This window comes from Pseudomonas sp. PS1(2021) (assembly GCF_020405165.1).
Taxonomy (GTDB): domain Bacteria; phylum Pseudomonadota; class Gammaproteobacteria; order Pseudomonadales; family Pseudomonadaceae; genus Pseudomonas; species Pseudomonas aeruginosa.
Genome location: NZ_CP084484.1, coordinates 5,088,675 through 5,204,017, shown reverse-complemented (window position 1 = coordinate 5,204,017; position 115,343 = coordinate 5,088,675). Strand labels below are relative to the sequence as shown.

At 67.0% G+C, this 115,343-nt stretch carries 94 protein-coding genes, 2 tRNA genes and 1 riboswitch (1 of these 97 only partly in view); of the genes, 72 read left to right on the top strand and 24 right to left on the bottom strand.

Going from position 1 to position 115,343, the window contains the following annotated elements; translation table 11 throughout:
* Nucleotides 1–55 precede the first annotated feature (55 nt).
* The 15 genes from glnE to wapR all read left to right on the top strand — a co-directional run bounded on the left by glnE (nt 56) and on the right by wapR (nt 18,396).
* Entirely contained in the window at nt 56–3,004 is a 2,949-nt protein-coding gene (gene glnE, locus LE197_RS24915; protein ID WP_003121185.1) for a bifunctional [glutamate--ammonia ligase]-adenylyl-L-tyrosine phosphorylase/[glutamate--ammonia-ligase] adenylyltransferase, read from the top strand.
* 55 nt (nt 3,005–3,059) lie between these two features.
* On the top strand, nt 3,060–3,983 hold the full coding sequence (gene ilvE, locus LE197_RS24910) for a branched-chain-amino-acid transaminase (protein WP_003095783.1): 924 nt from the start codon (nt 3,060–3,062) through the stop codon (nt 3,981–3,983).
* Nucleotides 3,984–4,042: 59 nt separating this feature from the next.
* On the top strand, nt 4,043–5,080 hold the full coding sequence (gene waaF / locus LE197_RS24905; RefSeq protein WP_019372241.1) for a lipopolysaccharide heptosyltransferase II: 1,038 nt from the start codon (nt 4,043–4,045) through the stop codon (nt 5,078–5,080).
* On the top strand, nt 5,077–6,144 hold the full coding sequence (gene waaC, locus LE197_RS24900) for a lipopolysaccharide heptosyltransferase I (protein WP_003116147.1): 1,068 nt from the start codon (nt 5,077–5,079) through the stop codon (nt 6,142–6,144). The genes waaF and waaC overlap by 4 nt, the downstream gene beginning before the upstream one ends.
* Nucleotides 6,141–7,262, top strand: coding sequence for a glycosyltransferase family 4 protein (locus LE197_RS24895; protein WP_003135667.1), 1,122 nt, complete (start codon nt 6,141–6,143; stop codon nt 7,260–7,262). The genes waaC and LE197_RS24895 overlap by 4 nt, the downstream gene beginning before the upstream one ends.
* Complete coding sequence (rfaP, locus tag LE197_RS24890) at nt 7,259–8,065, top strand: lipopolysaccharide core heptose(I) kinase RfaP (protein WP_003095775.1); 807 nt, start codon at nt 7,259–7,261, stop codon at nt 8,063–8,065. The genes LE197_RS24895 and rfaP overlap by 4 nt, the downstream gene beginning before the upstream one ends.
* Nucleotides 8,065–8,799 (top strand): lipopolysaccharide kinase InaA family protein, encoded by a 735-nt coding sequence (locus tag LE197_RS24885; protein ID WP_019372240.1) that lies wholly within the window; start codon nt 8,065–8,067, stop codon nt 8,797–8,799. The genes rfaP and LE197_RS24885 overlap by 1 nt, the downstream gene beginning before the upstream one ends.
* Nucleotides 8,796–9,554 (top strand): lipopolysaccharide kinase InaA family protein, encoded by a 759-nt coding sequence (locus LE197_RS24880; protein ID WP_003457504.1) that lies wholly within the window; start codon nt 8,796–8,798, stop codon nt 9,552–9,554. Before LE197_RS24885 ends, LE197_RS24880 begins: the two co-directional genes overlap by 4 nt.
* Nucleotides 9,551–11,029, top strand: a complete 1,479-nt coding sequence (locus tag LE197_RS24875; RefSeq protein ID WP_012614625.1) for a lipopolysaccharide kinase InaA family protein — start codon at nt 9,551–9,553, stop codon at nt 11,027–11,029. The genes LE197_RS24880 and LE197_RS24875 overlap by 4 nt, the downstream gene beginning before the upstream one ends.
* A gap of 103 nt (nt 11,030–11,132) precedes the next feature.
* A complete protein-coding gene (locus LE197_RS24870) occupies nt 11,133–12,890 on the top strand; it encodes a carbamoyltransferase (protein ID WP_003095766.1) in 1,758 nt (585 codons plus the stop codon).
* Nucleotides 12,874–14,010, top strand: coding sequence for a glycosyltransferase (locus LE197_RS24865; protein WP_003109898.1), 1,137 nt, complete (start codon nt 12,874–12,876; stop codon nt 14,008–14,010). Before LE197_RS24870 ends, LE197_RS24865 begins: the two co-directional genes overlap by 17 nt.
* Nucleotides 14,004–14,900: an antimicrobial resistance protein Mig-14 gene (locus LE197_RS24860; protein ID WP_003114550.1), complete on the top strand. Its 897-nt coding sequence runs from the start codon at nt 14,004–14,006 to the stop codon at nt 14,898–14,900. The genes LE197_RS24865 and LE197_RS24860 overlap by 7 nt, the downstream gene beginning before the upstream one ends.
* Before the next feature lie 3 nt (nt 14,901–14,903).
* Complete coding sequence (locus LE197_RS24855) at nt 14,904–16,322, top strand: PIG-L deacetylase family protein (RefSeq protein WP_023108829.1); 1,419 nt, start codon at nt 14,904–14,906, stop codon at nt 16,320–16,322.
* A gap of 72 nt (nt 16,323–16,394) precedes the next feature.
* The gene (locus tag LE197_RS24850) at nt 16,395–17,351 is read left to right on the top strand and encodes a glycosyltransferase (RefSeq protein ID WP_019681332.1); all 957 of its coding nucleotides are present in this window, start codon (nt 16,395–16,397) and stop codon (nt 17,349–17,351) included.
* Between the two features lie 160 nt (nt 17,352–17,511).
* On the top strand, nt 17,512–18,396 hold the full coding sequence (gene wapR, locus LE197_RS24845; RefSeq protein ID WP_003116152.1) for an alpha-1,3-rhamnosyltransferase: 885 nt from the start codon (nt 17,512–17,514) through the stop codon (nt 18,394–18,396).
* A gap of 18 nt (nt 18,397–18,414) precedes the next feature.
* Here the strand turns inward: wapR and waaL are convergent, their stop codons facing one another.
* Complete coding sequence (gene waaL, locus LE197_RS24840; protein WP_003457495.1) at nt 18,415–19,620, bottom strand: O-antigen ligase WaaL; 1,206 nt, start codon at nt 19,618–19,620, stop codon at nt 18,415–18,417.
* Between the two features lie 7 nt (nt 19,621–19,627).
* Complete coding sequence (locus LE197_RS24835) at nt 19,628–20,278, bottom strand: hypothetical protein (RefSeq protein WP_003123591.1); 651 nt, start codon at nt 20,276–20,278, stop codon at nt 19,628–19,630.
* Nucleotides 20,279–20,385: 107 nt separating this feature from the next.
* On the opposite strand from LE197_RS24835, the gene msbA reads away from it, so the two are divergent.
* Both msbA and hldE read left to right on the top strand, forming a co-directional pair.
* Nucleotides 20,386–22,197, top strand: a complete 1,812-nt coding sequence (gene msbA / locus LE197_RS24830) for a lipid A export permease/ATP-binding protein MsbA (RefSeq protein ID WP_003158382.1) — start codon at nt 20,386–20,388, stop codon at nt 22,195–22,197.
* 40 nt (nt 22,198–22,237) lie between these two features.
* On the top strand, nt 22,238–23,659 hold the full coding sequence (gene hldE, locus LE197_RS24825) for a bifunctional D-glycero-beta-D-manno-heptose-7-phosphate kinase/D-glycero-beta-D-manno-heptose 1-phosphate adenylyltransferase HldE (protein ID WP_003123589.1): 1,422 nt from the start codon (nt 22,238–22,240) through the stop codon (nt 23,657–23,659).
* A 54-nt stretch (nt 23,660–23,713) separates the two neighbouring features.
* On the opposite strand, the gene asnB is transcribed toward hldE, so the two are convergent.
* Nucleotides 23,714–25,612: an asparagine synthase (glutamine-hydrolyzing) gene (asnB, locus tag LE197_RS24820; RefSeq protein ID WP_003121175.1), complete on the bottom strand. Its 1,899-nt coding sequence runs from the start codon at nt 25,610–25,612 to the stop codon at nt 23,714–23,716.
* A gap of 517 nt (nt 25,613–26,129) precedes the next feature.
* Between asnB and LE197_RS24815 the strand changes: the two genes are divergently transcribed.
* Together LE197_RS24815 and LE197_RS24810 are read left to right on the top strand one after the other, a co-directional pair.
* Nucleotides 26,130–27,419, top strand: a complete 1,290-nt coding sequence (locus tag LE197_RS24815; RefSeq protein WP_079278476.1) for an acyl-CoA dehydrogenase family protein — start codon at nt 26,130–26,132, stop codon at nt 27,417–27,419.
* Between the two features lie 48 nt (nt 27,420–27,467).
* Nucleotides 27,468–28,676 carry an acyl-CoA dehydrogenase family protein gene (locus LE197_RS24810; RefSeq protein WP_003095742.1) on the top strand — a complete coding sequence of 403 codons (1,209 nt, stop codon included), beginning with the start codon at nt 27,468–27,470 and terminating at the stop codon, nt 28,674–28,676.
* Between the two features lie 24 nt (nt 28,677–28,700).
* Here the strand turns inward: LE197_RS24810 and LE197_RS24805 are convergent, their stop codons facing one another.
* The 4 genes from LE197_RS24805 to LE197_RS24790 all read right to left on the bottom strand — a co-directional run bounded on the left by LE197_RS24805 (nt 28,701) and on the right by LE197_RS24790 (nt 32,167).
* A complete protein-coding gene (locus LE197_RS24805) occupies nt 28,701–29,621 on the bottom strand; it encodes a hypothetical protein (RefSeq protein ID WP_003114542.1) in 921 nt (306 codons plus the stop codon).
* 168 nt (nt 29,622–29,789) lie between these two features.
* A complete protein-coding gene (locus LE197_RS24800) occupies nt 29,790–30,602 on the bottom strand; it encodes an aldo/keto reductase (RefSeq protein WP_003114541.1) in 813 nt (270 codons plus the stop codon).
* The gene (locus tag LE197_RS24795; RefSeq protein WP_003109889.1) at nt 30,599–31,774 is read right to left on the bottom strand and encodes an NAD(P)/FAD-dependent oxidoreductase; all 1,176 of its coding nucleotides are present in this window, start codon (nt 31,772–31,774) and stop codon (nt 30,599–30,601) included. The genes LE197_RS24800 and LE197_RS24795 overlap by 4 nt, the downstream gene beginning before the upstream one ends.
* Before the next feature lie 60 nt (nt 31,775–31,834).
* Nucleotides 31,835–32,167 carry a DMT family transporter gene (locus LE197_RS24790; protein ID WP_003095735.1) on the bottom strand — a complete coding sequence of 111 codons (333 nt, stop codon included), beginning with the start codon at nt 32,165–32,167 and terminating at the stop codon, nt 31,835–31,837.
* An 84-nt stretch (nt 32,168–32,251) separates the two neighbouring features.
* On the opposite strand from LE197_RS24790, the gene LE197_RS24785 reads away from it, so the two are divergent.
* Both LE197_RS24785 and waaA read left to right on the top strand, forming a co-directional pair.
* Nucleotides 32,252–33,136 carry a LysR family transcriptional regulator gene (locus LE197_RS24785; protein ID WP_003109888.1) on the top strand — a complete coding sequence of 295 codons (885 nt, stop codon included), beginning with the start codon at nt 32,252–32,254 and terminating at the stop codon, nt 33,134–33,136.
* A 35-nt stretch (nt 33,137–33,171) separates the two neighbouring features.
* Nucleotides 33,172–34,449 carry a lipid IV(A) 3-deoxy-D-manno-octulosonic acid transferase gene (gene waaA / locus LE197_RS24780; RefSeq protein ID WP_023108826.1) on the top strand — a complete coding sequence of 426 codons (1,278 nt, stop codon included), beginning with the start codon at nt 33,172–33,174 and terminating at the stop codon, nt 34,447–34,449.
* Between the two features lie 48 nt (nt 34,450–34,497).
* Here the strand turns inward: waaA and LE197_RS24775 are convergent, their stop codons facing one another.
* Nucleotides 34,498–35,097 carry a helix-turn-helix domain-containing protein gene (locus tag LE197_RS24775; protein ID WP_003095727.1) on the bottom strand — a complete coding sequence of 200 codons (600 nt, stop codon included), beginning with the start codon at nt 35,095–35,097 and terminating at the stop codon, nt 34,498–34,500.
* Between the two features lie 77 nt (nt 35,098–35,174).
* Nucleotides 35,175–37,121, bottom strand: coding sequence for an FAD-dependent oxidoreductase (locus LE197_RS24770; RefSeq protein WP_023108825.1), 1,947 nt, complete (start codon nt 37,119–37,121; stop codon nt 35,175–35,177).
* Between the two features lie 173 nt (nt 37,122–37,294).
* Between LE197_RS24770 and LE197_RS24765 the strand changes: the two genes are divergently transcribed.
* From LE197_RS24765 to LE197_RS24710, 12 genes are all read left to right on the top strand, one after another.
* Nucleotides 37,295–38,386, top strand: a complete 1,092-nt coding sequence (locus LE197_RS24765) for an ABC transporter substrate-binding protein (RefSeq protein WP_003095722.1) — start codon at nt 37,295–37,297, stop codon at nt 38,384–38,386.
* Nucleotides 38,387–38,462: 76 nt separating this feature from the next.
* Entirely contained in the window at nt 38,463–39,110 is a 648-nt protein-coding gene (locus tag LE197_RS24760) for a TetR family transcriptional regulator C-terminal domain-containing protein (RefSeq protein WP_003114535.1), read from the top strand.
* A 117-nt stretch (nt 39,111–39,227) separates the two neighbouring features.
* Nucleotides 39,228–39,962 (top strand): two-component system response regulator AruR, encoded by a 735-nt coding sequence (gene aruR / locus LE197_RS24755; protein WP_003095718.1) that lies wholly within the window; start codon nt 39,228–39,230, stop codon nt 39,960–39,962.
* A 3-nt stretch (nt 39,963–39,965) separates the two neighbouring features.
* Entirely contained in the window at nt 39,966–40,742 is a 777-nt protein-coding gene (locus tag LE197_RS24750; protein ID WP_019726968.1) for a substrate-binding periplasmic protein, read from the top strand.
* The gene (locus LE197_RS24745; protein WP_019726967.1) at nt 40,739–42,991 is read left to right on the top strand and encodes an ATP-binding protein; all 2,253 of its coding nucleotides are present in this window, start codon (nt 40,739–40,741) and stop codon (nt 42,989–42,991) included. The genes LE197_RS24750 and LE197_RS24745 overlap by 4 nt, the downstream gene beginning before the upstream one ends.
* A 183-nt stretch (nt 42,992–43,174) precedes the next feature.
* Nucleotides 43,175–44,587 (top strand): amino acid permease, encoded by a 1,413-nt coding sequence (locus tag LE197_RS24740; protein ID WP_023108824.1) that lies wholly within the window; start codon nt 43,175–43,177, stop codon nt 44,585–44,587.
* A gap of 258 nt (nt 44,588–44,845) precedes the next feature.
* A complete protein-coding gene (locus LE197_RS24735; protein ID WP_003116159.1) occupies nt 44,846–45,637 on the top strand; it encodes an enoyl-CoA hydratase/isomerase family protein in 792 nt (263 codons plus the stop codon).
* A gap of 20 nt (nt 45,638–45,657) precedes the next feature.
* Entirely contained in the window at nt 45,658–46,818 is a 1,161-nt protein-coding gene (locus LE197_RS24730; protein ID WP_003095708.1) for an acyl-CoA dehydrogenase family protein, read from the top strand.
* Nucleotides 46,819–46,884: 66 nt separating this feature from the next.
* On the top strand, nt 46,885–48,975 hold the full coding sequence (locus LE197_RS24725; RefSeq protein ID WP_023108823.1) for an acetate--CoA ligase family protein: 2,091 nt from the start codon (nt 46,885–46,887) through the stop codon (nt 48,973–48,975).
* A gap of 42 nt (nt 48,976–49,017) precedes the next feature.
* The gene (locus LE197_RS24720) at nt 49,018–50,697 is read left to right on the top strand and encodes a 5-guanidino-2-oxopentanoate decarboxylase (RefSeq protein ID WP_004347641.1); all 1,680 of its coding nucleotides are present in this window, start codon (nt 49,018–49,020) and stop codon (nt 50,695–50,697) included.
* A gap of 22 nt (nt 50,698–50,719) precedes the next feature.
* Nucleotides 50,720–51,901 carry an arginine--pyruvate transaminase AruH gene (gene aruH / locus LE197_RS24715; RefSeq protein ID WP_016562426.1) on the top strand — a complete coding sequence of 394 codons (1,182 nt, stop codon included), beginning with the start codon at nt 50,720–50,722 and terminating at the stop codon, nt 51,899–51,901.
* 50 nt (nt 51,902–51,951) lie between these two features.
* Nucleotides 51,952–52,656 carry an NAD(P)H-dependent oxidoreductase gene (locus tag LE197_RS24710; RefSeq protein WP_003102071.1) on the top strand — a complete coding sequence of 235 codons (705 nt, stop codon included), beginning with the start codon at nt 51,952–51,954 and terminating at the stop codon, nt 52,654–52,656.
* A gap of 65 nt (nt 52,657–52,721) precedes the next feature.
* On the opposite strand, the gene opmH is transcribed toward LE197_RS24710, so the two are convergent.
* Nucleotides 52,722–54,170, bottom strand: a complete 1,449-nt coding sequence (opmH, locus tag LE197_RS24705; RefSeq protein WP_003095699.1) for an efflux transporter outer membrane subunit OpmH — start codon at nt 54,168–54,170, stop codon at nt 52,722–52,724.
* Nucleotides 54,171–54,399: 229 nt separating this feature from the next.
* A riboswitch (TPP riboswitch) is annotated at nt 54,400–54,536 on the top strand.
* A gap of 89 nt (nt 54,537–54,625) precedes the next feature.
* Here opmH and thiC point away from each other — a divergent pair.
* Nucleotides 54,626–56,509, top strand: a complete 1,884-nt coding sequence (thiC, locus tag LE197_RS24700) for a phosphomethylpyrimidine synthase ThiC (RefSeq protein WP_003095696.1) — start codon at nt 54,626–54,628, stop codon at nt 56,507–56,509.
* A gap of 53 nt (nt 56,510–56,562) precedes the next feature.
* On the opposite strand, the gene LE197_RS24695 is transcribed toward thiC, so the two are convergent.
* Complete coding sequence (locus tag LE197_RS24695) at nt 56,563–57,309, bottom strand: RsiV family protein (protein ID WP_003102069.1); 747 nt, start codon at nt 57,307–57,309, stop codon at nt 56,563–56,565.
* A 242-nt stretch (nt 57,310–57,551) separates the two neighbouring features.
* Between LE197_RS24695 and LE197_RS24690 the strand changes: the two genes are divergently transcribed.
* From LE197_RS24690 to LE197_RS24650, 9 genes are all read left to right on the top strand, one after another.
* Nucleotides 57,552–58,169 carry an NUDIX domain-containing protein gene (locus tag LE197_RS24690; protein ID WP_003095694.1) on the top strand — a complete coding sequence of 206 codons (618 nt, stop codon included), beginning with the start codon at nt 57,552–57,554 and terminating at the stop codon, nt 58,167–58,169.
* Nucleotides 58,160–58,618 (top strand): DUF1249 domain-containing protein, encoded by a 459-nt coding sequence (locus LE197_RS24685; RefSeq protein WP_003102067.1) that lies wholly within the window; start codon nt 58,160–58,162, stop codon nt 58,616–58,618. The genes LE197_RS24690 and LE197_RS24685 overlap by 10 nt, the downstream gene beginning before the upstream one ends.
* Nucleotides 58,619–58,771: 153 nt before the next feature.
* Complete coding sequence (gene cpdA / locus LE197_RS24680; protein WP_003102066.1) at nt 58,772–59,590, top strand: 3',5'-cyclic-AMP phosphodiesterase; 819 nt, start codon at nt 58,772–58,774, stop codon at nt 59,588–59,590.
* Between the two features lie 131 nt (nt 59,591–59,721).
* The gene (locus LE197_RS24675; RefSeq protein WP_016562425.1) at nt 59,722–60,342 is read left to right on the top strand and encodes a YqiA/YcfP family alpha/beta fold hydrolase; all 621 of its coding nucleotides are present in this window, start codon (nt 59,722–59,724) and stop codon (nt 60,340–60,342) included.
* A gap of 11 nt (nt 60,343–60,353) precedes the next feature.
* Nucleotides 60,354–62,243: a DNA topoisomerase IV subunit B gene (gene parE, locus LE197_RS24670; protein ID WP_003102062.1), complete on the top strand. Its 1,890-nt coding sequence runs from the start codon at nt 60,354–60,356 to the stop codon at nt 62,241–62,243.
* Nucleotides 62,243–63,256, top strand: coding sequence for an esterase-like activity of phytase family protein (locus LE197_RS24665; protein WP_003102060.1), 1,014 nt, complete (start codon nt 62,243–62,245; stop codon nt 63,254–63,256). The genes parE and LE197_RS24665 overlap by 1 nt, the downstream gene beginning before the upstream one ends.
* Nucleotides 63,253–63,777: a TIGR02281 family clan AA aspartic protease gene (locus LE197_RS24660; RefSeq protein WP_003116165.1), complete on the top strand. Its 525-nt coding sequence runs from the start codon at nt 63,253–63,255 to the stop codon at nt 63,775–63,777. Before LE197_RS24665 ends, LE197_RS24660 begins: the two co-directional genes overlap by 4 nt.
* Before the next feature lie 7 nt (nt 63,778–63,784).
* Complete coding sequence (gene parC, locus LE197_RS24655; protein ID WP_003095687.1) at nt 63,785–66,049, top strand: DNA topoisomerase IV subunit A; 2,265 nt, start codon at nt 63,785–63,787, stop codon at nt 66,047–66,049.
* 292 nt (nt 66,050–66,341) lie between these two features.
* On the top strand, nt 66,342–67,052 hold the full coding sequence (locus LE197_RS24650) for a membrane integrity-associated transporter subunit PqiC (RefSeq protein WP_003102054.1): 711 nt from the start codon (nt 66,342–66,344) through the stop codon (nt 67,050–67,052).
* 57 nt (nt 67,053–67,109) lie between these two features.
* Here the strand turns inward: LE197_RS24650 and LE197_RS24645 are convergent, their stop codons facing one another.
* A complete protein-coding gene (locus tag LE197_RS24645) occupies nt 67,110–67,646 on the bottom strand; it encodes a metal-dependent hydrolase (protein WP_226033715.1) in 537 nt (178 codons plus the stop codon).
* A complete protein-coding gene (locus LE197_RS24640; protein WP_023108821.1) occupies nt 67,643–69,181 on the bottom strand; it encodes a YtjB family periplasmic protein in 1,539 nt (512 codons plus the stop codon). The genes LE197_RS24645 and LE197_RS24640 overlap by 4 nt, the downstream gene beginning before the upstream one ends.
* A 220-nt stretch (nt 69,182–69,401) precedes the next feature.
* Between LE197_RS24640 and serB the strand changes: the two genes are divergently transcribed.
* On the top strand, nt 69,402–70,616 hold the full coding sequence (gene serB / locus LE197_RS24635) for a phosphoserine phosphatase SerB (protein ID WP_003095681.1): 1,215 nt from the start codon (nt 69,402–69,404) through the stop codon (nt 70,614–70,616).
* Nucleotides 70,617–70,702: 86 nt separating this feature from the next.
* Here the strand turns inward: serB and fimX are convergent, their stop codons facing one another.
* The 5 genes from fimX to LE197_RS24610 form a co-directional block, all read right to left on the bottom strand.
* Nucleotides 70,703–72,778 (bottom strand): cyclic di-GMP-binding protein FimX, encoded by a 2,076-nt coding sequence (gene fimX / locus LE197_RS24630; protein WP_003123576.1) that lies wholly within the window; start codon nt 72,776–72,778, stop codon nt 70,703–70,705.
* 64 nt (nt 72,779–72,842) lie between these two features.
* The gene (gene fimW / locus LE197_RS24625) at nt 72,843–74,666 is read right to left on the bottom strand and encodes a cyclic-di-GMP receptor FimW (RefSeq protein WP_003113922.1); all 1,824 of its coding nucleotides are present in this window, start codon (nt 74,664–74,666) and stop codon (nt 72,843–72,845) included.
* A 316-nt stretch (nt 74,667–74,982) separates the two neighbouring features.
* Nucleotides 74,983–75,852, bottom strand: a complete 870-nt coding sequence (gene asd / locus LE197_RS24620; RefSeq protein ID WP_003095677.1) for an archaetidylserine decarboxylase — start codon at nt 75,850–75,852, stop codon at nt 74,983–74,985.
* A 3-nt stretch (nt 75,853–75,855) separates the two neighbouring features.
* Nucleotides 75,856–76,671, bottom strand: a complete 816-nt coding sequence (rhdA, locus tag LE197_RS24615) for a thiosulfate sulfurtransferase (RefSeq protein WP_003113925.1) — start codon at nt 76,669–76,671, stop codon at nt 75,856–75,858.
* 74 nt (nt 76,672–76,745) lie between these two features.
* Entirely contained in the window at nt 76,746–78,257 is a 1,512-nt protein-coding gene (locus LE197_RS24610) for an HDOD domain-containing protein (protein WP_003113926.1), read from the bottom strand.
* Nucleotides 78,258–78,397: 140 nt separating this feature from the next.
* Between LE197_RS24610 and motA the strand changes: the two genes are divergently transcribed.
* Both motA and motB read left to right on the top strand, forming a co-directional pair.
* Nucleotides 78,398–79,249, top strand: a complete 852-nt coding sequence (motA, locus tag LE197_RS24605; RefSeq protein ID WP_003102044.1) for a flagellar motor stator protein MotA — start codon at nt 78,398–78,400, stop codon at nt 79,247–79,249.
* A gap of 19 nt (nt 79,250–79,268) precedes the next feature.
* Nucleotides 79,269–80,312, top strand: coding sequence for a flagellar motor protein MotB (motB, locus tag LE197_RS24600; RefSeq protein WP_003095673.1), 1,044 nt, complete (start codon nt 79,269–79,271; stop codon nt 80,310–80,312).
* Between the two features lie 3 nt (nt 80,313–80,315).
* On the opposite strand, the gene rsgA is transcribed toward motB, so the two are convergent.
* Entirely contained in the window at nt 80,316–81,335 is a 1,020-nt protein-coding gene (gene rsgA / locus LE197_RS24595; protein ID WP_016264102.1) for a small ribosomal subunit biogenesis GTPase RsgA, read from the bottom strand.
* A gap of 111 nt (nt 81,336–81,446) precedes the next feature.
* On the opposite strand from rsgA, the gene orn reads away from it, so the two are divergent.
* On the top strand, nt 81,447–81,989 hold the full coding sequence (orn, locus tag LE197_RS24590; RefSeq protein ID WP_003095671.1) for an oligoribonuclease: 543 nt from the start codon (nt 81,447–81,449) through the stop codon (nt 81,987–81,989).
* A 33-nt stretch (nt 81,990–82,022) separates the two neighbouring features.
* Here orn and queG read toward each other — a convergent pair whose 3' ends face one another.
* Nucleotides 82,023–83,108 (bottom strand): tRNA epoxyqueuosine(34) reductase QueG, encoded by a 1,086-nt coding sequence (gene queG, locus LE197_RS24585; RefSeq protein ID WP_003110324.1) that lies wholly within the window; start codon nt 83,106–83,108, stop codon nt 82,023–82,025.
* Between the two features lie 81 nt (nt 83,109–83,189).
* On the opposite strand from queG, the gene LE197_RS24580 reads away from it, so the two are divergent.
* From LE197_RS24580 to LE197_RS24525, 12 genes are all read left to right on the top strand, one after another.
* A complete protein-coding gene (locus LE197_RS24580) occupies nt 83,190–84,698 on the top strand; it encodes a bifunctional ADP-dependent NAD(P)H-hydrate dehydratase/NAD(P)H-hydrate epimerase (protein WP_003123572.1) in 1,509 nt (502 codons plus the stop codon).
* Nucleotides 84,686–85,153 (top strand): tRNA (adenosine(37)-N6)-threonylcarbamoyltransferase complex ATPase subunit type 1 TsaE, encoded by a 468-nt coding sequence (gene tsaE / locus LE197_RS24575; RefSeq protein ID WP_003106408.1) that lies wholly within the window; start codon nt 84,686–84,688, stop codon nt 85,151–85,153. Before LE197_RS24580 ends, tsaE begins: the two co-directional genes overlap by 13 nt.
* A gap of 8 nt (nt 85,154–85,161) precedes the next feature.
* Nucleotides 85,162–86,589, top strand: a complete 1,428-nt coding sequence (gene amiB, locus LE197_RS24570; RefSeq protein ID WP_003123571.1) for an N-acetylmuramoyl-L-alanine amidase AmiB — start codon at nt 85,162–85,164, stop codon at nt 86,587–86,589.
* Nucleotides 86,589–88,490 carry a DNA mismatch repair endonuclease MutL gene (gene mutL, locus LE197_RS24565; protein WP_016264103.1) on the top strand — a complete coding sequence of 634 codons (1,902 nt, stop codon included), beginning with the start codon at nt 86,589–86,591 and terminating at the stop codon, nt 88,488–88,490. The genes amiB and mutL overlap by 1 nt, the downstream gene beginning before the upstream one ends.
* A 57-nt stretch (nt 88,491–88,547) precedes the next feature.
* Nucleotides 88,548–89,519 carry a tRNA (adenosine(37)-N6)-dimethylallyltransferase MiaA gene (gene miaA, locus LE197_RS24560; RefSeq protein ID WP_003106415.1) on the top strand — a complete coding sequence of 324 codons (972 nt, stop codon included), beginning with the start codon at nt 88,548–88,550 and terminating at the stop codon, nt 89,517–89,519.
* A gap of 105 nt (nt 89,520–89,624) precedes the next feature.
* Nucleotides 89,625–89,873: an RNA chaperone Hfq gene (hfq, locus tag LE197_RS24555; protein WP_003095657.1), complete on the top strand. Its 249-nt coding sequence runs from the start codon at nt 89,625–89,627 to the stop codon at nt 89,871–89,873.
* A gap of 12 nt (nt 89,874–89,885) precedes the next feature.
* Complete coding sequence (hflX, locus tag LE197_RS24550; protein WP_003095652.1) at nt 89,886–91,187, top strand: ribosome rescue GTPase HflX; 1,302 nt, start codon at nt 89,886–89,888, stop codon at nt 91,185–91,187.
* Nucleotides 91,188–91,281: 94 nt separating this feature from the next.
* Complete coding sequence (gene hflK, locus LE197_RS24545; protein ID WP_023108820.1) at nt 91,282–92,484, top strand: FtsH protease activity modulator HflK; 1,203 nt, start codon at nt 91,282–91,284, stop codon at nt 92,482–92,484.
* Nucleotides 92,484–93,353, top strand: coding sequence for a protease modulator HflC (gene hflC / locus LE197_RS24540; RefSeq protein WP_003106429.1), 870 nt, complete (start codon nt 92,484–92,486; stop codon nt 93,351–93,353). The genes hflK and hflC overlap by 1 nt, the downstream gene beginning before the upstream one ends.
* A 95-nt stretch (nt 93,354–93,448) precedes the next feature.
* Nucleotides 93,449–93,634, top strand: a complete 186-nt coding sequence (locus tag LE197_RS24535) for a DUF2065 domain-containing protein (RefSeq protein ID WP_003095647.1) — start codon at nt 93,449–93,451, stop codon at nt 93,632–93,634.
* A 34-nt stretch (nt 93,635–93,668) separates the two neighbouring features.
* Complete coding sequence (locus LE197_RS24530) at nt 93,669–94,853, top strand: ATP phosphoribosyltransferase regulatory subunit (RefSeq protein ID WP_003095644.1); 1,185 nt, start codon at nt 93,669–93,671, stop codon at nt 94,851–94,853.
* A 51-nt stretch (nt 94,854–94,904) separates the two neighbouring features.
* Nucleotides 94,905–96,197 carry an adenylosuccinate synthase gene (locus LE197_RS24525; protein WP_003095642.1) on the top strand — a complete coding sequence of 431 codons (1,293 nt, stop codon included), beginning with the start codon at nt 94,905–94,907 and terminating at the stop codon, nt 96,195–96,197.
* Nucleotides 96,198–96,353: 156 nt separating this feature from the next.
* Here LE197_RS24525 and LE197_RS24520 read toward each other — a convergent pair.
* Nucleotides 96,354–96,440 (bottom strand) — tRNA-Leu (locus LE197_RS24520).
* Between the two features lie 129 nt (nt 96,441–96,569).
* A tRNA-Leu gene (locus LE197_RS24515) sits at nt 96,570–96,656 on the bottom strand.
* Between the two features lie 204 nt (nt 96,657–96,860).
* Here LE197_RS24515 and rnr point away from each other — a divergent pair.
* From rnr to alr, 8 genes are all read left to right on the top strand, one after another.
* The gene (gene rnr / locus LE197_RS24510; protein ID WP_016264104.1) at nt 96,861–99,575 is read left to right on the top strand and encodes a ribonuclease R; all 2,715 of its coding nucleotides are present in this window, start codon (nt 96,861–96,863) and stop codon (nt 99,573–99,575) included.
* Nucleotides 99,572–100,318, top strand: coding sequence for a 23S rRNA (guanosine(2251)-2'-O)-methyltransferase RlmB (rlmB, locus tag LE197_RS24505; protein WP_003095638.1), 747 nt, complete (start codon nt 99,572–99,574; stop codon nt 100,316–100,318). The genes rnr and rlmB overlap by 4 nt, the downstream gene beginning before the upstream one ends.
* 214 nt (nt 100,319–100,532) lie before the next feature.
* Nucleotides 100,533–100,952 (top strand): 30S ribosomal protein S6, encoded by a 420-nt coding sequence (gene rpsF / locus LE197_RS24500; RefSeq protein WP_003095636.1) that lies wholly within the window; start codon nt 100,533–100,535, stop codon nt 100,950–100,952.
* A 29-nt stretch (nt 100,953–100,981) separates the two neighbouring features.
* Nucleotides 100,982–101,212 carry a 30S ribosomal protein S18 gene (rpsR, locus tag LE197_RS24495; RefSeq protein ID WP_003095634.1) on the top strand — a complete coding sequence of 77 codons (231 nt, stop codon included), beginning with the start codon at nt 100,982–100,984 and terminating at the stop codon, nt 101,210–101,212.
* A gap of 36 nt (nt 101,213–101,248) precedes the next feature.
* A complete protein-coding gene (locus LE197_RS24490; RefSeq protein ID WP_003095630.1) occupies nt 101,249–102,118 on the top strand; it encodes a hypothetical protein in 870 nt (289 codons plus the stop codon).
* 21 nt (nt 102,119–102,139) lie between these two features.
* The gene (gene rplI, locus LE197_RS24485; RefSeq protein ID WP_003095627.1) at nt 102,140–102,586 is read left to right on the top strand and encodes a 50S ribosomal protein L9; all 447 of its coding nucleotides are present in this window, start codon (nt 102,140–102,142) and stop codon (nt 102,584–102,586) included.
* 128 nt (nt 102,587–102,714) lie between these two features.
* Entirely contained in the window at nt 102,715–104,109 is a 1,395-nt protein-coding gene (gene dnaB, locus LE197_RS24480; protein WP_003100012.1) for a replicative DNA helicase, read from the top strand.
* Between the two features lie 68 nt (nt 104,110–104,177).
* Nucleotides 104,178–105,254 (top strand): alanine racemase, encoded by a 1,077-nt coding sequence (gene alr, locus LE197_RS24475; RefSeq protein WP_016264105.1) that lies wholly within the window; start codon nt 104,178–104,180, stop codon nt 105,252–105,254.
* A 1-nt stretch (nt 105,255) separates the two neighbouring features.
* On the opposite strand, the gene LE197_RS24470 is transcribed toward alr, so the two are convergent.
* Nucleotides 105,256–107,157, bottom strand: coding sequence for a diguanylate cyclase (locus tag LE197_RS24470; protein ID WP_003100009.1), 1,902 nt, complete (start codon nt 107,155–107,157; stop codon nt 105,256–105,258).
* A 211-nt stretch (nt 107,158–107,368) separates the two neighbouring features.
* On the opposite strand from LE197_RS24470, the gene LE197_RS24465 reads away from it, so the two are divergent.
* From LE197_RS24465 to LE197_RS24445, 5 genes are all read left to right on the top strand, one after another.
* Nucleotides 107,369–109,612, top strand: a complete 2,244-nt coding sequence (locus LE197_RS24465; protein WP_003135540.1) for a YgiQ family radical SAM protein — start codon at nt 107,369–107,371, stop codon at nt 109,610–109,612.
* Between the two features lie 261 nt (nt 109,613–109,873).
* Complete coding sequence (locus LE197_RS24460; RefSeq protein WP_016264106.1) at nt 109,874–112,372, top strand: circularly permuted type 2 ATP-grasp protein; 2,499 nt, start codon at nt 109,874–109,876, stop codon at nt 112,370–112,372.
* On the top strand, nt 112,372–113,307 hold the full coding sequence (locus tag LE197_RS24455; protein ID WP_003100003.1) for a transglutaminase family protein: 936 nt from the start codon (nt 112,372–112,374) through the stop codon (nt 113,305–113,307). Before LE197_RS24460 ends, LE197_RS24455 begins: the two co-directional genes overlap by 1 nt.
* Nucleotides 113,308–113,557: 250 nt before the next feature.
* A complete protein-coding gene (locus LE197_RS24450) occupies nt 113,558–114,409 on the top strand; it encodes a mechanosensitive ion channel family protein (protein WP_003095599.1) in 852 nt (283 codons plus the stop codon).
* A 186-nt stretch (nt 114,410–114,595) separates the two neighbouring features.
* Nucleotides 114,596–115,291, top strand: a complete 696-nt coding sequence (locus LE197_RS24445; RefSeq protein ID WP_003112288.1) for a peptidoglycan DD-metalloendopeptidase family protein — start codon at nt 114,596–114,598, stop codon at nt 115,289–115,291.
* A 12-nt stretch (nt 115,292–115,303) separates the two neighbouring features.
* On the opposite strand, the gene LE197_RS24440 is transcribed toward LE197_RS24445, so the two are convergent.
* Nucleotides 115,304–115,343: the final stretch of a TIGR00730 family Rossman fold protein gene (locus LE197_RS24440; RefSeq protein WP_003109460.1), read on the bottom strand. 548 nt of this gene lie beyond the right edge of the window; the window shows 40 of its 588 coding nt (coding positions 549–588); its start codon lies off the right edge, out of view; it ends in the stop codon at nt 115,304–115,306.

Sequence of the window (115,343 nt, the reverse complement as noted above, 5' to 3'; positions counted from 1 at the left end):
CGACGTTGTGCGTCGAGCCTGTGGTCTTCGGTCGGAAGCCCAAACAGGATAGACCATGAGCCTGCCTTCGCTGGCGAATCTGCCGGCCACCCTGCTGCCCGCCGCCGAACGCGCCGGGACTGCCCTCCGCTCCGCTGTCGCCGCCCTCGATGCCGCCGCCCTGGCCCGCCTGGAGGCCTGGCCCGAGGAGCGCCTGGAGGATTTCCGACGGGTCGCTGCGGCCAGCGATTTCGTCGCCGAGCAGGCAGTGCGCGACCCGGCGATGCTGCTGGATCTGGCCGAACGCGGCGAGCTGGAGAACCCCCACGCGCCCGGCGAATTGCGCAGCCAGTTGCAGGCGCGGCTGGAGGATTGCGCCGACGAGGACGAACTCGGTCGGCGCCTGCGACGTTTCCGCACACGCCAGCAACTGCGCATCATCTGGCGCGACCTGACCCGCCGCGCCGCGCTGGCGGAAACCTGTCGCGACCTGTCGGCCCTGGCCGACGCCTGCATCGACCTGGCTTGCGAGTGGCTCCATCGGCGCCAGTGCGAGCAGTTCGGCACGCCGATCGGCCGGCGCTCCGGCGAACCGCAGCGGATGGTGGTCCTCGGCATGGGCAAGCTGGGCGCGGTGGAGCTCAACCTGTCGTCGGACATCGACCTGATCTTCGGTTACCCGGAGGGCGGCGAGACCGAGGGGGCGAAGCGTTCGCTGGACAACCAGGAGTTCTTCACCCGCCTGGGGCAGAAGCTGATCAAGGCGCTGGATGCGATCACCGTCGACGGCTTCGTCTTCCGCGTCGACATGCGCCTGCGTCCCTACGGCTCCAGCGGACCGCTGGTCTACAGCTTCGCCGCGCTGGAGCAGTACTACCAGGACCAGGGGCGCGACTGGGAGCGCTACGCGATGATCAAGGCGCGGGTGGTCGGCGGCGACCAGCAGGCAGGCGAGCAACTGCTCGGCATGCTGCGGCCGTTCGTCTATCGGCGCTACCTGGACTTCTCCGCCATCGAGGCGCTGCGCACCATGAAGCAGCTGATCCAGCAGGAGGTCCGGCGCAAGGGGATGTCGGAAAACATCAAGCTGGGCGAAGGCGGTATCCGCGAGGTGGAGTTCATCGCCCAGGCCTTCCAGTTGATCCATGGCGGGCGCGACCTGAGCTTGCAGCAACGACCGCTGCTGAAGGTGCTGGCGACCCTGGAGGGGCAGGGCTACCTGCCGCCGGCGGTGGTCGAGGAGCTGCGCGGCGGCTACGAGTTCCTGCGCTACGCCGAGCATGCCATCCAGGCGCTGGCCGACCGGCAGACGCAAATGCTGCCCAGCGACGAATACGACCGCATCCGCGTGGCCTTCATCATGGGCTTCGCCAGTTGGGCCGCATTCCACGAGCGCCTGAGCCACTGGCGGGCGCGCATCGACTGGCACTTCCGCCAGGTGATCGCCGACCCGGACGAGGACGAAAGCGGCGAGGCGGCCTGCGGCAGCGTCGGCGCCGAGTGGATCCCGCTGTGGGAGGAGGCGCTGGACGAGGAGTCGGCCAGTCGGCAACTGGCCGACGCCGGCTTCGTCGATGCCGAGGCGGCCTGGAAGCGTCTCAGCGATCTGCGCCACGGCCCCCAGGTGCGAGCGATGCAGCGTCTCGGCCGGGAACGCCTGGATGCCTTCGTTCCGCGCCTGCTGGCGATGACCGTGGAAAACCCTCAGCCGGACCTGGTGCTGGAGCGGGTCCTGCCGCTGGTGGAAGCGGTGGCGCGGCGTTCCGCCTACCTGGTGTTGCTGACCGAGAACCCTGGCGCGCTGGAGCGCCTGCTGACCCTCTGCGCGGCCAGCCCGATGGTTGCCGAGCAGATCGCGCGGTTCCCGATCCTGCTCGACGAACTGCTCAACGAGGGGCGCCTGTTCCGTCCTCCACAGGCCGCCGAGCTGGCCGCCGAGCTGCGCGAACGGCTGATGCGGATTCCCGAGGACGACCTCGAGCAGCAGATGGAGACCCTTCGTCACTTCAAGCTGGCCCACGGGCTGCGGGTGGCGGCCTCGGAGATCGCCGGCACGCTGCCGTTGATGAAGGTCAGCGACTACCTGACCTGGCTGGCCGAGGCGATCCTCGTCGAGGTCCTCGAACTGGCCTGGCGGCAGTTGGTGCAGCGTCATGGCCGGCCGTTGCGCGCCGACGGCACGCCGTGCGATCCGGACTTCGTCATCGTCGGCTACGGCAAGGTCGGCGGGCTGGAGTTCGGTCATGGCTCGGACCTCGACCTGGTGTTCATCCATGACGGCGACCCCCAGTGCGAGACCGATGGCGGCAAATCCATCGATGGCGCGCAGTTCTTTACCCGCCTGGGGCAGAAGATCATCCATTTCCTCACCGCGCAGACGCCATCCGGCACCCTCTACGAGGTCGACATGCGCCTGCGTCCGAGCGGCGCGGCCGGCCTGCTGGTGAGTTCGCTGGGCGCCTTCCAGCGCTACCAGGAGCAGGAGGCCTGGACCTGGGAGCACCAGGCGTTGGTCCGCGCCCGGGTGCTGGCCGGTTGCCGGCGGGTGCAGGCGAGCTTCGAGGCGGTACGTGCCGAGGTGCTGGCGAGGCCGCGCGATCTCGACGCGTTGCGCACCGAAGTCAGCGAAATGCGCGCCAAGATGCGCGACAACCTGGGAACCCGCGCGACCGCCGCCGGTACCGCTTCGAATGCCTTCGAGGCCACGGCAGCCTTCGATCTCAAGCACGATGCCGGTGGTATCGTCGATATCGAATTTATGGTGCAATATGCGGTTCTAGCTTGGTCCGGAGAACACCCGGCGCTGCTCGAATTCACCGATAACATCCGCATTCTGGAAGGACTGGAACGGGCTGGCCTGATCGCCAGCGAGGACGTCCGTCTCCTGCAGGAGGCCTACAAGGCCTATCGCGCAGCCGCACACCGCCTGGCACTACAGAAGGAGGCCGGGGTCGTGAGCGGCGAGCACTTCCAGACGGAGCGGCGAGAAGTGATCAGGATCTGGCGCGAGCTACGGCTCGGCTGATCCACTCAGGCACGTAACGCAAGTACGTAACGAATATCTGAAGGAGCTGGCAACTATGTCGATGGCCGATCGTGATGGCGTGATCTGGTATGACGGTGAACTGGTGCAGTGGCGCGATGCGACCACGCACGTGCTGACCCATACCCTGCACTATGGAATGGGCGTGTTCGAGGGCGTGCGCGCCTACGACACCCCGCAGGGCACGGCGATCTTCCGCCTGCAGGCGCACACCGACCGGCTGTTCGACTCCGCGCACATCATGAACATGCAGATCCCGTACAGCCGCGACGAGATCAACGAGGCGACCCGCGCCGCCGTGCGCGAGAACAACCTGGAAAGCGCCTATATCCGCCCGATGGTGTTCTACGGAAGCGAAGGCATGGGCCTGCGCGCCAGCGGCCTGAAGGTCCATGTGATCATCGCCGCCTGGAGCTGGGGCGCCTACATGGGCGAGGAAGCCCTGCAGCAAGGCATCAAGGTGCGCACCAGTTCCTTCACCCGCCACCACGTCAACATCTCGATGACCCGCGCCAAGTCCAACGGTGCCTACATCAACTCGATGCTGGCCCTCCAGGAGGCGATCTCCGGCGGCGCCGACGAGGCCATGATGCTCGATCCGGAAGGCTATGTGGCCGAAGGCTCCGGCGAGAACATCTTCATCATCAAGGATGGCGTGATCTACACCCCGGAAGTCACCGCCTGCCTGAACGGCATCACTCGTAACACTATCCTGACCCTGGCCGCCGAACACGGTTTTAAACTGGTCGAGAAGCGCATCACCCGCGACGAGGTGTACATCGCCGACGAGGCCTTCTTCACCGGCACCGCCGCGGAAGTCACGCCGATCCGCGAAGTGGACGGGCGCAAGATCGGCGCCGGCCGCCGTGGCCCGGTCACCGAAAAGCTGCAGAAAGCCTATTTCGACCTGGTCAGCGGCAAGACCGAGGCCCACGCCGAGTGGCGTACCCTGGTCAAGTAAGCACCGAAGAAGGGTGTGACAGGGAGGCGAAAGCCTCCCTGATCATTTCCGGAGCCTGAATGAGAATTCTGATCGTAGGTCCCTCCTGGGTGGGGGACATGGTGATGGCGCAGACCCTGTTCCAGTGTCTGCGCCAGCGGCATCCCGAGTGCGTGATCGACGTGCTGGCGCCCGAGTGGAGCCGACCGATCCTCGAGCGCATGCCCGAGGTGCGCCAGGCCCTGAGCTTTCCGCTCGGCCACGGGGTGATGGACGTCGCCACCCGGCGCCGGATCGGACGCGGCCTGCGCGGTCAGTACGAGCAGGCGATCCTGCTGCCCAACTCGCTGAAGTCGGCGCTGGTGCCCTGGTTCGCCGGAATACCGAAGCGCACCGGCTGGCGCGGCGAGATGCGCTATGGGCTGCTCAATGACATCCGCAAGCTCGACAAGCAGCGCTATCCGCTGATGATCGAACGCTTCATGGCCCTGGCCTTCGAGCCGGGCGTGGAGTTGCCGAAGCCCTATCCGCAGCCGCGCCTGTGGATCGACGACGGCAGCCGCCAGGCGGCGCTCGACAAGTTCGCCCTGAGCCTGGACCGCCCGGTGCTGGCGCTCTGCCCCGGCGCCGAGTTCGGCGAGGCCAAGCGCTGGCCGGCGGAACACTACGCCGCGGTCGCCGAGGCGAAGATCCGTGCCGGCTGGCAGGTCTGGCTGTTCGGCTCGAAGAACGACCATCCCGGTGGAGAGGAGATTCGCCAGCGCCTGATTCCGGGGTTGCGCGAGGAGTCCTTCAATCTTGCCGGGGAGACTTCGCTGGCCGAGGCCATCGACCTGATGTCCTGCGCTGGCGCGGTGGTGTCCAACGATTCCGGCCTGATGCACGTGGCGGCCGCGCTGGATCGCCCGCTGGTGGGCGTCTATGGCTCCACCTCGCCGCAGTTCACCCCGCCGCTGGCGGACCGGGTGGAGATCGTCCGCCTCGGTCTCGAGTGCAGCCCGTGCTTCGAGCGCACCTGTCGCTTCGGCCACTACAATTGCCTCCGCGAGCTGCCGCCTGGCCTGGTATTGCAAGCCCTGGAGCGGCTGGTCGGCGACCCTGCCGAGGTCGCCGGATGAGGGTACTGCTGGTCAAGACCTCGTCCCTCGGCGACGTGATCCACACCCTGCCGGCGCTTACCGACGCCGCCCGGGCGATTCCCGGCATCCAGTTCGACTGGGTGGTGGAGGAAGGTTTCGCCGAGATTCCCGCCTGGCATCCGGCGGTGGCGCGGGTGATCCCGGTGGCGATCCGGCGCTGGCGCAAGAACCTCTGGCAGACCCTGCGCAACGGCGAATGGCGGCGCTTCAAGCAGCGCCTGAAGGAAGTCGACTATGACCTGGTGATCGACGCCCAGGGGCTGCTGAAGAGTGCCTGGCTGACCCGCTACGTGGGCAAGACGCCGGTCGCCGGTCTCGATCGCGACTCGGCGCGCGAGCCGCTCGCCAGCCGCTTCTATCGCCGTGCCTATCCGGTCGCCTGGGGACAGCATGCGGTGGAGCGCACGCGCCAGTTGTTCGCCCAGGCGCTGGACTACCCGTTGCCCGAGTCGGTCGGTGACTATGGCCTGGACCGCGAGCAGTTGGCCGACGCCGACCCTGGCGCGCCGTACCTTGTGTTCCTGCACGGTACTACCTGGGACACCAAGCATTGGCCGGAAGCCTACTGGCGCGAACTGGCCGAGCGCATGTGCGAGCGCGGCTGGTCGGTGCGCCTGCCCTGGGGCAGCGCCGCCGAGCGGGAGCGGGCCGGGCGCCTGGCGGCGGGGTTGGAAAATGCCGCGGTACTCCCCAGATTATCCCTGGCCGGCATGGCCAAGGTGCTTGCCGGCGCGCGCGCCTGCGTGGCGGTGGATACCGGCCTCGGTCACCTGGCGGCGGCGCTGGACGTGCCGACGCTGTCGCTGTTCGGCCCGACCAATCCTGGCTTCACCGGCGCATACGGGCGTTCCCAGGTTCACCTGGGCAGCGACTTCCCCTGTGCGCCGTGCCTGAAGAAGACCTGTACCTACCAGCCGACCGAAGAGGATCGCAAACTGTTCGATCTCAAGCGTGAACAGCCGCTGTGCTTCACCCGGCTGAATCCCCAGCGCGTGGCCACCCAGCTGGAGGCCATGCTGCTGGCCCCGGAGACCCTCCGATGACCCTGGCGTTCATCCTCTACAAATACTTCCCCTTCGGCGGCCTGCAGCGTGACTTCATGCGCATCGCCCTGGAATGCCAGCGGCGCGGGCACGACATCCGCGTCTATACGCTGATCTGGGAGGGCGACGTGCCGGACGGCTTCGAAGTGCTGGTGGCCCCGGTGCGCTCGATCTTCAACCACCGGCGCAACGAGAAGTTCACCGCGTGGGTCCGCGCCGACCTGGCCAGGCGCCCGGTGCAGCGGGTGATCGGCTTCAACAAGATGCCCGGACTGGATGTCTACTACGCCGCCGACGCCTGTTTCGAGGAAAAGGCCCAGACCTTGCGCAACCCGCTGTACCGCCAGTGGGGCCGCTACCGCCACTTCGCCGGCTACGAACGGGCAGTGTTCGACCCGGCCTCGAAGACCGAGATCCTGATGATCTCCGAGGTGCAGCAGCCGCTCTTCGTCAAGCACTACGGCACCCAGGCCGAGCGTTTCCATCTGCTGCCGCCGGGGATCAGCCAGGATCGCCGGGCGCCGGCCAACGCCGCGGACGTGCGTGCGGAATTCCGCCGCGAGTTCGGTCTGGAGGAGGACGACCTGCTGCTGGTGCAGATTGGCTCCGGCTTCAAGACCAAGGGCCTGGATCGCAGCCTGAAGGCGCTGGCCGCGCTGCCCAAGGCGTTGCGCAGGCGTACCCGGCTGATCGCCATCGGCCAGGACGATCCCAAGCCGTTCCTGCTACAGATCGCCGCCCTCGGTCTCAACGACCAGGTACAGATCCTCAAGGGTCGCAGCGATATCCCGCGCTTCCTGCTCGGCGCCGACCTGCTGATCCACCCGGCCTACAACGAGAACACCGGTACGGTGCTGCTGGAGGCGCTGGTCTCCGGCCTGCCGGTGTTGGTGACCGATGTCTGCGGCTATGCCCACTACATCGCCGAGGCCGACGCCGGGCGGGTGCTGCCGAGTCCGTTCGAGCAGGACAGTCTCAACCGCCTGCTCGCGGAAATGCTGGAGGACGCTCCGGCGCGCGCCGCCTGGTCGCGCAATGGCCTGGCCTACGCCGATCACGCCGACCTCTACAGCATGCCGCAGCGCGCCGCCGACCTGATCCTCGGGGAGGCCTCATGAGGCTGGTGCTGGAAGAGCCGTTCAAGCGCCTGTGGAGCGGGCGCGACCCGTTCGAGGCGGTGGAGGCGCTGCAAGGCAAGGTCTACCGCGAACTGGAGGGGCGCCGCACCCTGCGCACCGAGGTCGACGGGCGCGGCTACTTCGTCAAGATCCACCGTGGCATCGGCTGGGGCGAGATCGCCAAGAACCTGCTCACCGCCAAGCTCCCGGTGCTCGGCGCGCGCCAGGAGTGGCAGGCCATCCGGCGCCTGCACGAGGCCGGCGTAGCGACCATGACCGCGGTCGCCTACGGCGAGCGCGGCAGCGATCCGGCGCGGCAGCATTCCTTCATCGTCACCGAGGAACTGGCGCCGACCGTGGACCTCGAGGTGTTCTCCCAGGACTGGCGCGAACGTCCTCCACCGCCGCGGCTCAAGCGCGCGCTGGTCGAGGCGGTGGCGCGGATGGTCGGCGACATGCACCGTGCCGGAGTCAACCATCGCGACTGCTACATCTGTCATTTCCTGTTGCACACCGACAAGCCGGTGAGCGCGGACGATTTCCGCCTCTCGGTGATCGATCTACACCGTGCCCAGACCCGCGACGCCACGCCGAAACGCTGGCGTAACAAGGATCTGGCGGCATTGTATTTCTCTGCGCTGGACATCGGACTGACGCGTCGCGACAAGCTACGCTTCCTGCGCACCTATTTCCGCCGGCCGTTGCGCGAGATACTGCGCGACGAGGCCGGCCTGCTGGCCTGGATGGAACGCAAGGCGGAAAAACTCTACGAACGCAAGCAGCGTTACGGAGACCTGCTCTGATGGCGGGGTGGACCCTCGAACCCGATTACCGTCACCTGGCCGCCGACTTCGGTAGCCTCGATAGCGTGTTCGCCCTGGAGGGCGAGCGCCTGACCCGCGACCCGTTGTCCGAAGTCATCCGCATCGAGCGCGACGGCGTGCGTTACTACGTCAAGCGCTACCGCAGCGCCGGCAAGGGCCTGCGCCGCTACCTGGCGCGACCGCGGATCAAGGCCGAGTGGCAGAACCTCAAGCGCTTCGAGAAGTGGGGCATTCCCACCGCCGAAGTGGTCGCCTGGGGGCTGGAGCGCAAGGCCGGCGCCTTCCAGCGCGGCGCCATGATCACCCGCGAGCTGCCGGGCACCGAGGACTTGTCGGTGCTCGCCAGCAACCGGGATCCGCGCCTGAAGGACCCGCGCTGGGTGGACGGCGTCAGCCGGCAGATCGCCAAGGCTACGCGCCTGATGCATGACCAGCATTTCACCCATAACGACCTGAAGTGGCGCAACCTGCTGGTGGACGACCAGCCGCTGGTGTATTTCATCGACTGCCCGAACGGCGCGTTCTGGTGGAGCTTCATGCTGCGCTATCGGATCACCAAGGACCTGGCCTGCCTGGACAAGGTGGCCAAGTACCACCTGTCGCGCACCCAGCGCCTGCGCTTCTACCTGCAATATCGCCGTCGCCGGCACCTGAACGAATCCGACAAGAAGCGTATTCGCCAGGTGGTGGCTTTCTTCGAGGGGCGCGAATGAGCGTTTTCATCGCCGCGCAGGACCACGACCTGCTCCAGCGCAACCGTCTGGACAGCTTCGACGCCCTGTGGGCCTTGCAGCTGGACGCCGTGGACGAACCGAATACCGAGCGGGGTGGCTGGAGCAGCGTCTACCGCCTCGACCTGGGCGACTCCGCCTACTACCTGAAGCGCCAGAGCAACCACCTGACCCGCAGCTTGCGCCATCCGCTGGGCGAGCCGACCTTCGCCCGCGAGTTCCGCAACATCGAGCGCTACCGGGCGCTGGGCATTCCCGCCCTGCAGGCGGCGTTCTTCGCCCAGCAGGCGGTCGGCGGAGAGCGCCAGGCGATCCTCCTGACCCGTGCCCTGGACGGTTGGCAGGACCTGGACACCTGGCTGGCGTCCTGGCACGACCTGGCCGAAGAGCGGCGCCGGGCGATTCTCCGGGCGGTTGGCAGGCTGGCGCGCCAGCTGCACGCCGCCGGACAGATGCATGGTTGCTTCTATCCCAAGCATCTATTCCTCCGCGAGGGGGCCGATGGTGTCTTCGAGGCCTGCCTGATCGACCTGGAGAAGACCCGGCCGATCTGGTTCGGCCGCCGCGACCAGGTCAAGGACCTGGAGCCGATGCTGCGCCGTGCCCCGGACTGGAGCGAAGCGGACGTGCACGAATTCATCTCCGCCTATGTCGACGAACCCCTCGACTCGGCCGAGGTCGAGCAGTGGTATCGCCTTCTCGACCAGCGCCGTCGGCGCAAGGAGTCGCGCCGATGAGACTGGCCGAACTGCAAGCCGCCGGGCGCCACCCGCAACTGCCATTGCGGGTGACCCTGGCGGATGGCGCTGGCGCTGCCGAACTGCGCCTGGACAGTCTGCTGCGGGTGCTGCCCGGGCAGCGCTACGTCGGTGCCGGCGAATGGCGTGGGCGCAAGGTGCTGGCCAAGCTGCTGGTGGGCGGCAAGGCCGCACGGCATTTCCAGCGCGAACTGGAAGGGGCGCGTCTGCTCGCGGCCCAGGGGCTGACCACCCCGGCGCTGCTGGCCGACGGGCTGCAGGAGGGCGAGGGCGGCTGGTTGCTGTTCGACTACCTCGACGCGGCGCAGAGCCTCGGTGACGCCTGGCGTGCGGTGGAGGCCCAGGCGCCGCTGGGCGATGCCCAGCAAGCGGTGCTCGGCGAAGCCCTGGCAGCCATTGGCGAGCTGCATGCAAAGGGCCTCTGGCAGGACGACCTGCACCTGGACAACCTGTTGCGCCACGCCGGCCACCTGTATCTCATCGACGGTGGCGGCGTGCGTGCGGAAACTCCCGGCCAGCCGCTGTCGCGACAGAAAGTGCTGGAAAACCTCGGGGTGTTCTTCGCCCAGTTGCCGGCGCTCCTCGATCCTTTCCTGGAGGAGTTGCTGGTGCATTACCTGCTGGCCAACGGCGAGCATGCGCTGCCGCTCGAAGCCTTGCAGAAGGAAATCGCCAAGGTTCGCCGCTGGCGGGTGCGCGACCTGCTGAGGAAGGTCGGTCGCGACTGTAGCCTGTTCAGCGTCGTGCGCGGTCCGTTCCGCCTGTTCGCCGCCCGCCGCAGCGAGGCCGAGACGATGGCGCCCCTGCTGGCGGACGCGGACCGCCTGATCGCCGCCGGCCACGTCTACAAGGACGGCGGCGCGGCCACCGTCGCCCGGGTCGAAGCGAACGGCCGCACGCTGATCATCAAACGCTACAACATCAAGGGCTGGGTCCATTGGCTGAAGCGCTTCTGGCGGCCGAGCCGGGCCTGGGCCTCCTGGCGCGAAGGCAACCGCCTGGAATTCCTCGGCATCGCCACCGCCCGTCCGCTGGCGATGCTGGAACGACGCTGGTGCTGGCTGCGCGGGCGCGCCTACCTGATTACCGATTATCTCGGCGGTCAGGATATAATCGCTCGTTTTAAGCCTTGCCTGGACATGCCCGATGGCGCCGTTTCGCCACCGGAAGCCGAGTTGGCGGCACTGGATCGGCTGTTTTCGACGTTGATCCGCGAACGCATCAGCCACGGCGACCTGAAGGGACACAACCTGTTCTGGCAGGCCCATGAACAAGGCGGCGAATGGGCGCTGATCGACCTGGACGCGATGCGCAAGCATCACAGCCAGGCGTCCTTTTCTCGCGCCTACGCCCGCGACCGCGCGCGCTTCCTGCGCAACTGGCCGCAGGACAGCGGCCTCTACCGGCTGCTGGAGCAACGGATTCCCCGCCTCGGCGACGCCGCCGGGGCTTGAACGACAAGCGACGACCACCGCCTGCGGCGGTCGACGAGTTAAACGAAAGCCGCGGTTGTCGGTCCCACTCCGCAACCGCGAGCTGCTTTGAAGAGGTTCTACCGTGGCATTGACCGTCCTAGGCCTGTCTGGCGCCGTAAGCCATGACCCGTCCGCCGCCCTGTACATCGACGGCAAGCTGGTCGCGGCCGTCGAGGAAGAGCGCTTCGTGCGCGACAAGCACGCGAAGAACCGCATGCCCTACGAATCGGCGAAGTTCTGCCTGGAGCAGGCAGGGATCGAGCCGGCCGATGTCGACGTGGTGGCGATTCCCTTCGCTCCCATCAGCATCATGGAAAAGGCCCGCTGGCACTACGCCAAGCGCTACGCCTACGCGCCGGATCGCGCGCTGGATGCGATCCTGCTCGGCAACCGCCGCTACAAGCGTTACTACAAGCGCATCGAGTGGTGCCTGCAGCAACTCGGCTTCGACCTGAAGAAAATCAAGATCCAGCCGGTCGAGCACCACCTTGCCCACGCCTCCAGTGCCTACCATTGCTCGGGGTTCAAGGAAAAGACCGCGATCCTCGGCATCGACGGCAAGGGCGAGTACGCCACCACTTTCTTCGGCTGGGGCGAGAACGGTCGGATCCACAAGATCAAGGAGTTCTACGATCCGGATTCGCTGGGCGGCCTGTACGGCGCGATCACCGAGTACCTCGGCTTCGACATGCTCGACGGCGAGTTCAAGGTCATGGGCATGGCGCCCTACGGTGACGCCAGCAAGTACGATTTCTCCCGTCTCGCCAAGTTCGAGAACGGCGAACTGGTGATCAACACCGACTATGCCAACGTCATCGGCTTCCGCCGCTACAAGGAGAAAGGCAAGGGCTACTACTTCTCGCCCAAGCTGATCGAGTGGCTGGGGCCCAAGCGCGAAGGCGACATCGCCGACGATCCCTACATCCATTACGCCGCGAGCATCCAGGCGCTGTTCGAGAAGCTCGCGCTGGAGATGATGGACTACTACCTCGGCGATATCATCCGCGAGACCGGCAAGGTCGCTTTCGCCGGCGGCTGCGCGCTGAACGTCAAGCTCAACCAGAAGATCATCTCGCGCCCCGAAGTGAAGGAGCTGTTCGTCCAGCCGGCGGCCAGCGACGCCGGCACCGCGGTCGGCGCGGCGGCCTACGTGTCGCACCAGCGCGGCGTGCCGGTGGAGAAGATGGAGCACGTCTACCTCGGCCCGGAGTATTCCAACGAGGACGTCATCGCCGCCTGCGCCCGTCACGAGGCCAGGCCGCAGTGGCAGAAGATCGACAACCGCAGCCGGCGTATCGGCAGGATCCTTGCCGACGGCAACCCGGTGGCCTGGTTCCAGGGACGCATGGAGTTCGGTCCGCGTGCCCTCGGTGGCCGCTCCATTCTCGGCTGCCCGAGCGTGCCGGGCGTGGCCGACCGGATCAATGCGCAGATCAAGTTCCGCGAGCGCTGGCGGCCCTTCTGCCCGTCGATGCTGGATACCGTCGGCCCGCAGATGTTCAAGATCGACCACCCGGCCCCGTTCATGACCTTCACCTTCGAAGTCAACGAAGAGTGGAAGGAGCGAGTGCCGGAAGTGGTGCACGAAGACGGTACCTCCCGCGCCCAGGTGCTGAAGCGCGAGTACAACCCGCGCTACTACGACCTGATGAAGGAACTGGAGAACCTCACCGGCAACGGCGTGGCCCTGAACACTTCGCTCAATCGCCGTGGCGAACCGATGATCTGCTCGCCGACCGACGCCCTGAACATGTTCTTCGGCTCCGATCTGCAGTACCTGATCATGGAGGACATCCTGGTCGTGAAGGAGGGCGTGGACTGGTATGACTCGGTCGGCTGAACCTCGCGTCCTGCAGTTCTGTCACGGCTACGACGGGCCTTTCCTCGACTGTGCCCGTCAGTACGCCAGCCTGTTCGCCGGAACCCCGTACAAGGTCACCACGGTGTTCCTCACCGGGCGTTCCGATCCTGAGGTGGCGGCGCGTTGCGCCTCCGACGAGGTACTGTTCCTCGAGTACGGCTCCAGGGACATCCGTGGCCTCAAGCTGAAGGCGATCCGCGACTTGCGCGAGATCGCCCGTTCGCGCGACTTCCGCTTCTGCATCGCGCACCGCTTCAAGCCGATCTGGATCGCCAGCCTGGCCACTCGTCTGCCGATCGTTGGCGTGCACCACGCCTTCGGCGATTACCAGCGGTTGTCGCGCAAGGTCTTCGCCGGCCTGATGAGCAAGCGCCTGAGCCTGCTGGCGGTGTCCGACGCGGTGCGCGACGATATCCGCCGTTGCCTGCCGAAGTGGCCGGCGGAGCGGATCGAGACGCTCTACAACCGCATCGACGTCGCTGCGCTGCAGGCCGAGCAGGTCGAGCGCCTGAGTGCGCGCCGGCAACTGCGCCTGCCCGACGAGGCCTGGGTGGTCGGCAACGTCGGCCGCCTGCATCCGGACAAGGACCAGGCTACCCTGCTGCGCGGCTTTGCCGCCGCGCTGCCGCGCCTGCCGCAGAACAGCCTGCTGGCGATCCTCGGCAGCGGCCGCCTGGAAGAGCAGCTCAAGGACCTGGCCTGCGAACTGGGTATCGGCGAGCGCGTGCTGTTCCTCGGCCAGGTCGAAGAGGCACGGCGCTACTTCAAGGCGTTCGACGCCTTCGCCCTGAGTTCCGACCACGAGCCGTTCGGCATGGTCCTGCTGGAGGCCATGGTCGCCGGTGTACCGCTGATCGCCACCGCCTGTGGCGGCGCCCGCGAAGTGGTGGAAGGGGTCGGCATCCTCTTCCCGCTGGGCGACGAGACGGCCCTGGCCGAGGGCCTGACCCACCTGGCGGCGCTTGACCGCCGCCAGCGCGAGGCCTGTGCGCGGCTCATGCTCGAGCGCCTGGAGACACGCTTCTCCGACGCTGCGGTGCGCCGCGAATTCTGGCGCCTGCCGACGATTGCCGGCTTCGCTTCGGAGTCTGCATGCTGAACAGGTTGCGCGCCTTCCGCGAACGCGGTTGGCGCGAAGTGGACGCGCCGACCTACGCCCAGGCCTGGCAGCGTTTCGGCGGCAGCGTCGCGACCCACCCGCTGGTGGTCGAGCAGCTCGCCGAAATGGCTGGAATCCCGGTGCGTTACCTGGGTTGGGAGAGCGCTGGCGAACTGGTTGCGGCGATCCCGACCTGGGGCCGCCACCTGGCGTTGTCCAAGGACGTGCTCAAGCGGCGCGGCAAGAAGGGCCTGTACGACCTGGGCAACGCCGAACTGATCCTGCCGGTGGCCGGCGATGCCCGCATCGCCCTCCGCCATGCGGGACGCTACCTGTCGGCGCTGCATGAGCGGAACATCGTCACGCTGCGCCCTCAGACCGAGCAACTGGCTTTCGCTCGTGCTCCCGAGGATTTCTCCAAGAAGTTCCGCTATAACCAGCGGCGCGAAGTGCGCCTGGTGGAGGAGGCCGGTGGCCAGGTGCGCCAGGCAGACAGCTTCGCCCCGGCCGAGTTCGCTGCCATCTATCTTGAACTGTTCCAGCGTCGCTGGGGTTTCCCTGCCACCGGCGCGGAGCGCATGGCCGAGGTCTTCGAGCGGTTGCGCGAATTGCTGCGCGGCTCGGTCCTGCTGCTCAACGACCAGCCCATCGCGGTCCAGGTACTGTATCGCGCCGAAGCGCCGGGCTGGCTCAGCGTCGAGTACATCAACGGCGGCGTCGATCCGCAGACCCGCGAGTTCAGCCCTGGCAGCGTGCTCAGTTACCTGAACACCCAGGCCGCCTGGGAGGATGCGCGAGCGCTGGGCAAACCCCTGCGCTATTCGTTCGGTCGCGCCGACCGCGAATACAAGGATCGCTGGTGCCATCCTTCTCCGGTCTTCCAGGTCTGAAGCATGAGCGCACGCAAGCAGCAGTTGCTCAAGCGTCATCGACGCAACAAGCGGATCGGCCTACTGGTTGCGCTGCTGGCATTGCTGGCCGTCGGTCTGCTGGTCAGCCCCTGGTTGTTGCCGATCCTCCTCGTGGCCCTGTGGGTCGCCCACGAAGCCTGGTTCGCCGATCACCTGTTCTATTCGCCGGGCGAGGACTACCGCTACCGTTTCGCGGAAGGGGTCGAGTCGCTGCCGGTACGCCTGGCGGATGGCCGTCTGCGAGTCGACGGTGAGCTGCGCGAAGGCGATACGCTGGTGCTTGGCATCGGCGTGCGCGCTGGCTGGCTGGGGCGCTTACTCGAACCCTCGGTGCTGCTGGAAGGTGGCGCGGAGGCCGATGCCCAGGCTTTCGAACGTGGGGTGAACGGCTTGCGCTACCTGAACCTGACGGGACTGGCCGGGCCGCTGGGCGAGGGCCGGATTCGCCTGCGCGGCCGGCATTGCCGGCTGGTCGGCGAACCGACCCTGTGGCGTGCGCGCCATCCCGACTACCGTGATCGGCGGGTGATGGTCATCGCTCCGCATGCCGACGACGCCGAGCTGGCCGCCTTCGGCCTCTACAGCCAGGCTCGCGAGGCCTGGATCGTGACCCTGACCGCCGGCGAGATCGAAACCGAGCATTACCGCCGCATGGGCCTCGACGGAATAGCTGCGGCGCGCCTGAAGGGCCGCCTGCGCGCCTGGGATAGCCAGGCCGTGCCGACGTGGGGTGGGGTGCCGGCCGAGCGCTGCGTGCAACTGGGTTATTTCTGCCTGCAATTGCCTGCCATGCAGGCGAACCCGGGCGAGGTGGTGCCGTCCCGTGAGGCCGATCTCGCCGATATCCGTCCGTTCCGCCAGTTCAACCGCCTGCGCCTGGCCAGCGATGCCGACGGCCTGTCGACCTGGAACAATCTGCTGTCCGATCTCCGCGAGCTGATCCTGCTGGCACGTCCCGAGGTCATCGTCCTGCCTCATCCGCATTTCGATCCGCACCCGGACCATGTCCGCGCCCAGGAGGCTGTGCGCGAGGCGCTCCAGGGCCTGGACTGGCAGCCGCAGGCATTGTTGCACTATGCCAATCACCTGCACGACAACGATCGCTGGCCGATGGGCGATGCGCACATGGGGGTCAGCCTGCCACCGCTGACCGAAGAATGCTCGCCGCTGCTGCCATGGACGCTGGCGCTGGAGCGCACGCGCCAGGTGGACAAGGCCATGGCCTTGGGCATGATGCACGACCTGCAACCCAGGCCGCCGTTCAAGCGCCGTCTGCGCCGCCGTCTGCAGGGCTGGCTCGCCGGGCGTCGCTGGCCGGCATACGGCGAGGACGAGTTCATGCGCAAGGCGGTGCGTCGGCACGAGTTGTTCTGGGTGGAGTCGCTGGATGGGGAGGCGTGATGCTTGGGTCGAGCGTTCGGCAAGGTTCGAGCCGCCATGCTGCTTCGGAGAAGCCGCGAGGATGAAGGTCTGATGAAAGTTCTGTTTCTGGTCCAGAAAGAGCAGCGCGCGATCCTGGATCGCCTGTACGACGGCATCGCCGCCCATTGCGAGTGCGATACCCGCTGGCTGAGCAGCGAGGAGCAGGCCGACCTGCGCGGCTACTTCCGCAAGCACGTGGATGTCTCGCGCTACGACCGCATCCTGTTCTTCCTCCGTTTCAAGAAGGAAATGCGCCAGGTCCGCTTCATCCGCAGCGTGCCCAACCTGGTGATCCTCGAGCACGATGCCTACCAGAACTACATTCCCTGCAAGTACACCGGCAAGTTCAGCGCCCATTACCGGCGCCTGCCCTGGGCACGGGTGATCAGTTCGGGCCATACGGTCAGCGAACGCCTGCGCCAGGAGGGATTCGACGCGGTATTCGTGCCCAAGGGCTACGACCAGACCCTGTTGCATGACCTGGGCCTGGCGCGCGATATCGAGCTGGGCTTCGTCGGCAGTACCGGCAGCGTGGCCTACAGTGGACGCAAGGCGCTGCTCGACGAGTTGGGCGGAGTGGAGAACCTGCTGGTGACCAAGACCAAGTCCGGCGAGGAGTACCTGCGCACGCTCAACCGCATCCGTTTCTTCGTCAGCGCGGATGTCGGCATGGGCGAATACATGATCAAGAATTTCGAGGCGATGGCCTGCGGTTGCGTACTGCTGGCCTACGACCAGGGCGAGCGGGAAAACGAGGCCTTGGGTTTCCGGGACATGGAGAATATCGTGCTGTATCGCTCGGTGGCGGACATCCAGGAAAAGCTCGCGATCCTGCGCCTCGATACGGCTCTCGCCGAGCGGATCGCGCGAAGCGGCCAGGCGCTGGCCATCGAACGATTCAGCTTCGCCGCTGTCGGTCAGAGTATCGTCGAGGCCATGCGGCCCGTGTTGCGCGAGCCGGAGCGTCCCGGATGGCTGGAGAAGACCTGGCGACGTATTTTTACCTGAGAGTAGCAGCCGAAAAGAGCTGGGGCTTCAGGCGTGTTTGCTATTGTTCAGCTTGTTTTTCCGGGCTGGGGGGAGGTGTAGGACCGATGAAGATCGCAGGATCGCTCATGCATGTCTGGCGCTTTGAATGGGGACGTGAAGGACAGGTAAGGTTGTAGTTATGGCGCTCGTCGATGATGGTTCGCAGCCATTGGTTTCCGTGATCATCGCTTCCTATAACCACGAAAAGTACATAGAAGCGAGCATCGCCAGCGTGGCTGCGCAGACATACCGCAACGTGGAACTGCTGGTGGTGGACGATGGTTCCAGCGATGGCAGCGTCGAGCTTTTGCGCGGGCTCCAGGCGAAGTACGGCTTCGACCTCAGGGTCCAGCAGAACCAGGGACTGTCGAGAACGCTCAACGAGGCGATCGCCAGGGCCCGGGGAAATCTCATCGTGCCTTTCGGTTCGGACGACATCATGTTGCCGCAACGCCTGGAGAAACAGGTGGCACACATGTGGGACAAGCCCGAGGTAGGTATCTGCGCGGGCAATATCGAGATCATCGATTCCAATGGCCGGGTCATGCCGGGAAAGGAGCAGCGCAAACGCGACCTGCCTTTCCGCCGTCTCGACTTCGATGACCTGTTCCTGGACCGCAAGCCGGGCCCGATGGCGCCCACCCTGATGTTCCGGCGGGAAGCCCTGGAGAAGGTCGGCGGTTTCGATCCGGACATACGCCTGGAAGATGTCTATATCGAACTGGCGGTGACCAAGGCTGGCTACGTCATCGACATTCTTGGCGAGGTCCTCGCCCAGTACCGCAAGCATCCCACCAATACGTACAAGAACGCCCGTTTCATGGTGGACAACGTATTCAAGACGTACAGCCAGTTCAGCGATCACCCCGATTACGAGCAGGTGATCATGCGCTTCCGCAATTCGATGTTCCTCAAGTGCTCGAACCGGGACAAGGTACTGGCCCGGGAGCTGCTCTCCGGCTTGCCGCTGAAGTACTGGAACGAGAAGACCTTCCGCGGCATTGCGCGGCTGTTTTTCTCCTGATCGCTGATATCGCCGCAATCAAGGCGCGGCGATATCCTCACCGCGCCTGCTGGCGGCGAACCTTTGCTGGATCCACAGCGCATACAGCAGCGCCATGGGAATCCAGATCAGGAACCAGTGTTCCTTGGGACGGGGCAGGAAGGCGTTGCCCTCCGTGAGTCCGGCTGCCAGGCCGAACACCAGCCAGGTCGAGGCTAGCAGAACCGCTGGAGACTTCCGGTTTTTCCAGGAGAAGCCGAAGGCCAGTGCGTAGATCGCCACCCACAGCAGGAGCCCGATGATCCCTCCAGCGAAAAGCACACCCAGTTCGATGTTGTGCGGGTCGGCGAGCAGCATGCCGTTGCTCAGGACGATTCGCATCGGATGATCGTAGCCGTGTCCGAGCCATGGATGCTCGCTGATCTGGCGTAGGGCGTCGGCCCAGATTTCCGGGCGGAACGATGCCCCTCTCTGGGTGATCACTTCCGGGTACAGGATGTAGCCCAGTAGCGCTCCAGCCAGGGCGAGTGCCAGGGCGATGAGGGCTTTTTTCCTGTCTCCGGCCAGGACCAGCCACATAAGGGCCGCTGTGAGCCCTACCAGGGGAGTACGTGAACCGGTCGCGATGAGAAGGCCACCGAGCAGCGCCAGAGATATCAGTGGCAAGGGGGCCAGGATGGGGCGGGATTGCATCCAATAGGCCAGCCAGAGTGCCGTGAAGGCGCCATAGACATGGGCGCTCAGTAATGGGTTATAGAGAGCGCCATAACCGGTAAGGCGCAGCGGGTTGGCGTCCCAGTAGTATTGCAGCAAGGTGGCTGCCGCGGAGATCACCGCGCCAAGGGCAGCCAGCCAGGTCGCGGTCTTGAGGCGGAGGGGAGCTTCGAGCGCCAGGATGGCGGCGCAGAAGAACAGGAGGGCGATGTACAGGGGGCGCTTGAGCAGCGAGCCGGTGGAGTTCTCGGGGGCCGACCAGGACAGGCTCAGCATCATGTAGCTGCTGAAGGCGAGGAAGGCGATGAACAGCGGCGAGCCCGTTAGCGGGCGAAGCAGACGCGGTTGCAGTATCACGTACAGCAGCGTCGGGGCTGCAAGCAGGATGTAGAAGAGGCGATGGTAGTCGGAGCGGTCGCCGACCCAGAACATTCCGGTGAGCAGGGCCAGCCAGCCCAGCGGCAGGATCCAGTGGCTGAGGATGCGGCTGGTATCGTGGCGAAGACGGGTCAGTCGGGTAGCTGCGAACATTCCTTGCTCAATCCAGTTGCAGTTGCTTGAGGAGCTGCTCGAGTGTCCAGTGGACCTGGCTGCTGCGGAGATAGGACTTGAGCACTAGGTGCTCGCTGTCGTCGAGGAACCAGGTTCGATCCTGTTCGTAGCGCAGCAGGTGCTTGAAATTGCGAATGCGCTGGGCGGCGCTGAGCGCCGAGCGCTGGACCCGCAGGTCGGCGATGTCGATCAGGCCCATCCGGCCTTCCGGCGTGCGCACCACGTTGCCCAGGTGCAGCGAGCGGAAGTACACCCCCTTGGCGTGCAGCGCGGCGATCAGCTCGCCCAGTTGCGTCCGGACTGCGTCGCCGCACTCCGGGTCGTTGCGGTCGAGTTGGCGGAGGGTCTGCCCCGGTAGCGGCTCGTAGTGCACCGCGTCGCGCTGGATATGTGGGATCCGCAATACGTCCAGCACCTTCGGGCAGACGATGCCGCGCCGCGCCAGTTCGCTGGCGTTGCGGGCGAAGCGCTCCGCATAGGGGAACAGGGCTGCGGAGGAAATCAGGCGCTTGCGGCGAAACAGTTTGAGGAAGGACCCGTCGCGCAGACGCAGAACCTTGTCCCCATGACCATCGGCTTCCAGCACTTCTGCGTTGTCACGCAACTGCAAGTAGGAGGGGTAGTCTATGACTCGCATGCGAGCTCCTGAACGAACGGCCCGCCATCTTACCCCAACACGCCTTCCAGGCGGAGTGATGGAGGTCCTGTGCTACACTCCGGGACCTTTTCAGCATGTAAGAAACCATGAGCGATAGTCCTCAGAATCCCGGACCTTCCAGTCTCAAGATCTATTTCCGCCTGTTGGGCTACGTGAAGCCCTACATCGGAATGTTCCTACTCAGCATCGTCGGTTTCCTGATCTTCGCCTCGACCCAGCCGATGCTGGCGGGCATCCTCAAGTATTTCGTCGACGGCCTCTCCAATCCTGACGCGGCATTGTTTCCGAATGTGCAGTGGCCCTGGTTGCGCGACTTGCACCTGGTCTACGCGGTGCCGTTGCTGATCATCCTGATCGCTGCCTGGCAGGGGCTGGGCTCGTTCCTCGGCAACTTCTTCCTCGCCAAGGTTTCCCTGGGGCTGGTGCATGACCTGCGGGTCGCCCTGTTCAACAAGCTGCTGGTGCTGCCGAACCGCTATTTCGACACGCACAGCTCCGGCCACCTGATCTCGCGCATCACCTTCAACGTGACCATGGTCACCGGAGCGGCCACGGATGCCATCAAGGTGGTGATCCGTGAGGGCCTGACCGTGGTCTTCCTGTTCCTCTACCTGCTGTGGATGAACTGGAAGCTGACCCTGGTGATGCTGGCGATCCTGCCGGTCATCGCGGTGATGGTGACTACCGCCAGCCGCAAGTTCCGCAAGCAGAGCAAGAAGATCCAGGTGGCCATGGGCGACGTCACCCACGTCGCCTCGGAAACCATCCAGGGCTACCGGGTAGTGCGCAGCTTCGGCGGCGAAGCCTATGAAGAGAAGCGCTTCCTCGACGCCAGCCAGAGCAATACCGACAAGCAGTTGCGGATGACCAAGACCGGCGCGGTCTACACGCCGATGCTGCAATTGGTGATCTACGTCGCCATGGCGATACTGATGTTCCTCGTGCTGTGGCTGCGCGGGGACGCCTCGGCCGGCGACCTGGTGGCCTATATCACCGCGGCGGGCCTGTTGCCCAAGCCGATCCGCCAGCTTTCCGAGGTCAGTTCCACGGTCCAGCGCGGCGTCGCCGGCGCCGAGAGCATCTTCGAGCAGCTCGACGAAGCGGCGGAGGAAGACCAGGGTACCGTCGAGAAGGAGCGGGTCAGCGGGCGCCTGGAAGTGCGCAACCTGAGCTTCCGTTATCCCGGAACCGACAAGCAGGTGCTGGATGACATCAGTTTCATCGCCGAGCCCGGGCAGATGATCGCCCTGGTCGGCCGTTCCGGTAGCGGCAAATCGACCCTGGCCAACCTGGTTCCGCGCTTTTATCAGCACAATGACGGCAAGATCATGCTTGATGGCGTTGAAGTCGAGGATTATCGCCTGCGCAACCTGCGCCGCCACATCGCCCTGGTGACCCAGCAGGTCACGCTGTTCAACGACAGCGTGGCCAACAACATCGCCTACGGCGACCTGGCTGGCGCGCCGCGCGAGGAAATCGAGCGGGCGGCGAAGGCTGCCAACGCCAAGGAGTTCATCGACAACCTGCCGCAAGGCTTCGACACCGAGGTCGGCGAGAATGGCGTGCTGCTTTCCGGCGGCCAGCGCCAGCGTCTGGCGATCGCCCGGGCGCTGCTCAAGGACGCGCCCCTGCTGATCCTCGACGAGGCGACCTCGGCGCTGGACACCGAGTCGGAGCGGCATATCCAGGCGGCGCTGGACGAAGTGATGAAGGGGCGCACCACCCTGGTGATCGCCCACCGCCTGTCGACCATCGAGAAGGCCGACCTGATCCTGGTGATGGACCAGGGGCAGATCGTCGAGCGCGGCAGCCACGCCGAGCTGCTGGCGCAGAACGGCCATTATGCGCGGCTGCATGCGATGGGACTGGATGAGCAGGCGCCGGCGCCTGTCGGCTGATAAACTGGGCGTCTGCCCCGAGAGGTTGTTTGGAGTTCCCATGAAGTTGTCCATGCCCCGTTTCGACCAGGCCCCGGTGTTGGTGGTCGGTGATGTGATGCTCGACCGCTACTGGCATGGCGCGACTTCGCGCATTTCGCCGGAGGCCCCGGTGCCGGTGGTCCGCGTCGAACAGCACGAGGACCGCCCCGGCGGCGCCGCCAACGTCGCGCTGAACATCGCCGCGCTGGGCGCGCAGGCCTTGCTGGTCGGCGTCACCGGCCGCGACGAGGCCGCCGACAGCCTGGCCAACAGCCTCAAGGCCGCTGGAGTGGACGCGCGCTTCCAGCGCATCGATAGCCAGCCGACCATCGTCAAGCTGCGGGTCATGAGTCGCCACCAGCAACTGCTGCGGGTCGACTTCGAGGAACCGTTCCGCACCGACGCGGCGGCCCTGGCCGTGGACGTCGAGTCGCTGCTGGCCAAGGTCAAGGTGCTGGTGCTGTCCGACTACGGCAAGGGCGCGCTACAGAACCACCAGGTGCTGATCCAGGCGGCGCGGGCGCGCAACATTCCGGTACTGGCCGATCCCAAGGGCAAGGACTTCGCCATCTATCGCGGCGCCAGCCTGATCACCCCGAACCTGTCCGAATTCGAGACCATCGTCGGCCGTTGCGCCGACGAAGCCGAACTGGTCGCCAAGGGCCAGGCGCTGATGAGCGAACTCGACCTCGGTGCCTTGCTGGTGACCCGCGGCGAGCATGGCATGACCCTGCTCCGCCATGGCCAGCCGGCCCTGCACCTGCCGGCGCGGGCGCGGGAAGTGTTCGACGTCACCGGTGCCGGCGATACGGTCATCTCCACCCTGGCCGCGGCGCTTGCCGCCGGCGAGGAGCTGCCGTCCGCGGTGGGCCTGGCCAACCTGGCCGCCGGCATCGTGGTCGGCAAGCTGGGTACCGCGGCGATCAGCGCGCCCGAACTGCGTCGCGCGGTGCAGCGCGAGCAGGGTTCCGAGCGTGGCGTGCTGGGCCTGGAGCAATTGCTGCTGGCAATCGAAGACGCCCGCGCCCACGGCGAGAAGATCGTCTTCACCAATGGCTGCTTCGACATCCTTCACGCCGGCCACGTGACCTACCTCGAACAGGCGCGCGCCCAGGGCGACCGCCTGATCGTCGGGGTCAACGACGACGCCTCGGTCACTCGCCTGAAGGGCGTTGGCCGGCCGATCAACTCGGTGGACCGGCGCATGGCGGTACTCGCCGGGCTCGGCGCGGTGGACTGGGTGGTGAGCTTCGCCGAAGACACTCCCGAGCGCCTGCTCGAGCAGGTGCGTCCGGACGTGCTGGTCAAGGGCGGCGATTACGGCGTCGAGCAGGTGGTCGGCGCGCAGATCGTCAAGGCCTACGGCGGCGAGGTACGGGTGCTCGGCCTGGTGGAGAACAGCTCCACCACCGCCATCGTCGAGAAGATCCGCCAGCGCTGATTCCCGTTAGCAGGTTCTTCCCGCTTCACGCCGACCCCTGGCCCTGTGGCTGGATCATTGATGTTCCAGCCAAGCCTGGAACATCAATACATTCCAGAGCGGGCCTTGCCAGTTTCTTTTTCCGCTGAGATGCTCCTGCCAGGCTCGCCGAATCGGCTCCGGGCGCAGGTAGCCCTCGCGTCTCAAGCGTTCCTCAGCCAGGAGGCTTTCGGCCCACTCCCGCAACGGTCCCCGCAGCCAGGTGTCCAGAGGGATGGCGAATCCCATCTTGGGACGCTCGATCAGTTCCCGGGGAACGTGCTGGTAAAGAACCTGGCGCAGCAACCACTTGCCGTCGTTATTTCTGATCTTCAGGTTCAGTGGCATTTTCCAGGCGAGTTCGACCACGCGATGATCGAGGAGCGGGACGCGGGTTTCCAGGCTAGTGGCCATTGCGGCGCGGTCGACCTTCGCCAGTATGTCATCGGCCAGGTAGGTCCGGGTATCCATGGCCATCATCCATTGTTCGAAGCTTTCCATCTCGGGGAGGCTGTCAAGATTCCAAAAGACGGAAGCCGATTCCTCGCTGCCGATGACGAGGTTCGTAGGCTTCTTCCAGTGGCTGACCAGATCCTTGTAGAAGTCCTCTTCACTGGAAAACGCCATGAGACCGGCGAGCTTCTGAAGCTTGTCTCCTGGTGTGCGCAAACGGTACTTCGAGGGTAGCAAGGGGCTTGCGAGAGAGAACAGGCTGTCCCACATCGCCGGTGGCAGAGCGCTCAGCAGTTTTGCGAGCGTCATCCTGGCAACCAGTGGAAGCTGTTGCAACCTGTTCCATGCCTGGCATGCCGTGAGATAGCGATTGTAGCCGGCAAACAGTTCATCGCCACCATCGCCGGTGAGAGCGACCGTTACGGATTGCTTGGCCAGGCGACTGATCAGGTAGGTCGGTATCTGTGAGCTATCGGCGAAGGGCTCGCAGTAGATGCCGGGAAGACACGGCACCACCGCGAGTGCGTCTTCGGCCCTGACGTAAAGCTCGGTGTGCTGGGTGCCGAGATGCTGGGCGACAGCCTTGGCGTGTTCCGCTTCGTTGTAGCCGGGCTCGTCGAAGCCAATGGTGAACGTCTGTACGGGCCGGGAATGCCGAGCCTGCATAAGGGCCACGATTGTGCTGCTGTCGACGCCACCGCTAAGGAAGGCGCCAAGAGGTACGTCACTGAGCATTTGCGAAGTAACGCTGGCGGACAGTTGCCGGTGCAGGGCATCCACGGCCTCTGAGTCACTTCCCTGGAATGGCTGATGGATCCCTTGTGCGATGACCTTGCTCAGAGACCAGTAGGGGAGCGGATCCATGAGTTCACCTGGCGTAGCATTAGCCAGGTTCAATTGAATGTAATGCCCGGGCGGAAGTTTTTTTATACCTTTGTAGATGCTGTTGGGAGTGGGGCAATATCCAAAACGTAGAAATGCTGCAAGGCTGTCTCTGTCGATCTCTTTTTGGAACTCTGGGTGTACGGTCAGAGACTTTAACTCGGAGGAAAACAGGAAGCAGTTTCCCTGCCACCCATAATATAAAGGTTTTTCTCCTAGCCGGTCACGAATGAGGAAGATTTTACTCGTTTCTTTATCGAAAAGTGCGAGGGAAAACATGCCAGTGATATTGGATAGGGTTTTCTCCATACCCCAGACGGAGAAGCAGGCAAGCAGCGTCTCGGTGTCGGAATGCCCCCTCCAGGGATGCGGTCCGAGCAGGGCACGGAGTGCCAGATGATTGTAGATCTCCCCATTGAAGACTATGACGTACCGTCCGCATGCAGACGGCATGGGCTGATGTCCGGCCGTCGACAGGTCCTGTATGGCCAGGCGGCGGTGGCCGAGCGCCAGGCCGATGGAATGATCCAACCAATATCCTTTGTCATCGGGGCCACGATGAATGATCTTGTCCGTCATCTGGCCAATGATCTGTACCATTTGGCTCTTTTCAGTGTGTCTTTGGATAAATCCACTGATACCGCACATTTTCTTTACTCGTCGACGGGAATGGCTTGGGGATGACGCGGGAGGGGGATGGCAAGAAGTGGGATTGTATTTAAAGGTTTTACTTAGGGAAGAGGATAAGCCTGCAGTAATTTCATGCTTTTAAAGAAAATTCCTACCGATTGGTTTTGGTTTCGGCGGGTGGGATACCTCAGGTGACCGATATTCGTGATTATCCTTGCCCAATCTGAGAATTAAATGCCGTGGTCGTCGGGCAAGTCATCTTCAAAGCTTTAAAGAGTGTTAAGAAGTGTAAAGTCAGCGCGCGCCTTTCTGCTTTCCCTGAGTTTCCACGGCTAGAATCCGCTGTTCTGAGGGATGGGTTCCGGCAGAATGCCGACCTATCCGGGCAGGTGACTGGCTGGTCTGACAAGTTTTCCCGGCGAGACGGTCATAGGCGCTGCCCATGCGGCGGCGCATGATCCGGGCATCCCATCCTGCGTGGAGCAAGATGCCCATGAGCACCGATGTACAGGGCCGTGCCCTGGCTGTACTGAACCGTGTCGCCCAGGCCGACTGGCCGGATCGCTTCAATCTTCGCAAACCCTTCGAAAAACTGCTCTACAGCGGCAGCCGTACCGGCTTCCGCCTGGCCAGCGAGCGTTCGGCGAAGCAGGCGAAGGGACCGCGCAAGGCCGATCCGGACGGGTTGTTCGACCTGTCGTTCTCCGACGACCAGCAGATGCTGGTGGACATGCTCGAAGGCTTCGCCCTGGAGGTGTTGCGTCCGCTGGCTCATGACGCGGATGCCGAGGCCAGCCTGCCGGCGGAACTGCTCAACCAGGCGCTGGAGCTGGGCCTGACCCACTATGGGGTCGGCGAGGTGCACGGCGGCATGGCCGGTGAGCGCACCACGGTGACCACTGCCCTTATCGCCGAGGCCCTGGCCAAGGGCGACCTGACGCTGGCGGCGGCCCTGCTGGTGCCGTTGTCGGCGGCCAACTGCATCCGCCGCTGGGGCAGCCCCTCGCAGCAGGCGCAGTGGCTGCCGGCGTTCGTCAGCGAAGAGGGGGCGCCGCTCACCGCCATCGCGGTCAACGAGCCGAGTCTGCTGTTCGACCCGCAGAAACTGGCGACCCGCGCCCGGCGCAAGGGCAGTCACTACCTGCTTTCCGGAGAGAAATGCCTGGTCCTGCGCGGCCTGGAGGCCAGCCGCCTGATCGTCGCGGCGAAGACCGACGAGGGGCCTGCGCTGTTCCTGGTGGAAGCCTCCGCCAAGGGCATCGAGCGACGTGCCGAGCCGGCGATGGGACTGAAGGCCGGCGGCACCGCCCGGTTGCGCCTGAAGAGCGTCAAGGTGCCGGCGGACAACCGCCTGGCCGCCGAGCATTTCGACTACCGGGCCTTCCTCGATCACGCGGCCCTGGCCTGGTGTGCCCTGGCGCTGGGCACCGGGCAGGCGGCGCTGGACTACGTGATCGCCTACTGCAACGAGCGCGAGGCCTTCGGCGAGCCGATCAGCCATCGCCAGGGGGTCGCCTTCATGGTCGCCGACATCGCCATCGAACTGGACGCCATGCGCCTGATGGTCTGGCGCGCCTGCGCCCTGGCCGAGCGCGGCCAGCCGTTCCAGCGCGAGGCTTACCTGGCGCGTCTGCTGTGCGCCGAGAAGGCGATGAAGATCGGCACCGACGCCGTGCAACTGCTCGGCGGCCACGGCTTCACCAAGGAGCATCCGGCCGAGCGCTGGTACCGCGACCTGCGCGCGGTAGCGCTGATGGCCGGCGGCCTGCACCTGTGAACCCGAGCGAGTGCGCGGTCCGCCGCGACGAGTGAACGAGGAATCGACATGTACCTGGAAACCCCGAAGAAATTCCGCAGCCTGGCCAACCAGGCGCATCAGGTCGCGGAAAACTATTTCCGGCCGATCTCGCGCAAGTACGACAAGGCCGAACACGCCTATCCGAAGGAGCTGGACCTGCTCGCGGCCTTGCTGGACGGCATGAACAGCGGCTCGCCCGAGGCTGTCGGCGCGACCTCGGCGAGCAAGCGCGCCGGCAAGCAGGTAGAGGAGGGCATCAAGAACGGCGGCAACCTGTCGGCATTGCTCGGCGTGATGGAACTGTGCTGGGGCGACGTCGGCCTGCTCCTGGCCATGCCGCGCCAGGGGCTGGGCAACGCGGCGATCGCCGCGGTGGCCAACGAGGAGCAGTTGCAGCGCTTCGGCGGCACCTGGGCGGCGATGGCGATCACCGAGCCGGGCTGCGGCTCGGACTCGGCGGCGATTCGCACCACCGCGACCCAGGATGGCGACCACTATGTACTGAACGGCGAGAAGATTTTCGTCACTTCCGGCGAGCGGGCCGATGCCGTGGTGGTCTGGGCCACCCTGAACCGCAACCTGGGGCGGGCGGCGATCAAGTCCTTCGTGGTCGAGAAGGGCACGCCGGGGATGACCGTGACGCGCCTGGAGAAGAAGCTCGGGATCAAGGCTTCGGATACCGCTTCGATCAGTTTCAATGATTGCCGGGTGCCGGCCGCGAACCTGCTGGGCAACGCCGAGGTCGACGTGCAGAAGGGTTTCGCCGGGGTCATGGAGACCTTCGACAATACCCGCCCGCTGGTGGCCGGCATGGCCGTCGGGGTGGCCAAGGCGGCGCTGGACCGGACCCGCGAATTGCTGAAGAAGGCTGGCTGCAAGTTCGACTACAGGAAACCGCTGCTCACCGTCAGCCACGCCGAGGCCACTCTCTATCGCCTGGAGGCGGAGTGGGAGGCAGCGCGCCTGTTGACCTTGAAGGCGGCATGGATGGCCGACAACAAGCTGCCCAACTCGAAGGAAGCGTCCATCGCCAAGGCCAAGGCTGGACGGGTGGCCAACGAGATCACCCTGAAGTGCGTGGAGCTGGCCGGCGCCCTCGGCTACGCCGAGGATGAGCTGTTGGAGAAGTGGGCGCGGGACTCGAAGATCCTCGACATCTTCGAGGGCACCCAGCAGATCCAGCTGCTCATCGTCGCTCGCCGCCTGCTCGGCAAGTCTTCCAGCCAGTTGAAGTAGAAAGGGCGGCAAAGCCCGCCCGGTTCAGGCGCTGGCGCGGTCGCGCCCACCGCCGGCCTGGTCGCCGTTGCTGGATGGCCACAGTGCCAGCCAGTCGCGGAAACGGATGCGTTCCTCATGCACCAGCCAGCCGTCCTGTACGGCAAAGCTCTCGGCCAACCACAGGCCGCGGGTGGCCGCAGGGCGCAACTGGCCCTTGCGCAGGGTGAACAGGTCGCCGGTGGGGCGCCCCTGGTCCAGCGGCAGCAGGTAGAGATCGGGGCGCCGACGGTCCAGACGCGCCACCAGCGGACCGCTCTCGAGCCGCTCGTCGACATGGTAGAGGCTCGGCTCGCGCGCATCGCGCGGCAGCTCCAGGCGCATGTCGTAGACCAGTTGCAGCGAGGCCGTGGGCAGGTGTACGTAGGCGCGTGGGCGCTCCAGCAAGCGCAGGCTGCCGGCTTGCACCGGACGGGCGGCGCCGGACAGCGGGGTGAGGACGAAGTGGCTGTTCTCCCGGTAGCGCAGCGAACCCTGGTAGGGCGTCGGCAGCCAGGTGTCGCCGAAGCGCCCGCCGAGCCAGCCGCCGGCGGTCTCCACCAGGCATTCCTCGGCGACTTCCTGGATCGCCGTGAGCAGCGGCAGGTTCAGTTCGTGGGCCGGTACGTAGCCGGAGATCAGCTTGAGCACGGTATCGCCGCGGTCCAGCCGGCGCTGACGGACCAGCACCCAGTAGTCGCGGCCCTGCCAGTTCAGGGTCAAGCGCACCGAGACCCCCAGGTTGGCCAGCTCGGCGACGAAGCGCTGCGGGTCGGCTACCTCCATGCGGCGGCGGCGTACGAGCATCTGCTGGAAGTTCAGCGGCAGGCCGAGGGCCTGGTAGACCAGCCCGTCCGGGGAGGCCTCCACCAGCAGCGGCAGGGTCTTGAAGGCGGACGGATCCTTGCGGGCGAGCATACGGGGCATACGGGGCTCCTTGTCGGGTCATCGCGCCGGGGCGGGACGGAGGCTCACGTTCGATGCACCGGCCACCGGAGGCGAGGGCGGCAGGCAGGATACGGCTCGTTCGGGAGGAACATGGCAGCGGAATGCACCGCGGGTGTCAACCCGCGGATGTTGCAGCCGATGTATGGTTCAGGCCTTTTTCAGGGCTTGCGCGGCCATCGCGACATTATGGGCCAGGTGCAGCGGATTGATGGTGCCGACGATGGCGGCGGCGACGCCCGGCTGGTCGAAGACCAGTTCGAAGCTGGCGCGCACCGGGTCCTGTCCGGCGCCCAGGCAGGCATGCCCGCTGGCCAGCGCCTTCTTCACCAGGATGCCCTTGGCATGGGCCGCGGCGTACTCGATGACCGGGCGTTCGGCGCGCTCGTTCAGGTTGTAGGTGACCATCGCGCAATCGCCCTCGCGCAGGGCGCGCAGGCCACCTTCGACGGTCTTGCCGGAGAGTCCGTAGGCGCCGATCAGGCCCTCGCGCTTGAGCGCGGCGAGAGTCGGGTAGACCTCGCTGTTCTCGAGGATATCCAGGTCGTTGCCATCGGAATGCACCAGCACCAGCTCGATCCGGTCGGTCTCCAGGCGCTTCAGGCTGCGCTCGACGGAGCGCCGGGTATGCGCGGCGGAGAAGTCGAAGACTGACTGGCCGTCGACGAACTCTTCGCCGACCTTGCTGACGATCACCCAATGTTCGCGCTGGCCGCGCAGCAGCGGGCCGAGGCGTTCCTCGCTGCGGCCGTAGGCCGGGGCGGTGTCGATCAGGTTGATGCCGAGGTCGCGGGCCAGGGCCAGCAGGTCGGCGGCTTCGCGGTCGTCGGGGATGGTGAAGCCGGAAGGGTACTTCACTCCCTGGTCGCGGCCGAACTTGACGGTGCCCAGGCCCAGCGGCGAAACGGCCAGGCCGGTGTCGCCCAGCGGGCGGTGCAGGTCGTGGAGGGTATCCCTGATCATGCGAAGGCTACCTCCCAGGCCGGTTCGGCGAGCGGCGGACGCGGCAGTTGCGGCAGCGCGGCATGTTCGCTGGGGCGGATGCCGTCTTCTTCCAGGCGGGCGCAGACCCGGTCGGCGAAGTCAGGGGCCAGCGCCAGCTTGGTCGGCCAGCCGACCAGCAGGCGTCCCTGTTCGGCGAGGAAGGCGTTGTCCGGGCGCAACAGGTTGGACTGTGCCGGCTCGGCGCGATCCACCCGCAAGGTGGCCCACTGCGCCTGGCCGAGGTCGATCCAGGGCAGCAGCTTTGCCAGTTCGCGGCGTGCTTCGGCGATCTGCGCGGCTTCGTCGCGGGCCACGCCATCGGCTTCGGCGATGTCGCCGCCGAGGTACCAGACCGACTGGCCGTCGCGGGTCGGATGGGTGGTCACGGTGATCCGTGGCTTCGGCCCGGCCCCCAGGCAGTGGGCGTACAGCGGTTTCAGGGTCGCCGCCTTGACCATCACCATGTGCAGCGGCCGCCGCTGCATGGCCGGTTGTTCCAGGCCCAGTTCGCGGAGCAGCGCCTCGTTGCCGGCACCGGCGCTGAGCACCACGCGCTGGGCACGGATCTCCCGGCCGTCGACGCACAGGCCGGCCAGTTCCCGGCCTTCGCGCAGCGGTTCGATGCGTTCGCCGGCGAGCAGGCTGTCGCCGGCCAGTTCCGCCAGGCGGCGAATCAGGTCGGGGACGTCGAAGACGATTTCCGTGAGGCGGTAGGCCTTGCCCTTGAACCCCTTGTCGCGCAGCGCCGGAGGCAAATCCTCGCCCTTGGCCTGCTCGACCCGGCTGCGCACAGCCTTGCTGGCGAAGAAGCTGGTAAGGCTGCCGGCCAGGCCGCCCGGCGACCACAGGTAGTGCGCCTCGGAAAGCAGGCGCACGCCCCGCAGGTCGAGTTCGCCGTCGCTGCCGAGACAGGCGCGCCAGCGCCGCGGCATGTCGGCGATGGCTTCGGAGGCGCCGGTCAGGGCACCATGCAGGGCGTACTTGGCGCCGCCGTGGATGATCCCCTGCGACTTCACGCTCTGTCCGCCGCCGAGGCTGGCGCTTTCCACCAGCACGGTGGCGTAGCCGGCCCGGCGCAAGCGGGCGTTCAGCCAGAGGCCGGCGATACCGCCGCCAACGATGAGGATGTCGGTGGAAAGGGCTTGGGGCATGGGGCTGCCTTATCGGGAACGGAAAGGGCGCAGTATACAACCTGCGCCCGCGACGGTCGTTCAGTGCCCCGAAGCGCGGGAGAACAACTGGATCACCAGCACGCCGGCGATGATCAGGCCGATGCCGAGGAGGGCGGCGGGGTCCAGGCGCTGGCCGTAGACGAACATCGCCACCAGGCTGACCAGGACGATGCCGAGTCCGGACCAGATGGCGTAGACCACGCCGACCGGCAGGGTGCGCATGACCAGCACGAGCATGCTGAAGGCGAGCACGTAGCCGCCCACCACCAGCAGCAGCGGCAGTGGCTTGCTGAATCCGGCGACGGCTTTCAGCGAGGTGGTGGCGACCACTTCGGCGGCGATGGCGATGGCGAGGTAGAGATAGTTGGTCATGGCGGGGTCCTCCGGAAACTGCGGCCATTCTAGGGAGCCGGCGGATGGGATAAAGTCGTTACCTATCTTTATTGGAGATAGGTTATGCAGTGGAACCTGGAGCAGATCCGCCTGTTCGTCAGCGTCGCCGAGCGCCAGTCGTTCTCTGCCGCCGCCCGCGAACTGAAGCGGGTGCAATCGGCGGTGAGCAACGGCATCGCGCTGCTGGAGGCGGACCTCGGCGTCACCCTGTTCGAACGCAGCAGCGGACGCCAGCCGCGCCTGACCGACGAGGGCCGGGTGCTGCTGGCGGAGGCGCGCGAGGTGCTGCGCCAGTGCGAGCGCCTGCAGGGGCGCGCGCTGGGGCTGGCGCGCGGCGAGGAGCCGCGGCTGCGCCTGGCCCAGGACGAGGCGATGCCCTACCAGCCGGTGCTGGACAGCCTGGAAGCGCTGGCGCAGCGCTTTCCCAGTCTGGAGGTGCAGGTGTCCAGCGGCGGCCAGGGTGACGTCACCCGTCGTTTGCTCGAGGAGCAGGCTGACCTCGGCCTGCTGTTCCACCATGAGCGCATGCCTGAGTCGCTGGAGCGGCGGCGCCTCGGCAGCGTCGAGATGGTCACGGTGTGCGGTGCCGGCCACCCGCTGGCCGGGCTGCAACGGGTCAGTCGCCGCGAGCTGGCACAGCACCGGCAACTTTTGATCGTGCCCCAGCAGAGCGGCTATCCGGGCGGCGAGCAGATCAGCCCGCAGGTCTGGCGGCTGGACAGCTTCTATTCCATGGCCGAGCTGCTGATGCGCAACCTCGGCTGGGCCTGGCTACCGCGGCACGTGGTGCAGTATCCCACCTACGACCGGCTGATGGTGGAGCTGACCAGCGACTGGACGCCGCCGTCGCTGGTGGTCGAACTGGTCTGGCGGCGCAACGAGGTGCTCGGCCCGGCGGCGGCCTGGCTCGGCGAAACCTTCACCCGCCACCTACGCGCCATCGGCTGAGCCGGTCGGCGGGAGTTTTGCTAAGCTGCGCGCCCATGAACCGTACCCTCTATACCCTGCTGTTCCACCTCGGCTTGCCGCTGGTGGCGTTGCGCCTGTGGTGGCGCGCGCGCCAGGCACCGGCCTATGCCAAGCGCATCGGCGAGCGTTTTTCCCTGTCCTTGCCCGAGGTGCCGCCCGGCGGCATCTGGGTGCACGCCGTCTCGGTGGGCGAGAGCATCGCCGCCGCGCCGATGGTGCGGGCGCTGCTGGAGCGCCATCCGCAGCTGCCGGTCACCGTCACCTGCATGACCCCGACCGGCTCGGAGCGCATCCTCGCATTGTTCGGCGAGCAGGTCCGGCACTGCTACCTGCCCTACGACCTGCCCTGGGCGGCGGCGCGCTTCCTCGACCGGGTGCGGCCGCGCCTGGCGGTGATCATGGAAACCGAGCTGTGGCCCAACCATATCCATGCCTGCGCCGTGCGCGGGATCCCGGTGGCGCTGGCCAATGCGCGCCTGTCCGAGCGCTCGGCGCGTGGCTACGCGCGCTTCGCCGGGCTGACCCGGCCGATGCTCGCCGAGCTGTCCTGGATCGCCGTGCAGACCGAGGCCGAGGCCGAGCGCTTCCGTCGTCTCGGCGCGCGTCCTGAGTGCGTCAGCGTGACCGGCTCGATCAAGTTCGACCTGCGCATCGACCCGCAGCTGCCGCTGGCCGCTGCCGCCCTGCGCGAGGAATGGGACGCGACGGCGCGACCGCTGTGGATCGCCGCCAGCACCCATGCCGGCGAGGACGAGATCGTCCTGGCAGCCCACCGGCGCCTGCTGGAAACGCGTCCCGACGCGTTGCTGATCCTGGTGCCGCGCCATCCGGAACGCTTCGCCGGCGTCCACGAGCTATGCCGCCGCGAAGGCTTCGCCACGGTCCGGCGCTCCGGCGGCGAGCCGGTGGCACGCGCGACCCAGGTGCTGCTCGGCGATACCATGGGCGAGCTGCTGTTCCTCTATGCCCTGGCCGACATCGCTTTCGTCGGCGGCAGCCTGGTGCCCAACGGCGGGCACAACCTGCTGGAGCCGGCGGCCCTGGGCAAGCCGGTGTTCGCCGGTCCGTACCTGTTCAACTTCCTCGACATCGCCGCGCAATTGCGCGACGCCGGGGCGCTGCTCGAGGTGACGGATGCCGGCGAGCTGTGCGACGGCCTCGCGCGCCTGTGGGCGCAGCCGGAGGTCGCGACGGCCATGGCCACTGCCGGAGAGAAGGTGCTGCGCAACAACCAGGGCGCCCTGGAGCGGCTGCTGGCGGGGTTGGCGCGGTTGCTCGGGCGCGGCGGGTAGAGCTCGCCCCGTCGGCCCTCCCCTGGCCCTGCATCGCGACAGGGCGTTTCAGAACGTCGGCGGGGTGATCACCCAGAGCACCAGGGTATCGCTGTCGCCCGGGTTGCCGTAGCGATGCGGTTCCTGGCTGGAGTAGCTGAAGCTGTCGCCCTCGCGGAGCTGGAAATGGCGGTCGCCGACCCAGAGTTCGAAGATTCCGCTGAGGATGTAGCCGGCTTCCTCGCCCTCATGGCTGTAGCTCTGCTGGCTGTAGGTGCCCGGCGGGAAACGCGAGTGGAGGATCTCCAACTGGCGGCTGGGCTGCGGGGTGAGCAGTTCGTCGATGATGCCGTCTTCGTAATGCACGCTCATGCGCGTGTTGCGCCGCACCACGTAGCCGGCGTCCGCCGGGTCCACCGCGGCCTCGCTGGCGAAGAACCACTGGATGGTCACGCCGAGGCTGCGGGCGATGTTGAACAGCGCCGGAATCGACGGATACGCCAGGTTGCGTTCCAACTGGCTGATGTAGCCGGCGGTGAGTTCGCTCTGTGCGGCCAGCTCGGCCAGGGTCAGGCCGCGGCGCTTGCGCAGGCCGCGGATGCGGGTGCCGAGGAAGTGCGTTTCGCTGCGCGGCGTGTCGGTGGCGTCCGGCGGTGACGGGCGGGGCATGCGGCGGGGTCCTGGCTGCGTTTGCGGCATTCTAGGGGCTGGGCCGGGACCCGTCGAGGGAGCCGCGGCCGCGCCGCTCAGATGCTCCAGGCGGCCTTGAGCCCTTCGTAGATCGCCTCCTCGGCGGTGCGGGGGGCCAGGCAGTCGCCGATCCGCAGCACCTCCGCCAGGCCGTGCAGGCTGTCGGCCAGTCGGTCCACCGGCTGGTGGCCCTGGCATAGCACCAGGGTATCGACCTCCTCGAACAGCATCGCCTCGCCGCTGGCGCTGTGCTGCATGTACACCGTGGTATCGTCGCAGCCGTACAGGCGGGCGTAGGGCGTGACCGGGATACCCAGGCGGTGCAGCTCGCCGGCCAACTGGTCGCGCACGTACAGCGGCAGGCTCTCGCCGCAGTGGGTGCCGTTCACCGCCAGGCGCACCTGGTGGCCCTCGCGTACAAGCTTTTCCGCGATACCGGGGCCGATCCAGTCGCCCCGCCAGTCGGTGACCAGCACCGAACGACCGACCCGCACCTCGCCGCGCAGCACCTGCCAGGCATCCACCACCTGCAGCTCGCCGCCGCGCTCGAAAGGCGGCCAATAGGGTTCGGCGCCGGTAGCGACGATCACCAGGTCCGGCCGTTCGCGCTCCACCAGCGCGCGGTCGACCGGCGTGTTGCGGCGTACCTCGACGCCGGCCAGTTGCATCTCCCGTTGCAGGTTGGTGGAGGCGCCGCCGAATTCCGCGCGGCGCGGCAGCAGTTGCGCCAGGTTGACCTGGCCGCCGAGCTGGGCGCCGGCCTCGCAGAGCACTACCTCGTGGCCGCGCTGTGCCGCCACCGCCGCCGCCTTCATCCCCGCCGGGCCGCCGCCGGCGACCAGCACGCGCTTGCGCTGCGAGGCCGGATTGGGCGTTGCGTAGGTCAGCTCGCGGCCGGTTTCCGGGTGCTGGATGCAGGAGATCGGATAGCCTCGGTGGAAATGTCCGATGCAGGCCTGGTTGCAGGCGATGCAGGCGCGCACGTCGTCGCTGCGCCCGGCCTCGGCCTTATTCGGCATCTGCGGGTCGCAGATCAGCGCGCGGGTCATGCCGCAGACGTCGGCCTGGCCTCGGGCGAGGATGGCCTCGGCCTCCTGGGGCTGGTTGATGCGCCCGGTGACGAACAGCGGGATCGCCAGGCGCGCCTTGAAGGTACCGGCTTCGCGGGCCAGGTAGGCCGGCTCGATGGCCATCGGCGGGACGATATGGATGGCGCCGCCGAGGGAGGCCGAAGTGCCGGCGACGATGTGCAGGTAGTCCAGCTCGCCCTGGACCGCCTCGGCCGCCTGCAGCGACTCGCTTTCGCTGAGACCCTCGGGGTCGCGCTCGTCGGCGGACAGGCGCAGGCCGACGATGAAGTCCTCGGAGGTGGCCGCGCGCACCGCCGCCAGCACTTCGCGGAGGAAACGCAGGCGGGCATCGAGGTCGCCGTTGTAGCCATCCTTGCGGCGGTTCACCCGCGGGTTGAGGAATTGCGCCGGCAGGTAGCCGTGGCTGGCGACCACCTCCACCCCGTCCAGTCCTGCCTCGTGCAGGCGGCGCGCGGCGGCGGCGTAGCCGGCGACGATCTCGTCGATCAGCGGCTGGTCGAGTTCGCGTGGCATCACCCGGAACCGTTCGTTGGGCGAGGCCGAGGCGGAATAGGCCACCGCCAGCAGGCCGTCGGCGGACTCCATGATCTCGCGCCCGGGATGGAAGATCTGCGACAGCACCACACAGCCTTCGGCGTGGCAGGCCTCGGCGACCCGCCGGTAGCCGGGGATGCAGGCATCGTCGGTGGCCATCAGCACGTGCGAGGTGTAGCGCGCGCTGTCGTGGACCCCCGCCACCTGCATGACGATCAGTCCGGCGCCGCCGCGGGCCCGGGCGCGGTGATAGGCGACGAGTGGCTCGTTGACCAGGTTGTCGGTAGGCATCGACGTGTCGTGGCCGCTCGACATGATGCGGTTTTTCAGGCGTTTGCCCCGGATTTCCAGGGGGCTGAACAGGTGCGGGAAATTCACGGTTGGCGTCCTTCTTGTTGTTCTCGCGGCGCGCTTCAGAAACAGGATATGAATTTACCATCAGTAAAAAATCAACTTGTTTTTTTAAAATCGACTGGATAGTTTCTGTCCCGTGGCCGCTTCCCGGCGGCTCGCTGCGATCCACTCCACAACAAGAACAAGAGGAGACGCACATGAACCGTTCCTTTCCGTTGCGCCGCGCGGCCAGCGCCCGTCCGCACCCGGTTTTTCCTTGTCGCGTCCTGCTCGGCGCCGTCCTGCTGGCGTTCGGCGGCCTCGCGCCGGTCCAGGCCGATGATGGCCTGGTGGTGGTCGGCTACGGCGGCGCCGGACAGAAGGCCCAGGAGGTGGCGTTCTTCCAGCCGTTCACGCAGCAGACCGGGATTCCCGTGGTGCAGAGCGAGTACAACGGCGAGATGGCCCGGATCAAGGTGATGGCCGACACCGGTCACGCCGACTGGGACCTGGTCCAGGTCGAGGGGCCGGACCTGGCGCGCGGTTGCGACGACGGCCTGTTCGAGCGTCTGGACTGGCAGGCCATCGGCGGCAAGCAGCAGTTGATCGCCAATGCCGCCCAGGAATGCGGTTCCGCCGCGCTGGTCTGGGGCGTGGCGATCGGCTACGACGCCGACCGGCTGCAACAGCCGCCGGCGTCCTGGGCCGACTTCTGGGACGTCCAGCGCTTCCCCGGCAAGCGCGGCCTGCGCAAGCGGGCGATCTACAACCTGGAGTTCGCCCTGCTCGCCGACGGCGTGCCACGCGAGCAGGTCTATCCGCTGCTGGCGACCCGCGCCGGTGCCGACCGTGCCTTCGCCAAGCTGGGCCAGCTCAAGCCCTACATCCAGTGGTGGGAGGCGGGAGCGCAGCCGGCGCAGTGGCTGGCCGCCGGCGACGTGGTGATGACGTCCACCTACACCGGGCGCATCGCCGACGCCCACCGCGCGGGGCGCAACCTGGCCCTGGTATGGCCGGGCAGCCTGTACGGCATGGACTACTGGGCGGTGGTCAAGGGTTCGAAGCGCGGCGCCGAGGCGCGTCGCTTCATCGCCTTCGCCAATGCCCCGGATGCCCAGGTGCGCTACGTCGAGAACATTCCCTACGGGCCGACCAACCGCCAGGCCGCCCAGCGCCTGCCCGCGCAACTGGCGAGCTGGGTGCCGACCGCGCCGGCGAACCTGGAGCAGGGCCTGGCGATGGACGACGAATTCTGGGTCGAGCACGGCGAGGAGCTGGAGGAGCGCTTCAACGCCTGGGCCAGCCAGTGAGACGGGCGCTACGTAACCTGCGATCATCGGGGCTGCCCGCCGGTGGTCGCGGGCGACGAGCAGGAGCCGCGAAAGGATGAACCAGGAAGTGCGCTTTTCCCGTCTGGAGCCAGAGCAGCGCAAGGCGCTGCTGATCGAGGCGACCCTGGCCTGCCTGAAGCGGCATGGCTTCCAGGGCGCCTCGGTGCGCAAGATCTGCGCCGAGGCCGGGGTATCGGTGGGCCTGATCAATCACCACTACGATGGCAAGGACGCGCTGGTGGCCGAGGCCTACCTGGCGGTCACCGGACGCGTCATGCGCCTGCTCCGCGGTGCCATCGACACCGCGCCGGGCGGCGCCCGCCCGCGGCTCTCGGCGTTCTTCGAGGCATCCTTCTCCGCCGAGCTGCTCGATCCGCAATTGCTCGACGCCTGGCTGGCGTTCTGGGGTGCGGTGGGCAGCATCGAAGCGATCGGGCGGGTCCACGACCATTCCTATGGCGAGTACCGGGCGCTGCTGGTCGGCGTGCTGCGGCAACTGGCGGAGGAGGGCGGCTGGGCGGACTTCGACGCGGAACTGGCGGCCATCAGCCTCAGCGCCCTGCTCGACGGGCTGTGGCTGGAGTCTGGGCTGAATCCCGCGACCTTCACACCGCGGCAGGGCGTGCAGATTTGCGAGGCCTGGGTGGATGGCCTGGAGGCGGGCGCCCATCGCCGCTTCCGGCGTGCGATGGAAGCTTGTTGATCGTCCGTTCAGTAGTGGATAGGCTGCTGCTGGCAGCGGAAGGCGCCCCGGCCCCTTCCGCCCACCGTCCGACAACCCAGAACAAGAAACGCCCCGGCCCGCCGGAGGCGCAAGGTGATGGCGATGGTTCCGCGCGTATTGGTGGTCGACGACGACCCGGTGATTCGTGAGCTTCTCCAGGCCTATCTCGGCGAGGAGGGCTATGACGTCCTCTGCGCCGGCAACGCCGAGCAGGCGGAAGCCTGCCTTGCCGAGTGCGCCCATCTCGGCCAGCCGGTCGAGCTGGTGCTGCTGGACATCCGCCTGCCCGGCAAGGACGGCCTGACCCTGACCCGCGAGCTGCGGGTGCGCTCCGAGGTGGGGATCATCCTGATCACCGGGCGCAACGACGAGATCGATCGCATCGTCGGCCTGGAGTGCGGCGCCGACGATTACGTGATCAAGCCGCTGAACCCGCGCGAACTGGTGTCGCGGGCGAAGAACCTGATCCGCCGGGTGCGCCATGCCCAGGCCAGCGCCGGCCCCGCCCGGCAGGCCCTCAGGCAGTTCGGCGACTGGCTGCTGGACGCCGACCGGCGCCGCCTGATCGACCACGCGGGCAACGAAACCCTGCTCACCCATGGCGAATTCCAATTGCTCGGCGCTTTCCTGCGCAACAGCGGGCATACCCTGAGCCGCGACCAGTTGATGGACCAGATCCGCAACCGCGAGTGGCTGCCCAGCGATCGCTCCATCGACGTGCTGGTCGGCCGCCTGCGTCGCAAGCTGCGCGACGACCCGGCCGAACCGCAACTGATCATCACCATCCACGGCGCCGGCTACCTGTTCACCGCCGCGGCCAGCGACGCCTGAGCCATGCAGGCCTGCTGGCTGGCGCTCTGCGGATGGCTGCTGGGCGGCCTGGCACAGGCTGCAGAGACCATCCGCTATTGCGACTATCCGGTATACCCGCCGATCTCCTGGAGCGACGGCCAGCAGGTCCGGGGGCTGGCGCCGGAGCTGGTGAAGCGGCTGTTCGGCGCGCTGGGCTACCGGGTCGAGGTGGTGGTGCTGGGCAACTGGCGGCGCTGCCTGCTCGACGCCGCCGCCGGACGGGTCGACCTGATACTGGCCTACCGCACGCCCGCGCGCGATCGCGACCTGGCGTTTTCCACCGAGCCGGTGCTGCGCGAGGACGTGGCGATCTTCTACAACCGCCAGCGGCCGGTGCGCATCCAATCCCTCGGCGACCTCGCCGGCTATCGCGGCGGGCTGTTGTTCGGCGAAAGCTACGGGGCGGACTTCGACCGCTTCGTCGGCCGCCACGGCAACGTCGAATGGGTTTCCGACAGCCGACAGAACTTCGGCAAGCTGGTGCGCCAGCGCATCGACTACATCGCCCACGAACGCCGCACCGGCACGCTGTTCGCCGAGCGCCTGGCCGGCGGCGAGAACATCCGTGCGCTGCCCGAACCGCTGACGGTGGACTACCTGCGGGTGGCGGTCTCGCGGCACTCGCCGCTGGCGGCGAAGATGGACGAGATCGACCGGGCCCTGCGAGGCTATCGCGACGACGGCAGCATCCAGCGTTGGCTGGACGACAGCGTGCGCGACTATCGGCGCCTCGCCGGCAACCGCGCGGACGCCTGGTGAGCGGCCGCGGCGGAGTGTTGGCGCGGCGCCTGCTGTGGCGGGTGCTGCTGTTCAGCCTGTGTTTCACCGTCCTCGCCGGCGCCGTGCAGCTGTTCTTCGAATACCGCCGCGAAATGCGCGAGATCGAGGCGCGCCTGGAACTGATCCGCAGCGGCTACCTGGCCAGCTTCGAGCGCAGCCTGTGGGATCTCAACCAGGAGCAGTTGAACGTGCAGTTGCGCGGCCTCGGGGATTTCCCCGACATCGCCCGTGTCAGCCTGCAAAGCGCCGACTTCAACCTGTTGCAGGGCGACCAGCGTCCACGCGGCATGCTGCGGGTCGAGCGCTTTCCCTTGAGCTACCAGCCGCCGGGGGGCGAGCGTCGGCAACTGGGCGAGCTGGAGATCGCCATCGACCTGGCGGCGGTCTATCGCCGGCTGGTTTCCGGCGGCCTGGCCAGCCTCTTGTGGATGGGCAGTTTCCTTTGCGGCCTGGCGGTGGCCCTCAGTTGGCTGTTCCACAGCCTGGTCACTCGCCATCTGTGGCGCATGTCCGAGTTCGCCGGGCATATCGCCGAAGGCGACCTGCAACAGCCGCTGCGACTGGACAAGGTGGACCGCGAGCGCGATGAGATCGACGCCGTCGCCGCCGCCCTGGAAGACATGCGCCAGGCCCTGCGCACCGACCGCCGCCGGCGCGATGCCGATCGCGACGAGTTGCGCCGACAGGTCGAGCGACGCACCGCCAGCCTGCGTCGGGCGAAGGACCAGGCGGAAGCCGCCGACCGCGCGAAGAGCCGTTTCCTCGCGACCATGAGCCATGAGATCCGTACCCCGCTGAACGGCATCCTGGGCATGGCCGAGCTGCTGCGCGAGGCATCGCTCGGCGAGCGTGACCGCCAGCGCCTGCGGGCACTGGCGACAGCGGGGGAGGGACTGCTGGCGATCCTCAACGAGGTCCTCCACTTCGCCCGGCTGGAGGAAGCGCCGGATGTGCCGGAAGCGGTGGACTTTTCCTTGCGAAGCCTGCTCGAGGATGTCCTCACCCTGCTCGAACCGCGGGCGCGGGAGAACGCCACGCGGCTGGACCTGTGGCTGGACCCGCAGGTTCATGACGGCCATCGCGGCGCCGAGCAGTTCCTGCGCCAGGTGTTGACCAACCTGCTGGGCAACGCGGTGAAGTTCACCGAGGCCGGCGAGGTGCGCGTTCGCGTCGAGCGGCTGGTGCGCAGCGCAGGAAGCGAGCGACTGCGGCTGAGCGTCGCGGACGATGGAATCGGCATTCCCGAGGAAATGCGCGAACGCATCTTCGAACGCTTCACCCAGGGCGGCGACGCCGTGACCCGCCGTTACGGCGGAACCGGCCTGGGCCTGGCGATCAGCAAGCGGCTGGTGGAAGCGCTGGGCGGGCGGATCGGCGTGGAAAGCCGGGTCGGCCAGGGCAGCACGTTCTGGTTCGAGATCGAGCTGGCGCTGGCGAGCTTGTCCGGCGCGACGCCGCCGGCGGCATCGGTGTCTGCGCTGGAGGTGCTGCTGGTGGAGGACGTGGCGCTCAACCGCGAGGTGGCCCAGGGCCTGCTCGAGCGGGACGGCCACCGGGTGATGCTGGCCGAGGACGCGGGGCCGGCCCTGGCGTTGTGCCGGCAGCGGCGCTTCGACCTGATCCTGCTGGACATGCACCTGCCGGGGATGGCTGGCCTCGAGCTTTGCGCCGGGATTCGCCGGCAGCTCGACGGCCTGAACCGCGCCACGCCGATCTTCGCCTTCACCGCCAGCATCCAGCCGGACATGGTGCGTCGGTACTTCGCCGCGGGCATGCAGGGGGTGCTCGGCAAGCCCCTGCGGATGGACGAGCTGCGCCGCGCGCTGGGCGAGGTCGGCACCAGCGTGCCTGCGCTTGCGGTGGACGCCGCGCTGGACCGGCAAATGCTCGAGACCCACCGCCGCCTGCTGGGGCGGCACAAGCTCGCCGGACTGCTGGGCAACCTGCTGGGAAGCCTGGACGAGCAGTTGCCGCTGCTGGCCGAAGCCCTGGACCAGGCGGACCTGGCCGAGGCGGCGAACATCGCCCATCGCCTGTCCGGAAGCTGCCACTCCATGGGCCTGGTGGCGCTCGGCGCCGGCCTGGGCGAGCTGGAGCGCGAGGCCCTGGGCGCGGCCGGGGTCGACCCGCGAGCCTGGGGCGCACGCCTGGGTAGCCTGCGCCGCGACGGCGCCGAAGCCCTGCGCCGCGCCGGCTTCCTCGGCGAAGCCGACTCAGCGGCCGGTTGAGCGGCGCGGCGAACAACTTCCTTACAGCTTTTTACATCTTCGATCCGCGCGTTCAACGGCGTCTTACATCCGCCGCCAATAATCCGCTCATCCGTGCGCAAGACACGGCCTCTGACAGAGTGGAGACAAGAATAATGAGCCATCTCGAAGACCCCTGTGCGTACCCTCATCCGGAGGTGCGCCATGGCTGACGGCAAGGAAAGGCTGCAACTCACCCGGGCCCTGGCGAGCCGCCACATCTTCATGCTGTCCCTCGGCGGGGTGATCGGCACCGGGCTGTTCATGGGCTCCGGCGTGACCATCAACCAGGGCGGCCCGGCCGGCGCGGTGCTGGCCTACCTGGTGGCCGGGGTGCTGATGTACCTGGTGATGGTCTGCCTCGGCGAGCTGTCGGTGCAGATGCCGGTCTCCGGTTCGTTCCAGGCCCACGCAACGCGTTTCATCGGCCCGGCGACCGGCTTCATGATCGGCTGGGTCTACTGGATGAGCTGGGCCTCCACGGTAGGCCTGGAATTCACCGCGGCCGGGATGCTCATGACCCGCTGGTTCCCGGAGGTGCCCGTGTGGCTATGGTCGGGTTTCTTCGTGGTCGTGCTGTTCTCCCTCAATGCCCTGGCGACCCGCGCCTTCGGCGAGGCCGAGTACTGGTTCGCCGGGATCAAGGTGGCGGCGATCCTGGTGTTCATCGTGGTCGGGGGGCTGGTGATCTTCGGCGGTATCGAACTGAAGAGCGGTGCGCCGGCGCCGATGTTCTCCAACCTGGTCGGCGAGCGGCTGTTCCCCAACGGCCTGTCGGCGGTGTTCGCGGTGATGATGACGGTGGTCTATGCCTTCCAGGGTTGCGAGATCATGGGCGTCGCCGCCGGCGAGACCGAGCGACCGGAGAAGAGCATCCCGCGGGCGGTGCGCAACGTGGTGTTCCGCGTACTGATCTTCTACGTGCTGGCCATCGTCGTGCTTTCCGCTATCATTCCCTGGCAACAGGCCGGGCTGATGGAAAGCCCGTTCGTGCAGGTGTTCGACATGGTCGGGATTCCCTACGCGGCGGACCTGATGAACTTCGTCATCCTCACCGCCATCCTCTCGGTAGGCAACTCGGGCCTGTACGCCTCGACGCGGATCCTCTGGGCGATGTCCAGGACCGGCATGGCCCCGCGCGGCCTGTCGAAGCTCAGCGCGCGCGGCGTGCCGCTCTACGCGTTGCTGATCACCCTGTGCTTCGCCCTGCTCTCGTTGCTGACCAGCGTGGTCGCCGCCGACACCCTGTTCATGGTGCTGATGGCGGTGAGCGGGATGTCCGGCACCGTCACCTGGATCGTCATCGCCTACGCCCAATACCGCTTCCGCCGCGAGTACATGGCCAGCGGCGGCACGGTCTCCGAGCTGAAATATGCCGCGCCGCTGTTCCCGCTGGTGCCGCTGGCCTGCATCGCCGTGTGCTGCTCGCTGTTCGTCTTCCTCGCCCTCGATCCCACCCAGCGGCCGTCCTTGTACTGGGGCTTCGGCTTCATCGCCGCCTGCTACCTGGCCTATTACGTGGTTCGTCGCCGGCAGCCGCAGGGACTGGGCGACCCCGCCCTGGGACGGGCCGGCTGAACGGCCATTCGCAGGACCCGACGCCCGCCGCATCCGGCGGGCGTTTTCGTTTTTGCCTGGTTGGTTTGTTCGAAGTTGTAACAGCCGGCTCGCGCGGGCCTTCGCCGCTTTTCGGCGGATCGCATGGCGTGTGGCTTTGCGCCTGCCGCAGGGCCGTTACATACACCCGAATGGGTGGATTGTGGTCTTGTTGAACGAGTGTTTAGTATTGCCTGAAAGCCGCGATCGCCATCAACCAACAATAAGAACGAGGGCCGCATGACTGACCTTTCCCCATTGCAGACGCGGGTCGAAGCCGGGATCGCCTGGCTCGTCCTGAATCGTCCGCAACAGCGCAATGCACTGGATATCCCCACCCTGGAGGCCCTGCACGTCCGACTCGATGCCTGCGAGCGCGACCCGGCAGTGCGCGCCGTGGTCCTCGGCGGCAGCGGACGCAGCTTCTGCGCCGGGGCCGATCTCGCCGAATGGGCGGCGGCTGAAGCCCGTGGCGAGCTGGAAAGCTATGGCTGGACCGAGGCCGCCCACGCCCTGATGGGGCGCCTGCACGCCCTCGACAAACCCACAGTCGCCGCCGTCAACGGCAGCGCCGTGGGCGCTGGCATGGACCTGGCGCTGTGCTGCGATTTCCGCATCGCCGCCGCCTCGGCGCGCTTCAAGGCCGGCTACACCGGCATGGCCTACTGCCCGGACGCCGGCGCCAGTTGGCATCTGCCACGGCTGCTCGGCAGCGAGGCGGCCAAGCGCCTGCTGTTCCTCGACGAAGCCTGGAGCGCGGAGCGCGCCCTGGGCGCCGGACTGGTCGGCGAGGTGGTCGCCGACGAGCGCCTGGTTGAGACGGTCGGCGCCTTCGCTGCGCGTCTCGCCAGCGGCCCGACCTTCGCCTTCGCCCAGACCAAGCGCCTGCTGCGCGACGGCGCCGGGCGCTCGCTGGCCGAGCAGTTGCGTGCCGAGCAGGCCGCCGGGCTGCTCTGCGGGCGCAGCGAGGATGCCGCCGAGGCGCTGCGCGCCGTGGCCGAGAAACGTTCCCCTCAATTCAGCGGGCGCTAGGCGCCGAGCAGGTGATTCCCATGGATTTCAGGCTGACCCAGGAACAGGACATGCTGGTCGAGGCGGTGCGCAGCTTCGTCGAGAAGGAACTGCTGCCCCACGAGGACGATGTCGACCGCGCCGACGCGGTGTCGCCGGAGCTGGCCGCACAGATTCGCGGCAAGGCCCTCGCCGCCGGTTTCTATGCCTTCAACATGCCCGAGGAAGTGGGTGGCGGCGGCCTCGACTACCTGTCCCAGGCGCTGGTCGAACGCGAGCTGTCGAAGGTCTCCTGGGCCCTCCACGTATTCGTCGCGCGGCCCTCGAAGATCCTCATGGCCTGCACCGGAGAACAGCTCGGCGACTACCTGTTGCCCTGCGTGCAGGGCGAAAAGACCGATTGCTTCGCCCTCACCGAGCCGGGCGCCGGCTCCGACGCCAATTCGATCAAGACCCGCGCGGTGCGCGACGGCGACGCCTTCGTGATAAACGGTAGCAAGCACTTCATCAGCCACGCCGGGCACGCCGACTTCGCCATCGTCTTCGCCGTCACCGACAGCTACGAGCACAACGGCCGCAAGCGCAACGCGGTGACCGCCTTCCTGGTGGACAAGGGCACGCCCGGGATGACCGTGCGCCGCGGGCCGAAATGCGTGAGCAACCGTGGCTACCACACTTACGAGATCTTCTTCGACGATTGCCGGGTGCCGGCCTCCAAGGTACTCGGCGAGGTCGGCAAGGGCTGGGAAGTGGCCAACGCCTGGCTCACCGCCGGACGGGTGATGGTCGCCGCCAACTGCGTCGGCCAGGCCCAGCGCGCCCTCGACCTATCACTGCGCTGGGCGGCCGATCGCAAGCAGTTCGGCCAGCCGATCGGCAGCTACCAGGGCGTTTCCTTCAAGCTCGCCGACATGGCTACGCAGATCCGCGCCGCCGAGCTGATGACCCTGCACACCGCCTGGAAGATGGACCAGGGCACCATGACCGACGGCGAGGCCGGCATGGCCAAGCTGTTCGCCAGCGAGACCCTCGGCAAGGTCGCCGACGAAGCGGTGCAGATCTTCGGCGGCATGGGCCTGATGGATGAAGGACCGGTCGAGCGCATCTGGCGCAACGCGCGGATCGAGCGGATCTGGGAGGGCACTTCGGAAATCCAGCGGCACATCGTTTCCCGCGAACTGCTGCGGCCGTTGCTGCGTTGAAGTCCTGGCTCCCCTCTCCCTCCAGGGGAGAGGGGAAGGCTGCCATGTTCCGAATCGAGAACCGACATGAATCGTGAAAACCTCAAGCGCCTGCTGGCACCCAGGCATCTCGCCTTCATTGGCGGCCGTAGCATGGCGCGTGCCCTGAAACGCTGTGCCGAAGGCGGTTTCGCCGGCCAGATGTGGCTGGTCAATCCGCAGCACGCCGAACTCGAAGGCGTACCCTGCGTGGCCAGCGTCGCCGACCTGCCGTGCGGCCCGGACGCGGCGTTCGTCGCCACCAACCGCGAACTGACCCTCGACGCGATCGCCGCGCTCGCCGCCAAAGGCGCCGGCGGGGCGATCTGCTATGCCTCCGGCTTCGCCGAAACCGGCGAACAGGGCCTGGCCTTGCAACGCCGGCTGCTGGCCGCCGCCGGCGAAATGGCGCTGCTCGGCCCGAACTGCTACGGCTTGCTCGACTACCTGCACGGCGCCGCGCTATGGCCGGTGGCACATGGCGGTCGGCAGGTGGAGCGGGGCGTCGCGGTGCTGACGCAGAGCGGCAACTTCGCCTACAACCTGTCGATGAGCGACCGTTCGCTGCCGGTGGCCTATATGGCATCGGTGGGCAACCAGGCGCAGCTGGGCATCGCCGAGCTGATGGACGTGCTGCTCGACGAGCCGCGGGTGACTGCCATCGGCCTGCATCTGGAAGGTCTGAAGAACGTCCCGGGGTTCGCCCGCGCGGCCTACAAGGCGTTGCAGAAAGGCGTGCCGGTGATCGCCCTGAAGACCGGAGTGTCGAAGATCGGTGCTGCCCTCGCGCTCAGCCACACCAGTTCCCTGGCCGGTTCCGACGCGCTCTACGACAGCCTGTTCGAGCGCCTCGGGGTAATCCGTGTGAGCGGCCCGGTGAGCTTCGTCGAAACCCTCAAGGCCGCCGCCTGCGGCCACCTGCCTGGCGGGCCGAGCCTGGTCGCGCTGGCCTGTTCCGGCGGCGACGCCGGGTTGATCGCTGACTACGCCGAGCGCAACGGCCTGGGGTTGCCGTCTTTCGACGCCGGACAGCGCGACGAACTGGCCGGGGTACTGCCCGACTACGCCAACATCGCCAACCCGCTGGACTTCACCACCGCCATCTGGGGCGATGCCGCGGCCCTGGAGGAAATGCTCGACAGCGCTTTGCGCAGCCCTGCCGACGCCGCCCTGCTGGTGCTCGACTATCCGGGCGAGGAAACCGGCGAGCGGCCGCAGTGCGACCTGCTTCTGCAACGCTACTGCGCCGCGCTGAAGCGCCACGGCAAAGTCGGCTTCATCGCCTCGGCGTTCCCGGAACTGCTGCCGGCCCGGGCCCGCGAGCTGTTGCACGGCGAGGGCGTCGCCGCGCTGCAAGGCGTCGAGGATGGTCTCGCCGCCTGGGGACGGATCGCCCGCTACCGCCAGCGCCGCGCGGCGCTGCTGGAGCGCGGCGAGGCGGCGTTGGTGCCGATCTGCCCAGGGCCGCTGGCGGGCGACGGCTACCTGCTCGACGAGTGGCAATCCAAGCAGGCGCTGAAATCCTTCGGCCTGCCACTGCCCCCGGGGGTGCTGAGCACCCCCGGGCTGGCCCGCGAAGCGGCCCTCGACCTCGGCTTCCCGCTGGTGCTCAAGGCGGTCAGCGCCGCGCTGCCGCACAAGACCGAGGCCGGCGGCGTGGCGCTCGGCCTGCGCAACGAGGCGGCGCTGGAGGCGGCATTGTTCGACATGCGCGAAAGCCTGGCCCGGCACGCGCCGCAACTGGTCTTCGAGCGTGTGTTGCTGGAGCGCATGGCAGGCGCGCCGCTGGCCGAGCTGATCGTCGGGGTCAAGCGCGAGGAGGGCTTCGGCCTGGCATTGGTGATCGGTGCCGGCGGGATACTCGTGGAGCTGCTGCGCGACAGTCGCAGCCTGCTCCTGCCGACCACCGACGCGGCGATCCGCGATGCCCTGCTGAGCCTGCGCAGCGCGCCGTTGCTCAGCGGCTTCCGCGGTCGCCCGGCGGTATCCATGGAGGCCCTGGTGGCGGCGATCCGCGCGGTCGCCGAATTCGCCTGCGAACATGCCGAGCGCTTGCTGGAGCTGGACGTCAACCCATTGCTGGCGGATGCCGAGGGAGCGCTGGCGGTGGATGCGTTGATCCGGCTGGCCAATGGCTGAAGGCCCGGGCGGACACGACGGCTCCCCCTCCCGCTTGTGGGAATGGGAGCAAGAGCGCTGCGGCGCGAGCGGCGACTCCGATGGTCGCCGAACTGGACGAGGATATTGCCCATGCAACCACAGAAGACCCTCACCGCCGGCCAGGCCCTGGTCCGCTTGCTGGCCAACTACGGCGTGGATACCGTTTTCGGCATCCCCGGCGTGCATACCCTGGAGCTGTACCGCGGACTTCCGGGCAGCGGCATCCGCCACGTGCTGACCCGCCACGAGCAGGGCGCCGGCTTCATGGCCGACGGTTATGCGCGGGTCAGCGGCAAGCCGGGAGTGTGCTTCGTCATCACCGGGCCGGGCGTGACCAACGTCGCCACCGCCATCGGCCAGGCCTACGCCGACTCGGTGCCGCTGCTGGTGATTTCCAGCGTCAACCACAGCGCCAGCCTGGGCAAGGGCTGGGGCTGCCTGCACGAGACCCAGGACCAGCGTGCCATGACCGCGCCGATCACTGCCTTCTCCGCCCTGGCCTTGAGCCCGGAACAGCTGCCCGAACTGATCGCCCGGGCCTACGCGGTGTTCGACAGCGAGCGTCCGCGCCCGGTGCATATCTCGATCCCGCTCGACGTGCTTGCCGCGCCTGTGGCCCATGACTGGAGCGCTGCCGTGGCGCGCCGCCCTGGTCGTGGTGTGCCGTGCACCGAGGCATTGCGGGCGGCGGCGGAGCGCCTGGCTGCGGCCCGGCGACCAATGCTCATCGCCGGCGGCGGCGCGCTGGCGGCCGGCGATGCGCTTGCCGCGCTGAGCGAGCGCCTGGCCGCGCCGCTGTTCACCAGCGTCGCCGGCAAGGGCCTGCTGCCGCCGGACGCGCCGCTCAACGCCGGGGCCAGCCTGTGCGTAGCGCCGGGCTGGGAGATGATCGCCGAGGCCGACCTGGTGCTGGCGGTGGGCACCGAGATGGCCGACACCGACTTCTGGCGCGAACGCCTGCCGCTGTCCGGCGAACTGATCCGCGTCGATATCGACCCGCGCAAGTTCAACGACTTCTATCCCTCTGCCGTAGCGCTCAGGGGCGATGCCCGGCAGACCCTTGAGGCGCTGCTGGCGCGCCTGCCGCAGGAGGCCCGCGACGCCGCGCCGGCCGCCGCGAGGGTGGCGCGCCTGCGCGCGGAGATCCGCGCGGCACACGCGCCGCTGCAGGCGCTGCACCAGGCGATCCTCGACCGGATCGCCGCCGCGCTGCCGGCCGATGCTTTCGTCAGCACCGACATGACCCAACTGGCCTATACCGGCAACTACGCGTTCGCCAGCCGAGCGCCGCGCAGCTGGCTGCATCCCACCGGCTACGGCACCCTCGGCTACGGCCTGCCGGCCGGCATCGGCGCCAAGCTCGGCGCCCCGCAGCGCCCGGGCCTGGTGCTGGTCGGCGATGGCGGCTTCCTCTACACCGCGCAGGAACTGGCCACCGCCAGCGAGGAACTGGACAGTCCGCTGGTGGTGCTACTGTGGAACAACGACGCGCTCGGCCAGATCCGCGACGACATGCTCGGCCTGGACATCGAGCCGGTCGGCGTGCTGCCGCGCAACCCCGACTTCGCCCTGCTGGGCCGCGCCTACGGTTGCGCGGTGCGCCAGCCGCAGGACCTGGACGAACTGGAGCGCGACCTGCGCGCCGGCTTCGGGCAGCCCGGCGTGACCCTGATCGAACTGCGGCACGCCTGCGCGCGCTGACCGCCGGACAAGGAGAGTATCCATGCGCTATTCCGACTTCACTCAACGTATCGCCGGCGACGGCGCCGCTGCCTGGGACATCCACTATCGCGCGCTGGCGCGGGTCGAGCAGGGCGAGGAAATCCTCCTGCTGTCGGTCGGCGACCCCGACTTCGATACCCCGGCGCCCATCGTCCAGGCGGCCATCGACAGCCTGCTGGCCGGCAACACCCACTACGCCGACGTGCGCGGCAAGCGCGCCCTGCGCCAGCGCATCGCCGAGCGCCACCGGCGGCGCAGCGGCCAGGCGGTGGACGCGGAGCAGGTGGTGGTGCTGGCAGGTGCCCAATGCGCGCTGTACGCGGTGGTGCAGTGCCTGCTGAATCCGGGCGACGAGGTGATAGTCGCCGAGCCGATGTACGTCACCTACGAAGCGGTGTTCGGCGCCTGTGGCGCGCGGGTGGTGCCGGTGCCGGTGCGCTCCGAGAATGGCTTCCGCGTGCAGGCCGAGGAGGTCGCCGCACTGATCACCCCGCGCACGCGCGCGATGGCGCTGAACAGCCCGCACAACCCGTCCGGCGCCAGCCTGCCGCGGGCCACCTGGGAAGCCCTGGCCGAGCTGTGCACGGCCCATGACCTGTGGATGATCTCCGACGAGGTCTACAGCGAACTGCTGTTCGACGGCGAGCACGTCAGCCCGGCCAGCCTGCCGGGGATGGCCGAACGTACCGCGACCCTCAACAGCCTGTCGAAATCCCACGCCATGACCGGCTGGCGGGTCGGCTGGGTGGTCGGTCCCGCGGCGCTCTGCGCGCACCTGGAGAACCTCGCCCTGTGCATGCTCTATGGCTCGCCGGAATTCATCCAGGATGCCGCCTGCACCGCGCTGGAGGCGCCGCTGCCGGAGTTGGAGGCGATGCGCGAGGCCTACCGCCGCCGCCGCGACCTGGTAATCGAGTGCCTGGCCGACAGCCCCGGCCTGCGTCCACTGCGCCCGGACGGCGGCATGTTCGTGATGGTCGACATCCGTCCCACCGGACTTTCCGCCCAGGCCTTCGCCGACCGCCTGCTGGACCGCCATGGCGTATCGGTGCTCGCCGGCGAAGCCTTCGGCCCGAGCGCCGCCGGTCACATCCGCCTCGGCCTGGTGTTGGGCGCCGAACCGCTGCGCGAAGCCTGTCGGCGCATCGCGCTGTGCGCCGCCGAGTTGCTCGGCCAGGCCTGAACCCCTCGGCCGCGAGCGATGCGGCCGGTCACCACGATTCGGAAACCACGATGAACGTACTGATCGTCCACGCCCACAACGAACCGCAATCCTTCACCCGCGCGCTCTGTGACCAGGCATGCGAGACCCTGGCAGGCCAGGGCCACGCGGTGCAGGTCTCGGATCTCTACGCGATGAACTGGAATCCGGTGGCCAGTGCCGCCGACTTCGCCGAGCGCGCCGATCCCGACTACCTGGTCTACGCCCTGGAGCAGCGCGAGAGCGTCAAGCGCCAGAGCCTGGCCGCCGACATCCAGGCCGAGCTGGACAAGCTGCTGTGGGCCGACCTGCTGATCCTCAACTTTCCGATCTACTGGTTCTCGGTGCCGGCGATCCTCAAGGGGTGGTTCGACCGGGTACTGGTGTCCGGGGTCTGCTATGGCGGCAAGCGCTTCTACGACCAGGGTGGCCTGGCCGGCAAGAAGGCGCTGGTCAGCCTGACCCTGGGCGGGCGCCAGCACATGTTCGGCGAGGGTGCCATCCACGGACCGCTGGAGGACATGCTGCGGCCGATCCTGCGCGGCACCCTGGCCTATGTCGGCATGCAGGTGCTGGAGCCCTTTGTCGCCTGGCACGTGCCATACATCAGCGAGGAAGCGCGCGGCAACTTCCTGCGCGCCTACCGGGCGCGGCTGGAAAATCTCGAGCAGGATGTACCCCTGCGGTTCCCGCGGCTGGAGCAGTTCGACGCGCTGCTCCAGCCGCTGGCGCGCTGACCCGGGCGACGCGCGCCAGGCCAGTCAAGCGAAGACGCCCCCGACCGGGGGCGTCTTGGCTCGTGCTAGTACTGCTGGCGCGGCTTGCTCTGTAACTGCTCGGCGGCGGCCTTGGCCAGGTCCGGCGGGAGGAAGTCCTTGTCCGGATCGTAATCCTGCTTCAGGTAGGCGCTGAGCGCCTCCAGGTCGGCCGGGCTGAGGGTGCCGGCCGCCTGCTTCAGGCGCAGGGTATCGAGGATGTAGTCGTAGCGGCTGTTGTTGTAGTCGCGCACGGCGGCGTACAGCTGGCGCTGGGCGTTGAGCACGTCGACGATGTTGCGGGTGCCGACCTGGTAGCCGATCTCGGTGGCTTCCAGCGAACTCTGGTTGGAGATGATCGCCTGGCGCCGCGCCTGGACCTGCTCGACGTCGGTATTCACCGCGCGGTGCAGGTTGCGGGTGTCCTGCACCACCTGGCGGCGCTGGCCTTCGCGGGACTGCTCGCTCTGGTTGAGGCGCTGGTAGGACTCGCGGACCTGGGAGGAGGTCAGGCCGCCGCTGTAGATCGGGATGTTCAGTTCCAGGCCAATGCTGCGCTCGTCGACATACTTGCCATAGTGCACCAGCGGATTGGCGGCGCTGTTGGCGAAGCCGAGGGCGTCGTTGTCGCCCTTCTGGTACTGGGCCACGGCATCGAGGGTCGGCAGGTGCCCGGCCTTGCGCTGGCGGAGGGTTTCCTCGGCGGCGTTGACCGCGTAGTTGCTGGCCAGCAGGCGCAGGTTCTGCTGCACCGCGGTGTCGACCCAGGCCTTGGCGTCGTTCGGCGCCGGCGGCACCACCGGCAGGGTGTGGCGCATGCCCTCGATGGCGCTGTAGTCGCGGTTGGTCAGGGTCACCAGGGCCTGGAAGGCATCGTCCACGCGCTGTTCGGCGATCAACCGGTTGGCGCGGGCGGTGTCGTAGCTGGCCTGGGCCTCGAGCACGTCGGTCTTGTCGGAAAGGCCCACGTCGAAGCGCTCGTTGGCCTGGTCCAGCTGGCGCTTGAAGGCGGCTTCCTCGGCCTTGCTGGTGGCCAGGTTGTCCTGGGCGCGGAGCACCGTGAAGTAGGTCTCGGCGCTGCGCAGGATCAGGTCCTGCTGGGTCGCGGAGAATTCCAGCCGGGCCTGGTCGCTGGTTTCCTTGGCGGCCTGCCACTGGAACCAGCGGTCGGCGCGGAACAATGGCTGGCTGAGGGTGGCCTGGACGACCTGGCTGTTGCGCTTGACGGTCGCCGGACGCTCGTCGAATGCGATCCGGGTGTCTCCGACGCGGGCGCCGGCGCCGAGTTGCGGCAGCAGGCCGGCGCGGGCCTGGGGCACCACTTCCTTGCGCGCCAGGTAGTCGGCCTGGGCGGCGGCGAGGTCGGCGTTGTTGTCGACGGCTTCCTTGTAGACGCTGATCAGGTCGGTCTTGGTCGGCAGCGGGGTCGGCTGGGCGGCCCAGGCGACACCGGTAGCAGCGGCCACGGCGGCCGCCAGGGAGAGTCTGCGCAGCATTCGTTCGTCCTGGAAAAGATGCGAGGTGGGGCAAGGCTAAGGTCGCTACCGGTGGCGGTCAAGGCACCTGCGCGGCAACTGATCGAAGAGCCAGTCCGGATCGATGTGCCGGCGAACGTGCGGGGATCTGCGTCTTCCCTGGCGAGAGGGCGCCGGACTGGACCATGACTGCCGGTCGGGCGGGGCGTTTTCCCGTTGGCGTATCCCGCCGGTGTTGATTAGACTGCCGGGGTTCTTGTCGGGGTGCCCTATACGAGGGGCTGAGATCGGATAGTTCCGGATCCCGTTGAACCTGATCGGGCTAGCGTCCGGTTCCGCCTCGCGCGGACCGCAGCAACCCGCGTAGGGAACAAGATGTCCGCGCCATGCCTGCCTTGCCGGCGCGTCCTTCTCGCCACCAGTCCCGGTGGCCCCGCGTGCCAGGTTCTCCCGACAATCACCCAGGAGAGCCATCGATGAGCGCAACGCAGAAGAACAACATCACCCGCCTTGAGCAGCTCGACCGCCAGTCGACGCAGCCTTTCCCGAACTCGCGCAAGGTCTACCTGACCGGCTCGCGCCCGGACATCCGCGTCCCGGTGCGGGAAATCTCCCTCGCCGACACCCCCACCGCCTTCGGCGGCGAAAAGAACCCGCCGGTGTTCGTCTACGACACCTCCGGCCCGTATACCGACCCTGAGGTCCGCATCGACCTGCGCAAGGGCCTGCCTGACGTGCGTTCGCGCTGGATCGACGAGCGCGGCGACACCGAGATCCTCCCCGGCCTGACCTCCGAGTTCGGCCAGGCCCGCCTGGCCGACGCCAGCCTCGACGCCCTGCGCTTCGCCCACGTGCGCACGCCGCGCCGGGCCAAGCCGGGCGCCAACGTCTCGCAGATGCACTACGCGAAGAAAGGCATCATCACCCCGGAGATGGAATACATCGCCATCCGCGAGAACATGAAGCTGCAGGAAGCCCGGGCCGCCGGCCTGCTCGACCAGCAGCACCCGGGGCACAGCTTCGGCGCCAACATCCCGAAGGAAATCACCCCCGAGTTCGTCCGCGAGGAAGTCGCCCGCGGCCGCGCGATCATTCCGGCGAACATCAACCACACCGAGCTTGAGCCGATGATCATCGGCCGCAACTTCCTGGTGAAGATCAACGGCAACATCGGCAACAGCGCGCTGGGCTCCTCGATCGAGGAAGAGGTGGAGAAGCTCACCTGGGGCATCCGCTGGGGCGCCGACACGGTGATGGACCTGTCCACCGGCAAGCACATCCATGAAACCCGCGAGTGGATCCTGCGCAACAGCCCGGTACCGATCGGCACCGTACCGATCTACCAGGCGCTGGAGAAGGTCAACGGCGTCGCCGAGGACCTGACCTGGGAAATCTTCCGCGACACCCTGATCGAACAGGCCGAGCAGGGCGTCGACTACTTCACCATCCACGCCGGCGTGCTGCTGCGCTATGTGCCGCTGACCGCCAAGCGGGTCACCGGCATCGTTTCCCGCGGCGGCTCGATCATGGCCAAGTGGTGCCTGGCGCACCACCAGGAGAACTTCCTCTACACGCATTTCGAAGAGATCTGCGAAATCATGAAGGCCTACGACGTCAGCTTCTCGCTGGGCGATGGCCTGCGTCCGGGCTCGGTGGCCGACGCCAACGACGCCGCCCAGTTCGGCGAGCTGGAAACCCTCGGCGAGCTGACCAAGATCGCCTGGAAGCACGACGTGCAGGTGATGATCGAAGGTCCCGGCCACGTGCCGATGCAATTGATCAAGGAAAACATGGACAAGCAGCTGGAGTGCTGTGACGAGGCGCCGTTCTACACCCTCGGCCCGCTGACCACCGACATCGCCCCCGGCTACGACCACATCACCTCCGGCATCGGCGCGGCGATGATCGGCTGGTTCGGCTGCGCCATGCTCTGCTACGTCACGCCCAAGGAGCACCTGGGTCTGCCGAACAAGGATGATGTGAAGACCGGGATCATCACCTACAAGATCGCCGCCCATGCCGCCGACCTCGCCAAGGGCCACCCGGGCGCGCAGATCCGCGACAACGCGCTATCCAAGGCGCGCTTCGAGTTCCGTTGGGAGGACCAGTTCAACCTTGGCCTGGACCCGGACACCGCGCGGGCGTTCCATGACGAGACCCTGCCGAAGGACTCGGCCAAGGTCGCGCACTTCTGCTCCATGTGCGGACCGAAGTTCTGCTCGATGAAGATCACCCAGGAAGTCCGCGACTACGCCAAGGAGAACGGCCTGTCCGACGAGAGCAAGGCCATCGAGGCTGGCTTCCAGGAGCAGGCGGCGCGCTTCAAGGACGAAGGATCGGTGATCTACAGGCAGGTGTAGGCCGCGCCACGGGGCCCCTCGCCGCGGCGAGGGGCTGCGGAGCGTCGGAAGCGTCAGCCGCGGCCGGGGAACAGGTTCGGCTTGACGATGCCGTTCAGGCGCGGATACGGGATCTTCAGTTCGGGGTGGGCATAGGAATACGGCGCGATGGAGTAGGCGTCGTACTTCAGCGTCACCGCGCCGAAGGTCAATGCCACGTGCGGGGTGCGCTGGAACGGCCAGGTCTTCTGGAAATCGGCGTCCTGGTCGAGCTTGTTGGCCAGCAGCCAGGCCTTGTGCGCCAGCTCGGCCTGTTTCCAGAAGGCTTCTTCCTGGCCGGGAACCAGCATGTCCTGCAGGCTCAGCACCTTGTGCTGCCTGCGGTCGTAGTTGATGAAGCCGCGACCGGGCATGCCGTGGGCGCCGCCGGTGAACAGGTAGCTGGAAAGCTCGATGATCACCAGACCGTCATGTTGTTCGCGCACCTTGGCTTGCAGGTAGCTGCTCCAGCCCGGCTCGGCGCTGTCCAGGAACTGCCGCTCGTAGGCCGCCAGCGATGCCGGCAGGGGCGTTTCGTTGTTTTCCCGGGTCATTTCCAGCAGGGCGCGCTCGACGATCGGGTCCAACTGCGGTTCGTCGGGGAACTTCAAGGTGTCGATGTTTACCAAGGGACACTGTTCGCCCTGACAGCCGGGCTTCAGGTGCTCGCTGGCGAGGCGCTCGGTGGGCAGCGGGTCGTCGAGGCCGGGCTTGAAGAGGCTCTGGCAGGCGCTCAGCAGAACGACCAGGCTGCCGAGGGCGGCGAATTTCAGAAGGCGCATGGGATTCCTTTTGCGACGGTGGATGGGCGGGCTCGAAGCGTCGACCAGTCCGTTTCGACCCTGGCGTCGCGCTTGAGTTCGGCCCGCGCAAACCCCAAGTATGGCCTAGCCGTGGCCGGGAAACACGCCCGTGCGGCGAGCGCCACGAAGTTTTCCCGAGCTGTCCTGAAAGTGGCTGCGCCCTGCGCCGGGCCGCGATAGGATGGCGCGAAACCCACATACCCGAGTGAAGTGAGTCGAGGATGTCCGAAACCTTCAAACCCGCCCCCGGTGACGTCGAGCTCGTGCAGCGCGAGGAATGCTTCCGTGGCTTCTATCGTCTCGATCGCCTGCGCCTGCGGCATCGCCAGTTCGACGGCAGCATGGGCCGGGAAATCAGTCGGGAACTGTTCGTCCGCCATGACGCGGTCTGCGTGCTGCCCTACGACCCGCAGCGCGATTGCGTGGTGCTCATCGAGCAATTCCGCGTCGGGGCGATGCAGAAGCTCGCCAACCCCTGGCTGCTGGAGCTGGTCGCCGGCCTGATCGACAAGGACGAGCAACCGGAGGAAGTGGCCCATCGCGAGGCGATGGAGGAGGCCGGGCTGACTCTCGGTGCGCTCTGGCCGATAACCCAGTACCTGCCGTCGCCGGGCGGCACCGACGAAGTGGTGCACCTGTTCGTCGGCCGTTGCGACAGCGAAGGCGTCGGCGGCGTGCATGGCTTGCCGGAGGAGGGCGAGGACATCCGCGTCCACGTCTGGCCGTTGGAAGATGCGCTGCAGGCCGTGCGCGACGGGCGGATCAACAACGCGGCGAGCATCATCGCCCTGCAGTGGCTGGCCCTGAACCGGGCCGAGGTGCGTGGGCTATGGGCCTGAACCTGCTGCGCGAGCGCTACCGGGTCGACCTGGCCAGCCTGCAGGCGACCTGCGAAGCGAACTACGCGCGGCTCATGCGCCTGCTCCCGGACATGCGCGAGGCGCAGGCCTCGCGCCGGGTCGCGCTGAGCGAAGGGGAGCGGCTGCTCGGCGTACTTGCGCTGGAAGTGACCGAGGCCTGCCCCTACACCACCACCCTTCAGGTGCGCCAGGAACTGGGCCTGCCCTGGTTGCCGGCGCCGCGGCTGGAAGTGCGGGTCTACCACGATGCGCGGATGGCCGAGGTGATCGGCGCCGAACAGGCGCGGCGGCTGATGGCGATCTATCCCTACCCGAACCAGGCGATGCACCAGCCCGACGAGAAGAACCAGCTCAACCTGTTCCTCGGCGAGTGGCTCGCCCATTGCCTGGCCTGCGGCCACGAAATGGAGCCGGTGGCCCAGCGCTGAGCGGTTGCAGGCAAAAGGCCAGTTGAATGACATCAAGCCAAAAGTAGTCCTCGCAACTGTGATCTGTTCCGCTTTCCGGGTTTGCCGCCACTTTCGTCGGTCACCATAATCATCCCTTTCACCGCGGACGCCTCGCCTTCAGGAGACGGCCCCTTGTCACGCCATTCGAACACTCCCGCCACCGACGCCTCCGTACTGCTGGTGCAGCTCTCGGACAGCCACCTGTTCGCCGAGGATGGCGCGCGCCTGCTTGGCATGGATACCGCCCATAGCCTGGAGAAGGTGGTCGAGCGGGTCGCCCGGGAGCAGCCGCGGATCGACCTGATTCTCGCCACCGGCGACGTCTCCCAGGACGGCAGCCTCGATTCCTACACACGCTTCCGCAGGTTGAGCGCCCCCCTGGACGCGCCGTTGCGCTGGTTCGCCGGTAACCACGACGAACGCGAGCCGATGCAAAGGGCGACCGAGGGCAGCGACCTGCTGGAGCAGGTCGTCGACGTCGGCAACTGGCGCGTGGTGTTGCTCGACTCGAGCATTCCCGGCGCGGTGCCGGGCTATCTCGAGGAGGATCAGCTGGAGCTGCTGCGGCGCGCCATCGACAGCGCCGGCGAACGCTTCCTGCTGGTTTCCTTCCATCACCACCCGGTGCCGATCGGCAGCGACTGGATGGATCCCATCGGCCTGCGCAACCCGCAGGCGCTGTTCGACCTGCTGGCGCCCTATCCGCAGGTACGCTGCCTGCTGTGGGGGCACATTCACCAGGAGTTCGACCGCCAGCGCGGCCCGCTGCGCCTGCTGGCTTCGCCGTCCACCTGCGTACAGTTCGCCCCCGGCAGCAGCGACTTCACCCTCGACCGCCTGGCGCCGGGCTACCGCTGGTTGCGCCTGCACGACGACGGGCGCCTGGAAACGGGGATCTCGCGGGTCGACGACGTCGTCTTCGAAGTGGACTACGACACCGCCGGATACTGACATGCCCCCGGACGCGGGATACCGCGGCCACGTGCGTCGTTGCCGATCGGCGCGCAGGCTGGAAGATGAAGCCTGGAAGCTGTTACCGTTCGGCTTTCCCTACTGAGTTGAAGCCCATTAGCCCGTTCCCGATGACCGCGACCAGCCCATCCCTGCTGTATATCCACGGCTTCAACAGTTCGCCCGAATCGCACAAGGCGCGTCAGCTGCAGGCGGCCTTCGGCCACTTGGGCCTGGCCGAAGGCCTGCGCGTCCCGGCCCTGCACCATCACCCACGGCAGGCTATCGCCCAGTTGGAGCGGGCCATCGCCGAGCTCGGGCGACCGGTGCTGGTCGGCAGCTCCCTGGGTGGCTACTATGCGACCCATTTGGCGGAGCGCCATGGCCTGGCGGCGATCCTGGTCAATCCGGCGGTCTCCCCGCATCGCTCCTTCGACGGCTACCTGGGCGCGCAGACCAACCACTACAGCGGCGAGACCTGGGAACTCACCGAGGACCACGTGGCGGCGTTGGCCGAACTGGAAGTCACGCACCTGCAACGTCCCGAACGCTACCAGGTATGGCTGCAGACCGCCGACGAAACCCTCGATTATCGCGTCGCGCAGGCCTTCTACCGAGCCTGCGCGCTACGTATCCAGGCCGGCGGCGACCACGGTTTCCAGGGCTTCGCCCGGCACCTGCCGGCGCTGCTGGCGTTCGCCGGCTACCCGTCGGCGCTGTGGCGCGACACCGACTTTTCGACTTTTGACTGAATAGAGACCCCATGGCTACTTACAACGCAGACGCCATCGAAGTCCTTTCCGGCCTCGACCCGGTGCGCAAGCGCCCGGGGATGTACACCGACACCACCCGCCCCAACCACCTGGCCCAGGAAGTCATCGACAACAGCGTCGACGAAGCCCTGGCCGGCCACGCGAAGAGCGTGCAGGTGATCCTGCACCAGGACAACTCGCTGGAAGTCATAGACGATGGCCGCGGCATGCCGGTGGACATCCACCCGGAAGAGGGCGTGCCGGGCGTCGAGCTGATCCTTACCAAGCTGCATGCCGGCGGCAAGTTCTCGAACAAGAACTACCAGTTCTCCGGCGGCTTGCACGGGGTCGGCATCTCGGTGGTGAACGCGCTCTCGACCCGGGTCGAGGTACGCGTCAAGCGTGACGCCAACGAGTACCGGATGACCTTCGCCGACGGCTTCAAGGACAGCGATCTGGAAGTCATCGGCACGGTCGGCAAGCGCAATACCGGTACCAGCGTGCATTTCTGGCCGGATCCGAAGTATTTCGATTCGGCGAAGTTCTCGGTCAGCCGCCTCAAGCATGTGCTCAAGGCCAAGGCGGTGCTGTGCCCGGGCCTGAGCGTGGTGTTCGAGGACAAGAACACCGGCGAGCGCGTCGAGTGGCACTTCGAGGACGGCCTGCGCTCCTACCTGACCGACGCGGTCGCCGAGCTGCCGCGCCTGCCCGATGAACCCTTCTGCGGCAACCTCGAAGGTTCCAAGGAAGCGGTGAGCTGGGCCCTGCTGTGGCTGCCCGAGGGCGGTGAGTCGGTGCAGGAAAGCTACGTCAACCTGATTCCCACGGCCCAGGGCGGCACCCATGTGAACGGCCTGCGCCAGGGCCTGCTCGACGCCATGCGCGAATTCTGCGAGTTCCGCAACCTGTTGCCGCGCGGCGTCAAGCTGGCGCCCGAGGACGTCTGGGAACGGATCGCCTTCGTCCTCTCGATGAAGATGCAGGAACCGCAGTTCTCCGGGCAGACCAAGGAGCGCCTGTCGTCCCGCGAGGCGGCGGCGTTCGTCTCGGGCGTGGTGAAGGACGCCTTCAGCCTGTGGCTCAACGAGCACGCCGAAATCGGCCTGCAACTGGCGGAACTGGCGATCAGCAACGCCGGGCGTCGCCTCAAGGCGGGCAAGAAGGTCGAGCGCAAGAAGATCACCCAGGGGCCGGCGCTGCCCGGCAAACTGGCCGACTGCGCCGGACAGGAACCGATGCGCGCGGAACTGTTCCTGGTCGAGGGCGACTCCGCCGGCGGCTCGGCGAAGCAGGCGCGGGACAAGGAATTCCAGGCGATCATGCCGCTGCGCGGAAAGATCCTGAACACCTGGGAAGTGGACGGCGGCGAGGTGCTCGCCAGCCAGGAGGTCCACGACATCGCGGTGGCCATCGGCGTCGATCCGGGTGCCAGTGACCTGGCCCAGCTGCGCTACGGCAAGATCTGTATCCTCGCGGATGCCGACTCCGACGGGCTGCACATCGCCACGCTGCTCTGCGCGCTGTTCGTCCGCCATTTCCGCCCGCTGGTGGAAGCCGGCCACGTCTACGTGGCGATGCCGCCGCTGTACCGCATCGACCTCGGCAAGGACATCTACTACGCCCTCGACGAAGCCGAGCGCGACGGCATCCTCGAGCGCCTGGCCGCAGAGAAGAAGCGCGGCAAGCCGCAGGTCACCCGCTTCAAGGGCCTTGGCGAAATGAATCCGTTGCAACTGCGCGAGACCACCATGGATCCGAATACCCGGCGGCTGGTCCAGCTCACCCTGGAGGACGCCACCGGTACCCTGGAGATCATGGACATGCTGCTGGCCAAGAAGCGCGCCGGTGACCGCAAGTCCTGGCTGGAAAGCAAGGGCAACCTGGCCGAGGTGCTGGTCTGATGCGCCGCCTGCTGGCCATCCTCGGCCTGTTCGGGGGCCTGGTCCAGGCGGCCGAGGCGCCGCCAGAGCCACCGGTTCCGGCAGCCTTGAGCTTCATCTCCGAACATGCGGTGGAGGGCATGCGCGGCGGCAACCTCTCCGGGCTGGCCTGGTGTGGCGGCGCGCTGTGGACGGTTTCCGACCGCGACGATGACCGCCTGTATCGCCTGCAACCCTCGGCCGAAGGCTCCGACCAGCCCTGGCAGGCCGAGGCCGAGAGTTTCATCGCTCCGACCCCACCGGACAGCGGGTTGCCCTGGGGCATGAGCACGCGGGTCTGGCTCAGTGGCCTGGTGCGCGGCGGCAACCTCGACTTCGAAGGCATCGCCTGCGATGCCGCCGGCAATCGCTACCTGGTCAGCGAGGCGCACGCGGCGGTCCTGCAACTGCCGGTGAGCGGCACGCCGAACTGGCTGCGCCTGCCGCCCGGCCTGCTGCCGCAAGCGCGGGCCAGCGGCATGCTGATGAATTTCAACGCGTTGTTCGAAGGGATCGCCGTCGACCCCGAGGGCAAGCGCCTCTGGCTGGCTGCCGAGCGCGAGCGCCGCGGCCTGCTGGTGGCCCACCGCGACAACAGTGCCTGGCGCTGCGAGGGCAGCTGCGTACTGCTCGCCGAGGGCGGCAAGATCGAGCCGCCGCCGGAACTGGGCAGCGCGCGCAAGCTGCCGAAGGATTTCTCCGACCTCGCCTTCTACCGCGGCAAGCTGTTCACCCTGGAGCGCCTGGCGCATCAGATCTGCCGCCGCGACCTGGCCCAGGCCAAGGTCGAGCGCTGCTGGTCGTTCGCCTCGGCGGTCCTGGCGCCGGAGCGTCGCTACGAGCTGCCTTATGGCGTCGCGGAAGCCCTGTCGCTGGACGACAAGGGCGCCTGGCTGGGCATCGACAATGGCGACCATGCGCGCGCCGATGGCGATGTGCGACCCTTCGTCCTGCGCTTCGCCGCGCCCGCCGGCGGCTGGTTGGGGGACAAGTGACGCAACAGGCGCCCGGTCAGCGGCTGGGACGGATCATGCTGGTGCTGGCCTGGGTCGCCGGGCTGGCGCTGGCGACGCGCTATTTCGGCGTCTGGGAAGATCGACAGCGCAACCCGAACCAGGCGCCGCAATCGATCCATGGCGACGGCTACGTCGAGTTGCGCCTGGCCAGCAGCCGCCAGGGCCATTACCTGCTGAACGGGCAGATCAACGGCCAGGGCGTGACCTTCCTGCTCGATACCGGGGCGACCCAGGTGGCGGTGCCGGAAGCCCTGGCGGCAAGACTCGCGCTGGAGCGCGGCGCGCCGATCACCCTGAGCACGGCCAACGGCCGCGCCACGGGCTGGCGCACGCGGCTGGACCAGCTGCAACTCGGCGATATCCGCCTGTCCGGGGTCGCGGCGCTGATTGCGCCGGGCATGGACGGCGATGAGGTGCTACTCGGCATGAGCGCCCTGAAACAACTCGAATTCACCCAGCGCGACGGCACCCTGGTGCTGCGCCAAAACACTTCTCCGTGAGGTACGCATGAGCGAATCCCTCGATCTGAGCCTGGAAGGGGTCGAACGCCGGTCGTTGGCCGAGTTCACCGAGCAGGCCTATCTGAACTATTCCATGTACGTGATCATGGACCGCGCCCTGCCGCATATCGGCGACGGCCTGAAACCGGTGCAGCGACGCATCGTCTACGCCATGAGCGAACTGGGGCTGGATGCCGATTCCAAGCACAAGAAGTCGGCGCGCACCGTCGGCGACGTGCTCGGCAAGTTCCACCCGCACGGCGACTCGGCCTGCTACGAGGCCATGGTGCTGATGGCGCAGCCGTTCTCCTATCGCTATCCGCTGGTGGACGGCCAGGGCAACTGGGGGGCGCCGGACGATCCCAAGTCCTTCGCCGCCATGCGTTATACCGAGGCGCGCCTGTCGCGCTATTCCGAGGTGCTGCTCAGCGAACTGGGCCAGGGTACCGTGGACTGGGTACCGAACTTCGACGGCACCCTCGACGAGCCGGCCGTGCTGCCGGCCCGCCTGCCCAACCTACTGCTCAACGGCACCACCGGCATCGCGGTGGGCATGGCCACCGACGTGCCGCCGCACAACCTGCGGGAAGTCGCGTCGGCCTGCGTGCGCCTGCTCGACCAGCCGGGCGCGACGGTCGCCGAATTGTGCGAACACGTGCCGGGCCCGGACTTCCCCACCGAAGCCGAGATCATCACCCCGCGCGCCGACCTGCAGAAGGTCTACGAGACCGGCCGCGGTTCGGTGCGCATGCGCGCGGTGTACCGCGTCGAGGACGGCGACATCGTCATCCACGCCCTGCCGCACCAGGTGTCCGGTTCCAAGGTGCTGGAACAGATCGCCGGGCAGATGCAGGCCAAGAAGCTGCCGATGGTGGCCGACCTGCGCGACGAGTCGGACCACGAGAACCCGACCCGCATCGTCATCATCCCGCGTTCGAACCGGGTCGATGTCGAAGAGCTGATGACCCATCTGTTCGCCACCACCGACCTGGAGACCAGCTACCGGGTCAACCTGAACATCATCGGCCTCGACGGCAAGCCGCAGGTCAAGGACCTGCGCCAGTTGCTCTCGGAGTGGTTGCAGTTCCGCATCGGCACCGTGCGTCGACGCCTGCAGTTCCGCCTGGACAAGGTCGAGCGCCGCCTGCATCTGCTGGATGGCTTGCTGATCGCCTTCCTCAACCTCGACGAGGTGATCCACATCATCCGCACCGAGGACCAGCCCAAGGCGGTGCTGATGGAGCGCTTCGAACTCAGCGAGGTGCAGGCCGACTACATCCTCGACACCCGCCTGCGCCAGTTGGCGCGCCTGGAAGAGATGAAGATCCGCGGCGAGCAGGAAGAGTTGCTGAAGGAGCAGAAGCGCCTGCAGACCCTGCTCGGCAGCGAGGCCAAGCTGAAGAAGCTGGTGCGCGAGGAGCTGATCAAGGATGCCGAGACCTACGGCGACGACCGCCGTTCGCCGATCGTCGCCCGCGCCGAGGCCCGCGCGCTGTCGGAAACCGAGCTGATGCCCACCGAACCGGTGACCGTGGTGCTCTCGGAAAAAGGCTGGGTGCGTTGCGCCAAGGGCCACGACATCGACGCCGCCGGCCTTTCCTACAAGGCCGGCGACGGCTTCAAGGCCGCCGCGCCGGGACGCTCGAACCAGTATGCGGTATTCATCGACTCCACCGGGCGCAGCTACTCGCTGCCGGCCCACAGCCTGCCGTCCGCGCGGGGCCAGGGCGAGCCGCTCAGCGGCCGGCTGACGCCGCCGCCGGGGGCCAGCTTCGAATGCGTGCTGCTGCCGGACGACGATGCGCTGTTCGTGATCGCTTCCGACGCCGGCTATGGTTTCGTGGTCAAGGGCGAGGACCTGCAGGCCAAGAACAAGGCCGGCAAGGCCCTGCTCAGCCTGCCCAACGGCTCCGCCGTGGTGGCGCCGCGCCCGGTGCGCGATGTGGAGCAGGATTGGCTGGCGGCCGTGACGACCGAGGGCCGTCTGCTATTGTTCAAGGTCTCCGACCTGCCGCAGCTCGGCAAGGGCAAGGGCAACAAGATCATCGGCATCCCCGGCGAACGCGTGGCCAGCCGCGAGGAATACCTCACCGACCTGGCTGTTCTGCCAGCCGGGGCGACGTTGGTCCTGCAGGCCGGAAAGCGTACCCTGTCGCTCAAGGGCGACGACCTGGAACACTACAAGGGGGAGCGGGGCCGGCGAGGCAACAAGCTGCCGCGCGGTTTCCAGCGCGTCGACAGCCTGCTGGTGGATATTCCGCCACAGGATTGAAATGAGCCGTTACCGGTCTCCGATCTCTCGCATATCCGCAAGGGAATGGCGAAAGCGGCCTCTTCCGAGGCCGGCTTTCCGGGGGAATGTCGTCTCCCTGGCGGGTTCCGCCGGGTTTTCCCCTGACGCAGGTGGTCCGAAACCGGTTTCGGAATACGCTCTGCCTCTGGAGCTATGGCGCTGGTTAGGGGATGATACGCCCCTTCGGCCGCCGTTTCCGATGGCGGGTGGCCAGTAGAATTCAAGTCTTGCATCAGTAGTGCCGATCTTCGGCGAAATACGGTGGTTCTCGATGAGCGCGTGGCGCGTCTTCGCATGTCTTTCCCTCGTCAGCCTGCTCGGGCTGACGGGTTGTGCGGTCCATCCGCCGGCCCAGCTCTACCAGTTGGACGTCGGTGCCGCTGCGGTACCGAAAAAGGACGGCGGTGCGGCCGTCCTGCTCGGGCCGGTACAACTGGCCGACTATCTCAAGCGCGATGTGATGGTGCAGCGGCAGGCCGATGGTATTCTCAGTCTGTCCACCGAAGCGCGCTGGGCCGGCAACCTGGAGACCAATGTCAGCCAGCAACTGCTGCGGCAGATGTCCAGCGAGCTGGGCAGCAGCCGCCTGGCGCTGTTCCCGGAAAAACCCGGTTTCACCCCCCAGGTCCAGGTGATGCTGACCATCAGTCGCCTCGACTCCGGCCCCAAGCAGCCGGCAGTGATCGAGGCGCGCTGGCGCCTGTTGGACCAGAAGGGCGACCTGAAGGACAGCCGGGTGTTCCACGAGGAAGAACAGCATCAGGGCAGCATCGGCGACCAGATCCGTGCCCAGAGCGACCTGCTCAAGCGCCTGGCGGCGCAGTTGGCCAAGGACGTCAAGCCGATCGCCGTGGCGGCCGAGGCGCCGCCGCCGGCGACCGCGCGCAAGCCGGTGGCCAAGCCGAAGGTCAAGGAAGAGGAAGGTCCGAAAATGCCACTGGTGGTGCCGATTCGCACCGACGCCGAGGTCTATCGGTTCTGATTGTCGATAGCCGACTAGGAGAAAGCCCCGCCGAAGCGGGGCTTTTTCGTTTCGGCGTCAGCGTGAGCGGCGCAACAGGAAGCGCAGGGCCATGCCGGCGAGCGCCAGCAGCAGGCAGGGCAGCCAGACCCAGCGCGCCTCCGATTGCAGCACCAGCAATCCGCGTTCGCTGAGGAAGCGCGACAGACCGATCGGCGACACGGTGATCGGATGGAACGGCATGAAGTAGCGGGCGTCGCTCCAGGGCCAGAACCAGGCGACGCCCAGCCCGCCATTGGTCATCGCGTCCAGCAGGCTGTGCGAGGCGGTGGCCAGCGCTACCCACAGCCCGGCTTTCAGCGGTCCGCTATGCAGCGGCCGGCAGGCGAGGGCGGCGAGCGCGCCGAGGATCGCGGCGAACAATAGCGAATGGCTGAAGCCGCGATGGCCGAAGGCATCGTGATAGGCGATGCCGAGCTTGAAGGCGACTACGTCGAAGTCCGGCAGGCAGGCGGCGAGCATGCCTGCCAGCAGCAGGCGTGGCGGGATCACCCGGCTGCCAAGGGCCAGTCCCACCGCCAGGACCGGCAGCGGGTGGGTGATCAGGGTGGTCACGGGCGGGCGCGGTCGTGCATGCGCGCCAGTTGGCGCTCGAGCATCGACGGATACGGCTCCAGCAGACGCTCGACGCAGCAGGCTCCTTCCGGACTGGCGATGGCGCGGATACGGGCGCGCTCGCGGACCACCGCGTCGTCGGCGATGCTGCGTTCGACCAGCAGCAGGTTGCGGCTGTGCTGGTTGAGGGCGAGGGCGTTCTGCACGGTTTCGTTGAGCAGCAGGTCGGCCTGGGTCTGTTCGCTGAGGTCTTCGCCGAGGCTCAGGCCCAGTTGCAGTTGCAAGGTGATGCCGCTGTCGGCGACCTCGATCTGCAGGGCATGGCCGAGCGCACGCATCAGTTCACCGCAGCAGAGCGCGTTGGTCAGGTAGTCGGCGCGGTTGTCGCGGCTGTGGAAGAGAATCAGGCTGCCGCCGTCGCTGAGCGTGTGCAGGCTGCCCTTGTACTGGCGGGCGGCCTGTTCCAGGCAGTCGCGATAGCGTTGCAGGAGATCCACCAGGCGGCTGCGCGGCAACCGGCGCAACTGTTCCTGGGCGCCGAGCTGGATCGCCAGCACCGCACTGTGTTGCGGTTCGCGCGCAGCGGCGGGCGCTGCGGGCTGTTCCCCGGCTTCGGCTCCGTTCTCGTCGAAGGCGTCCTGGTCCAGCGGGTCTTCGTCGATGGAGGTGAATTCCACCGGCTTGGTCTCGTCCAGCAGGGCGTCGCCCAGCGGAATGTCGTCTTCCCCGAAGGCCGAGGCCTCGACCTTGCGGCTGCGCAGGTCGGCTTCGTCGTCTTCCAGCAGGATGTCGTCGAAGTTCTGCGGCAGCGGTGCTTCTTCCGGCTCCGGCGCCGGCGGCTTCTCCGGCACCAGGCGCTCTTCCAGGTCGCGTGCCAGGTCGCCCAGCTCGTTCTGCAGTTCGGCGCCGGGGGCCGGATTGTCCGGATCGCGCAACCAGACACGCAATTGCAACAAGGGTGTGGAAATCTGCCGCCCCAGGCGCAGGCTGAAATACAGGGCGAGGATCAGCAGGATCAGGCTGATCAGGCCCATGCTCTGCAGGCTGATCATCATCGGCTGCTGGAACTGCTGCATGTCCAGGCTGATGCGCAGGTGCCCGGCGATCACTTCCTGGAAGGTGATCGGCGTCGAGTACAGGCCTTCGGTGGCGCCGAGCAGGCTCTGCTTCGGACGGCTGCCGGCCTCGGCGAGGATGCGCTGGTCGACGCTGTAGATCGCCGCATGGGCCACCAGCGGGTTCTTCACCAGGTTGTTCAGCAGCACGTTGAGGCTGAGGATGTCGTTGGACACCAGCAACTCGGTGGCGGACGCGGCGGTCTGGGTGATCAGGCTCTGGCCCAGGGCATCGGCCTGCTGTTGCATGGCCTGGCGAAACTGCATGCCCATGACCCAGGCGTAGATCAGCAGGGCCAGGGCCACCAGGATCAGGCTATGGCTGGCGAGCCGCAGGGCGATCGGGACGCGGCGCTGGCGCAAGGCACGAAACAGCAGGAGGAAGAAATTGTCGGGCTTGACGGACGTGGGCCGGGTCACAGGGGGCTCGGTCTTCTGAAATAGAGGTATCGCGCAGTATAACCAGCGCCCCCCGAGGGGCAAAGGGCCGTTGACGCGCTTTCCAGGCCGCCGCGCGGCGGTTTCGCGGGTTTTCCCGGTCGGTTCCGACCGGTGGTGATGGCAAATGCCCGGCTCTGCGTCTCTCGGGTGTGCGGGAAAGCGGGTAGAATGGCGTCTTTTACCTGGCGGAGCTTACGCCTTGCGCGAAATTGTCCTGATCAACATCACCGGGGAAGACCGCCCCGGTCTCACCGCTGCCATCACCGGCGTACTGGCCCAGGGCGGGGTGAACATCCTCGACATCGGCCAGGCGGTGATCCACGACACCCTGTCGTTCGGCATCCTGGTGGAAATCCCGGATACCGAGGCCGGTTCCTCGGTCCTCAAGGACGTGCTGTTCACCGCCTACAAGCTGGACCAGCAGGTGCGCTTCACCCCGGTCTCGGAAGAGGACTACCGGCAATGGGTCGACGGCCAGGGCAAGGCGCGGCACATCGTGACCCTGCTCACCCGCCGGGTGACTGCCGAGCAACTGCAGAGGGTCAGCTCGATCACCGCCAAGTACGCGCTGAACATCGACCACATCGACCGTCTCTCCGGGCGTATGCCGCTGGACATGCCCGCCGACCAGGGCAAGGGCTGCATCGAGTTCTCGGTACGCGGCGAACCGGCCGATCCGGCGGCGCTGCGTGCGGAATTCCTCAGCGTCGCCCAGGAATTGAACGTCGACATCGCTTTCCAGCAGGACAGCGTGTTCCGCCGCAACCGCCGGCTGGCGGTGTTCGACATGGATTCGACGCTGATCGAGGCGGAAGTCATCGACGAACTGGCCAAGGCCGCCGGCGTCGGCGAGAAGGTCGCCGCGATCACCGAGCGGGCGATGCGCGGTGAACTGGACTTCCGCGCCAGCTTCAAGGAGCGCCTGGCGCTGCTGCAGGGGCTGTCGGAAGACGTGCTGGAGGAGATCGGCGCCTCGCTGCGTCTGACCGAGGGTGCGGAAACCCTGTTCGCCGAACTCAAGCGCCTGGGTTACAAGACCGCCATCCTGTCCGGCGGCTTCACCTATTTCGCCCGTCAATTGCAGGCGAAGCTGGGGATCGACTACGTGTTCGCCAACGAGTTGCAGATCGTCGACGGCAAGGTCACCGGGGTGGCGGTCGAGCCGATCGTCGATGCCCAGCGCAAGGCCGACCTGCTGCGCGAACTGGCGGCGAAGGAAGGCCTGAGCCTGGAGCAGACCATCGCCGTCGGCGACGGCGCCAACGACCTGCCGATGCTCGGCCTGGCCGGCCTGGGCGTGGCGTTCCGCGCCAAGCCGCTGGTCAAGCAGTCGGCCAAGCAGGCGATCTCGACCCTGGGCCTGGACGGCATCCTCTACCTGCTCGGCTACCGCGACCGCGAAGGACGAGCCTGAGGCCGGCGGGCGTCTCTTGCCGGCCCGGCAGCCACGAACCAGGTCGGTAGAGCGGAAAAGCAACGGGCGCCCAGGGCGCCCGTTCTTCATTCGTCTCCCGAGGAGAAGTCGTAGTCCATCGCCTGGCTCGGCCCCTGCAGGTAGTAGCCCTGGATGTAGGTGGCGCCGGCTTGCCACAGGGTGGCGAGGACGCTGGCGCTCTCGACGAAGGGGACGATGCTGAGCTTCTGCTGTTCGTGCAGTTCGGCGATCAGGCCCTTGAGGATCTCCTGGTTTTCCACCTGGTTGAGGTCCTGGACGAAGGAACCATCGATCTTGATGAATTGCACGGTCAGGTGCTTCAGCGCGTTGAACGGGTTCAGCGAGCAGCCGAACTGGCTGATCGCCGCCTGGCAATGCAGGGTGGCCAGGCCCTGGGTCAGTTGCTTGGCCTGCTTCAGATAGCTGGTGGCGTCGGCTTCGCTGATCTGGAACACCAGCGACTCCGGCGGCAGGCGCGCGGCCTTCAGCGCCACCCCGAGCCAGGGCAGCAGGCCGGGGTCTTGCAGGCTCGCGCTGGACAGGTGGACGAACAGCTTGGTCTGGTGCCCCTTGGCGCGATGCTCGGCGAGCAGCTTGATCGAATTGAGGATCACCCAGCGGTCGATCTTCTCCGCCAGCCCGGCTTCCTTGGCGGCATGCAGGAACTCCGCCGGCGGCACTTCCTGGCCCTGCGGATTGAGCAGGCGCAGGAGCACCTCGTAGTTCTCGTGGCTGTCGCCGCGCAGGCTGATGACTGGCTGGAACAGCAGGCGGAAGCTGTTGGTCTCCAGCGCCTGCTGGAGGATCGCGATGACGTCGCCGCGCTGGGCGGCGGCGGCAAGCTCTTCCGCCGGGTTGTACTGCTTGATCTGCGACCCGCCCTTGCGTGCCGCGTCATCGGCGCAGCGATGCGCACGGTTCATCACGTCCTGGGCCTTGGCGGTCTTCTCGTCGAGACCGGCGACGCCGATGCTGAGGGTGGCCTGGGCGCTGCGGCCGTTCAGCTCGAAAAGGTGGTTCTCGACTTTCTTCAGCAGTCGTTGCAGCGCCGCTTGCGCCTGCTCGGGAGTCTTGCCCTTGAACAGGGCGGCGAAGATCGAATCGCCGAAACGCGCCAGGTCGGCTTCCTCGCCGAACTGTTCACGCATCAGTCCGGCCAACTGGCCGAGCAGCAGGTCGATCCCGGAAAGCCCGTGGTCGGCCTGGAGCGAGGGGTAGCCGTTGAGATGGATATAGGCCAGGGTCGACGGCTTGCGGGCGGTCACCGCCTGCTGCACGGCGGCATCCATCAGGTCGAGGAAGTGGCTGCGGTTGTAGAGACCGGTGACCGGGTCCTGGCTGCTGACTTCGCGGAGCTTTTCTTCCAGCTCGGCGTTGTCGACCTCGCCGCGGATCACCACCTGGATGCAGGGTTCGCCGTCGTACGTGGCGGCGGAGAGGCTGATGCGCGCCTTGAATTCCTGGCCGTCGAGCTTGACCCCGGTGCAAACCAGTTCGGTCTGGCGCTGGTCGTTCTGGTAGCCCTTGAGGAAATCCTTGAAGGCGCCCTGGTCGCAGGAGGCGATCAGGTCGATGACCGGCAGGCCTTCCAGTTCCTCGGCGTCCTCGTAGCCGAACAGCGCCATGTAGGAGCGGTTGGCGTAGATGTGCATGCCGTCGTGGACGTAGGTGATGGCGTCGACCGAGCTGTCGAGCAGCAACTGGCAGCGTTTTTCCGCCTCGCGCAGGGCGAGTTCGGCGGCGCGGCGCGCGCGGCGTTCGGCGAGGCCGGCCAGCTCGCGGTTGGCGACCAGCACCAGGCGCTCGTCCTCGCCTTGCGGCAGGGCGTCCTGGGCGCCGAGCATCAAGGCGTCGGTGATGGCGTCGGAGTTGTTGTCGGCCACCAGCTGGATGAACGGGATGTCGCGCGACTGGCGGCGCAAGGTGGCGAGCGCCTCGCCGGGCTCGAGACACTCGCTGGTCGGCGCGGCGATCAGCAGGTCCCAGCTTTGCTGGAGGGTTTCGGCGAGGTCCTCGGGAGAGGTCAGTCGATGTACGCGGGTCGCGTGGCCGGCATTGCGGAACAGACTGACCAGGCGTTCGGCTTCGTTCTGCGAGTCTTCCAGAATCAGCAGGCGGATGGTTTTCTTTTCGATGGCCATGGAAAGGGCTCAGTCCGCGTCCGGGCGGGCGCGAAAAGACGGCGAATGGAGGTGTCGGGGCAATCTACAGAGACTTCCAGAGCGAGTCAAAATCTTCCTCCCCCGCAGGCGGCCGGGCCACTGGCGCTGTGACCGGCTTATCGCTCGGGGTGTTCACCGGTTCCGCCGAGCGGTATTCGAACTGGCTGAAGCTGCCGGTCGAGGCCTGCCGGCGATTCAGCACCGCGCGCCGCTCCTCGCCGTGCAGGTTGATCTGCACCCGGCTGCCCTCCTGGAACGGCAGGCGCGGGGTGATCACCGTCGCCGGCCGCGAGATCGCGGCGATCGCCGGCAGCAGCAGGGCGCGCAGGTAGTGGCTGCTCTGCTCGGTCTTGCGCAGCAGTTGCAGGCCGCAGGGCTGTGCCGCCGGGGCGATCATCTCGATGCCCATCTGCGTGCCGCCATTGCGTACCTGGCGGATCCAGCGCACCACCGCGATGCTCCACGCCTGGCCTGGAAGGTCCTGCAGGCCGACCAGTTCGCCCGCCTGCAGTTGGGCGGGCACCTCCTTCGGCCAGCTCAGGCAATAGCCGCCGGGGCTGTGGTTGACGATGGGCAGGGCGTAGGTCGGGTAGTCCTCGGTGGCGTCAGCCTGTGCGTGGGCCTGCGGGTGCCCGGGTTGCACACTGCGGGGCGACTGGTGCGGGCGGTACTCGATTTCCTCCAGCGGCATGCCGGGCTGCCAGTCGGTGACCTTCTGTGCATCGAAGGCGCCGGCCCAGGCGTCCTGGACGTCGGCCTTGAAGCGAGGCGCCTCGGGCGCTTCCTGGATCTGCAGGACCTCGTTGAACGGGCGGCGCCCGGCGAGGAAGTAGTGCAGGGCGCTCATGCCGATGCACAGGGTCAACTGGCCCTGGCCCTGGGTGCGCTGGAAGGTACGTTCGGCGATGTCACCCCAGGCCGAGGAGAGATGTTGCAGCAGGTCCAGGGTCACCCCTTCGATCAGCGGCAGGCGTGCTTTCGCGCGTTCGGCCTCGGGCTGCAGCAGGTATTCGCGGATCAGCTCGACCAGCGGCTGGGTGTCGATGCCCAGGGCACTGGCCAGTTGGGTCTCCGGGTACAGCGAACGGTAGCGCGGCGGGCCGTCGATCTGCGGCACGGCGATGAACAGCGAGCCGGGCAGCGTCGCGCTCTGTATCGACAGCAGCTGGCTCCAGGGTTCGAGCACCTCGGCGAGCCGTGCAATGTTGTTCTGGCGCATCTGGTTGCAGCGCGCGCAGCCGAGCAGCAGCGGAATCAGGTAGGCCTGCTCGACGCTCAGGCCGGGGGTGTGCTTGGCCAGTTCGTCGCGCACCGCGAGACGATGCACGCCGCGCTGGCTGGCCAACTGGTAGAGCTGGTGGAGTTCCAGCCAAAGCCCCTCGGGGACCGGGCAGTACAACTGGCTGGCGCGGATCAGCGGCCCGCACAGGCTGCGGATCGCCCGCTGGATGCCGACCGCGAACAGCTGCGCGCGGTCGCGGCTGTTGCGCGGCGCTTCCTGGACCACGATCAGCTTGTAGCCGATGGCCAGGTGGTTCTGCAGGGCCTGGCAGAGGTTGGCGATCTTGCGCGGCCGTTCGTCGAGGACGATGGCCTGGTTGAGGAAGTGCCGTTCCAGGTGGGCGCAGACGAAATGCACCTCTGGACGGAACAGTTCGAGCAGTTGCAGGCGGGCCTCGACGGGCAGCACCAACTGGTTGAGTTCGATCAGGCCCTGGTAGAGCTGGCGCGCGGTTTCCCCGAGGTTGGCCTTGGGCAGGTGCGCCAGCCAGTACTTGATGTCCTTCGGGGTGGCGTCGCAGAAGCTCAGGTTCTGCTGCGTCGGAGTGGGGACGCGCAACGAGAGGTGGGGGCTCTGGTTTTCCATGGGGGGTTAGACGGCTCCGCTACTGAAAAGGCTCTACGGGGGATGAAGCCCCGGAGAGGTGCCGGACTTCCGATCGCCGCGGCTGCGCCTCCTCTTTCTTAACACGGGAGGCGGGTTCATCGTCGTGGCCAGGACAGGAACTGTGCGGCAGTCCGCTTTCCTGACCGAGGGGTCGGCACAGGCTCGATAGGACCTTTCCGAACTCTAGCAGCATCGAAATGGACCCGCAGCCTTCGGACGCCACGATCCCGCCGGGAGGTCCCGGCGGCGGGGAGAGACGGGACGGAGGCGCTCGGGGCGCTCCGTCCCGGCGAGGTCAGGACTGTTTCGGCAGGGCCAGGCATTCGCCCATGCGCACCGGGCTCGCTGCCCCGAGGCCGTCGTTGAACGCGACCTGCTGCGGGCCGAACAGGACGATGGCGGTGGAGCCCAGCTTGAAGCGACCGAGCTCGGCGCCTTTTTCCAGGCGGATCGGCGCACGGGCGGCTTCGTCGTAGCGGAAGGTCTTCAGTTCGCGCTTCGGCGGCGTAACCAGGCCGGCCCAGACGGTTTCGATGGAGGCTACGATCATCGCGCCTACCAGCACCACGGCCATCGGACCGCGCTCGGTGTCGAACAGGCAGACCACCCGCTCGTTGCGGGCGAACAGCTCGGGAACGTTTTCCGCGGTGGTCTGGTTCACCGAGAACAGCCGGCCGGGAACGTAGACCATCTCGCGCAGGGTGCCGGCCAGCGGCATGTGCACGCGGTGGTAGTCCCGGGGGGACAGGTAGACGGTGGCGAAGTCGCCGCCCATGAAGGGCGCGGCCAGTTCGGCGTCGCCGCCGAGCAGTTCGGCCAGGCTGTAGCTGTGGCCTTTGGCCTGGAAGATCCGCCCGTGCTCGATCGGGCCGAGCTGGCTGATCGCGCCATCGGCCGGGCAGAGCACCGCGCCGGGCTCCTGGGCCAGCGGGCGGGCGCCATCCTTCAGGGCGCGGGTGAAGAAGGCATTGAAATGTTCATAGGCCTGCAGGTCCTCGACCTGCGCTTCGCGCATATCGACCTGGTAGCGCCGGGCGAACCAGGCGATCAGGCGGTCCTTGAACCAGGTCGCCCGGCAGTCGGCGGCGAAGCCGATCAGCCGGGACAGCAGGTGGTGCGGCAGCAGGTACTGGCTGCAGATGAACAGACGATCTTTGAACGACATTCCTCAAACCTCTACAGGGGTATCGGGGTGGTTGCCCCATTCCGACCAGGAGCCGGCGTAGCCTTTGACCCGCGGGTAGCCCAGCGCCTTGGCCACCAGGTAGGTGAAGCCGGAGCGATGGTGGGTCTGGCAGTGGGTGATCACTTCCTTGTCCGGCGTGATGCCGAGGTCCTCCAGGACTTCGGCGATATCCGCGCGGATGCGCAGGGCGCGAGCCGGGTCCATGCCGGCGGTCCATTCGAAATTGATCGCGCCGGGCACATGCCCGGCCTTCGCGGCGAGCACCTTGGTACCGGCGTATTCGCTGGGGTTGCGCGCATCCCATACCGCCAGGTCGGCGGCGCCGAGGCGGCTTTGCAGGTATTCGCGGGTCGCGCTGGGCTCGTCGTGCAACGTCAGCGGCAGCGGGCCGCCGACAGGCGCCGGGACCTCGCGGTCGAGCGCCTGGGCGTCGGCGATCCAGGCCGGCAGGCCGCCGTTGAGATAGTGGTAGTGGTGGTGGCCGATCACGTCCAGCAGCCAGATGAAGCGGCCCGCCCAGCCGCCGCCTTCGTCGTCGTAGACCACGTAGGTCGCCTCCGGGCGGTGGCCCAGCTCGCCGAACAGGGCTTCCAGGTCGGCCTTCGCCGGTAGCAGGCCGGGTGCCGGGGGTTGTCCCCACTGGGTGCGTTTGGGGTCGACGAAACGCGCGCCGGGGATATGCCCTTCGGCGTAGCGGGCGGCACTGGTCAGGTCGACCAGGATCAGCTCGGGCGCGCCCAGGCGCGGCGCGAGGTCGCTGGGCTCGATCACCAATGGCAGGTCGGAGAAAACGGACATGCGAGTACCCCCGGGTTGAAGAAGGGCAGCAGTTTAACGGAAAGCGCGCCCGACCAGTGTGCCGGGCATGTCCCTCATTCCGTGCGGCGCTGGCGGCCGAACTGCTGGATCGCGCGCTCGGTGCACTGGGCGGTCTTGGCGAAGGCCTGGGCATGCAGGTCGCTGAACGGCTGGCCGCCGAGGTCGGCCAGGACCAGCATCACCACCCGCGAGCCGTTGCCCAGCGAGCGCAGCAGCAGGTGAGGTCCGGGGAACAGTTGGCGCAAGGGTTCGCCGAGGGCCGGCAGCAACTGGTCCTGGTTGTTCGGGCCGATGCGCAGCAGGGCGGGTTGCTGGAACAGTTTCTTCAGCAGCGGGCTGCTGGCAATCTCCAGTTGCAATTTCTCCTGGCCCGGTTCGAGTCCGGCGCTCTGCTGCGCCAGCACGTGTACCTGGGTGCGATCGGCCACCAGCAGCAGCATCCTTTGCAGGCCGCAGGCGCGCAGCGCATCGCGGGCACAGGCGGTGAGCTGCACCACGTTGCTGAACGGGCTGGGCTCGCGGAGCAACTCGGCGCAATGCTGCCGCCACTCGGCCAGGGCTTCCGCCGAGGGCGGCGGCGGGGGTGCCGCTTCGGCACGCCAGCGGCTGGCCTGCCAGGGCCAGATCAAGGCCACCGCCGGATGCCACAGCGGCGGCCGGGCGTGCAGGCGCGCGCTTTGCGCGGCGAGCATGTGCACCTGCTGCTGGACTTCGGTCAGCGGCTGGCCCAGGTACAGGCCGGTCAGGCGCTGCCAGCGCAGCATGTGCGGCCCGTCCCAGCTCTGGTGCGCGGCGATGGCCAGGCCATTGGCGAGGAGAGTGCAGTTGGCCGGCTGGGTCAGCCAGCGGGCGAGATCGGGCTGGGCATCGAGTTGCTGTTGCTGGAGCAGGGGCGACTGATGGTCGCGGGCGATACGCAGGGCTCGAACCAGCAAGCGACGGTCGCAGGCGAGCAGGCGATAGCCCTGGATGACCCACTGCGGTAGCCGCCAGCGTTCGGCCAGCGCCAGGCAGATCGGCAGCAGGCGCATGCCGAGCAGTTCGCGCTCCACTCGCAGGGTCGGTTCGCCCTGTACCAGCACGCGTTGCTGCCATTGCTCCAGTAGCTGCGGGCGGGCGTTGGCCAGCGCCCAGACCGGAGCCATGGTCAGCAGGCTGCCCCAGTGGATTTCCTGCCAGAGCCTGGCCAGGCGCGCGCCGAACAGGCCGCTGGCCTGCTGCATGGCGTGCTGGCTGATCAGCAGCATCTGCCCGAGGACCCTGGGCATCTCCGCATCCTGGATGCTCGGCAGGGTCTTCAGAAGTTGGCTCGCGCGTCCCAGGCCGAGGCGGCTGAGGGCCACCTCCAGGCTTTCCGCGGGGTTGTCGCGGGCGCTCTCGGCGCGATTGGCCTCGCGCAGGATGGACAACGCCAGCGTCGGGCTGCCCTGCAACTGGTCGGCGATCTCGCGCAGCGAGCGACGGCTGTCGCTCAGCGCGGCGTGCAGGCCGGCATAGTGGCTGGCGGGGATCGGCAGGGGTTGCCGGTCGAGCTCTTCGAGCCAGGCGGCGAGGCGGTCTGTCATGGGTGTCGGGCTCGGTGTCGGCGAGGCGGCGAACTGGCTTTTCGAGTATTCGGACTATAGTCTTGCGGCTAGCAACCGATAACAAGAGGGAGCCTAGCAGTCCCCCTCCTTATCCTGTTCATTTCGCACGTCCGGTCCTCATGTCAAAAATCATCGGCATCATCGTCGTTTTCGCCAGTGTCCTCGGGGGCTTCCTGCTCTCCGGCGGCAAGATCGGCGCCATCATCCAGCCCTTCGAGGTCCTGATCATCGGTGGCGCGGCACTGGGGGCGTTCCTCCAGTCCAACCCGGGCAGCACGTTCATGGTGGTGCTGAAGAAAGCGCCGAAGATGTTCAGCAACCGCTTCACCCAGACCTACTACCTCGAGGTGCTGGGCATGCTCTACGAGATCCTCAACAAGAGCCGGCGCGAAGGGATGATGGCGATCGAGGCGGACATCGAAGACCCCGCGGCCAGCCCCATCTTCAGCAAGTACCCCGGTGTGCTGAAGGATGAGCGGATGACCGCCTATGTCTGCGACTACCTGCGCATCATGTCCTCCGGCAACATGGCGCCGCACGAGCTGGAAGGCCTGTTCGACATGGAGCTGTCCAGTCTCAAGGAGGACCTGGAGCATCCGTCCCACGCGGTGACCAAGGTCGCCGACGCCCTGCCGGGCTTCGGTATCGTCGCCGCGGTACTCGGCATCGTCATCACCATGGCGTTGCTTGGCGAAGGCAGCCAGGCGGAGATCGGCCACCACGTCGCCGCCGCCCTGGTGGGCACCTTCCTCGGGATTCTCGCCGCCTACGGCTTCGTCGGCCCGCTGGCGGGCGCCCTGGAGCACGATGCCAAGGAAGAGTTGAACCTGTTCGAGGCGATCAAGGCCTGCCTGGTCGCTTCCGCTTCCGGCATGCCGCCTTCGCTGGCCGTCGAGTTCGGCCGCAAGGTGCTGCTGCCCGCCCATCGGCCGACCTTCGCCGAGCTCGAGCAGGCCGTGCGCGGCCGCTGAGTGGAGGTACTGTCGATAGATGGACAATAACCAGCCGATCATCGTCAAGCGCGTCAAGCGCTATGCCGCCGGCCACCACGGCGGCTCGTGGAAGATCGCCTTCGCCGACTTCGCCACGGCGATGATGGCGTTCTTCCTGGTGCTCTGGCTGCTGTCTTCGGCCACCCCGGAGCAGAAGAAGGCGATTTCCGGATACTTCCAGGACCCCATCGGTTTCAGCGAAAGCGCCAGCCCCTACGTCATCGACCTCGGCGGCACGCCGACGCCGGCGCCGGACAAGACCCTCAATCCGCAGGTCCAGGCCCAGCCGGACTCCAACGAAAGCCGGATCAGCCCCGAGCAGGACCACCAGGTCAACGCCGACCAGGCCGAGAACCTCGCCGAGCAGGTTGAGCGAGAGCGCCTGGCGCTGCTGCTGCAGGAGTTGCAGAACAAGGTCGACGAAAATCCGATGCTCAAGGACTTCAAGGACCAGATCCACTTCGAGATCACCCGCGACGGCCTGCGCATCCAGATCGTCGACGCCGCCAACCGGCCGATGTTCGACCTCGGCAGCGCGCGCCTGCAGCCGTATTTCGAGGACATCCTGCTGGCCATGGCCGAGACCATCCGCCAGGTGCCGAACAAGATCAGCATCAGCGGCCACACCGACGCCAAGCCCTATGCCGGCAACGGCGACTTCGGCAACTGGGAGCTATCGGCCAATCGCGCCAACGCCGCGCGCCGTGCGCTGGTCGCCGGCGGCTATCCGGAAGGGCAGATCGCCCAGGTTGTCGGCTATGCCTCGGCACGCCTGTTCGACGACAAGGACCCGCTGAACCCGGTGAACCGGCGGATCGACATCGTGGTCCTGACCCGCAAGGCGCAGAAGGCCATCGAAGGCGAGACCGGCGCTCCCGAAGCCAGCGCCCCTGCGGCTGCCCCGGGCGAGCAGCCGAAGCCGGCTGCCGAGGCACCGGCGGCGGGCGCGCAACCTTCGCTACCGGCGGACGAGGTGCAGAAGAAGCTCAACCTGTTCGACGACGGCGGCAGCCTGAAGCTGGAGCAGATCAAGGGCGACTGAGGTTCAGTAGTCCGTTTCCGGCATGCTTGCCAGAATGTGCCGGTAGCTGGCCATGCGTTGCGGCATGATGCGCCCGTCCTCCAAGGCCTGGAGCAGGGCGCAACCTGGTTCACGGTCGTGCTTGCAGTCGCGGAAGCGGCAATGTCCGAGCAGGTCGCGGAACTCGATGAAACCGGCCTCGATATCGTCTCGCGACACGTGCCCCAGGCCAAACTCACGGATGCCGGGCGAGTCGATCAGGTCGCCGCCGCCGGGAAAATGGAACAGTCGCGCGGTGGTGGTGGTATGGGTGCCCTTGCCGGTCACCGTGGAGAGGTCGCCGACACGTGTGTCGACACCTGGCAACAAGGCATTCACCAGCGACGACTTGCCCACCCCGGACTGCCCGACGAAGACGCTCACGTGACCGTCCAGCGCGCCGCGCAGTTCGTCCATCGCCAGGCCATTGAAGGCCGACACCTCGATCAGCGGGTAACCCAGGGTTCGGTAGACATTCAGCAGCGCATCGATGCCTTCGGCATTGCTCTCGTCGACCAGATCGGCCTTGTTCAGCAGCAGCAGCGGCTGGATGCCGGCATGTTCGGCGGCGATCAGGTAACGGTCGATCAGGTTGGCGTGCGGTTCGGGACGCGGGGCGAAGACGATGACGATGCGGTCGACGTTGGCCGCCACCGGCTTGAGCAGCCCGCGCATGTCCGGGCGGCACAGCTCGGAGCGGCGCGGCAATTGCGCGACGATCACGCCGATGCCCTGGTTGCCGGCGCGCCAGACCACCTGGTCGCCAGTCACCAGTGCCGGCAGGTTGGCGCGCAGGTGACAGCGGGAAACCTGGCCGTCGGCGGACTCGACCTCTACCTGAACCCCGAAATGAGCGATCACCTGGCCGGTCTGCTCCGGTCCCAGGTCGCCGCCCTCCAGCTCTTCCACGGCACGCGACTCGCGACGGGCCGCCCGGGCCGCGCGTTCTTCCTGGATCTTTTCGATGCGCCAGCTCTGCCGGCGGGTCAAGTGGCGTTTGGCCATGATGCGTCCGCATGAAAAATCGGCGGCGAGTTTAACATGGGCGCGCCGCCATCATTCGCGCGGCGGCGTTCCACGCTAGAATGCACGGCATAGCGACTGGAGCGACTCCCCATGCAGAACCCGCAGAACCTTATCTGGATCGACCTGGAGATGACCGGCCTCGATCCGGACCGGGACGTCATCATCGAGATGGCCACCATCGTCACCGACAGTGACCTCAACACCCTGGCCGAAGGACCGGTGATCGCCATCCACCAGCCAGAGGAAATCCTCGCCGGCATGGACGAGTGGAATACCCGCCAGCACGGCCAGTCCGGCCTGACCCAGAGGGTTCGGGAAAGTACCGTGAGCATGGCCGAGGCCGAGGCGCAGACCCTGGCCTTCCTCGAGCAGTGGGTGCCCAAGCGCAGCTCGCCGATCTGCGGCAACAGCATCTGCCAGGACCGCCGCTTCCTCTATAGGCACATGCCCAGGCTGGAAGGCTACTTCCACTACCGCAACCTCGACGTCTCCACCCTCAAGGAGCTGGCCGCGCGCTGGGCGCCGCAGGTCCGCGAGAGCTTCAAGAAGGGCAACACCCACCTGGCGCTGGACGATATCCGCGAGTCGATCGCCGAGCTGCGCCACTACCGCGACCACTTCATCAAGCTCTGATCCGTCCGGACCGGGCGGCAGGCGCCGGCCGGGCTAGGTTTCCCCGTGGCGCCGCAGGGCCCATTCCACGTGCTCGCGGACCAGCTCCGAAGGGAACCCGCGGCGCGCCTTCAGCGCCTCCAGCACCGGGATGGTCGAGGGCGCGTTGCCCAGCCCCACCGCCAGGTTGCGCAACCAGCGCTCGTAGCCGGCGCGGCGCAGCGGCGAACCCTCGGTGCGGCCGAGGAACTCCTCCTCGCTCCAGAGGAACAGTTCGGCGAGTTCGGCGTTGTCCAGGCTGTGGCGCGGCTGGAAGTCGCCCTGCCCGGTGGGGCGGGCGAAGCGATTCCATGGGCAGACGATCTGGCAGTCGTCGCAGCCGAATACCCGGTTGCCGATCAGTGGTCGCAGCTCCAGCGGAATCGCGCCCTTGTACTCGATGGTCAGGTAGGAGATGCAGCGTCGCGCGTCCAGCCGGTAGGGGCCGACGAAGGCCGCGGTCGGGCAGATGTCCAGGCAGGCCGAGCAGCGTCCGCAATGCTCGCTGTCCATCGCCGGGTCGACGGGTAGCGGCATGTCGACGAACAGCTCGCCGAGGAAGAAGTAACTGCCGGCCTTGCGGTTGAGCACCAGCGTGTTCTTGCCGATCCAGCCGAGGCCGGCCTGTTCGGCGATGGCCTTTTCCAGCACCGGCGCGCTGTCGACGAAGGCGCGGAAACCGAACGGGCCGACTTCGGCCTGGATGCGCTCGGCCAGTTGTTGCAGACGCTTGCGGATCAGCTTGTGGTAGTCGCGGCCGAGGGCGTAGCGCGAGACGTAGGCTTTTTCCGGCGTCGCGAGGACCTGCGCCATGCGCGTGTCGCCGGGCAGGTAATCCATGCGCAGGGAGATCACCCGCAGCGTGCCGGGAACCAGCTCGGCAGGTCGCGAGCGCTTGCTGCCGTGCGCCGCCATGTAGTCCATCTCGCCGTGGTAGCCGGCCTCCAGCCAGCGCTGCAGGTGCGCTTCGTGCTCGCCCAGCTCGACGTCGCTGATACCGACCTGCTGGAACCCCAGCTCGCGGCCCCAGTCCTTGATGGACTGGGCGAGGCGGGCGGGGTCCGGCGGGGAAAGGTTGTCGGCCAGAGGTTGGGGAGTCATGGGAGGCAACGAAGACGAGGGAAAGCGAAATGGGATAGGTATAATTCTGCCAGACTGCGCGCCTGACGCCGAATCGATCCGATGACCATGACCTTCCAGCACGACGACCTGCCGCTCGCCCTCTATTCCGCCGCCCAGGTGCGCGACCTCGATGCGCGCCTGATCGCCGCCGGCACGCCGGGCTTCGAACTCATGCAGCGCGCCGCCCACGCCGCCTGGCGTGCCTTGCGCCGCCGTTGGCCGGAGGCCGCGGCGCTGACGGTGCTCGCCGGGCACGGCAACAATGCTGGCGACGGCTACCTGATCGCGGCGCTGGCGCAACGTGCGGGTTGGCGAGTGCGGGTGCTGGCGGTCGCGGCGCCGCAGCGGCTTGCCGGCGACGCGGCGCAGGCGCATGCCGCCGCGCTGGCGACCGGGGTCGTGGTGGAGCCCTGGAGCGAGTGCGCCGTGCTCGAGGGCGTAGTAGTGGATGCATTGCTCGGCACCGGCCTGGCAGGTGCCGTGCGCGAGCCCTTTGCGCAGGCCATCCGCCTGGCCAACGCCGCCGACCTGCCGGTGCTGGCGGTGGATATTCCTTCCGGCTTGAGCGCCGACACCGGTGCGGTATTGGGGGAAGCGATCAGGGCGGATCTGACAGTGACTTTCATCGGCCTGAAGATCGGGCTGTTCACTGGCGAGGCGCCGGCACGGGTCGGCGAGCTGGTGTTCGACGAACTCGGCAGCGACGCCGTCGTGTTGCAAGGGCTCCAGCCCCGGGCCCACCGTCTGGCACGAAATGCCCTGCCGAGTCTGGCAGCGCGGCCGCGGACCGCGCACAAGGGGCTGTTCGGCCACCTGCTGGTGGTCGGCGGCGACACCGGCATGGGCGGGGCCGTGCTACTGGCCGCGGAAAGCGCCCTGCGCTGCGGCGCCGGGCTGGTCTCGGCGGCGACCCGTGTCGAACATGTGCCGGCGTTGCTGAGCCGTTGTCCCGAGGTCATGGCCCATGGCGTGGCGTCGGCGAACCAACTGCTGGCCCTTGCCGAACGCGCCAGCGTGCTGGTGCTCGGTCCCGGTCTTGGCCAGCGCGCCTGGGGGCGTAGCCTGCTGAGCGCTGTCCGGTCGCGACCGTTGCCGCAGGTCTGGGATGCCGACGCGTTGAACCTGCTGGCCCTGGAACCGGTCGGAGCAGGGCCGCGGACATGGATTCTGACGCCGCATCCCGGCGAGGCCGCGCGCCTGTTGGGTCGCTCGACCGCCGAGGTGCAGGCGGATCGCCCGGCGGCGGCGCTGGAACTGGCGTGTCGCTACCAGGCGGTGGTGGTGCTGAAGGGCGCCGGCAGCCTGGTCGCCGCGCCGGACGGACGACTTGCCGTCTGTTCCCAGGGGCATCCGGCGATGGCTGGTGCCGGCATGGGTGACGTGCTGTCGGGCATCACCGGTGCCTTGCTGGCCCAGCACGTGGAGGCGTTCGAGGCGGCCTGCCTGGCGGTCTGGCTGCATGCCGCCGCCGGTGAGCGGCTCGGCGCCCAGGGGCGTGGACTGGCGGCGACCGATCTCATACCTACCGTTCGTCAGTTGCTCGAGGAGTGCAGTCCGTGTCTGAAGTGATCCTGTCCGCCGAAGGGGAAGACGCGATGCTCGAACTGGGCGGGCGCATCGCCCGGGCCAGCGGGGGGCAGGGGGTGATCTACCTGCATGGCGACCTCGGCGCCGGCAAGACCACCCTCTCGCGCGGCATCCTGCGCGGCCTCGGCCATGCCGGCTCGGTGAAAAGCCCGACCTTTACCCTGGTCGAGCCTTACGAAATCGGCGAGCTGCGCGCCTACCATTTCGACCTGTACCGGCTCGCCGATGCGGAGGAATTGGAGTTCTTCGGCATCCGCGACTATTTCGACGGCAGCGCACTCTGTCTGATCGAGTGGCCCGAGCGCGGTGCGGGCGTTTTGCCAACCGCCGATCTGGACATTACCATTACTGCCCAAGCGGGTGGACGGACACTGCGCCTGGTACCGCACGGTGCGCGGGGCGAAGCCTGGTGTGCCACCCTGACCATGGGAGCATGAGAAAAACGATGGGTTGGGGCTTGCGTCTGCGGACGTTGTTGACTGGGGTGATGATTCTGCTGGCCTGCCAGGTCGGCGAGGTTCTGGCCGCCGCGCAAATCAAGAGCGTGCGGATCTGGCGCGCTCCGGATAACACCCGTCTGGTCTTCGATCTCTCCGGTCCGGTGCAGCACAGCCTGTTCACCCTGGCCGCGCCCAACCGTATCGTCATCGACGTCAGCGGCGCCCAACTGGCGACCCAGCTCAACGGTCTCAAGCTCGGCAACACCCCGATCACCGCGGTGCGCTCCGCCCAGCGCACGCCCAACGACCTGCGCATGGTCCTCGACCTGTCGGCGCAGGTCACCCCGAAAAGCTTCGTCCTGCCGCCCAACCAGCAATACGGCAACCGCCTGGTGGTCGATCTCTACGACCAGGGCGCTGACCTGACCCCGGACGTACCCGCGACGCCGACCCCGAGCGTGCCGGTCACCCCGGTGACGCCGACCCAGCCGGTGGCCAAGCTGCCGCTGCCAACCAAGGGCGGCACCCGCGATATCGTCATCGCCATCGACGCCGGCCACGGCGGTGAAGACCCTGGCGCCCTTGGCCCGGGCGGGTTGCACGAGAAGAACATCACCCTGTCGATCGCTCGCGAGCTGCAACGCCAGATCAACCAGGTGCGCGGTTACCGGGCCGAGCTGACCCGTACCGGCGACTACTTCATCCCACTGCGCAAGCGCACCGAGATCGCCCGCAAGAAGGGCGCCGACCTGTTCGTCTCGATCCATGCCGACGCCGCGCCGAGCCGCAGCGCCTTCGGTGCCTCGGTGTTCGCCCTGTCCGACCGCGGCGCCACTTCGGAAACCGCGCGCTGGCTGGCCGACAGCGAGAACCGTTCCGACCTGATCGGCGGCGATGGCAGCGTCAGCCTCGGCGACAAGGACCAGATGCTCGCCGGCGTGCTGCTCGACCTGTCGATGACCGCCACCCTCTCGTCGAGCCTGGACGTCGGCCACAAGGTGCTGACCAATGTCGGCCGCATCACTTCGCTGCACAAGCGTCGTGTCGAGCAGGCCGGGTTCATGGTGCTGAAGTCGCCCGACATCCCGTCGATCCTGGTGGAAACCGGCTTCATCTCGAACGTCAACGAGTCGCGCAAGCTGGCCAGCGCCAGCCATCAGCAGGCTTTGGCGCGTTCGATCACCAGCGGCATCCGCCAGTATTTCCAGCAGAGCCCGCCGCCCGGCACCTACATCGCCTCTTTGCGCGCCCAGGGCAAGCTCTCCATGGGGCCGCGCGAGCACGTGGTGCGGCCCGGAGAGACCCTGGCGATGATCGCCCAGCGCTATGAAGTGAGCATGGCCGCGCTGCGTAGCAGCAACAGCCTGTCCAGCGACAACCTGAAAGTCGGCCAGGCCCTGTCCATCCCGAGCACCGCCCTGGCGGCCCAGTGATGAGTGAAGCACCGCGTATCCAGCTGCTGAGTCCGCGGCTGGCGAACCAGATCGCCGCCGGTGAGGTGGTCGAGCGTCCCGCCTCGGTGGCCAAGGAACTCCTGGAAAACAGCCTTGACGCCGGTTCCCGGCGCATTGATGTGGAGGTCGAGCAGGGCGGCATCAAGTTGCTGCGAGTGCGCGACGACGGTCGCGGCATCCCCGCCGACGACCTGCCGCTGGCCCTGGCTCGCCACGCCACCAGCAAGATCCGCGAGCTGGAAGACCTGGAGCGGGTGATGAGCCTCGGCTTCCGTGGCGAGGCGCTGGCCTCGATCAGCTCGGTAGCGCGCCTGACCATGACCTCGCGTGCCGCCGACGCCGGCGAAGCCTGGCAGGTGGAAACCGAGGGCCGCGACATGCAGCCGCGGGTACAGCCGGCGGCGCACCCGGTGGGGACCAGCGTCGAGGTTCGCGACCTGTTCTTCAACACCCCGGCGCGGCGCAAGTTCCTGCGCGCCGAGAAGACCGAGTTCGACCATCTGCAGGAAGTCATCAAGCGCCTGGCGCTGGCCCGTTTCGACGTGGCTTTCCACCTGCGCCACAACGGCAAGACCATCTTCGCCTTGCACGAGGCGCGAGACGAGCTGGCCCGCGCGCGCCGGGTCGGCGCGGTGTGCGGCCAGGCATTCCTCGAGCAGGCGCTGCCGATCGAGGTCGAGCGCAACGGCCTGCACCTGTGGGGCTGGGTCGGCTTGCCGACCTTCTCCCGCAGCCAGCCGGACCTGCAGTACTTCTATGTGAACGGGCGCATGGTGCGCGACAAGCTGGTCGCCCACGCGGTGCGCCAGGCTTATCGCGACGTGCTGTACAACGGCCGGCATCCGACCTTCGTGCTGTTCTTCGAAGTCGATCCGGCGGTGGTGGACGTCAACGTGCACCCGACCAAGCACGAAGTTCGCTTCCGTGACAGCCGGATGGTCCATGACTTCCTCTATGGCACCCTGCATCGTGCGCTGGGCGAGGTCCGTCCCGACGACCAGCTCGCGCCGCCGGGGGCGACCAGCCTGACCGAGCCGCGTCCGACCGGCGCTGCCGCCGGCGAGTTCGGCCCGCAGGGCGAGATGCGCCTGGCCGAGAGCGTGCTGGAGAGTCCGGCGGCACGGGTGGGCTGGAGTGGCGGCTCATCGGCCTCCGGCGGCTCCTCCGGCTATTCCGCCTATACCCGGCCGGAGGCGCCGCCCTCTCTGGCCGAGGCCGGTGGCGCCTACAAGGCCTACTTCGCGCCGTTACCCGCGGGCGAGGCGCCAGCCGCGTTGCCCGAGAGCGCCCAGGACATCCCGCCGCTGGGTTACGCCCTGGCGCAGCTCAAGGGCATCTACATTCTCGCCGAGAACGCCCACGGCCTGGTGCTGGTGGACATGCACGCGGCCCACGAACGGATCACCTACGAGCGCCTCAAGGTGGCGATGGCCAGCGAAGGCTTGCGTGGGCAGCCGTTGCTGGTGCCGGAGTCGATCGCGGTCAGCGAGCGCGAGGCGGATTGCGCGGAAGAGCATTCCAGCTGGTTCCAGCGCCTGGGCTTCGAGCTGCAGCGCCTGGGGCCGGAAAGCCTGGCGATCCGGCAGATCCCTGCGCTGCTCAAGCAGGCGGAGGCGACCCAGTTGGTGCGCGATGTCATCGCCGACCTGCTGGAATACGGCACCAGCGACCGTATCCAGGCGCACCTGAACGAGTTGCTCGGCACCATGGCCTGCCATGGTGCGGTGCGCGCCAACCGGCGCCTGACCCTGCCGGAAATGAACGCCCTGTTGCGCGACATGGAAATCACCGAGCGCAGCGGCCAGTGCAACCATGGGCGTCCGACCTGGACCCAACTGGGCCTGGACGAGCTGGACAAGCTCTTCCTGCGCGGACGCTGAGCCTTGCAGCTTCGGGCGCAAAGCCCGAAGCTATGCGCTTTGTCCAAGAGCGTTCCGATGTCTTCCCTGCCTCCCGCCATCTTTCTCATGGGGCCGACCGCCGCCGGCAAGACCGACCTGGCGATGGCGCTGGCCGATGCGCTGCCCTGCGAGCTGATCAGCGTCGACTCGGCGCTGATATACCGCGGCATGGATATCGGTACGGCCAAGCCTTCCCGGGAGCTGCTGGCGCGCTATCCGCACCGCCTGATCGATATCCGCGACCCGGCGGAGAGCTATTCGGCCGCGGAATTTCGCGCCGACGCCCTGGCGGCGATGGCCGAGGCCACCGCGCGCGGCAGGATTCCCCTGCTGGTGGGGGGCACCATGCTCTATTACAAGGCGTTGCTCGAGGGCCTGGCCGACATGCCCGGCGCCGATCCCGAGGTGCGCGCGGCGATCGAGGCCGAGGCCCAGGCCGAAGGTTGGGAGGCGCTGCACCGGCAACTCGCCGAGGTCGACCCGGAATCGGCTGCGCGTATCCACCCCAACGACCCGCAGCGACTGATGCGGGCGCTCGAGGTGTATCGCCTCGGCGGGGTGTCGATGAGCGACCTGCGTCGCCGGCAAAGCGCTGAAAAGGCGGATTTTGACGCGTCAGGCAGGAATCAATTGCCGTATACTGTCGCTCAGCTGGCGATTGCTCCCGAGCAGCGCCAGGTGTTGCACGCGCGGATTGCGCAGCGTTTTCGCCAGATGCTGGAACAGGGTTTCATCGCCGAGGTCGAAGCACTGCATGCCAGAAGTGACTTGCATGCAGGATTACCGTCTATTAGAGCCGTGGGTTACCGTCAGGTGTGGGATTACCTGGATGGCAAGCTGTCCTACGCTGAAATGACCGAACGCGGCATCATCGCTACCCGCCAGTTGGCCAAGCGCCAGTTCACCTGGCTGCGAAGCTGGAGCCATCTACACTGGATGGACAGCCTAGCAGGTGACAATCTGCCGCGTGCCTTGAAATACCTGAAAACGGTCTCCATATTGGCCTGAGACCTTAATTTGTCCGTCTGTTTCCGGAGCGAGACCGGAGTTTGGACGGCGCCAAGTCACCCTATTCGACTACTTCAAACTACGATCCTTAAAGGAGTGCGGCACATGTCAAAAGGGCATTCGCTACAAGACCCTTACCTCAATACCCTGCGGAAAGAACGCGTCCCGGTTTCCATCTATCTGGTCAACGGCATCAAGCTGCAAGGCCAGATCGAGTCCTTCGACCAGTTTGTCATCCTGCTGAAGAACACCGTCAGCCAGATGGTTTACAAGCACGCGATCTCCACCGTGGTACCGAGCCGTCCGGTGCGTCTGCCGAGCGGTGACCAGCCGGCCGAGCCGGGCAACGCTTGACGGGAGTCCGCTTTGTTCTTTGAGCGCCCAGGTGGTGGGGAACAGGCTGTTCTGGTGCATCTGGAAGGGCAGAACCCCGAGGCGCGTGAAGACCCGCAGGAGTTCCAGGAGCTGGTGCGTTCGGCCGGCGCGGAAACGGTGGCATTCGTCAGCGTCTCCCGCCACCAGCCGAGCGCCAAATATCTTATCGGCAGTGGCAAGGTCGAGGAGTTGCACGACCTGGTCAAGGCCGAAAACGTCGAGCTGGTGATTTTCAACCACACCTTGACGCCCAGCCAGGAGCGCAACCTCGAGCGAGCGTTCGAGTGCCGCGTACTCGACCGGACCGGGCTGATCCTCGACATCTTCGCCCAGCGCGCACGTACCCACGAAGGCAAGTTGCAGGTGGAACTGGCGCAACTGGAGCACATGAGCACGCGGCTGGTACGCGGCTGGACCCACCTCGAACGGCAGAAAGGCGGTATCGGTCTGCGCGGTCCGGGCGAGACCCAGCTGGAAACCGACCGACGCCTGCTGCGCGTGCGCATCCGCCAGATCAAGCAGCGCCTGGAGAAGGTCCGCAGCCAGCGCGAGCAGGCTCGACGCGGGCGCAAGCGCGCGGATATCCCGGCGGTCTCCCTGGTCGGCTATACCAACGCCGGCAAATCGACCCTGTTCAATGCGCTCACCGCCTCCGAGGTGTATGCCGCCAATCAGTTGTTCGCCACCCTCGACCCCACCCTGCGTCGCCTGCAACTGGACGATCTCGGGCCGGTGGTGCTGGCCGACACGGTGGGCTTCATCCGTCACCTGCCGCACAAGCTGGTGGAGGCCTTCCGCGCTACGCTGGAAGAGTCGAGCAACGCCGACCTCCTGCTGCACGTGATCGACGCCTACGAGCCCGAACGGGATGCGCAGGTCGAGCAGGTGCTGGCGGTGCTCGGCGAGATCGGCGCCAACGAATTGCCGATGCTCGAGGTCTATAACAAGGTCGACCTGCTACCCTCGGTCGAGCCGCACATCCAGCGCGACGATTCCGGCAAGCCGGTGCGCGTCTGGCTGTCGGCGCAGACCGGCGAAGGCCTCGACCTGTTGCGCCAGGCCATCGCCGAGCTGCTCGGCGAGGACCTGTTCGTCGGAACCTTGCGCCTGCCCCAGCGGCTCGGGCGCCTGCGCGCCCAGTTGTTCGAACTGGGCGCGGTGCAGTCCGAGGCGCACGATGAGGAGGGTTGTACCCTGCTGCAGGTGCGCCTGCCGCGGGCCGAGTTGAACCGCCTGGCGAGCCGCGCTGGCTGGCAGCCGGCGGAGTTCGTTGCGCAACACACTTTGCAATAAAGCCCGTATCGCTGCTTTTGGCAGCGGGCAGGGCATTCGGTAGCATGGGTGGCCGCGCCGCAGGCGCGTTTCGCGTTACTAGATGGAGAGCGCTATGGCTTGGAACGAGCCGGGTGACAACTCGAACAACAACGATCGAGACCCGTGGGGAGGCCGCCGCGGTGGTGGTGGCGGCGGTGGTGACCGCAAGGGGCCGCCCGACCTGGATGAGGCTTTCCGCAAGCTTCAGGACAGCCTGAACGGGCTGTTCGGTGGAAAAAAACGCAGTGGCAACGGTTCCGGCTCCGGTTCCGGCGGCAAGGGCGGTGGCCTGGGCCTGTTCGGCATCGGCCTGGCGATCCTCGCCGTGCTCTGGCTGTACAACGCCATCTATGTGGTGGACGAGCAGGAGCAGGCGGTCATCCTGCGCTTCGGCAAGTATTACGAGACGGTCGGTCCCGGCCTGAACTTCTACTTCCCGCCGATCGACAAGCGCTTCCAGGAGAACGTCACCCGCGAGCGTGCGTACAGCAAGCAGGGGCAGATGCTCACCGAGGACGAGAACATCGTCGAAGTGCCGCTGACCGTGCAGTACAAGATCAGCAACCTGCAGGACTTCGTGCTCAACGTCGACCAGCCCGAGGTCAGCCTGCAGCAGGCGACCGAGAGCGCGCTGCGGCATGTCGCCGGCTCCACCACCATGGACCGGATCCTCACCGAAGGCCGCGAGCAGATGGCGACCGAGGTGCGCGAGCGCCTGCAACGCTTCCTGGATACCTACAGGACCGGTATCGCCGTGACCCAGGTGAACATCCAGAGCGCCCAGGCACCGCGTGAGGTGCAGGAAGCGTTCGACGACGTGATCCGGGCCCGCGAGGACGAGCAGCGCGAGAAGAACCAGGCCGAAGCCTATGCCAACGGCGTGGTGCCGGAGGCACGTGGCCAGGCCCAGCGCATCATCGAAGAAGCCAACGGTTACCGCGACGAGGTGATTTCGCGCGCCCAGGGCGAGGCGGATCGCTTCTCCAAGCTGCTGGTGGAATATCGCAAGGCTCCGGAAGTGACGCGCGAGCGTCTGTACCTGGACACCATGCAGGAAGTCTTCAGCCAGACCAGCAAGGTGCTGGTGACCGGTCAGCAGGGGCAGAACAACCTGCTCTACCTGCCGCTGGACAAGATGATCGATGGTCGTAACGCCGCGCCCGCTACGGGGGCCGGTGCTTCCGCCGGTGGTGGCAGCGCCAGCGCTTCCGACCTGGGGTCGCGGATCGTCAACGATCTGCGCCAGCAAGACGCGCGTACGAGGGAGAGCCGCTGATGGGCAACAAGTCTTTGATCGCTCTGATCGTCGGTGTCGTCGCCGCCATCGTCCTGTGGAACAGCGTCTACGTAGTCCAGCAGACCGAGCGCGCGGTCATGTTGCGCTTCGGCCGGGTGGTCGAGTCCGACGTCAAGCCGGGCCTGCACTTCAAGATCCCGTACGTCAACCAGGTGCGCAAGTTCGACGCTCGCCTGCTGACCCTGGATGCCCCGACCCAGCGCTTCCTGACCCTGGAAAAGAAAGCGGTGATGGTGGATGCCTATGCCAAGTGGCGGGTGGCGGATGCCGAGCGCTTCTACACCGCTACCTCGGGCCTCAAGCAGATCGCCGACGAACGCCTGTCGCGGCGTCTCGAAGCGGGTCTGCGCGACCAGTTCGGCAAGCGTACCCTGCATGAAGTGGTATCGGGCGAGCGCGACGCGCTGATGGGCGACATCACCGCTTCGCTGAACCGCATGGCGCAGAAGGAACTGGGTATCGAGGTGATCGACGTGCGGGTCAAGGCCATCGACCTGCCGAAGGAAGTCAACCGCAGCGTCTTCGAGCGGATGAGCACCGAGCGTGAGCGCGAGGCCCGCGAGCACCGCGCCAAGGGTCGCGAACTGGCCGAAGGCATTCGTGCCGACGCCGATCGCCAGCGCCGGGTAATCGTTGCCGAAGCCTACCGCGAGTCGGAAGAGACCCGCGGTGACGGCGACTCCAAGGCTGCCGCGATCTATGCCAAGGCCTACAATCAGGATCCGGAGTTCTATTCCTTCTACCGTAGCCTGAAGGCGTATCGCGAAAGCTTCGCCGAGAAGCGCGACGTACTGGTGCTCGATCCGAGCAGCGAGTTCTTCCGCTATCTGAACAAGGCCAACAAGTAATACTCGGTTCTCCGGCGGGCGGCAGCGCCCGCCGGAGAAATCGTGTTATGATGAGCCAGCCGGGAAATCCCGGCTTTTTTGCGTCCGCGAGAATCATGTGGCAGGAATTCGGCATCGCTTTTTGTCTCGTGCTGGTGCTGGAAGGCATCCTGCCGTTCCTGTGTCCGCGACAATGGCGCGAGGCGGTCACGGGCATCGGCCGGCTGAGCGACCGTCACCTGCGTCTCGTGGGGCTGGGCAGCATGCTGCTCGGCACCCTGCTTCTTTACTGGATTCACTGATGATGTGCCGCCCGGCTGAAAGGGGAGAGGCGAAATGGCAACGGTAGACCGCTGGCTGCTGCCAGATGGGATCGAAGAGGTGCTGCCCCCGGAGGCGGCGCGCATCGAAGCAGCCCGCCGTCAGGTGCTGGATCTGTTCCACCGCTGGGGTTACGAGTTCGTCGTGACCCCGCATATCGAATACCTGGAGTCGCTGCTCACCGGCGCGGGACAGGATCTTGACCTGCGCACCTTCAAGGTGACCGACCCGGCGTCCGGCCGGCTCATGGGTTTCCGTGCCGACATTACGCCGCAAGTGGCGCGGATGGATGCGCACAGCCTGCGCCGCGAGGGACCGAGCCGCCTGTGCTATGCCGGCAGTGTGCTGCATGCGCAGCCGCGCGCGCTGTCCACTTCGCGTAGTCCGATCCAGCTGGGCGCCGAGCTGTACGGCGATCCGAGCCCTGCCAGCGATGTCGAGGTGATCAGCCTGATGCTGGAAATGCTCGAGATGGCGGAAGTGCCGGACGTGCACATGGACCTCGGCCATGTCGGTATCTACCGCGGCCTGGCGCGCGCGGCAGGGCTGTCCGGCGAAGTCGAGCAGCAGTTGTTCGATGCCTTGCAGCGCAAGGCGGTGGACGAGGTCGAGGCGCTGACTGCAGACCTGCCTGCCGAGCTGCGCGGCATGTTGCGTGCGCTGGCCGAGCTATGTGGCGGCCGCGATGCGCTGGAGCAGGGCCGTGCCCGTCTGGCGGCGGCGCCGGCCGATGTCCAGGTGGCGCTGAACGAGCTGATCGAGATCGCCGATTCGCTGGCTGGACGTTTCCCCGGCTTGCCGCTGTATTTCGACCTCGGCGAGCTGCGTGGCTATCACTATCACACCGGCGTGGTGTTTGCGGCCTTCGTGCCCGGCGTTGGCCAGTCCATCGCCCAGGGCGGTCGCTATGATGATATCGGTGCCGATTTCGGGCGCGCCCGCCCGGCCACCGGTTTCTCCACCGATCTGAAAAGCCTGGTCACTCTCGGCCAGGCCCGGTTGGACCAGGCTGTATCGGGTATCTGGGCGCCGGCCGAAGGGGCCGGGCTCTGGCAGGCGGTGCAACGACTGCGCCGCGACGGGCAGCGTGTCGTCCAGGCTCTGCCCGGGCAGGATGCGGCTTCTGCGCGCGAGGCGGGCTGCGACCGGCAGCTGGCGCTGCGCGATGGCAATTGGCAGGTGGCGCCGCTGGCGTCCTGAGATTCCGCCGGCCGCGGCCGGCATCGAACTTCCACGATGGGGACAAGTGTTATGGGTAAGAATGTCGTAGTCCTGGGCACCCAATGGGGTGATGAGGGCAAGGGCAAGATCGTCGACCTGCTCACCGAGCAGGCGGCTGCCGTAGTTCGCTACCAGGGTGGTCACAACGCTGGCCACACCCTGGTGATCGATGGCGAGAAAACCGTCCTGCACCTGATTCCATCGGGCATCCTGCGCGAAGGCGTGCAGTGCCTGATCGGCAATGGCGTGGTGCTGGCGCCGGATGCGCTGCTGCGCGAAATCACCAAGCTGGAAGAGAAGGGCGTGCCGGTGCGCGAGCGCCTGCGCATCAGTCCTTCCTGTCCGCTGATCCTGTCCTATCACGTCGCCCTCGACCAGGCGCGCGAGAAGGCCCGCGGCGAAGCCAAGATCGGCACCACCGGTCGTGGCATCGGCCCGGCATACGAGGACAAGGTGGCACGTCGCGGCCTGCGCGTCGGCGACCTGTTCCACCGCGAGCGCTTCGCCGCCAAGCTGGGTGAGCTGCTGGACTACCATAACTTCGTCCTGCAGCACTACTACAAGGAGCCGGCCATCGACTTCCAGAAGACCCTGGACGAGGCGATGGAGTATGCCGAGCTGCTCAAGCCGATGATGGCCGATGTCGCCGCGACCCTGCACGACCTGCGCAAGCACGGCAAGGACATCATGTTCGAAGGCGCCCAGGGATCGCTGCTGGACATCGACCATGGCACCTACCCCTACGTGACCAGTTCCAACACCACCGCTGGCGGTACCGCCACCGGTTCCGGCTTCGGCCCGCTGTACCTGGACTACGTACTGGGTATCACCAAGGCCTATACCACTCGCGTCGGCTCCGGTCCGTTCCCGACCGAGCTGTTCGACGACGTCGGCGCCTACTTGGCCAAGCGCGGCCACGAGTTCGGCGCCACCACCGGTCGCGCTCGTCGCTGCGGCTGGTTCGATGCCGTGATCCTGCGCCGCGCCATCGAGATCAACAGCATCTCCGGCCTGTGCCTGACCAAGCTCGACGTGCTCGATGGCCTGGATGTGGTGCGCCTGTGCGTCGGCTACAAGAATGCCGATGGCGATGTGCTGGAAGCGCCGACCGATGCCGACAGCTACATCGGCCTGCAGCCGGTCTACGAGGAAATGCCCGGCTGGAGCGAGTCGACCGTGGGTGCGAAGACCCTGGAAGAGTTGCCGGCCAACGCCCGCGCCTACATCAAGCGCGTGGAAGAGCTGGTGGGTGCGCCGATCGATATCATCTCCACCGGTCCGGACCGCAACGAGACCATCATCCTGCGCCATCCATTCGCCTGAGGCGGATAGCGGGGCGATGACGGAACGGGCTGCGCATGCGGCCCGTTTTCATTTCCGGGGTCGGCGCCGCGGTGAGCGGGGGAGGGTGGCGTGGCTCGAAGGGAAAATCGCGGACAACAAAAAGCCGAGCGGATGCTCGGCTGTTTGTCTTGAAGATGGTGCCCAGGAGAAGACTCGAACTTCCACGGTGTTGCCACCGCTAGGACCTGAACCTAGTGCGTCTACCAATTCCGCCACCTGGGCATGCTTTTCAGCATTGTGCGATGATCGCTCATCGACTTGGGTGTTGCAAACCTTGTCGCAGTTTCAATGCCTGGTAGTGGCTGAACTGCTGAAACAAAAACGGTCTAATGACCGGCTTTGTCTGAAATATGGTGCCCAGGAGAAGACTCGAACTTCCACGGTGTTGCCACCGCTAGGACCTGAACCTAGTGCGTCTACCAATTCCGCCACCTGGGCACTGGAGTCGATGATCGCTCATCGTTTCCGTGTTACAACGTCTCAGCAACGTTGTGGGCGCGAACTATACGAGTACGTATTCTGCTTGTAAACCCCTGATGCGATAAAAATTATTCTGTTGCCGAAGCTGACCGACGAAGCGTTTTCGCGCTTCAATAGAGCAATGGCAGCAAACGCTAAAGAAGAAAAGGTGACCTACCTCTAATGGCCGATTGGCAAAACCTCGATCCCGAGGCCGCTCGCGAAGCGGAAAAGTACGAAAACCCCATCCCCAGCCGGGAACTGATCCTGGCTCACCTATCCGAGCGGGGCGCTCCGGCGACTCGCTCCCAGTTGCTCGACGAGTTCGGGCTCGCCGGCGAGGAGCCGGAAGAGGCCTTGCGTCGTCGCCTGCGCGCCATGGAGCGCGACGGGCAGCTTATCTATACGCGTCGTGGCGCCTATGCGCCGGTGGACAAGCTGGACCTGATCCGCGGCCGCATCAGCGGGCACCGCGACGGCTTCGGCTTCCTGATCCCCGACGATGGCAGCGACGACCTGTTCCTCAGTCCCACCCAGATGCGCCTGGTGTTCGACGGCGACCGCGCCCTGGCCCGGGTATCCGGCCATGACCGGCGCGGACGCCGCGAAGGCCAGCTGGTCGAGGTGATCGAGCGGGCCCACGAGATCGTGGTCGGCCGCTACTTCGAGGAAAGCGGCATCGGCGTGGTGGTCGCGGACAACCCGAAGATCCAGCAGGAAGTCCTGATCCCGCCGGGCAAGGCCGGCAAGGCCAGGCACAACCAGTTCGTCCAGGTGCGCATCGAGCAATGGCCGAGCATCCACCGCCAGGCCCAGGGCGAGATCGTCGAGGTGCTCGGCGACTACATGGCGCCGGGGATGGAGATCGAAGTCGCCCTGCGCAGCTACGATATCCCCCACGTCTGGCCGGCCGCGGTGGAGAAGGAAGCGGCCAAGCTCAAGCCGGAAGTGGCGGAGAAGGACAAGGAAAAGCGTATCGACCTGCGCCAGGTGCCCTTCGTCACCATCGACGGCGAGGATGCCCGCGACTTCGACGACGCGGTGTACGCCGAGGCCAAGCGCGGCGGCGGCTGGCGCCTGTTCGTGGCGATCGCCGATGTCTCGCACTACGTGAAGGTCGGTTCGGCGCTGGACGAAGAGGCGGCCAGGCGCGGCAACTCGGTGTATTTCCCCGAGCGGGTGATCCCGATGCTGCCGGAGGTGCTGTCCAATGGTCTCTGCTCGCTGAATCCGCTGGTCGACCGGCTGGCCATGGTCTGCGAGATGACCCTGTCCAAGGCTGGCAAGCTGACCGGCTACCAGTTCTACGAAGCGGTGATCCACTCCCATGCCCGCCTGACCTACACCAAGGTCAGCCAGTTGCTCGAGCACCCCGACAGCGTCGAGGCCGAGAACCTGCGCCAGCAGTTGCCCGGCGTGGTGCCGCACCTGCAGCAGCTGTATGCGTTGTATAAAGCGCTGCTGGCCGGCCGCCATGTCCGCGGCGCGATCGATTTCGAGACCCAGGAAACCCGCATCGTCTTCGGCGCCGACCGGAAGATCTCGGAAATCCGCCCGACCCAGCGCAACGATGCGCACCGCCTGATCGAAGAATGCATGCTCTGCGCCAACGTGGCGACCGCACGCTTCCTGCAGAAGCACGCCATCCCGGCGTTGTACCGGGTGCATGACGGCCCGCCGCAGGAGAAACTCAACAACCTGCGCCAGTTCCTCGGCGAGCTGGGGTTGAGCCTCGGCCGCGGCAAGGCCGCGCCGACCCCGGGCGACTACCAGGAGTTGCTGGAGAAGATCCACGACCGCGCCGACTTCCGCCTGATCCAGACGGTCATGCTGCGTTCGCTCAGCCAGGCGGTGTACAGCCCGGACAACAATGGCCACTTCGGCCTCAACTACGACGCCTACACCCACTTCACCTCGCCGATCCGGCGCTACCCGGACCTGCTGGTGCATCGTGCGATCCGCAGTGTGATCCGCTCCAAGGCGGAGACTCCGCACGTGCAGCGGGCCGGCGCGGCGAGCATGCCCAAGGCGCGTATCTATCCGTACGACGAATTGCGCCTGGACCAGTTGGGCGAGCAGTGCTCGATGACCGAGCGGCGTGCCGACGAGGCCACCCGCGACGTGACCAACTGGCTGAAGTGCGAATACATGCGCGAGCGGGTCGGCGAGACCTTCCCTGGCGTAATCACTGCGGTCACCGGTTTCGGTCTGTTCGTCGAGCTGACCGACATCTTCGTCGAAGGCCTGGTCCATGTGACCGCGCTGCCCGGCGACTACTATCATTTCGACGCCGTGCACCATCGCCTCAGCGGCGAACGCACCGGGCGCAGCTTCCGTCTCGGCGACACCACGGAAGTGGTAGTGGCGCGGGTCGACCTGGACGAGCGGAAGATCGATTTCGAGCTGGCCGGAAACGTGCTGAGCGCGCCGATCGGACGCAAGAAGCGCAACGGCGACAAGTCGGCGAACGCCGGCAAGGCGCCGAAGGGGCGCAAGGGCGCATCCGTGCCCGAGGTCGACCTGGAGCCGGCACTGGCCAGTCCCGACGCCGCGGTGGTGCCGCGGCGCAAGGCCGGCAAGGTGCAGGCGCTGCCGCCGGTCGCGCCGGAGCTGCTGGCGCAGGCCGCGGAGATGCTCGGCAACACCGACGTGCGCAAGAGTCGCGAGGTCAAGCAGGCGCTGCTCGCCGAGGCGCGTGTCGGCAGCAAGGACAAGGGCGGGAAGAAGGGCAAGGTCGTTCCTGCGGGCAAGAGCGCGAAGGGCAAGGCCAAGGACGGCAAGCCCGCCGCTGCCGCCAAGCCGGGCAAGCCGACCAAGCATCGCAAGGGGCCTTCCAAGCCGAAGGCCGACAACGCTCCGGCCGCCACCGGGGCGCGCAAACGTAAGGCCAAGTCATGAGTCAGTGGGAAAAGGTCTACGGCGTGCATGCCGTGGAAGCGTTGTTGCGTCATCACCCGAAGCGGGTCAAGCAGTTGTGGCTGGCCGAGGGGCGGCATGATCCGCGGGTCCAGGTGCTCACCGAGCTGGCCGCCGGGTTCCGTATTCCGGTAGGGCAGCGCGATCGGCGCGAACTCGACGAGTGGGCGGAAGGCGTCCACCAGGGCGTGGTCGCGGAAGTCAGCCCCAGCCAGGTCTGGGGCGAAAACATGCTCGAGGAACTGCTCGAGCGGAGCGAGGGCGTGCCGCTCCTGCTGGCCCTGGATGGCGTCACCGATCCGCACAACCTCGGCGCCTGCCTGCGTACCGCCGATGCGGCGGGGGTGCAGGCGGTGATCGTGCCCAAGGACAAGTCCGCGACCCTCAACGCCACCGTGCGCAAGGTCGCTTGCGGCGCCGCCGAGGTGATCCCGCTGGTGGCGGTGACCAACCTCGCGCGCACCCTGGAAAAGCTCCAGCAGCGCGGCCTGTGGGTGGTCGGCACCGCTGGCGAGGCGGACAAGACCCTCTACCAGCTCGACCTCAAGGGGCCGACCGTGCTGGTGATGGGCGCGGAAGGCAAGGGCATGCGCCGGCTGACCCGCGAGCACTGCGACTTCCTCGCCAGGTTGCCGATGGCCGGCAGCGTCAGCAGCCTGAACGTCTCGGTCGCCACCGGCGTCTGCCTGTTCGAGATCCTCCGCCAGCGCACCCCGCTGGAGTGAGCGCGTGCGGGGCCGCCGCGGCGCGGCCCCGCGCCATTCCATCCGCTGTACAAATATTCGCCAATCTTCCTTGCTTCGCCGGTTGCCCTTCTCTAGAATGTCGCCCCTTGCCGCGTGGGCAGGCGTTCGTTCGCCTCTCCACCAGGCAAGCCAAGAAAACATTCACTCCTTGCCTGACCGTTCTGCGGCAGGCTGCAACCCGTAAGGAGCATTTATGCGTCATTACGAAATCGTGTTCCTGGTTCACCCGGACCAGAGCGAACAAGTCGGTGGCATGGTCGAGCGTTACACCAAGGCCATCGAAGAAGACGGCGGCAAGATCCACCGTCTGGAAGACTGGGGCCGTCGTCAGCTGGCCTACGCCATCAACAACGTGCACAAGGCCCACTACGTTCTGATGAACGTCGAGTGCAGCGCCAAGGCCCTGGCTGAGCTGGAAGACAACTTCCGTTACAACGATGCCGTGATCCGTAACCTGGTCATGCGTCGCGACGAAGCTGTCACCGAGCAGTCCGAGATGCTCAAGGCTGAAGAAAGCCGCAACGAGCGTCGCGAGCGTCGTGAGCGTCCGAACGATAACGCTGAAGGCGCCGATGGCGACGACAACAGCGATAGCGATAACGCTGACGAGTAATTCCGGACCAGTATTGAGGAGCCAATCACATGGCACGTTTCTTCCGTCGTCGTAAGTTCTGCCGCTTCACCGCCGAAGGCGTGAAAGAGATCGATTACAAGGATCTCAACACCCTGAAGGCCTACGTTTCCGAAACCGGCAAGATCGTTCCGAGCCGTATCACCGGCACCAAGGCCAAGTACCAGCGTCAGCTGGCGACCGCTATCAAGCGCGCCCGCTACCTGGCCCTGCTTCCTTACACCGACAGCCACGGCCGTTGAGATCGGGCAGTCGAACGCTGGTAAGGGATAGATCGCATGCGCGCACTGGCTGAGTTCACCATGCGCGGCCGCATGCAGGCCACGCTCGCCGTGGCAGGCTCCGCGGTTGTTCCACTGTTGTTCTGGCTGAGTGCCGCCGCCGGTAGCCTGGTGCTGCTGCGGCGCGGATTCGGCGACGCCTTCGGCGTCCTGGCCTGGGCGGTGCTACCGGCGATGTTCTGGTGGTACCTGGGCGATCCGAGCATCCTTCTGGTCCTGCTCGGTACCCTGACGCTGGCGCAGATCCTGCGCGCCAGCACGTCCTGGAGCCATGTGCTGCTGGGCAGTGTTGCAGTTGGCGTGGTATTCGCGCTGGTGCTGGGGCATACCTCCAGCGAGCTGATCGGCGCCCTGGCGACGGAAGTCACCAAGGTCCTGACCCAGCTTCGCGGGGAGTCCCAGCTGTCGGGCGAAGAGCTGGACAAGTTGCAGGTGGCGCTGGTGCCGACCCTGACCGGGGTCATGGCTTCCTCGCTGCAGGTGACCTGCCTGCTCTGCCTGATGCTCGCGCGGTACTGGCAGGCTTCGCTGTACAACCCGGGCGGCTTCGGCCGCGAATTCCGGAGTTTGCGGCTGGCGCCGGCGGTTGCCGTGATCCTGCTGCTGGGGGCCGTCGTGGTCCCGGCGCTGGAAGTGCAGGCCGCGGTGCTCGGTCCGTTGTGCAGCGTGCCGCTGATCATCGCCGGCGTGGCGCTCGGGCATGGCCTGATCGCCCTGAAGCGCCTCGCGGGTGGCTGGCTGGTGGGCCTGTACCTGGCTGTATTGCTGCTGGGGAACCTGATCTGTCTTTTGGCGGTTGTCGACAGTCTGTTTGATTTTCGTGGACGCCTGGCCCGGCGCCAGGGTTCCACGAACGGTGAAGGTTAAAAGTTAAGAGGTAAGACTCAAATGGAAGTCATCCTGCTGGAAAAAGTCGCCAACCTGGGCAACCTGGGCGACAAGGTGAACATCAAGGGCGGTTACGCCCGTAACTTCCTGCTGCCGCAGGGCAAGGCCACCGTCGCCACCGCCGAGAACGTCGCTGCGTTCGAAGCCCGCCGCGCCGAGCTGGAAAAGGCTGCCGCCGAGAAGAAGGCCGCTGCCGAAGCCCGTGCTGCCCAGCTCTCCGAGCTGGTGGTAACCCTCGGCGCCCACGCTGGCGACGAAGGCAAGCTGTTCGGTTCGATCGGCACCCGCGACATCGCCGAAGCCGTTTCCGCTGCCGGTTACCCGCTGGAAAAAGCCGAAGTTCGCCTGCCCAACGGCGCGCTGCGCAACACCGGTGAGTTCGACGTCGCCGTGCACCTGCACACCGACGTGGAAACCACTCTGAAGCTGATCATCGTCGCTGAGTAAGCGATCCGATCGGTAGGGCTGGGCGGGCATATGCGTGTCCGCGGCAGTCCGCTAACATCGGGCACGGTACCGGCAACGGCACCGTGCCCGTTGTTTTTTCCGCTGTTCCTTTTTCTTGCGTCGAGTCTATGAACGAGATCACCAGCCCCGAGCAATACGACCTGGAAACCACAGCCCTGAAGGTGCCGCCGCACTCGATCGAGGCCGAGCAGGCCGTGCTGGGTGGCCTGATGCTGGACAACAACGCCTGGGAGCGTGTGTCGGATTCGGTGTCCGACGGCGATTTCTACCGCCATGACCATCGCCTGATCTTCCGCGCCATCTACAAGCTGGCCGAGGCCAACCAGCCGATCGACGTGGTGACCCTCTCCGAGCAGTTGGAGAAGGAAGGACAACTGGCCCAGGTCGGCGGCCTGGCCTATCTCGGCGAACTGGCGAAGAACATTCCGTCGGTCGCCAACATCAAGGCCTACGCGCAGATCATCCGCGAGCGCGCCACCCTGCGCCAACTGATCGGCATCAGCAACGAGATCGCCGACAGCGCCTTCCACCCGGAAGGGCGCGGCGCCAACGAGATCCTCGACGAGGCCGAGCGGAAGATCTTCGAGATCGCCGAAGCGCGACCGAAGACCGGCGGGCCGGTAGGGATCAGCGATATCCTGGTCAAGACCATCGACCGCATCGACTACCTGTTCAACACCACCGAGGCGCTGACCGGGGTGTCCACCGGTTTCACCGACCTCGACGAGAAGACCAGCGGCCTGCAGCCGGCCGACCTGATCATCGTCGCCGGGCGTCCGTCGATGGGTAAGACCACCTTCGCCATGAACCTGGTCGAGAACGCGGTGATGCGCACCGACAAGGCCGTGTTGGTGTACTCCCTGGAGATGCCCTCCGACTCGATCGTGATGCGTATGCTCTCGTCGCTCGGGCGTATCGACCAGACCAAGGTGCGTTCCGGCAAGCTCGACGACGAGGACTGGCCGCGCCTGACTTCGGCGATCAACCTGCTCAACGACAAGAAGCTGTTCATCGACGATACCGCTGGCATCAGTCCCTCGGAAATGCGCGCGCGGACCCGTCGCCTGGTGCGCGAGCACGGCGACCTGGCGCTGATCATGATCGACTACCTGCAACTGATGCAGATACCCGGCTCCAGCGGCGACAACCGGACCAACGAGATTTCCGAGATTTCCCGCTCGCTGAAGGCCCTGGCGAAGGAATTCAACTGCCCGGTGATTGCCCTGTCGCAGCTCAACCGCTCCCTGGAGCAGCGACCCAACAAGCGCCCGGTGAACTCCGACTTGCGCGAATCCGGGGCGATCGAGCAGGACGCCGACGTGATCATGTTCGTCTACCGCGACGAGGTGTACCACCCGGAGACCGAGTTCAAGGGCGTCGCCGAAATCATCATCGGCAAGCAGCGTAACGGTCCGATCGGTACGGTGCGCCTGGCCTTCATCGGCAAATACACGCGCTTCGAGAACCTTGCCGCCGGCATGTACAACTTCGAGGACGAATGACCCGGCTTGGGTCTTGCCCGGCGGGCGCCTTACCATAGGCACCCGTTTCAGTTGCAGGACCCGATGCCATGCGTCCCCTCGTTGCCACCGTCGACCTTTCCGCCATTCGCCACAACTATGCCCTGGCCAAGCGCTGCGCGCCGCAGCGCCAGGCGTTCGCGGTGGTCAAGGCGAACGCCTATGGCCATGGTGCGCGCGAAGTGGTTACCGCGTTGCACGACGATGCCGATGGCTTCGCCGTGGCCTGCCTGGAGGAGGCCGCGGAAGTCCGCGCCTTGCACGCCAGCGCGCGCATCCTGTTGCTGGAAGGCTGCTTCGAGGCGAGCGAATACGCCCTCGCCGGGCAATTGCGCCTGGACCTGGTGATCCAGGGCGCGGAACAGGGCGAGGCGTTCCTCGCCGCCGGCCTGGATATTCCACTCAACGTCTGGCTCAAGCTCGACTCCGGCATGCACCGCCTAGGCTTCGATCCTGCCGCGCTGCGCGCCTGGCATGCGCGCCTGCGCAACCATCCTGGTGTGCGCGAGCTGAACCTGGTCAGCCATTTCGCCTGCGCCGACGAACGCAACCATCCGCTCACCGAGCAGCAGCTGGAGAGTTTCCTCGGCCTGCTCGACCTGGATTTCGACCAGCGCAGCCTGGCCAATTCGGCGGCGGTGCTGACTATCCCGGCCGCCCACATGGACTGGCTGCGGCCGGGAATCATGCTCTACGGGTCGACCCCGCTGGCCGACCTGAGCGCCGCCGAACTGGGCCTGAGGCCGGCCATGAGCCTGGGCGCGCAGTTGATTTCACTGCGCGAGGTGGCCGTGGGCGAGAGCGTCGGCTACGGCGCCACCTGGATCGCCGAGCGGCCGGCGCGGATCGGCACGGTCAGTTGCGGCTACGCCGACGGCTATCCGCGTACCGCGCCAGCCGGGACTCCGGTACTGGTCGGGGGACGCCGCGCGACCCTGGCCGGGCGGGTCTCGATGGACATGCTGGCGGTCGACCTCTCCGACCTGCCGGAGGCTCGCGTTGGCGACCCGGTGGAGTTGTGGGGCGCCGGGTTGTCGGTGGACGAGGTCGCCCGTGCCTGCGGCACCCTTGGCTACGAGCTTCTGAGCAAGGTCACGGCTCGGGTTCCGCGACGCTACAGCCACTGATTCAGGAGATACGCTCCGGTGCCAGGGCGGTCGGCCAGGGGAGCGCCGGCGCGGTCTCGCGTTCATCGTCGGCAGCCATCGCATAGCCGGCGCGCCCGGCGCCCTTGACCCGGTACAGCGCCTGGTCGGCGGCCTTGTAGAGTTTGCCGAACTGCAGGGCGTCGCCGGGAAACAGGGCGACGCCGATGCTCGGTGTGATCACCAGCCACTGCTTGGCGAACTCCACCGGTTTCGCCAGTTCTCGCAGCAGGCGTTCGGCGATGTCGCGGGCATGCTGCTCGGCATTCGACCCGCCGACCAGCACGGCGAATTCGTCGCCGCCGAGGCGCGCCACGCAATCCTCGGTGCGCACGCAATGGCGCAGCCGCTGGGCCACGTTCTGCAGGACGAAGTCGCCGGCATCGTGGCCATGGGTATCGTTGATCGGCTTGAAGTGATCCAGGTCGATCAGCAGCAGCGCCATGCTGTTGCCGTGGCGGCGCGCGTCGTCCAGGGCGCTTTCGGCGAACTCCATCAGGTGCCTGCGGTTGCCAAGCCCGGTCAGCGGGTCGTGATGGGCGGCGTACTGCAGTTGCGCTTCGCGCATCTGCAACTGGCGATTGGCCTCGCTCAACTCGTTGGTACGGACTTCCACGGCGCGTGCCAGGTCGCGCTGGGCGCTGTGCAGCAGGGCCAGGCGCGCGTTCTTTTCCTGGTCGGCCTGGTCCAGGGCCAGGGCCCTTTCCTGCTTCAGATCCTGGATGCGCGAGGCGAGCGCCAGGGAGAACAGCAGGGCCTCCAGGGTCAGCGCCAGCGGGAAGACCATGGCGTTGGCCGAGGTCGGCTGGACCAGCGCGGTGGCGCGCATCACGCCAAGGCTGACGCTGCCGAGCACCAGGCCGAAGCCGACCAGGTACAGGCGCGCCGTGGCCGAACCTTGGCGCCAGCGCTGCACTGCCAGGCCGATGGCGATCGGCAGGTTGGCCAGCAGGGTCAGCGCCAGCACGCCGGCCGCCTGCCAGCGCCAGCCGGCGGCGTTGAACGCCAGGCAGGCAAGGAACAGCAGGCAACAGGCGTTCAGCAGGTGATGGGCCCAGCGTGCGTGCTGCCGGCTTTGCAGCAGGTTCTGGCTGAAGCGGATCACGCAGATGCCCCAGATCGCCAGCAGCGCCAGGCGGTCAAGCCACCAGGGCACCGCCCGCTCGGGCCAGAAATACTCGAAACCATGGCCGCTGATGCTCAGGGTCAGCACCAGCGCGCTGGCAGCGGTCAGCACGTACCAGAAATAGGCGCGATCGCGCAGGCTGGTGAAGAGGAACAGGTTGTACAGCAGCAGGGCGAGGATCAGCCCGTAGGCCATGCCGAACAGCAGGTTGCCCTGGCTGCGGTATTCCAGCAGTTCGTCGTGGCTCCAGAGCCTCAGCGGAAAGGCGTTGCCGCCGGGATCGTAGCTGCGCAGGTAGACGCGCAACGGCCCATCGCCGGGAGGGATCCGGAACAGCGGATGACGGTAGGCGTGGTCGCGGCCCTCGGCGAAGGGCACCGCTTCGCCGCTGCGATGTTCACGGAACCCGCCGCGCTCGTCGGGGAGATACAGGCGCAGGTCGTGCAGGCTGGCGCTGGCGACTTCCAGCCACCAGCCGCCGGATACCGCCTCGCGTCTCGGCAGGTCGAGGCGCAGCCACCAGGCGCTGCGGCTGAGGCCGACGCTGGTGCGGCCGGCGGCGGCGACGAAGCGGCCGGCCTGCTCCGCTTGTTCGAGGTCCTCCACCGCCAGGTTGCCATCGGGGTCTTCGAGCAGGTCCAGCGAGCCGTTCAACCAGGCGCCGCTGGCCGGGCCCGTAGGAAGCCCCGGCGCTGCGTTCGACGCGGCGCTGGCCAATAGCAGGAAGACGACCGCGAACTGGGCAAGAGGATGGCGCACGATGAATCTCCCGGGGGCCTCTGGTGGAGGCCGGGTGAGATGACGATGGATGGAGTATAGAAAGAAGGTGGCGAAATGATGGCAGTTTGCGAGGCCAGCCGACGATAGGCAATACCCAGTGAAAACGTCGGAATTGCTCATTTTTTGTGCTATATTCCGCGCCCGCGTTTACGCGACCCCCCATTCCTAGAGATACCCCCTGGTGCCCGTGATGCAAGCCGCCAAGCCGCTGTTCGACTATCCCAAGTACTGGGCCGAGTGTTTCGGTCCGGCGCCCTTCCTGCCTATGAGTAGGGAAGAGATGGATCAGCTCGGCTGGGACTCCTGCGACATCATCATCGTCACCGGCGATGCCTACGTCGACCACCCGTCCTTCGGCATGGCCATCATCGGCCGCCTGCTGGAGGCCCAGGGGTTCCGCGTCGGCATCATCGCCCAGCCGGACTGGCAGTCGAAGGACGACTTCATGAAGCTCGGCGAGCCGAACCTGTTCTTCGGCGTGGCGGCCGGCAACATGGACTCGATGATCAACCGCTATACCGCGGACAAGAAGGTCCGTTCCGACGACGCCTACACCCCCGGCGGCCTGGCCGGCAAGCGCCCGGACCGCGCCAGCCTGGTCTATAGCCAGCGCTGCAAGGAGGCCTACAGCCATGTGCCGGTGATCCTCGGCGGGATCGAGGCCTCGTTGCGGCGCATCGCCCATTACGACTACTGGCAGGACAAGGTCCGCCGCTCGATCCTGATGGACGCCACGGCCGACATCCTGCTCTACGGCAACGCCGAGCGTGCGGTGGTGGAAATCGCCCAGCGCCTGGCCCAGGGCGAACCGCTGAGCGCGATCACCGACGTGCGCGGCACCGCCTTCGTCCGTCGCGACACCCCGGAGGGCTGGTTCGAGATCGATTCCACGCGGATCGACCGGCCGGGCAAGATCGACAAGATCATCAATCCCTACGTGAATACCCAGGACACTGCCGCCTGCGCCATCGAGCAGGAAAAGGGCGTGCAGGAGGACCCGCAGGAAGCCAAGGTCGTGCAGTTGCTGGCGAACCCCAGGCTGACCCGGGAGAAGACCGTGATCCGCCTGCCGTCTTTCGAGAAGGTGCGCAACGACCCGGTGCTCTATGCCCACGCCAACCGCGTGCTGCACCTGGAGACCAACCCGGGCAACGCCCGTGCCCTGGTGCAGAAGCACGGCGAAGTGGATGTCTGGTTCAACCCGCCGCCCATTCCGATGAGCACCGAGGAAATGGACTACGTGTTCGGCATGCCCTATGCCCGCGTACCGCACCCGGCCTACGGCAAGGCGAAGATTCCCGCCTACGAGATGATCCGCTTCTCGGTGAACATCATGCGTGGCTGCTTCGGCGGCTGCACCTTCTGCTCGATCACCGAACATGAGGGACGGATCATCCAGAACCGCTCGCACGACTCGATCATCCGCGAGATCGAGGAGATGCGCGACAAGGTGCCCGGCTTCACCGGCGTGGTCTCCGACCTTGGCGGACCGACGGCGAACATGTACCGCATCGCCTGCAAGAGCCCGGACATCGAGCGGCACTGCCGCAAGCCGTCCTGCGTGTTCCCCGGCATCTGCGAGAACCTCGATACCGACCACAGCTCGCTGATCGAGCTGTACCGCAAGGCCCGGGCGCTGCCGGGGGTGAAGAAGATCCTGATCGCCTCCGGCCTGCGCTACGACCTCGCCGTCGAGTCGCCCGAGTACGTCAAGGAACTGGTGACCCACCACGTCGGCGGCTACCTGAAGATCGCCCCGGAGCACACCGAGCGCGGTCCGCTGGACAAGATGATGAAGCCGGGGATCGGCACCTACGACCGCTTCAAGCAGATGTTCGAGAAGTTCTCGAAGGAAGCCGGCAAGGAGCAGTACCTGATCCCGTACTTCATCGCCGCCCACCCCGGGACCACCGACGAAGACATGATGAACCTGGCCCTGTGGCTCAAGCGCAACGGCTTCCGCGCCGACCAGGTCCAGGCGTTCTATCCCTCGCCGATGGCCACCGCCACCGCGATGTATCACTCGGGCAAGAACCCGCTGCGCAAGGTCACCTACAAGAGCGATGGCGTGACCATCGTCAAGAGCGACCAGCAGCGGCGCCTGCACAAGGCCTTCCTGCGCTACCACGACCCGAAAGGCTGGCCGCTGCTGCGCGAGGCGCTGGAGCGGATGGGGCGCGCCGACCTGATCGGCAATGGCAAGCACCACCTGGTCCCGACCTACCAGCCGGATACCGGCGAATACCAGAGCGCCCGGCGGAAGAACTCGACGCCGGCCGGCAGCAAGAAGGCCGGCAAGCTGCTGACCCAGCATACCGGCCTGCCGCCACGCGCCAGCGACGGTGGTAAGCCGTGGAGCAAGGGTCAGCAGAACAAGGCGACGGCCTTCGCCAAGGGCAAGAAGAAGTCGCGCCAGCCGAACATCCCGCGCTGATCGCCGGGGCGGCCCTGCCGCCCGCAAAGCGTGCGCGGCTGCAACCTTGCCTGCGGTCGCGCACCGTCGCAGTGCATTGCCGCGGCACGACCTCCTGGCCGCCCGGGCCTGACGGCGCTGGCACAAGTCTTGCGCTTCCGGGGCATCCCGGTCTTCACGAAGAACCGTCGTGGCGGACCCGGCAACGCCTCGTCGCTTCGCTCCGGCGTCGCGCCGCCGACTCCGCTACAGTGACCGCAACCCCAGCCCCGCGAGCCTTCGATGCCCGAGCTGCTTGCCCACTATCCGTTCACCGATACGGCCTACCATGAGCTGCTCGATCGCCAGGGTGGCGTGCGTCCCCATTGGCAGCGGCTGTTCCGCCAACTGGAGCGCAGCAGCCCTGAGCAACTGCGCCAGCGCCAGGCCCTGGTGGAACGGCAGATCCAGGAGAACGGCGTCACCTACAACGTCTACGCCGATCCCAAGGGCACCGACCGCCCCTGGGCGCTGGACCTTCTGCCGAACCTGCTGTCCGCCGCCGAGTGGCAGCCGATCGCCGCCGGCGTGGCACAGCGTGCTCGGCTGCTCAACGCGCTGCTGGCCGACCTGTACGGCGAGCAGCGTCTGCTCGCCGAAGGGCTGCTGCCCAGCGAACTGGTCTTCGGCCATCCGAACTTCCTCTGGCCGGCGCTCGGCATCCGACCGCCCGGCGGGATCTTCCTGCACAGCTATGCCGTGGACCTGGCGCGCGATGCCGACGGATGCTGGCAGGTCCTCGCCGACCGCACCCAGGCGCCGTCCGGCGCGGGCTATGCGCTGGAGAACCGGCAGATCGTCTCGCGGGCCTTGCCGGAACTCTATCGCGACCTGCGCGTGCAGCATCTCGCCGGGTATTTCCGCACCCTGCAGGAGACCCTCGCCAGCCAGGCCGCCGGCGACGGCGAGACGCCGCTGGTGGTGCTGCTGACTCCCGGACGTTTCAACGAAACCTACTTCGAGCATCTCTACCTGGCGCGCCAGCTCGGTTTTCCGCTGGTCGAGGGGCACGACCTGACGGTGCGCGACGCCACCCTCTATCTCAAGACCCTCGGCGGCCTGAAACGGGTGCACGCGGTATTGCGGCGCCTCGATGACGACTTCTGCGACCCGCTGGAATTGCGTACCGACTCGGCGCTGGGCATTCCCGGCCTGCTCGAGGCGGTACGCCAGGGGCGCGTACTGGTGGCCAACGCGTTGGGCAGCGGGGTGCTGGAATCGCCCGGCCTGCTCGGCTTCCTGCCGCAGGCCTGTCGCCGCCTGCTCGGCGAGGAGCTGGCGCTGCCCTCGCTCGACACCCGCTGGTGCGGCGAGCCGCAGGCCCTCGAGGCGATACTCGCGGCACTGCCCGACCTGGTGATCAAGCCGGCCTTTCCCGGCCAGCGCTGCGAACCGCTGTTCGGCCACGCCCTCGACGGTGCCGGCCTGGCATCCCTCGGCGAGCGCTTGCGCGAGCGCCCGCAGGCCTACGTGGCGCAACGCCTGGCGCAGTTGTCCCAGGCGCCGGTCTGGCGCGACGGCGAGGCCGGCGTCGGCCTGCAGTCGCGGGCCATCGGCATGCGCGTGTTCGCCGTCGCCGCCGCCGACGGACGCTACTGGGTGATGCCCGGCGGTCTGACCCGCGTAGCCTCGGCGGCGGATGCCGAGGTGGTGTCGATGCAACGCGGCGGCGCGAGCAAGGACACCTGGGTACTGGCCGAGCGTGCGGTCGGCGGCGAGCCGTGGCGGCCGCGCCGGCTCGGCGTGCGCGACCTGGTCCGCGAGGATCCCTACCTGCCGTCGCGGGTGGTGGAAAACCTGTTCTGGTACGGCCGCTATGCCGAGCGTTGCGACGACCACGCGCGCCTGCTGCGGGTGGTGCTGTCGCGCTACGTGGATGCCGATGGCGACGAAGAGGCGCTGCGCAGCGCCCTGGCCCTGGCCGGCGGCATCGGCCTGCTGCCCGGGGATGGCGAGCCGTTGGAAAGGTGCCTGTTGCGGGCGTTGCTCGACGAGCACTGGCCGGCGAGCCTGTGCGCCAACCTGCGGCGCCTGCACTGGGCGGCGGCGCAGGTGCGCGGGCGCTTGTCCGGGGAGAACTGGCTGGCCTTGCTGGAGCTGCAACGCGACATGCAGGCGCTCGATCCGGCACGCACCGACCTCGGCGAAGCGCTGGACTTCCTCAACCGGCTAGTGATGTCCCTGGCAGCCTTGTCCGGTTTCGCCCTCGACGACATGACCCGCGACGACGGCTGGCGTTTCCTGATGATCGGCCGGCGCATCGAGCGCGTGCGCTTCTTCGCCGAGAGCATCGCCGCCTTCCTCGACGGCGGTAGCGCCTGGGACGCCGGCGCGCTGGAATGGCTGCTGGAACTGGGTAACAGCGGCATCACCTACCGCTCGCGCTACCTGGCGTCGCCGCAACTGGTCCCGGTGCTCGACCTGCTCCTGTTGCACGAGCAGAACCCGCACTCGCTGCGCTTCCAGTTGCAGGCCCTGGAGCGTTCGCTGGAGCGCCTGCACGAGGAGTTCGGCGCGCCACGCGAGCGGGAACTCAGGACCCTGGGCGAACGCCTGCGCAGCTTCGATCTGGCGGCCCTGGAAAGCCCGCTGTTCGGCGCGGCAGGACTCGATGAGGTGCTCGTCGGGCTGGCGCGACTGCTGCGCGACATCGCCGCCTGCGCCGGACAGGTCTCCGATCGGCTAGGCTTGCGCTATTTCGCCCATGTCGACGATGTCAGCCAGAGAACGGTATCCACCTGATGTCCGCACCCGCGCTTCGCTCCGTTCCGCTCCAGGGCGCCCGCTACCAGGTGCTGCACGACACCCATTACCGCTATGCGACGCCGGTCTCGCTGTCGCGGCAACTGGCGCATCTCTGGCCGCGCGAATGCGCCTGGCAGGCCTGTCATGAGCGGGCACTGCTGATCGAGCCGGGGCCGAGCCGGCGCGAGGATGGTCACGACGCATTCGGCAATCCGCTGAGCCGGCTGGCCTTCGAGCGTCCCCACGAGGCGCTGCGGGTCAGCGCGCGACTGCAGGTCGAAGTGTTCGCCCATGCGCCGGCGCAACTGACCGCGTCGCCGGCATGGGAAACCGTCGCCGCCGGGCTGGCATTTTCCGGGCGGGCGCTGTCCGCCGCCGAGCTGGAAGCCTGCCGCTATCGCGTCGAGTCGCCCTATGTGCGCATCCAGCGGCGATTCGCCGAGTTCGCCGCCGACTGCTTCCCGCCCGGACGGCCGTTGCTGGTGGCGGCGGCGGCACTGATGGAGAAGATCTTCCGCGAGTTCGCCTTCGATGCGCAGGCCACCCAGGTGGCGACGCCGCTGGACGAAGTGCTGGAGCGCCGTCGCGGGGTCTGCCAGGACTTCGCCCACCTGATGCTCGCCTGCCTGCGCGCGCGCGGACTGGCGGCGCGCTACGTCAGCGGCTACCTGCTGACCCGCCCGCCGCCCGGACAGGCGCGACTGATCGGTGCCGACGCCTCGCATGCCTGGGTCTCGCTGTATTGCCCGGAGAACGGCTGGGTGGATTTCGACCCGACCAACGACCTGTTGCCCGACCTGGAGCACATCACCCTGGCCTGGGGGCGGGATTTTTCCGATGTGTCGCCGTTGCGCGGGGTGATCCTCGGTGGCGGTAGCCATGACCCGGAGGTGCGGGTGACGGTGCTGCCGCTACAGGAAACAGCCGGCTGATCAAAAAGTGATCGGTCCCGCGGAGGCCCTGCCGCCCGGGACTCCCGGACCTTTTCACCCAGGTTGTCCACAGCCTCGCCCACGCCGTTTGGGGACAACGAAGCGGTGCTCCGGCAAATTCGCGGCGCCGTGCTAGCTTTTCCAGAATCCGCTACGGACGTTGTCGGGCCAAGGGCCGGAGCCTGCCTTTCCGGTGCCAGGGGCGGTTCTCGTACGGAGCCAGACTCCTTCCTTGCGCACGGTGAGCGATATGGATGACACGACGATCGTCAACGTAGGTACCGAGAAGATCAACGCGCTCTGGGCGACGGTGTCCCAGTACGCCTTCGCCTTCGGCATCAAGATTCTCGCGGCCATCGCCTTCTGGGTGATCGGCCGCTGGCTGATCGGCTTCGCCGTCGGCATGGTGCAGAAATCCCTCGAGCGGCAAAAGGTCGATCCCACCGTGCTGCGCTACGTGGGCTCGTTCATCACGGTGACCCTGAACGTGCTGCTGGTGGTGGGCATCCTCGGTTTCTTCGGCATCCAGACCACCAGCCTGGCGGCGCTGATCGCGGCGGTCGGCCTGGCCATTGGCATGGCCTGGTCGGGATTGCTGGCGAACCTGGCGGCCGGCGGCTTCATCATCGTCCTGCGGCCGTTCAAGGTCGGCGACTTCATCTGCGCCGGCGGAGTGACCGGCACGGTCAAGGAGATCGGCCTGTTCACCACGGCGATCAACACTCCGGACAACGTGCTGACCATGGTCGGCAACAACAAGATATTCGGCGACAACATCCAGAACTTCACCCACAACCCGTTCCGCCGGGTCGAGTTGAAGGCGCAGCTTTCCGGTGCCGCCGACTACCAGGCGGCCATCGCCCTGCTCAAGCAGCGCGTCGCGGCGATTCCCAACGTGCTCGGCGAGCCGCCGGTGGACGTGGAGATCCTCGAGTTCAACCTGGTCGGGCCGGTGCTGGCGGTGCGCCCGTATTGCCACAACGACCATTACTGGCAGGTCTATTTCGATACCAACAAGGTGATCAAGGACGCCCTCGGCGCCGACTTCCCGGCACCGATGCCGGCGCAGACGGTGATCGTGCAGCAGTCCGCCGGCGCCTGACGTTTCCCGCTCGGCACCGACGCCCCGTCCTGCGGGGCGTTGGCGTTTGTGCGCGGACCGGGTGGCGGGCCGCGCGGAGAAAACGGGCCATCGGCGAGTCCAACGGGCACCCCGGCGAACAAGGTATAGTGCGGGCCTGCAACCGTCGCCGCAGCCGGCCGGGTTTCATCGGGAAAAGGATTCCGTGTGTTCTTCAGATTGCTCTTGATCGCCGTCCTGCTGGCGGTATCCGCGTGCAGCTCCAAGGCTCCCGGCCCGGGGGCGTCGGTGCCGAAGGTCGTGCGCGGCGAGTATCGCGTCAAGCGCGGCGACACCCTCTATTCGATCGCCACCCGGCACGGCTGGAACTACAAGGACCTGGCGCGCGCCAACGGCATCCGCCCGCCCTACGCGGTCAAGGTCGGCCAGGTGGTGCGCTTCGACGGGCGCAAGTCGACCTACGTCGCCAGTAGCCGCTCTTCGTCTAACACCCGTGCGCGCAAGCCGCCGCCTCCGCCGCCGTCGGTGACCCTGCGCGGCTGGCAGTGGCCGATGAAGGGGCCGGTGATCCGCCGCTTCTCCAGTTCCGACAAGCTCAACAAGGGCATCCGCATCGCCGGCACCCTGGGCCAGCCGGTGCAGGCCTCGCTGGCCGGCAAGGTGGTGTTCGCGGTGAACAACATGCGTGGCTACGGCAACCTGGTGATCATCCAGCACGGTACCTCGTACACCAGCACCTACGCGCACAACAGCCGCTTGCTGGTGAAGGAGGGGCAGATGGTCGGCAAGGGCCAGAAGATCGCCGAGGCCGGTTCCTCGGATGCCGACCGGGTGCAGCTGTACTTCGAGATCCGCCAGAACGGCCGGCCGCTCGACCCGCTGAGCCTGCTGCCGCCGTCCTGAGAGAGGAGCGGATCACTGCGGGGTGCGGTCGACCCACTTCGGCGCCACGCTC

What these genes read in the sequence shown, in the direction of transcription:
- glnE (WP_003121185.1), top strand. Translation starts at nt 56, where the DNA reads ATGAGCCTGCCTTCGCTGGCGAATCTGCCGGCCACCCTGCTGCCCGCC.
- ilvE (WP_003095783.1), top strand. Translation starts at nt 3,060, where the DNA reads ATGTCGATGGCCGATCGTGATGGCGTGATCTGGTATGACGGTGAACTG.
- waaF (WP_019372241.1), top strand. Translation starts at nt 4,043, where the DNA reads ATGAGAATTCTGATCGTAGGTCCCTCCTGGGTGGGGGACATGGTGATG.
- waaC (WP_003116147.1), top strand. Translation starts at nt 5,077, where the DNA reads ATGAGGGTACTGCTGGTCAAGACCTCGTCCCTCGGCGACGTGATCCAC.
- LE197_RS24895 (WP_003135667.1), top strand. Translation starts at nt 6,141, where the DNA reads ATGACCCTGGCGTTCATCCTCTACAAATACTTCCCCTTCGGCGGCCTG.
- rfaP (WP_003095775.1), top strand. Translation starts at nt 7,259, where the DNA reads ATGAGGCTGGTGCTGGAAGAGCCGTTCAAGCGCCTGTGGAGCGGGCGC.
- LE197_RS24885 (WP_019372240.1), top strand. Translation starts at nt 8,065, where the DNA reads ATGGCGGGGTGGACCCTCGAACCCGATTACCGTCACCTGGCCGCCGAC.
- LE197_RS24880 (WP_003457504.1), top strand. Translation starts at nt 8,796, where the DNA reads ATGAGCGTTTTCATCGCCGCGCAGGACCACGACCTGCTCCAGCGCAAC.
- LE197_RS24875 (WP_012614625.1), top strand. Translation starts at nt 9,551, where the DNA reads ATGAGACTGGCCGAACTGCAAGCCGCCGGGCGCCACCCGCAACTGCCA.
- LE197_RS24865 (WP_003109898.1), top strand. Translation starts at nt 12,874, where the DNA reads ATGACTCGGTCGGCTGAACCTCGCGTCCTGCAGTTCTGTCACGGCTAC.
- LE197_RS24860 (WP_003114550.1), top strand. Translation starts at nt 14,004, where the DNA reads ATGCTGAACAGGTTGCGCGCCTTCCGCGAACGCGGTTGGCGCGAAGTG.
- LE197_RS24855 (WP_023108829.1), top strand. Translation starts at nt 14,904, where the DNA reads ATGAGCGCACGCAAGCAGCAGTTGCTCAAGCGTCATCGACGCAACAAG.
- LE197_RS24850 (WP_019681332.1), top strand. Translation starts at nt 16,395, where the DNA reads ATGAAAGTTCTGTTTCTGGTCCAGAAAGAGCAGCGCGCGATCCTGGAT.
- wapR (WP_003116152.1), top strand. Translation starts at nt 17,512, where the DNA reads ATGGCGCTCGTCGATGATGGTTCGCAGCCATTGGTTTCCGTGATCATC.
- waaL (WP_003457495.1), bottom strand. Translation starts at nt 19,620, where the DNA reads ATGTTCGCAGCTACCCGACTGACCCGTCTTCGCCACGATACCAGCCGC.
- LE197_RS24835 (WP_003123591.1), bottom strand. Translation starts at nt 20,278, where the DNA reads ATGCGAGTCATAGACTACCCCTCCTACTTGCAGTTGCGTGACAACGCA.
- msbA (WP_003158382.1), top strand. Translation starts at nt 20,386, where the DNA reads ATGAGCGATAGTCCTCAGAATCCCGGACCTTCCAGTCTCAAGATCTAT.
- hldE (WP_003123589.1), top strand. Translation starts at nt 22,238, where the DNA reads ATGAAGTTGTCCATGCCCCGTTTCGACCAGGCCCCGGTGTTGGTGGTC.
- asnB (WP_003121175.1), bottom strand. Translation starts at nt 25,612, where the DNA reads ATGGTACAGATCATTGGCCAGATGACGGACAAGATCATTCATCGTGGC.
- LE197_RS24815 (WP_079278476.1), top strand. Translation starts at nt 26,130, where the DNA reads ATGCCCATGAGCACCGATGTACAGGGCCGTGCCCTGGCTGTACTGAAC.
- LE197_RS24810 (WP_003095742.1), top strand. Translation starts at nt 27,468, where the DNA reads ATGTACCTGGAAACCCCGAAGAAATTCCGCAGCCTGGCCAACCAGGCG.
- LE197_RS24805 (WP_003114542.1), bottom strand. Translation starts at nt 29,621, where the DNA reads ATGCCCCGTATGCTCGCCCGCAAGGATCCGTCCGCCTTCAAGACCCTG.
- LE197_RS24800 (WP_003114541.1), bottom strand. Translation starts at nt 30,602, where the DNA reads ATGATCAGGGATACCCTCCACGACCTGCACCGCCCGCTGGGCGACACC.
- LE197_RS24795 (WP_003109889.1), bottom strand. Translation starts at nt 31,774, where the DNA reads ATGCCCCAAGCCCTTTCCACCGACATCCTCATCGTTGGCGGCGGTATC.
- LE197_RS24790 (WP_003095735.1), bottom strand. Translation starts at nt 32,167, where the DNA reads ATGACCAACTATCTCTACCTCGCCATCGCCATCGCCGCCGAAGTGGTC.
- LE197_RS24785 (WP_003109888.1), top strand. Translation starts at nt 32,252, where the DNA reads ATGCAGTGGAACCTGGAGCAGATCCGCCTGTTCGTCAGCGTCGCCGAG.
- waaA (WP_023108826.1), top strand. Translation starts at nt 33,172, where the DNA reads ATGAACCGTACCCTCTATACCCTGCTGTTCCACCTCGGCTTGCCGCTG.
- LE197_RS24775 (WP_003095727.1), bottom strand. Translation starts at nt 35,097, where the DNA reads ATGCCCCGCCCGTCACCGCCGGACGCCACCGACACGCCGCGCAGCGAA.
- LE197_RS24765 (WP_003095722.1), top strand. Translation starts at nt 37,295, where the DNA reads ATGAACCGTTCCTTTCCGTTGCGCCGCGCGGCCAGCGCCCGTCCGCAC.
- LE197_RS24760 (WP_003114535.1), top strand. Translation starts at nt 38,463, where the DNA reads ATGAACCAGGAAGTGCGCTTTTCCCGTCTGGAGCCAGAGCAGCGCAAG.
- aruR (WP_003095718.1), top strand. Translation starts at nt 39,228, where the DNA reads ATGGCGATGGTTCCGCGCGTATTGGTGGTCGACGACGACCCGGTGATT.
- LE197_RS24750 (WP_019726968.1), top strand. Translation starts at nt 39,966, where the DNA reads ATGCAGGCCTGCTGGCTGGCGCTCTGCGGATGGCTGCTGGGCGGCCTG.
- LE197_RS24740 (WP_023108824.1), top strand. Translation starts at nt 43,175, where the DNA reads ATGGCTGACGGCAAGGAAAGGCTGCAACTCACCCGGGCCCTGGCGAGC.
- LE197_RS24735 (WP_003116159.1), top strand. Translation starts at nt 44,846, where the DNA reads ATGACTGACCTTTCCCCATTGCAGACGCGGGTCGAAGCCGGGATCGCC.
- LE197_RS24730 (WP_003095708.1), top strand. Translation starts at nt 45,658, where the DNA reads ATGGATTTCAGGCTGACCCAGGAACAGGACATGCTGGTCGAGGCGGTG.
- LE197_RS24725 (WP_023108823.1), top strand. Translation starts at nt 46,885, where the DNA reads ATGAATCGTGAAAACCTCAAGCGCCTGCTGGCACCCAGGCATCTCGCC.
- LE197_RS24720 (WP_004347641.1), top strand. Translation starts at nt 49,018, where the DNA reads ATGGGAGCAAGAGCGCTGCGGCGCGAGCGGCGACTCCGATGGTCGCCG.
- aruH (WP_016562426.1), top strand. Translation starts at nt 50,720, where the DNA reads ATGCGCTATTCCGACTTCACTCAACGTATCGCCGGCGACGGCGCCGCT.
- LE197_RS24710 (WP_003102071.1), top strand. Translation starts at nt 51,952, where the DNA reads ATGAACGTACTGATCGTCCACGCCCACAACGAACCGCAATCCTTCACC.
- opmH (WP_003095699.1), bottom strand. Translation starts at nt 54,170, where the DNA reads ATGCTGCGCAGACTCTCCCTGGCGGCCGCCGTGGCCGCTGCTACCGGT.
- thiC (WP_003095696.1), top strand. Translation starts at nt 54,626, where the DNA reads ATGAGCGCAACGCAGAAGAACAACATCACCCGCCTTGAGCAGCTCGAC.
- LE197_RS24695 (WP_003102069.1), bottom strand. Translation starts at nt 57,309, where the DNA reads ATGCGCCTTCTGAAATTCGCCGCCCTCGGCAGCCTGGTCGTTCTGCTG.
- LE197_RS24690 (WP_003095694.1), top strand. Translation starts at nt 57,552, where the DNA reads ATGTCCGAAACCTTCAAACCCGCCCCCGGTGACGTCGAGCTCGTGCAG.
- LE197_RS24685 (WP_003102067.1), top strand. Translation starts at nt 58,160, where the DNA reads ATGGGCCTGAACCTGCTGCGCGAGCGCTACCGGGTCGACCTGGCCAGC.
- LE197_RS24675 (WP_016562425.1), top strand. Translation starts at nt 59,722, where the DNA reads ATGACCGCGACCAGCCCATCCCTGCTGTATATCCACGGCTTCAACAGT.
- parE (WP_003102062.1), top strand. Translation starts at nt 60,354, where the DNA reads ATGGCTACTTACAACGCAGACGCCATCGAAGTCCTTTCCGGCCTCGAC.
- LE197_RS24665 (WP_003102060.1), top strand. Translation starts at nt 62,243, where the DNA reads ATGCGCCGCCTGCTGGCCATCCTCGGCCTGTTCGGGGGCCTGGTCCAG.
- parC (WP_003095687.1), top strand. Translation starts at nt 63,785, where the DNA reads ATGAGCGAATCCCTCGATCTGAGCCTGGAAGGGGTCGAACGCCGGTCG.
- LE197_RS24650 (WP_003102054.1), top strand. Translation starts at nt 66,342, where the DNA reads ATGAGCGCGTGGCGCGTCTTCGCATGTCTTTCCCTCGTCAGCCTGCTC.
- fimX (WP_003123576.1), bottom strand. Translation starts at nt 72,778, where the DNA reads ATGGCCATCGAAAAGAAAACCATCCGCCTGCTGATTCTGGAAGACTCG.
- fimW (WP_003113922.1), bottom strand. Translation starts at nt 74,666, where the DNA reads ATGGAAAACCAGAGCCCCCACCTCTCGTTGCGCGTCCCCACTCCGACG.
- asd (WP_003095677.1), bottom strand. Translation starts at nt 75,852, where the DNA reads ATGTCGTTCAAAGATCGTCTGTTCATCTGCAGCCAGTACCTGCTGCCG.
- rhdA (WP_003113925.1), bottom strand. Translation starts at nt 76,671, where the DNA reads ATGTCCGTTTTCTCCGACCTGCCATTGGTGATCGAGCCCAGCGACCTC.
- LE197_RS24610 (WP_003113926.1), bottom strand. Translation starts at nt 78,257, where the DNA reads ATGACAGACCGCCTCGCCGCCTGGCTCGAAGAGCTCGACCGGCAACCC.
- motA (WP_003102044.1), top strand. Translation starts at nt 78,398, where the DNA reads ATGTCAAAAATCATCGGCATCATCGTCGTTTTCGCCAGTGTCCTCGGG.
- motB (WP_003095673.1), top strand. Translation starts at nt 79,269, where the DNA reads ATGGACAATAACCAGCCGATCATCGTCAAGCGCGTCAAGCGCTATGCC.
- rsgA (WP_016264102.1), bottom strand. Translation starts at nt 81,335, where the DNA reads ATGGCCAAACGCCACTTGACCCGCCGGCAGAGCTGGCGCATCGAAAAG.
- orn (WP_003095671.1), top strand. Translation starts at nt 81,447, where the DNA reads ATGCAGAACCCGCAGAACCTTATCTGGATCGACCTGGAGATGACCGGC.
- queG (WP_003110324.1), bottom strand. Translation starts at nt 83,108, where the DNA reads ATGACTCCCCAACCTCTGGCCGACAACCTTTCCCCGCCGGACCCCGCC.
- LE197_RS24580 (WP_003123572.1), top strand. Translation starts at nt 83,190, where the DNA reads ATGACCATGACCTTCCAGCACGACGACCTGCCGCTCGCCCTCTATTCC.
- amiB (WP_003123571.1), top strand. Translation starts at nt 85,162, where the DNA reads ATGGGTTGGGGCTTGCGTCTGCGGACGTTGTTGACTGGGGTGATGATT.
- mutL (WP_016264103.1), top strand. Translation starts at nt 86,589, where the DNA reads ATGAGTGAAGCACCGCGTATCCAGCTGCTGAGTCCGCGGCTGGCGAAC.
- miaA (WP_003106415.1), top strand. Translation starts at nt 88,548, where the DNA reads ATGTCTTCCCTGCCTCCCGCCATCTTTCTCATGGGGCCGACCGCCGCC.
- hfq (WP_003095657.1), top strand. Translation starts at nt 89,625, where the DNA reads ATGTCAAAAGGGCATTCGCTACAAGACCCTTACCTCAATACCCTGCGG.
- hflK (WP_023108820.1), top strand. Translation starts at nt 91,282, where the DNA reads ATGGCTTGGAACGAGCCGGGTGACAACTCGAACAACAACGATCGAGAC.
- hflC (WP_003106429.1), top strand. Translation starts at nt 92,484, where the DNA reads ATGGGCAACAAGTCTTTGATCGCTCTGATCGTCGGTGTCGTCGCCGCC.
- LE197_RS24535 (WP_003095647.1), top strand. Translation starts at nt 93,449, where the DNA reads ATGTGGCAGGAATTCGGCATCGCTTTTTGTCTCGTGCTGGTGCTGGAA.
- LE197_RS24530 (WP_003095644.1), top strand. Translation starts at nt 93,669, where the DNA reads ATGGCAACGGTAGACCGCTGGCTGCTGCCAGATGGGATCGAAGAGGTG.
- LE197_RS24525 (WP_003095642.1), top strand. Translation starts at nt 94,905, where the DNA reads ATGGGTAAGAATGTCGTAGTCCTGGGCACCCAATGGGGTGATGAGGGC.
- rnr (WP_016264104.1), top strand. Translation starts at nt 96,861, where the DNA reads ATGGCCGATTGGCAAAACCTCGATCCCGAGGCCGCTCGCGAAGCGGAA.
- rlmB (WP_003095638.1), top strand. Translation starts at nt 99,572, where the DNA reads ATGAGTCAGTGGGAAAAGGTCTACGGCGTGCATGCCGTGGAAGCGTTG.
- rpsF (WP_003095636.1), top strand. Translation starts at nt 100,533, where the DNA reads ATGCGTCATTACGAAATCGTGTTCCTGGTTCACCCGGACCAGAGCGAA.
- rpsR (WP_003095634.1), top strand. Translation starts at nt 100,982, where the DNA reads ATGGCACGTTTCTTCCGTCGTCGTAAGTTCTGCCGCTTCACCGCCGAA.
- LE197_RS24490 (WP_003095630.1), top strand. Translation starts at nt 101,249, where the DNA reads ATGCGCGCACTGGCTGAGTTCACCATGCGCGGCCGCATGCAGGCCACG.
- rplI (WP_003095627.1), top strand. Translation starts at nt 102,140, where the DNA reads ATGGAAGTCATCCTGCTGGAAAAAGTCGCCAACCTGGGCAACCTGGGC.
- dnaB (WP_003100012.1), top strand. Translation starts at nt 102,715, where the DNA reads ATGAACGAGATCACCAGCCCCGAGCAATACGACCTGGAAACCACAGCC.
- alr (WP_016264105.1), top strand. Translation starts at nt 104,178, where the DNA reads ATGCGTCCCCTCGTTGCCACCGTCGACCTTTCCGCCATTCGCCACAAC.
- LE197_RS24465 (WP_003135540.1), top strand. Translation starts at nt 107,369, where the DNA reads ATGCAAGCCGCCAAGCCGCTGTTCGACTATCCCAAGTACTGGGCCGAG.
- LE197_RS24460 (WP_016264106.1), top strand. Translation starts at nt 109,874, where the DNA reads ATGCCCGAGCTGCTTGCCCACTATCCGTTCACCGATACGGCCTACCAT.
- LE197_RS24455 (WP_003100003.1), top strand. Translation starts at nt 112,372, where the DNA reads ATGTCCGCACCCGCGCTTCGCTCCGTTCCGCTCCAGGGCGCCCGCTAC.
- LE197_RS24450 (WP_003095599.1), top strand. Translation starts at nt 113,558, where the DNA reads ATGGATGACACGACGATCGTCAACGTAGGTACCGAGAAGATCAACGCG.